This window comes from Micromonospora sp. NBC_00860 (assembly GCF_045207375.1).
Classification (GTDB): Bacteria; Actinomycetota; Actinomycetes; order Mycobacteriales; family Micromonosporaceae; genus Micromonospora; species Micromonospora vinacea.
Genome location: NZ_CP108825.1, coordinates 3,140,424 through 3,255,766 on the forward strand (window position 1 = coordinate 3,140,424; position 115,343 = coordinate 3,255,766).

The 115,343-nt window shown below is 70.8% G+C and carries 101 protein-coding genes, 2 pseudogenes and 2 riboswitches (1 of these 105 only partly in view); of the genes and pseudogenes, 56 read left to right on the forward strand and 47 right to left on the reverse strand.

Annotation, left to right across the window (positions count from 1 at the left end):
* Window positions 1-31: 31 nt before the first annotated feature.
* Window positions 32-694 (reverse strand): hypothetical protein, encoded by a 663-nt coding sequence (locus OH804_RS14505; protein ID WP_231392621.1) that lies wholly within the window; start codon window positions 692-694, stop codon window positions 32-34.
* A gap of 426 nt (window positions 695-1,120) precedes the next feature.
* On the opposite strand from OH804_RS14505, the gene OH804_RS14510 reads away from it, so the two are divergent.
* Entirely contained in the window at window positions 1,121-2,083 is a 963-nt protein-coding gene (locus OH804_RS14510) for a helix-turn-helix transcriptional regulator (RefSeq protein WP_196922610.1), read from the forward strand.
* Between the two features lie 58 nt (window positions 2,084-2,141).
* Window positions 2,142-2,768 (forward strand): DUF6624 domain-containing protein, encoded by a 627-nt coding sequence (locus tag OH804_RS14515; RefSeq protein WP_196922609.1) that lies wholly within the window; start codon window positions 2,142-2,144, stop codon window positions 2,766-2,768.
* Between the two features lie 46 nt (window positions 2,769-2,814).
* Here OH804_RS14515 and OH804_RS14520 read toward each other — a convergent pair whose 3' ends face one another.
* On the reverse strand, window positions 2,815-3,588 hold the full coding sequence (locus OH804_RS14520) for a maleylpyruvate isomerase N-terminal domain-containing protein (protein ID WP_406065719.1): 774 nt from the start codon (window positions 3,586-3,588) through the stop codon (window positions 2,815-2,817).
* A 94-nt stretch (window positions 3,589-3,682) separates the two neighbouring features.
* Here OH804_RS14520 and OH804_RS14525 point away from each other — a divergent pair, with 94 nt between their 5' ends.
* Window positions 3,683-3,961: a hypothetical protein gene (locus OH804_RS14525; RefSeq protein ID WP_196922608.1), complete on the forward strand. Its 279-nt coding sequence runs from the start codon at window positions 3,683-3,685 to the stop codon at window positions 3,959-3,961.
* A gap of 59 nt (window positions 3,962-4,020) precedes the next feature.
* Here OH804_RS14525 and OH804_RS14530 read toward each other — a convergent pair whose 3' ends face one another.
* The gene (locus tag OH804_RS14530) at window positions 4,021-4,416 is read right to left on the reverse strand and encodes a helix-turn-helix domain-containing protein (RefSeq protein ID WP_196924914.1); all 396 of its coding nucleotides are present in this window, start codon (window positions 4,414-4,416) and stop codon (window positions 4,021-4,023) included.
* Window positions 4,417-4,513: 97 nt separating this feature from the next.
* Here OH804_RS14530 and OH804_RS14535 point away from each other — a divergent pair, with 97 nt between their 5' ends.
* Complete coding sequence (locus OH804_RS14535; protein WP_406065721.1) at window positions 4,514-5,371, forward strand: SDR family oxidoreductase; 858 nt, start codon at window positions 4,514-4,516, stop codon at window positions 5,369-5,371.
* Window positions 5,372-5,549: 178 nt separating this feature from the next.
* Window positions 5,550-6,014 carry a GNAT family N-acetyltransferase gene (locus tag OH804_RS14540; protein WP_406065723.1) on the forward strand — a complete coding sequence of 155 codons (465 nt, stop codon included), beginning with the start codon at window positions 5,550-5,552 and terminating at the stop codon, window positions 6,012-6,014.
* Between the two features lie 28 nt (window positions 6,015-6,042).
* Here OH804_RS14540 and OH804_RS14545 read toward each other — a convergent pair whose 3' ends face one another.
* Both OH804_RS14545 and OH804_RS14550 read right to left on the reverse strand, forming a co-directional pair.
* On the reverse strand, window positions 6,043-6,402 hold the full coding sequence (locus OH804_RS14545; RefSeq protein ID WP_406065725.1) for a hypothetical protein: 360 nt from the start codon (window positions 6,400-6,402) through the stop codon (window positions 6,043-6,045).
* Between the two features lie 107 nt (window positions 6,403-6,509).
* Entirely contained in the window at window positions 6,510-7,199 is a 690-nt protein-coding gene (locus OH804_RS14550; protein WP_406065727.1) for a TetR/AcrR family transcriptional regulator, read from the reverse strand.
* A 201-nt stretch (window positions 7,200-7,400) separates the two neighbouring features.
* On the opposite strand from OH804_RS14550, the gene OH804_RS14555 reads away from it, so the two are divergent.
* From OH804_RS14555 to OH804_RS14575, 5 genes are all read left to right on the forward strand, one after another.
* Window positions 7,401-8,348 carry an ion transporter gene (locus OH804_RS14555; protein ID WP_406065729.1) on the forward strand — a complete coding sequence of 316 codons (948 nt, stop codon included), beginning with the start codon at window positions 7,401-7,403 and terminating at the stop codon, window positions 8,346-8,348.
* Window positions 8,349-8,425: 77 nt separating this feature from the next.
* Window positions 8,426-9,595, forward strand: a complete 1,170-nt coding sequence (locus OH804_RS14560; RefSeq protein WP_406065731.1) for an acyl-CoA dehydrogenase family protein — start codon at window positions 8,426-8,428, stop codon at window positions 9,593-9,595.
* Window positions 9,595-10,440 carry a phosphate/phosphite/phosphonate ABC transporter substrate-binding protein gene (locus tag OH804_RS14565; protein WP_406065733.1) on the forward strand — a complete coding sequence of 282 codons (846 nt, stop codon included), beginning with the start codon at window positions 9,595-9,597 and terminating at the stop codon, window positions 10,438-10,440. Before OH804_RS14560 ends, OH804_RS14565 begins: the two co-directional genes overlap by 1 nt.
* The gene (locus tag OH804_RS14570; RefSeq protein ID WP_406065735.1) at window positions 10,437-11,288 is read left to right on the forward strand and encodes a sulfurtransferase TusA family protein; all 852 of its coding nucleotides are present in this window, start codon (window positions 10,437-10,439) and stop codon (window positions 11,286-11,288) included. The genes OH804_RS14565 and OH804_RS14570 overlap by 4 nt, the downstream gene beginning before the upstream one ends.
* Window positions 11,201-11,647 (forward strand): hypothetical protein, encoded by a 447-nt coding sequence (locus OH804_RS14575; RefSeq protein WP_406065737.1) that lies wholly within the window; start codon window positions 11,201-11,203, stop codon window positions 11,645-11,647. The genes OH804_RS14570 and OH804_RS14575 overlap by 88 nt, the downstream gene beginning before the upstream one ends.
* Before the next feature lie 63 nt (window positions 11,648-11,710).
* Here the strand turns inward: OH804_RS14575 and OH804_RS14580 are convergent, their stop codons facing one another.
* Complete coding sequence (locus OH804_RS14580; protein ID WP_196922600.1) at window positions 11,711-12,061, reverse strand: DUF1330 domain-containing protein; 351 nt, start codon at window positions 12,059-12,061, stop codon at window positions 11,711-11,713.
* 123 nt (window positions 12,062-12,184) lie between these two features.
* Window positions 12,185-12,775: a TetR/AcrR family transcriptional regulator gene (locus OH804_RS14585; RefSeq protein WP_196922599.1), complete on the reverse strand. Its 591-nt coding sequence runs from the start codon at window positions 12,773-12,775 to the stop codon at window positions 12,185-12,187.
* 117 nt (window positions 12,776-12,892) lie between these two features.
* Here OH804_RS14585 and OH804_RS14590 point away from each other — a divergent pair, with 117 nt between their 5' ends.
* The gene (locus OH804_RS14590) at window positions 12,893-13,246 is read left to right on the forward strand and encodes a TraR/DksA C4-type zinc finger protein (RefSeq protein WP_196922598.1); all 354 of its coding nucleotides are present in this window, start codon (window positions 12,893-12,895) and stop codon (window positions 13,244-13,246) included.
* 34 nt (window positions 13,247-13,280) lie between these two features.
* Here the strand turns inward: OH804_RS14590 and eno are convergent, their stop codons facing one another.
* Window positions 13,281-14,546, reverse strand: a complete 1,266-nt coding sequence (gene eno, locus OH804_RS14595; RefSeq protein ID WP_406065739.1) for a phosphopyruvate hydratase — start codon at window positions 14,544-14,546, stop codon at window positions 13,281-13,283.
* Between the two features lie 118 nt (window positions 14,547-14,664).
* Between eno and OH804_RS14600 the strand changes: the two genes are divergently transcribed.
* On the forward strand, window positions 14,665-15,579 hold the full coding sequence (locus tag OH804_RS14600) for a MerR family transcriptional regulator (RefSeq protein ID WP_406065741.1): 915 nt from the start codon (window positions 14,665-14,667) through the stop codon (window positions 15,577-15,579).
* A 484-nt stretch (window positions 15,580-16,063) separates the two neighbouring features.
* Window positions 16,064-16,291, forward strand: coding sequence for a GntR family transcriptional regulator (locus OH804_RS14605; RefSeq protein ID WP_196922595.1), 228 nt, complete (start codon window positions 16,064-16,066; stop codon window positions 16,289-16,291).
* 304 nt (window positions 16,292-16,595) lie between these two features.
* Here the strand turns inward: OH804_RS14605 and OH804_RS14610 are convergent, their stop codons facing one another.
* Both OH804_RS14610 and OH804_RS14615 read right to left on the reverse strand, forming a co-directional pair.
* The gene (locus tag OH804_RS14610; RefSeq protein WP_355493658.1) at window positions 16,596-17,591 is read right to left on the reverse strand and encodes a ribonucleotide-diphosphate reductase subunit beta; all 996 of its coding nucleotides are present in this window, start codon (window positions 17,589-17,591) and stop codon (window positions 16,596-16,598) included.
* A gap of 53 nt (window positions 17,592-17,644) precedes the next feature.
* Window positions 17,645-19,963 carry a ribonucleoside-diphosphate reductase subunit alpha gene (locus OH804_RS14615; protein WP_406066541.1) on the reverse strand — a complete coding sequence of 773 codons (2,319 nt, stop codon included), beginning with the start codon at window positions 19,961-19,963 and terminating at the stop codon, window positions 17,645-17,647.
* 190 nt (window positions 19,964-20,153) lie between these two features.
* Window positions 20,154-20,371: riboswitch (cobalamin riboswitch) on the reverse strand.
* A gap of 432 nt (window positions 20,372-20,803) precedes the next feature.
* On the opposite strand from OH804_RS14615, the gene OH804_RS14620 reads away from it, so the two are divergent.
* The 4 genes and pseudogenes from OH804_RS14620 (at window position 20,804) to OH804_RS14635 (ending at window position 24,952) form a co-directional block, all read left to right on the forward strand.
* A complete protein-coding gene (locus tag OH804_RS14620) occupies window positions 20,804-22,201 on the forward strand; it encodes an enolase C-terminal domain-like protein (protein ID WP_406065743.1) in 1,398 nt (465 codons plus the stop codon).
* A 62-nt stretch (window positions 22,202-22,263) separates the two neighbouring features.
* Window positions 22,264-22,839 (forward strand): annotated as a pseudogene (locus OH804_RS14625) (IS607 family transposase).
* Window positions 22,836-24,206: an IS607 family element RNA-guided endonuclease TnpB gene (tnpB, locus tag OH804_RS14630; RefSeq protein WP_406065745.1), complete on the forward strand. Its 1,371-nt coding sequence runs from the start codon at window positions 22,836-22,838 to the stop codon at window positions 24,204-24,206. The pseudogene OH804_RS14625 and the gene tnpB overlap by 4 nt, the downstream one beginning before the upstream one ends.
* Window positions 24,207-24,229: 23 nt before the next feature.
* Window positions 24,230-24,952 (forward strand): FadR/GntR family transcriptional regulator, encoded by a 723-nt coding sequence (locus tag OH804_RS14635; protein ID WP_196922592.1) that lies wholly within the window; start codon window positions 24,230-24,232, stop codon window positions 24,950-24,952.
* Window positions 24,953-24,961: 9 nt separating this feature from the next.
* Here OH804_RS14635 and OH804_RS14640 read toward each other — a convergent pair whose 3' ends face one another.
* The 5 genes from OH804_RS14640 to OH804_RS14660 form a co-directional block, all read right to left on the reverse strand.
* Window positions 24,962-25,981, reverse strand: a complete 1,020-nt coding sequence (locus tag OH804_RS14640) for an aldo/keto reductase (RefSeq protein WP_307788671.1) — start codon at window positions 25,979-25,981, stop codon at window positions 24,962-24,964.
* Entirely contained in the window at window positions 25,978-26,796 is an 819-nt protein-coding gene (locus OH804_RS14645; RefSeq protein WP_231392619.1) for an ATP-binding cassette domain-containing protein, read from the reverse strand. The genes OH804_RS14640 and OH804_RS14645 overlap by 4 nt, the downstream gene beginning before the upstream one ends.
* Window positions 26,796-27,848, reverse strand: a complete 1,053-nt coding sequence (locus tag OH804_RS14650; RefSeq protein WP_196922591.1) for an ABC transporter substrate-binding protein — start codon at window positions 27,846-27,848, stop codon at window positions 26,796-26,798. Before OH804_RS14650 ends, OH804_RS14645 begins: the two co-directional genes overlap by 1 nt.
* Window positions 27,849-27,888: 40 nt before the next feature.
* A complete protein-coding gene (locus OH804_RS14655) occupies window positions 27,889-28,896 on the reverse strand; it encodes an ABC transporter permease (RefSeq protein WP_112641328.1) in 1,008 nt (335 codons plus the stop codon).
* 319 nt (window positions 28,897-29,215) lie between these two features.
* Window positions 29,216-30,094, reverse strand: coding sequence for an amidohydrolase (locus tag OH804_RS14660; RefSeq protein ID WP_196922590.1), 879 nt, complete (start codon window positions 30,092-30,094; stop codon window positions 29,216-29,218).
* A 264-nt stretch (window positions 30,095-30,358) separates the two neighbouring features.
* Window positions 30,359-30,515: riboswitch (cobalamin riboswitch) on the forward strand.
* Window positions 30,516-30,549: 34 nt separating this feature from the next.
* Here OH804_RS14660 and OH804_RS14665 point away from each other — a divergent pair.
* From OH804_RS14665 to OH804_RS14675, 3 genes are read left to right on the forward strand one after another with little or no spacing between them, the layout of a single operon-like run.
* Window positions 30,550-30,753, forward strand: coding sequence for a CbtB domain-containing protein (locus tag OH804_RS14665; protein WP_124822026.1), 204 nt, complete (start codon window positions 30,550-30,552; stop codon window positions 30,751-30,753).
* Window positions 30,744-31,514, forward strand: a complete 771-nt coding sequence (locus OH804_RS14670) for a CbtA family protein (RefSeq protein WP_196922589.1) — start codon at window positions 30,744-30,746, stop codon at window positions 31,512-31,514. The genes OH804_RS14665 and OH804_RS14670 overlap by 10 nt, the downstream gene beginning before the upstream one ends.
* Window positions 31,511-32,107, forward strand: a complete 597-nt coding sequence (locus OH804_RS14675) for a histidine phosphatase family protein (protein WP_196922588.1) — start codon at window positions 31,511-31,513, stop codon at window positions 32,105-32,107. The genes OH804_RS14670 and OH804_RS14675 overlap by 4 nt, the downstream gene beginning before the upstream one ends.
* A 77-nt stretch (window positions 32,108-32,184) precedes the next feature.
* On the opposite strand, the gene OH804_RS14680 is transcribed toward OH804_RS14675, so the two are convergent.
* Window positions 32,185-33,687, reverse strand: a complete 1,503-nt coding sequence (locus OH804_RS14680) for an MFS transporter (RefSeq protein WP_196922587.1) — start codon at window positions 33,685-33,687, stop codon at window positions 32,185-32,187.
* 178 nt (window positions 33,688-33,865) lie between these two features.
* Here OH804_RS14680 and OH804_RS14685 point away from each other — a divergent pair, with 178 nt between their 5' ends.
* A complete protein-coding gene (locus OH804_RS14685; protein WP_307788670.1) occupies window positions 33,866-34,498 on the forward strand; it encodes a TetR family transcriptional regulator in 633 nt (210 codons plus the stop codon).
* Window positions 34,499-34,567: 69 nt separating this feature from the next.
* Here the strand turns inward: OH804_RS14685 and OH804_RS14690 are convergent, their stop codons facing one another.
* The gene (locus OH804_RS14690) at window positions 34,568-40,183 is read right to left on the reverse strand and encodes a GH92 family glycosyl hydrolase (protein ID WP_406065752.1); all 5,616 of its coding nucleotides are present in this window, start codon (window positions 40,181-40,183) and stop codon (window positions 34,568-34,570) included.
* A gap of 275 nt (window positions 40,184-40,458) precedes the next feature.
* Entirely contained in the window at window positions 40,459-41,538 is a 1,080-nt protein-coding gene (locus OH804_RS14695; protein WP_196922585.1) for a glycoside hydrolase family 19 protein, read from the reverse strand.
* A 429-nt stretch (window positions 41,539-41,967) separates the two neighbouring features.
* On the opposite strand from OH804_RS14695, the gene OH804_RS14700 reads away from it, so the two are divergent.
* From OH804_RS14700 to OH804_RS14730, 7 genes are all read left to right on the forward strand, one after another.
* Window positions 41,968-42,990 (forward strand): polysaccharide deacetylase family protein, encoded by a 1,023-nt coding sequence (locus OH804_RS14700; RefSeq protein WP_406065754.1) that lies wholly within the window; start codon window positions 41,968-41,970, stop codon window positions 42,988-42,990.
* A 97-nt stretch (window positions 42,991-43,087) separates the two neighbouring features.
* The gene (locus OH804_RS14705) at window positions 43,088-44,047 is read left to right on the forward strand and encodes an acetamidase/formamidase family protein (protein ID WP_406065756.1); all 960 of its coding nucleotides are present in this window, start codon (window positions 43,088-43,090) and stop codon (window positions 44,045-44,047) included.
* Between the two features lie 62 nt (window positions 44,048-44,109).
* Entirely contained in the window at window positions 44,110-45,528 is a 1,419-nt protein-coding gene (locus tag OH804_RS14710) for a WGR domain-containing protein (RefSeq protein WP_406065758.1), read from the forward strand.
* Between the two features lie 71 nt (window positions 45,529-45,599).
* The gene (locus OH804_RS14715) at window positions 45,600-46,703 is read left to right on the forward strand and encodes an endonuclease domain-containing protein (RefSeq protein WP_406065760.1); all 1,104 of its coding nucleotides are present in this window, start codon (window positions 45,600-45,602) and stop codon (window positions 46,701-46,703) included.
* Complete coding sequence (locus tag OH804_RS14720) at window positions 46,700-47,413, forward strand: hypothetical protein (RefSeq protein WP_406065762.1); 714 nt, start codon at window positions 46,700-46,702, stop codon at window positions 47,411-47,413. The genes OH804_RS14715 and OH804_RS14720 overlap by 4 nt, the downstream gene beginning before the upstream one ends.
* Window positions 47,410-50,649: an ATP-binding protein gene (locus OH804_RS14725; protein WP_406065764.1), complete on the forward strand. Its 3,240-nt coding sequence runs from the start codon at window positions 47,410-47,412 to the stop codon at window positions 50,647-50,649. The genes OH804_RS14720 and OH804_RS14725 overlap by 4 nt, the downstream gene beginning before the upstream one ends.
* A gap of 9 nt (window positions 50,650-50,658) precedes the next feature.
* On the forward strand, window positions 50,659-50,991 hold the full coding sequence (locus OH804_RS14730; RefSeq protein WP_406065766.1) for a putative quinol monooxygenase: 333 nt from the start codon (window positions 50,659-50,661) through the stop codon (window positions 50,989-50,991).
* Between the two features lie 121 nt (window positions 50,992-51,112).
* Here OH804_RS14730 and pdxY read toward each other — a convergent pair whose 3' ends face one another.
* From pdxY to OH804_RS14745, 3 genes are all read right to left on the reverse strand, one after another.
* Window positions 51,113-51,964 carry a pyridoxal kinase PdxY gene (gene pdxY, locus OH804_RS14735; protein ID WP_406065768.1) on the reverse strand — a complete coding sequence of 284 codons (852 nt, stop codon included), beginning with the start codon at window positions 51,962-51,964 and terminating at the stop codon, window positions 51,113-51,115.
* A 152-nt stretch (window positions 51,965-52,116) separates the two neighbouring features.
* Window positions 52,117-52,911: a trypsin-like serine protease gene (locus OH804_RS14740; RefSeq protein ID WP_196922576.1), complete on the reverse strand. Its 795-nt coding sequence runs from the start codon at window positions 52,909-52,911 to the stop codon at window positions 52,117-52,119.
* 151 nt (window positions 52,912-53,062) lie between these two features.
* Window positions 53,063-54,079: a LacI family DNA-binding transcriptional regulator gene (locus OH804_RS14745; RefSeq protein WP_406065771.1), complete on the reverse strand. Its 1,017-nt coding sequence runs from the start codon at window positions 54,077-54,079 to the stop codon at window positions 53,063-53,065.
* A 257-nt stretch (window positions 54,080-54,336) separates the two neighbouring features.
* On the opposite strand from OH804_RS14745, the gene OH804_RS14750 reads away from it, so the two are divergent.
* The 12 genes from OH804_RS14750 to OH804_RS14805 all read left to right on the forward strand — a co-directional run bounded on the left by OH804_RS14750 (window position 54,337) and on the right by OH804_RS14805 (window position 68,378).
* Window positions 54,337-56,685, forward strand: coding sequence for an AbfB domain-containing protein (locus OH804_RS14750; protein ID WP_406065773.1), 2,349 nt, complete (start codon window positions 54,337-54,339; stop codon window positions 56,683-56,685).
* 509 nt (window positions 56,686-57,194) lie between these two features.
* Window positions 57,195-58,487, forward strand: a complete 1,293-nt coding sequence (locus OH804_RS14755; protein WP_406065775.1) for a cytochrome P450 — start codon at window positions 57,195-57,197, stop codon at window positions 58,485-58,487.
* 252 nt (window positions 58,488-58,739) lie between these two features.
* The gene (locus OH804_RS14760) at window positions 58,740-59,222 is read left to right on the forward strand and encodes a helix-turn-helix transcriptional regulator (RefSeq protein ID WP_406065777.1); all 483 of its coding nucleotides are present in this window, start codon (window positions 58,740-58,742) and stop codon (window positions 59,220-59,222) included.
* A gap of 178 nt (window positions 59,223-59,400) precedes the next feature.
* Entirely contained in the window at window positions 59,401-61,884 is a 2,484-nt protein-coding gene (locus OH804_RS14765; protein WP_406065779.1) for a nitrate- and nitrite sensing domain-containing protein, read from the forward strand.
* Between the two features lie 16 nt (window positions 61,885-61,900).
* Complete coding sequence (locus tag OH804_RS14770) at window positions 61,901-62,305, forward strand: roadblock/LC7 domain-containing protein (RefSeq protein ID WP_030490280.1); 405 nt, start codon at window positions 61,901-61,903, stop codon at window positions 62,303-62,305.
* 53 nt (window positions 62,306-62,358) lie between these two features.
* Window positions 62,359-63,552, forward strand: coding sequence for an ABC transporter substrate-binding protein (locus tag OH804_RS14775; protein ID WP_196922570.1), 1,194 nt, complete (start codon window positions 62,359-62,361; stop codon window positions 63,550-63,552).
* Window positions 63,549-64,445, forward strand: coding sequence for an ABC transporter permease subunit (locus tag OH804_RS14780; protein WP_406065782.1), 897 nt, complete (start codon window positions 63,549-63,551; stop codon window positions 64,443-64,445). The genes OH804_RS14775 and OH804_RS14780 overlap by 4 nt, the downstream gene beginning before the upstream one ends.
* Window positions 64,442-65,461 (forward strand): branched-chain amino acid ABC transporter permease, encoded by a 1,020-nt coding sequence (locus OH804_RS14785; RefSeq protein ID WP_406065784.1) that lies wholly within the window; start codon window positions 64,442-64,444, stop codon window positions 65,459-65,461. The genes OH804_RS14780 and OH804_RS14785 overlap by 4 nt, the downstream gene beginning before the upstream one ends.
* On the forward strand, window positions 65,458-66,201 hold the full coding sequence (locus OH804_RS14790; protein WP_406065786.1) for an ABC transporter ATP-binding protein: 744 nt from the start codon (window positions 65,458-65,460) through the stop codon (window positions 66,199-66,201). The genes OH804_RS14785 and OH804_RS14790 overlap by 4 nt, the downstream gene beginning before the upstream one ends.
* The gene (locus OH804_RS14795; RefSeq protein ID WP_406065788.1) at window positions 66,201-66,971 is read left to right on the forward strand and encodes an ABC transporter ATP-binding protein; all 771 of its coding nucleotides are present in this window, start codon (window positions 66,201-66,203) and stop codon (window positions 66,969-66,971) included. Before OH804_RS14790 ends, OH804_RS14795 begins: the two co-directional genes overlap by 1 nt.
* A 32-nt stretch (window positions 66,972-67,003) precedes the next feature.
* On the forward strand, window positions 67,004-67,807 hold the full coding sequence (locus OH804_RS14800; RefSeq protein ID WP_406065790.1) for a class I SAM-dependent methyltransferase: 804 nt from the start codon (window positions 67,004-67,006) through the stop codon (window positions 67,805-67,807).
* A 301-nt stretch (window positions 67,808-68,108) separates the two neighbouring features.
* Window positions 68,109-68,378 carry a GNAT family N-acetyltransferase gene (locus OH804_RS14805; RefSeq protein WP_406066543.1) on the forward strand — a complete coding sequence of 90 codons (270 nt, stop codon included), beginning with the start codon at window positions 68,109-68,111 and terminating at the stop codon, window positions 68,376-68,378.
* A gap of 95 nt (window positions 68,379-68,473) precedes the next feature.
* Here OH804_RS14805 and OH804_RS14810 read toward each other — a convergent pair whose 3' ends face one another.
* The 3 genes from OH804_RS14810 to OH804_RS14820 all read right to left on the reverse strand — a co-directional run bounded on the left by OH804_RS14810 (window position 68,474) and on the right by OH804_RS14820 (window position 71,418).
* On the reverse strand, window positions 68,474-69,415 hold the full coding sequence (locus OH804_RS14810) for a hypothetical protein (protein WP_406065792.1): 942 nt from the start codon (window positions 69,413-69,415) through the stop codon (window positions 68,474-68,476).
* Between the two features lie 535 nt (window positions 69,416-69,950).
* On the reverse strand, window positions 69,951-70,556 hold the full coding sequence (locus tag OH804_RS14815) for a dihydrofolate reductase family protein (RefSeq protein ID WP_406065794.1): 606 nt from the start codon (window positions 70,554-70,556) through the stop codon (window positions 69,951-69,953).
* Window positions 70,557-70,641: 85 nt separating this feature from the next.
* Entirely contained in the window at window positions 70,642-71,418 is a 777-nt protein-coding gene (locus OH804_RS14820) for a class I SAM-dependent methyltransferase (RefSeq protein ID WP_406065796.1), read from the reverse strand.
* A gap of 206 nt (window positions 71,419-71,624) precedes the next feature.
* Here OH804_RS14820 and OH804_RS14825 point away from each other — a divergent pair, with 206 nt between their 5' ends.
* The 3 genes from OH804_RS14825 to OH804_RS14835 all read left to right on the forward strand — a co-directional run bounded on the left by OH804_RS14825 (window position 71,625) and on the right by OH804_RS14835 (window position 74,428).
* Window positions 71,625-72,506 (forward strand): DUF6597 domain-containing transcriptional factor, encoded by an 882-nt coding sequence (locus tag OH804_RS14825; RefSeq protein WP_406065798.1) that lies wholly within the window; start codon window positions 71,625-71,627, stop codon window positions 72,504-72,506.
* A gap of 117 nt (window positions 72,507-72,623) precedes the next feature.
* A complete protein-coding gene (locus OH804_RS14830; RefSeq protein WP_406065800.1) occupies window positions 72,624-73,604 on the forward strand; it encodes an ATP-binding cassette domain-containing protein in 981 nt (326 codons plus the stop codon).
* The gene (locus tag OH804_RS14835; protein WP_406065802.1) at window positions 73,601-74,428 is read left to right on the forward strand and encodes an ABC transporter permease; all 828 of its coding nucleotides are present in this window, start codon (window positions 73,601-73,603) and stop codon (window positions 74,426-74,428) included. The genes OH804_RS14830 and OH804_RS14835 overlap by 4 nt, the downstream gene beginning before the upstream one ends.
* Here the strand turns inward: OH804_RS14835 and OH804_RS14840 are convergent, their stop codons facing one another.
* The gene (locus OH804_RS14840; protein ID WP_406065804.1) at window positions 74,429-77,608 is read right to left on the reverse strand and encodes a BTAD domain-containing putative transcriptional regulator; all 3,180 of its coding nucleotides are present in this window, start codon (window positions 77,606-77,608) and stop codon (window positions 74,429-74,431) included. It abuts the gene before it with no gap.
* A gap of 113 nt (window positions 77,609-77,721) precedes the next feature.
* On the opposite strand from OH804_RS14840, the gene OH804_RS14845 reads away from it, so the two are divergent.
* The 6 genes from OH804_RS14845 (at window position 77,722) to OH804_RS14870 (ending at window position 84,751) form a co-directional block, all read left to right on the forward strand.
* Complete coding sequence (locus OH804_RS14845) at window positions 77,722-78,555, forward strand: ABC transporter ATP-binding protein (protein ID WP_196922556.1); 834 nt, start codon at window positions 77,722-77,724, stop codon at window positions 78,553-78,555.
* Between the two features lie 32 nt (window positions 78,556-78,587).
* Window positions 78,588-79,571 (forward strand): ABC transporter substrate-binding protein, encoded by a 984-nt coding sequence (locus tag OH804_RS14850; RefSeq protein ID WP_406065806.1) that lies wholly within the window; start codon window positions 78,588-78,590, stop codon window positions 79,569-79,571.
* 5 nt (window positions 79,572-79,576) lie between these two features.
* Window positions 79,577-81,676 (forward strand): iron ABC transporter permease, encoded by a 2,100-nt coding sequence (locus OH804_RS14855; RefSeq protein WP_406066545.1) that lies wholly within the window; start codon window positions 79,577-79,579, stop codon window positions 81,674-81,676.
* A 27-nt stretch (window positions 81,677-81,703) separates the two neighbouring features.
* The gene (locus tag OH804_RS14860; protein WP_406065808.1) at window positions 81,704-82,609 is read left to right on the forward strand and encodes a siderophore-interacting protein; all 906 of its coding nucleotides are present in this window, start codon (window positions 81,704-81,706) and stop codon (window positions 82,607-82,609) included.
* Window positions 82,610-82,741: 132 nt separating this feature from the next.
* Window positions 82,742-84,202: an SDR family oxidoreductase gene (locus OH804_RS14865; RefSeq protein ID WP_196922553.1), complete on the forward strand. Its 1,461-nt coding sequence runs from the start codon at window positions 82,742-82,744 to the stop codon at window positions 84,200-84,202.
* A gap of 72 nt (window positions 84,203-84,274) precedes the next feature.
* Window positions 84,275-84,751, forward strand: a complete 477-nt coding sequence (locus OH804_RS14870; protein ID WP_406065810.1) for a heme-degrading domain-containing protein — start codon at window positions 84,275-84,277, stop codon at window positions 84,749-84,751.
* A gap of 45 nt (window positions 84,752-84,796) precedes the next feature.
* Here the strand turns inward: OH804_RS14870 and OH804_RS14875 are convergent, their stop codons facing one another.
* Window positions 84,797-86,173 carry an FAD-dependent oxidoreductase gene (locus tag OH804_RS14875; RefSeq protein WP_406065812.1) on the reverse strand — a complete coding sequence of 459 codons (1,377 nt, stop codon included), beginning with the start codon at window positions 86,171-86,173 and terminating at the stop codon, window positions 84,797-84,799.
* A gap of 237 nt (window positions 86,174-86,410) precedes the next feature.
* Between OH804_RS14875 and OH804_RS14880 the strand changes: the two genes are divergently transcribed.
* Window positions 86,411-87,796: a serine hydrolase gene (locus tag OH804_RS14880; protein ID WP_406065814.1), complete on the forward strand. Its 1,386-nt coding sequence runs from the start codon at window positions 86,411-86,413 to the stop codon at window positions 87,794-87,796.
* Between the two features lie 85 nt (window positions 87,797-87,881).
* Window positions 87,882-89,216, forward strand: a complete 1,335-nt coding sequence (locus tag OH804_RS14885; RefSeq protein WP_406065816.1) for an alpha/beta hydrolase — start codon at window positions 87,882-87,884, stop codon at window positions 89,214-89,216.
* A gap of 90 nt (window positions 89,217-89,306) precedes the next feature.
* Here the strand turns inward: OH804_RS14885 and OH804_RS14890 are convergent, their stop codons facing one another.
* On the reverse strand, window positions 89,307-90,527 hold the full coding sequence (locus tag OH804_RS14890) for an MFS transporter (RefSeq protein ID WP_196922548.1): 1,221 nt from the start codon (window positions 90,525-90,527) through the stop codon (window positions 89,307-89,309).
* 340 nt (window positions 90,528-90,867) lie between these two features.
* Entirely contained in the window at window positions 90,868-91,047 is a 180-nt protein-coding gene (locus tag OH804_RS14895) for a transposase (RefSeq protein ID WP_406065819.1), read from the reverse strand.
* Between the two features lie 49 nt (window positions 91,048-91,096).
* Between OH804_RS14895 and OH804_RS14900 the strand changes: the two genes are divergently transcribed.
* Together OH804_RS14900 and OH804_RS14905 are read left to right on the forward strand one after the other, a co-directional pair.
* Window positions 91,097-92,323 carry an RNA-guided endonuclease InsQ/TnpB family protein gene (locus tag OH804_RS14900; RefSeq protein WP_406065821.1) on the forward strand — a complete coding sequence of 409 codons (1,227 nt, stop codon included), beginning with the start codon at window positions 91,097-91,099 and terminating at the stop codon, window positions 92,321-92,323.
* 62 nt (window positions 92,324-92,385) lie between these two features.
* Complete coding sequence (locus OH804_RS14905; protein WP_406065823.1) at window positions 92,386-92,973, forward strand: ROK family protein; 588 nt, start codon at window positions 92,386-92,388, stop codon at window positions 92,971-92,973.
* Between the two features lie 54 nt (window positions 92,974-93,027).
* Here the strand turns inward: OH804_RS14905 and OH804_RS14910 are convergent, their stop codons facing one another.
* The 4 genes from OH804_RS14910 to OH804_RS14925 all read right to left on the reverse strand — a co-directional run bounded on the left by OH804_RS14910 (window position 93,028) and on the right by OH804_RS14925 (window position 95,860).
* Entirely contained in the window at window positions 93,028-93,504 is a 477-nt protein-coding gene (locus tag OH804_RS14910; protein ID WP_406065825.1) for an SRPBCC family protein, read from the reverse strand.
* 100 nt (window positions 93,505-93,604) lie between these two features.
* Window positions 93,605-93,988 carry a MerR family transcriptional regulator gene (locus OH804_RS14915; RefSeq protein ID WP_406065827.1) on the reverse strand — a complete coding sequence of 128 codons (384 nt, stop codon included), beginning with the start codon at window positions 93,986-93,988 and terminating at the stop codon, window positions 93,605-93,607.
* A gap of 111 nt (window positions 93,989-94,099) precedes the next feature.
* Entirely contained in the window at window positions 94,100-94,552 is a 453-nt protein-coding gene (locus tag OH804_RS14920) for a hypothetical protein (protein ID WP_406065829.1), read from the reverse strand.
* Window positions 94,553-94,609: 57 nt separating this feature from the next.
* Window positions 94,610-95,860 carry a L,D-transpeptidase gene (locus tag OH804_RS14925; RefSeq protein ID WP_406065831.1) on the reverse strand — a complete coding sequence of 417 codons (1,251 nt, stop codon included), beginning with the start codon at window positions 95,858-95,860 and terminating at the stop codon, window positions 94,610-94,612.
* A 179-nt stretch (window positions 95,861-96,039) separates the two neighbouring features.
* On the opposite strand from OH804_RS14925, the gene OH804_RS14930 reads away from it, so the two are divergent.
* Entirely contained in the window at window positions 96,040-96,597 is a 558-nt protein-coding gene (locus tag OH804_RS14930) for a hypothetical protein (RefSeq protein WP_406065833.1), read from the forward strand.
* Window positions 96,598-96,827: 230 nt separating this feature from the next.
* A complete protein-coding gene (locus OH804_RS14935) occupies window positions 96,828-97,964 on the forward strand; it encodes a DUF1996 domain-containing protein (protein ID WP_406065835.1) in 1,137 nt (378 codons plus the stop codon).
* Between the two features lie 116 nt (window positions 97,965-98,080).
* Here OH804_RS14935 and OH804_RS14940 read toward each other — a convergent pair whose 3' ends face one another.
* From OH804_RS14940 to OH804_RS14995, 12 genes and pseudogenes are all read right to left on the reverse strand, one after another.
* Window positions 98,081-98,212, reverse strand: coding sequence for a hypothetical protein (locus tag OH804_RS14940; protein ID WP_269215329.1), 132 nt, complete (start codon window positions 98,210-98,212; stop codon window positions 98,081-98,083).
* Between the two features lie 43 nt (window positions 98,213-98,255).
* Window positions 98,256-99,008 (reverse strand): hypothetical protein, encoded by a 753-nt coding sequence (locus tag OH804_RS14945; RefSeq protein WP_406065837.1) that lies wholly within the window; start codon window positions 99,006-99,008, stop codon window positions 98,256-98,258.
* Between the two features lie 614 nt (window positions 99,009-99,622).
* On the reverse strand, window positions 99,623-100,600 hold the full coding sequence (locus tag OH804_RS14950; RefSeq protein WP_196922541.1) for a hypothetical protein: 978 nt from the start codon (window positions 100,598-100,600) through the stop codon (window positions 99,623-99,625).
* 32 nt (window positions 100,601-100,632) lie between these two features.
* A complete protein-coding gene (locus OH804_RS14955) occupies window positions 100,633-100,818 on the reverse strand; it encodes a hypothetical protein (protein ID WP_406065839.1) in 186 nt (61 codons plus the stop codon).
* Window positions 100,819-100,859: 41 nt separating this feature from the next.
* Window positions 100,860-102,162: pseudogene (locus OH804_RS14960) on the reverse strand (OmpL47-type beta-barrel domain-containing protein); the annotation flags it as partial.
* Between the two features lie 8 nt (window positions 102,163-102,170).
* Complete coding sequence (locus OH804_RS14965) at window positions 102,171-106,109, reverse strand: ThuA domain-containing protein (RefSeq protein WP_406065841.1); 3,939 nt, start codon at window positions 106,107-106,109, stop codon at window positions 102,171-102,173.
* Window positions 106,110-106,132: 23 nt separating this feature from the next.
* Window positions 106,133-107,137 (reverse strand): multicopper oxidase domain-containing protein, encoded by a 1,005-nt coding sequence (locus tag OH804_RS14970; RefSeq protein WP_196922538.1) that lies wholly within the window; start codon window positions 107,135-107,137, stop codon window positions 106,133-106,135.
* A gap of 297 nt (window positions 107,138-107,434) precedes the next feature.
* Complete coding sequence (locus OH804_RS14975) at window positions 107,435-108,274, reverse strand: amino acid ABC transporter ATP-binding protein (protein WP_406065844.1); 840 nt, start codon at window positions 108,272-108,274, stop codon at window positions 107,435-107,437.
* 5 nt (window positions 108,275-108,279) lie between these two features.
* Window positions 108,280-109,074, reverse strand: coding sequence for an amino acid ABC transporter permease (locus OH804_RS14980; RefSeq protein ID WP_091406922.1), 795 nt, complete (start codon window positions 109,072-109,074; stop codon window positions 108,280-108,282).
* A 100-nt stretch (window positions 109,075-109,174) separates the two neighbouring features.
* Complete coding sequence (locus OH804_RS14985; protein ID WP_406065847.1) at window positions 109,175-109,993, reverse strand: basic amino acid ABC transporter substrate-binding protein; 819 nt, start codon at window positions 109,991-109,993, stop codon at window positions 109,175-109,177.
* Between the two features lie 176 nt (window positions 109,994-110,169).
* Entirely contained in the window at window positions 110,170-110,847 is a 678-nt protein-coding gene (locus OH804_RS14990) for a hypothetical protein (protein ID WP_406065849.1), read from the reverse strand.
* Between the two features lie 127 nt (window positions 110,848-110,974).
* Window positions 110,975-111,742: an SDR family NAD(P)-dependent oxidoreductase gene (locus OH804_RS14995; protein WP_231392616.1), complete on the reverse strand. Its 768-nt coding sequence runs from the start codon at window positions 111,740-111,742 to the stop codon at window positions 110,975-110,977.
* A 108-nt stretch (window positions 111,743-111,850) separates the two neighbouring features.
* Between OH804_RS14995 and OH804_RS15000 the strand changes: the two genes are divergently transcribed.
* Window positions 111,851-112,450, forward strand: coding sequence for a TetR/AcrR family transcriptional regulator (locus OH804_RS15000; protein ID WP_357519189.1), 600 nt, complete (start codon window positions 111,851-111,853; stop codon window positions 112,448-112,450).
* Window positions 112,451-112,478: 28 nt separating this feature from the next.
* Here the strand turns inward: OH804_RS15000 and OH804_RS15005 are convergent, their stop codons facing one another.
* The 3 genes in view from OH804_RS15005 to OH804_RS15015 are tightly spaced (at most 3 nt apart) and all read right to left on the reverse strand, a layout consistent with a single transcriptional unit that may run on beyond the window.
* Window positions 112,479-113,390, reverse strand: a complete 912-nt coding sequence (locus tag OH804_RS15005) for a sulfotransferase family protein (protein WP_406065852.1) — start codon at window positions 113,388-113,390, stop codon at window positions 112,479-112,481.
* Between the two features lie 3 nt (window positions 113,391-113,393).
* Window positions 113,394-114,413, reverse strand: a complete 1,020-nt coding sequence (locus OH804_RS15010) for a sulfotransferase family protein (protein ID WP_406065854.1) — start codon at window positions 114,411-114,413, stop codon at window positions 113,394-113,396.
* Window positions 114,410-115,343: the 3' portion of a glycosyltransferase family 4 protein gene (locus OH804_RS15015; protein WP_196922531.1), read on the reverse strand. 350 nt of this gene lie beyond the right edge of the window; only the last 934 of its 1,284 coding nucleotides appear in the window; the start codon falls outside the window, past its right edge; the stop codon is at window positions 114,410-114,412. The genes OH804_RS15010 and OH804_RS15015 overlap by 4 nt, the downstream gene beginning before the upstream one ends.

Genomic DNA, 115,343 nt, shown 5'->3' on the forward strand with positions numbered 1-115,343 from the left:
CCGACCGACGGGTGGGGCGCCGACGGTCGAGTCAGATCCGAGCGCGGGGCAGCCAGCCCAGGAACCGGAGCCGGACCCGAGGCAGCGGCAGCGTGGGCAGGTCCTCGGCCGCCGCGACGAGGCAGGAGCCGAGATAGACCGCGAGGGAGGCGCGCGCTCCACCGAACTCGGCGAGCAGCTGGCTCTGCTTGGTGGCGCAGGGCCACTCGCGGCCGCACCCGGTGCAGGTCCAGCTCGGCGGGTTGGGCAGGTGCTCCGGCAGCTTGGCGCGGCGGTACCGACCGACGACGCTGTTGTCCGAGCGCACGTCGCGTCGCCGCGACGCGGGACCGTCGTTGCGGTGGGGTACCGGACGGGCACCGGGTAGGTAGCGCCCGACGGTGCCGAGGAGCACCCCGACCCGGATCAGCGCGTCCGGTCCGACCTGCTGGGTCAGCAACGCGGTCATCAGGTAGTGCCCCAGCAGGTCGAAGGCGTCCCGGTTCAGACCCAGGTCACGGCAGAGGTCGACGAAGTCCGGCGTGGCCAGTGGCACCCGGTCGTCGAGTGCCCGGCGGAGCACCTCACGCAGCCCACGCCCGAGCCGCTCCAGCGCGTCACCCTCGCCCAGGCCCAGGCTGTCCTCGTCCGCCACCCGGGCCAGCGCCTCGGCGACGGCCAGCCGAACGACGCGGTCAGGATCGCTACTGTCCAACGGTTTCCCCCTCCATGGGTCGGCCTCCCGGCGGTGACCCGGTCGTCCTCCGATGAATCATGAACAAGATTTCGCTGTCGGCCACGAGGGTGGCTAGGACCGCAGACGCAGAACCATTCGGCGCGCTAGCCGGAAAACGAAGTCGAGCTGCCGACACGCGGCCGTGATTCGCCGGGCGACGGGTCCGCGATTGTCGTAGGGTGACATTCCCATCTACAGATATTGCGCTCCACAGTCGTTGAATGGTCAGACCAGATCCGACGCCCGCAACCGGTCGCTGCCGTCCCGCTCGCGACGTTCCCCATCACCGCACCGCCGCCGGCCAAAGACGTGCCGGGTCACCGCCGAGCACCCCGGCACGTCCCGAACCTGCCGTCGGCACCCGTTCCAGCACCCGGCGGCACCTCCACCGGACGGAGACAGCGGATGACGTCATCGCCAGTGCAGACCCACCAGTTCGACAGTCGCGACCCGGCGGCCATCCACGAATTTCTGTCCGCCACGTACGACCCGAAACTGCGCATTCAGAGCAAGAACGGCTATCGGCTCAACCACCACCGCGTCGACACCGGCCCCTTCGCCATCGCGACCACCCGGCAGACCGGGCACCTCGACATCGATGCCAGCACCCTCGGCGGCCTGGTCATCGGCCGCACCCGCACCGCGCACGTCAATCGCTCCTGCGCCGGATCGGCCCACCGGTTCGGCCCCGGTGAGGTCTTCCTGGTCACCAGGCCGGAGGAGCCGTGCACCGTCCAGTGGCATCCCGGTGAGGTGGAGCTGTGCGTACTGGACCTGTCGGTGCTGGCGCAGGTGGCCACCACCGCGCCGGCCCGTCGGCCCGGTCGGATCGAGTTCACCGAGCTGGGCGCCGCCAGTGCGGCCCTCGCCCGGCAGTGGCGCAACACCACCAGCTTCGTCCGCGACGTCGTGTTGAACAGCCCCGCCGCCGGGGCACAACAGCTGGTGATCGGCAACGCCGCCCGGATGCTGGCCGCGGCGGCGCTCGCGGTCTTCCCCAACACCGCGTTCACCGAACCGACCGCCGCGGACCGGAACGACGCCACCACCGCCACGCTGCGACGGGCGATCGCGTTCCTGGAGGAGCACGCCGACCGGGACATCAGCGCGGCCGACATCGCCGGCGCGGCCGGCGTCTCCCTGCGGGCGGTGCAACTTGCCTTCCGTCGTCATCTCGGCACCACCCCCATGGCCTACCTGCGTCGGGTCCGGCTCGTCCGGGCACACCACGACCTGGTACGCGCCGACCCGGGTCAGGAGACGGTCTCGGCGATCGCCAGTCGGTGGGGATTCGCCAGCCACAGCAGGTTCACCGCCCGGTACCACGCCAGCTTCGGTGTGCCGCCGCGCGAGACGCTGAACACCTGAGACACGGTCGCGGTCCGCGCCTTGTGGGGGTGACCACGACCCGACGACAATCGACGAGGTGAAGCTCCCGTCGCCGCTCACGGTGCCGCTGGTGGCACTGCTCACCCTCGCTGCCTGCGGCACCTCGTCCGGGCCGGCCGGCGACTCACCGAGCAGCGCGCCGCCGGCAGCCCCGAGCGCCTCCTCCCCCGCCTCCTTCGACAAGGCGCTGCACGACGAGTTGATCGCGATGCTGGCGCGCGACCAGGCCGACCGCGGGGGCACGCCGCAGAGCGAGTCCGACCAGGCCCGCACCGCCCGGTTGAAGGAGATCATCCGTACCCACGGCTGGCCGACGTTCGCCCTCGTGGGCGAGGACGGCGGCAACGCCGCCTGGGCGATCGCCCAGCACTCCGACCAGGATCCGACCTTCCAACAGGAGGCACTGGACCTGCTGCGGGCCGCAGTGACCGCCCGCCAGGCATCGCCGGGCAACCTGGCCTACCTGGAGGACCGGGTCGCGGTGGGCAAGGGCGAGCCCCAGGGGTACGGCACACAGATCCGCTGCGGACCGGACGGCCCTGTCCCGACGACTCCGATCAGGGACGAGCCGGAGGTCGAACGACGCCGGGCCGAGGCCGGCCTGCCGACGCTGGCCAGCTACCTGGCCGAGATGACCACGATCTGCGCGCAGGACGCCAACTAGTGCGGCTGCTGCTGGCCCTCTGACCGGGAACGTCTACCGGGTTGCCTTACGCGTTCGGGTCCCAGCCTGCGAGCTGCTCCATCGGCTGGGTGTCGCCGGTGGTCTCCAGACCATCGAGCAGGACGCGGTCGTAGAAGTAGAGGACCAGTTCGCTCGCTGCGCCACGCATCCCCATGTCGCCCGGCTCCGCGTCGGTGGCGAGGTCGTCGCAGCGGACGCCGTCGGCGTTCAGGGTCAGGCGCCAGGAGCGGCCCTCGGTCGTGTGCAGGTCGATGGTCGCCGGCTTGAACGGCCAGGGGACGGTCGTCGCCGCGACGGTCGTCAGGAACTCGTCGACGCCCTCGACCGCCACGTCCGTCGGCAGCGGCTGTGCGGCCCCCTGGGTGAGCTGGACGTCGTAGGTGTGGACAGCCAGCTCCTGAATCTGGTGCCGGGCCACGGCTCCGCTGGTCTGCGGGGCCTGCGAGCGGCCCCACCAGGTCCAGCAGCCGCGGTCCGGGCCGGCCGCGCGCATCGCGTCGAGCATGAGCTCGGTCGACTCGGCGAGCCAGGCGTCCAGGGCTTCGCGGTCGCGGGGCGCCGTCTGGGCGCCCTTCGGGTCCGTCCTCGCCGGGGGCTCAGCGCCCGGGCCAGCCGCGATGATGGCGGCCTGGCGGCGGCGGCCGTCGCCGAGGTGCTGCGCCAGTTCGCGCAGCGTCCAGTCCGGGCAGGTCGGGACCTGGACGTCAAGGTCGGGGGCGGACGCGATCGCGGCACGGAACGCGGCCGAGCGGTCTTCGATCAGCCGCAGGACCTCGGGAAACTCCACAATGTATTGCACGCCCGTTGTGTATCACTGCGCTTCGGCCGCCGGATAGCAAATTTGTCGGACGAACCGGGAGCGTTCACCGGGTGGGCCGGGTTAGCCTGCGCCCGTGAAGGTCTATCCCCTCTGGCACATCAGCCACCAGAACGAAGGCGGCCCCGACGACGAGACGATTCACCTCGACGACGAGGGGGTGTTCGTCGACGAGCAGGACGGCGACGACGTCAAGCTGCTCGGCATCTACTCCTCCGAGGCCGTGGCCGAAGAGCGGATGCGCCGCGCGCGTCTCTTACCGGGCTTCGCCGACGAGCCGGACTGTTTCCAGATCGGGGAGTACGACCTCGATGAGGACCACTGGACCGAGGGCTTCGTCCGCGTGTCGGTCTAGGCCTTCGGGCGAGCGACCCCGCAGAGGGCAGCAACCCGGCAAACGTCCCGGTCAGAGCACTAGCCCCGGTCGCGCTCGCGGCTGTCGCGGGCGGTCTGCAGCTCGGGCACCGAGGCTTCCAACAGGTCGGCGAGGCCGCGCAGTTGCTCGGCGACCCGGGCGCCCAGGGGGGTCAGCGAGTATTCGACCCGCGGTGGAATCGCGGTGAGCACCTCGCGGGTGAGCATTCCGTCGCGTTCGAGGGTCTGCAGGGTCTGCGAGAGCATCCGCTCGCTGACCCCGTCGATGCGGCGCCGCAGCGCGTTGAACCGGTAGCGACCCTCCCCGAGCGCCAACAGGGCCAGCGAGGCCCACTTCGAGGTGACGTCCTCGAAGGCCGCACGGGAGGTGCACCCCCGGGCGAAGACATCGCTGACGAATTCCTGGGTAGGCCCCGCCGGGTCCTGGGCCGGCATGTCGCTCACCTCACCAGCCTATCCCACGCTGCTCGTAGGTTAGTGCTGTAGATTCGTAAGTGCTTACTGATCTGTTTCCCACCCTCCGGAGGTTCCCATGCCCACCTACGCCGTCACCGGCGCCACCGGCCGACTGGGCCGCCTGGTGATCGAGCAGCTGCTCGACAGCGGCGTACCCGCCGCCGAGATCGCCGCCGTCGTCCGCAGCCCGGAGAAGGCCGCCGAACTGGCCGCGCGCGGAGTAGAGATCCGCAAGGCCAACTACGACGACCCGTCGACGCTGCCCGGCGCCGTGGCCGGCGTACGCCGCCTGCTGCTCATCTCCGGCGACACTCCCGGTCAACGCGTCGCACAGCACACAGCGGTCATCGACGCCGCCAAGCTCGCCGGGGTCGAGCGGCTCGTCTACACCAGCATCCTGAGGGCCGACACCACAGCGAACCCGCTCGCTCCGGAGCACAAGGCCACCGAGGAGGTCCTCGCCGCGTCCGGTCTGGCCTACACCGTGCTGCGCAACAGCTGGTACACCGAGAACTACACCGACCAGCTGCCGCAGTACCTCGGGTCCGGCACCATCCTCGGCGCCACCGGCGGCAGCAAGATCTCCGCCGCGACCCGGGCCGACTACGCAGGGGCGGCCGTGGCCGCGCTGACCCGCGCGGAGGACGGCGACGCCGTCTACGAACTGGGCGGCACCGCGTTCACCTTCGACGAGCTGGCCGAGGCCGTCACCGAGGTGACCGGCACCACCGTCGTCCACCAGGACATGTCCGCCGCCGAGCTGGCCTCGGCCCTGGAGAACGTCGGCCTGGACGCGGGCACCGCCGGTTTCGTCGCCGCGCTCGACCAGTCGATCGCCAACGGCGAGCTGGCGACCGACAGTGACGACCTCAGTCGGCTGCTCGGCCGGCCGAGCACCCCGCTGCGCGACGCCATCCGGGCCGCGCGGGTCTGACCGGTTCACCGCCGAAGCGGGCGGCGGCGCCCCGGTTGCCGTCGCCCGCCACGTGGTGCAGGCGGCCACGTATCCTCCAGGGCATGGTGAGGTGCGTCGACGACCAGTGCGGTCGGCACAGCCGGCCGCCACGCCGGCACCCGGCGCGGTCCGAACTGGACGCTCTGGCGTCGGCCCGGTGAGCGGCGGTGACTTCGTCGTCCGCGCCGCCGTACCGCAGGACGACCCCGAGCGGGTCTTCGACGTGCTGTGGCAGCTCGCGCCCGACGACGCGCGGCCGGACCCCGGCCGGCTGGCCGCCGCCTGGCGCGACCTGCACGGGCAGGCTGGCCGGCGTCTCCTGCTGGCCGTCGCCGGGAGCACCTTCGTGGGCACCCTGGACACCCTCGTCGCCCCCAACCTCACCCACGGCGCGCGACCGTACATGGTGGTGGAGAACGTGGTGGTCGCGCCCGAATGGCGCCGCCGCGGGGTCGCCCGGGCCCTCATGCTGGCGGCGCTCGACGACGCGGCGGCGGCCGGCTGTTACAAGGTCCAACTGGTGTCGAACGCCGCGCGCACCGACGCCCACCGGTTCTACGCGTCAATCGGGTTCGCGCAGTCCGCTGTCGGTTACCGCCGATACCTCACCACCGCGCCGTGACACCGGCTGCGGGCGCTCCCGCGGCCGACTACTCCGCCTCGTCCTGCTCATCGGTGAGCTCGGCCAGGACGTCGGCCGCGTCCCGGTTCCCGCCGTCGGCGAGCCGGCGAAGTTCGCCGACGTCCGCCCGCTCCGCGGCCAACTCGACGAGCTGGTCGGCGGCGTCCCGGTCGCCCTGGTCGGCGAGGCGCCGCAGCTCGTTCAGGTCGCCGAGTTCGGTGGCGAGTTCGACCAGTTGGGCCGCCGCGTCGGCGTTGCCGTCCTCGGCCAGCTGACGCAGCTCGGCCAGGTCACCCCGCTCCCCCGCGAGCTCGACGAGTTGGTCGACCGCGTCCCGGTCACCGTCCTTGGCCCGTTGGCGCAGGTCAACAAGATCAGGGTCGGACATCGCGCACCTCTCCGCAGCTGGCGCGGGGTCGTCTGGCCCCGCCCACCATCGAGAACCTAGTCGAGGTGCGCGGAGAAACGGCAGAAACCACAGGTCCGCCGAGGCGGTCAGCCCGTCTCGGTCGACTCCACGAGCAGCAGACCCGTCAGCAGGCTGCGCAGGGTCCGCTCGACGAGGTCCGCCCGGGGCGCCGGCCCGGAGGGCTGACTGAACGCCGCGACCAGGTGCGGGTACGCGGCGAGGTCCACCCCGGCGAAGCTGATTGCCCCGGCGGCGGACTCACGGCGGGCGAAGAGGCTCACCACGCCGGTCATCATCGCGATGGCCTCGAACTTGGCAGCCACGGGGCTGCGCACGGGTTGCAGGACCCGGAGGCAGTTGTCAAACCAGGCCAGGCTCTCCGGGCCGATGCCGGAGGGCCGGTGGATCACGTCGAGCAGCCACGGGTGGGCGCCGAACAGCGCCAACTGACGGCGCCCCAGCAGCACCATCGTCTCCACCCAGTCGCCCTCCACCTGTGGGTACGGGCGCAGCTCCCCCGCCGCCCGGTCGGTCATCAGGTCCAGCAGGTCGTCGCGGGACGACAGGTAGCGGTAGAGGGATCCGGCACCGGTGCCGAGCGCGGCGGCCACGGCGCGCATCGACACCGCGGCCAGCCCTTCGGTGTCGGCCAGGGCGATCGCAGCTACGACGATGCTGTCCCGACTGTGCCCCGGAGCGGGCCCGCGGCTGCCGCGTTCGGGCCTGCTCCAGATCGGCTGCCGGTCGGGGCCGCCGGTCGCGGCTGTGTCACTCACTGACCTACTGTAAACCGCAAACGTCGTTCGCGATTTGCGGGCCGGCACACGGCGAACGAGTCCCGCCGCACGGATCGCGCGTCGCCCAGCGTCGTTGATCTTGGATAGGCTGGTGGGCATGCCCGCACACCATCCGCACCGCCACGACGACGGCCGGAGGTGGGCCCCCGCGGCGGCGCGCCTGATCGAGTCGGCCGACTGGTGAGTGACGCACCCGTGCCCGCCCCGCGGGGTGGTCCGTCCACACCAGAGCCGCACCGCTCAGGATGGACCGACCGATGCGACAGGCTCGCCCGGTCCCGCCCCTTCGAGATCGCCATCGTCGTGGTCATCCTCGCCAACGGCATCGTTCTCGGCCTGGAGACGTACGACGACCTGAGCCCGGCGGGCACCGCGCTGCACGGGCTGGAACTGTTCTTCCGGGCCGTCTTCGTCGTCGAGATCGCCGTCCGGCTGGCCGCCTACGGCAGACGCCCACAGGACTTCTTCCGGCACGGCTGGAACGTCTTCGACTTCGTGGTGATCGCGGCGATCTTCATCCCGGGCCTGCACGGCGACCCGGCGCTGCTGCGGGTCGTGCGGGTCGCCCGCATGGTCCGCCTGGTGCGGTTCTCGCCGGGTCTGCGGACCATCGTCTCCGCGCTGTGGCGCAGCCTGCCCGGTGTCACCGGGTTCCTCGCCCTGGCCGTGGTGACGCTCTACGTGTACGGCATGGCCGGCTGGCTGATCTTCGGCAACAGGTACCCGGAGGAGTACGGCGACATCGGCCGGTCGCTGCTGACGTTGTTCGTCCTGCTGTCGCTGGAGACACTGCCGGACCTCATCGAGCAGGGCATGGCGATCTCACCGTGGACGCTGCTCTACTACGTCAGCTACGTGGTCATCACCGTCAACCTGCTGCTCAACATCCTCATCGCGGTCATCGTGAACTCCATGGAGGAGGCCCGCCGGTTGGAGATGACCGAACGCCTGGCCCCCGGGTACGACGAGGACGGCGACGGCGTGCCGGACGAGGTGGACCGGATCGCGCTCACCCAACGGTTGGACGACCTGCGGGCGGTCATCACCGAGTTGGAACGGGAACTGCGTATCGACCGGGACGACGGGCACGGCCGACCCCACCGGGACCACGCCCGCGTCAGACGGTAATCCGACGCTCGCGCTGCGTCTTCGGGTTCGGATAGTGTCGACGGCGGTCCCATCGGCCTCCCTGAAGGGGTAACGGCATGACGACCAGTGTCGACAATGCCCAGACCGCCACCGATCCCGCGGACACACTGGGCACGGTTATCGACGACGTGATCCGCCCGCAGGCGCCGATCGTCGACCGGGACGGGGCCTTCCCCCGTCCGGGCGTCGACGCTCTCGCCGCGGCCGGCCTGCTCGGCCTGGCCTCCTCGACCGAGGTCGGTGGCGGCGGCCACGGCATGCGAGCGGTCGCCGAGGTCATCGAGCGGCTGGGCGCCGAGTGCGGGTCCACCGCGATGGTGGTGCTCATGCACTACGCGGCGACCGCCGTCATCGAGGCGCACGGCCCGCGCGACGTCCGCGCGGCCATCGCCGCCGGAGATCACCTCACCACGTTGGCGTTCTCCGAGTACGGCTCGCGCAGCCACTTCTGGTCACCGACCGGCACCGCGGCGGCCGACGACGCCGACACCGTCCGCCTCGACGCCCGTAAGAGCTGGGTCACCTCGGCCGGCGAGGCCAACAGCTACGTCTGGTCGAGCCTTCCGCTGACCCGCGACGCCGGCCCGATGACGCTGTGGCTGGTGCCGGCCGACAGCGCCGGCCTGAGCGTTACCGGCGACTTCGACGGGCTGGGCCTGCGCGGCAACGGCTCCCGCCCGATGACCGCCGACGGGCTCCACATTCCGGCGGCGGCGAGGATGGCTGCCGACGGGGCGGGGCTCGACACCGCGCTCGGCGCGGTCCTGCCCTGGTTCCTGGTGCTCAACGCCGCTTTCTGCCTCGGTCTCGCCGACAGCGCGGTGGCCGAGGCCGGCCGACATCTCACCAGGACCACGCTCGCGCACACCGGTGCCGCCCTGCGCGACGCGCCCGTCACCCGACGCGACCTCGCCCGGCTGATGATCCGCACCGACGCGCTGCGCGCCTTCCTGGGCGACACGCTCACCGCACTGGAGACCGGCCGCGACGACGCCATGTTGCGGGTGCTCCAGGTCAAGGCGCTCGCCGGCGAGACCGTCGCCGACGTGACCGATGGCGCGATGCAGCTCTGCGGCGGCAGCGCCTTCCGCAAGGAGTTGGGCCTTGAGCGCCGTTTCCGGGACGCCCGCGCGGCCCGGGTGATGGCACCGACAACCGACGCGTTGCACGACTTCGTCGGTCGGGTCGCCACCGGGCTGCCGCTGCTCGACGAGGCCAACCGCTGATGCCCGCGCCAACCGTTCTGCTGGGCGCGGTCGCGTACGACCCCAAGGTGGTGACCATCTGGGAGGGGTTCCGTGCCTGGCTGCGCGGGCGGGGCCTGGACTTCGACTTCGTCCTCTACTCGCACTACGAGCGACAGGTCGAGGATCTCGTCGCCGGGCGGATCGACGCGGCCTGGAACTCTCCCCTGGCCTGGCTGCGGGCCGAGCGGCTGGCGGCCGCCAACGGCACGACAGTGCGTGCGCTCGCCATGCGCGACACCGACCAGGACCTCACCTCGGTCGTGGTGGTTCGCGCGGACTCGCCGGTGCGCCAGGTCGCGGACCTCGCCGGACGGGTGGTCGCCGTCGGGGCGATCGACAGTCCACAGGCGACGCTGATTCCGTTGGGTCACCTCGCGGCGGGCGGGGTCACTGTCGACGTACGCCGGTTCGACGTGGGTGTCGGCCTGCACGGCGACCACATCGGCGGCGAGCGCGACGCGGCCCGCGCCCTGGTGGCCGGGGAGGTCGACGCCGCCTGCATGATCGACGCCAACCATCTGGCGTTCGTCCAGGAGGGCACGTTACCGCCCGAGGGCACCCGTATCGTGGCGCAGACCGCACGCTACGACCACTGCAACATGACGGTCCGCGCACCGGAGTCCGACGGGGTCCGGCTTTTCGGCAAACTGCTGCTCGGCATGTCGTACGCCGATCCGCAGGTGCGCCCGCTGCTCGACCTGGAGGGGCTGACGGCCTGGCGGGAGGGCCGCACCACCGGCTATGACGCCCTCGCCGACGCGGTCGACGCCAACGGCTTCTACTCCCCCGACGGGCGGGTGACGGCCCCGGACTACCGGCCGTGAGCACGGCACCGGTCCCCGAGGTCGACCTCGGCGATCTGGGTTTCGGCCGGGGCGCCCACCTGCTCGTGCAACGCGCCCTGGCCGGGCTGCCGCCCGGCGGCCGGTTGGCGGTCACCGGCCGCGACCCGGCGCTGCGCGTACACCTTCCTGCCTGGTGTCGTGGTCGGGGCCATCGGGTCGAATGGCCGGATCGGGGCGACGGGAGCGACCTCGTCGCGGTCGTGGTGCGGGGTTCGGCGGACGACGACCGCTGGTTCGGCGCCGAGCGGGCCGGACCGGCCCTGCCGTCGGCGCTCAGCAGCCGCCCACCGGCGCGGTGGGGGCTCGGCGCCCGGGGCGCGCTCCTCGAAGCCGGTGGTCCCGAGGCCCGCTTCGACCTGGACGACCGCGACCTGGTCTGGGCCGACATCGCCCCCCACCTGTACGCGCAGGCCGCCGCCCGACAGTGGGACCCGCAGACCGCGGTGCCGTGGGACGACCCGTTCGCGCTGCCGGCCGACGTCGAGGCCGCGGTGGTGCAGGTGATGACCTACCTGGTCGAGAACGAGCAGGCCGCCCTCGTCGTACCGGCCCGGTTCGTGGGGCGCATCCATCCGCACTTTCGGGAGGTGGTGCAGCTCCTCGCCGTGCAGATGGCCGACGAGGCCCGGCACATGGAGGTCTTCGGCCGGCGGGCGCTGCTGCGGGGCGCCGAGATGGGCACGTCATCCGCCGGCGGTCGGCAGTCGCTGTTCACGCTCGTCGCGAGTCGGACTTCGCGTTGGCGTCGTTCCTGCTCTCCGTGCTCGGCGAGGGCAGTTTCGTCGACCTGCTCTCGTTCCTGCACGAGAACGCCCCGGACCCGGTGACCCGCCGGATCTGTTGGCTCGCCATGCAGGACGAGCGCCGGCACGTGGTGTTCGGCATGGCACACCTGGAGCATCAGGCGCAGCTGGATCCGCTGCTGCGGGACCGGCTGCGGGCGGCCATCCACCGCCGCCACGACGCGCTGGCCGACACGGCAGGCCTCAACGCCGACGTCTTCGACGCACTCGTGGTGCTCGCTGCGGGTGGTTGGCATCCGGACGACGTGTCCGCCGGCTTCGGCCGGGTGCAGGCCCTGCAACACGCGATGGATCAGGGCCGTCAACGCCGACTCGTGCGCCTGGGTTTCCGGGCCGACGAGGCGGCGGCGCTCTCCGCCCTGCACACCCGCAACTTCATGTAGCCGATCCCCGCGCACGGCTCGGCGTGCGCAGGGATCGCGGTACGGCAGGTCAGCGATCGCTGGTCACTGGCCGAGGAGGGTCCGGATCTGACGCGCGTAGCCGGCCACCGTGAAGTCCGGGCCGACCGAGTCCACCAGGACCAGGTCGTTGATGGTGTGATCGACGCGCAGCGACAGGATGGCCTGGTACTCGGGCGAGTTGTACCAGGTCTTGGCGGTTTCCGCGTCCGGGAACTCGATCAGCACGACCGAACCGGGCCAGCTGCCCTCGAGGACCTGCACCTCGGCATCCAGGACGAGCCACTTGGCGCCGTACGCCTCGGTGGTGGCCTGCACCTGCTCCAGGTAACGCAGGGACTCCTCGGTCGGCACTCCGCCGGGGATACGCAGGTGGTTGATCAGGTAGGTGCTCATGTCTCACTCCTCAGTGCGGGGTGCTGCTTCCCGGTCGAAGGCGTACGACCGGTCGTCTTGGATTGGGTAAACGTCGCGCCGAATGGGACGACGCGGACAGTCACCGCTGGGATCGGACGCGGATCAGGTGAGGATCCGGCCCGTGGTGATCGTGAAGAATTCCTGGAGAGCAGCCGGGTCACCGGATGCCTTCGCCCGTGCTGCCGCGCCCTCGTAACTGGAGACGATGAAGCCGGCGAGATCGATGGCCGGTTCGTCGCCGTGCAGTTCACCGGCGGCCCGCGCCTGCTCGATCGCCGTGGCGAGCGCGGCTACCCAGCGGCCGAAGCCGGCGTCGACGGCGTTTCGCAGAACGTCGCTGTGTGCCGGGATCTCGGTGGCGAAGTTGCCGAGCAGGCATCCCCGGTCACCCATGGTGTCGCCGAGGCCGGTGATGTATCTCAGATGACCCGTGATCCGCTCCAGCGGCGTGCCGCCCTGCTTCTCGTCGAGCATCTCCAGCCCCATCGCCGCGGAGTATCTCGCCACCGAGTCGAGGGCGAGGTCTTCCTTGCTGGCGAAGTGGTTGTAGAAGGTGCCCTTGGGCGCCCCGGCGGCGGCGACGATGTCCTGGACGCTCGTGCCGTTGTAGCCGCGCAGGTGGAACAGGTCCAGCGCCGCGTCGGACAACCGTTGCCGGGTCCCGGCGGAGGCCGGCGACTTCGGTCGTGGCATTTCGTGGCACTCCTCTCGCCCGGGTTCCGGCTGACTGACAGACACCACGATATGACCGGTCGTCTCGGAATGCCAGTGATGTGACCACGGTCATCCCCCAGGTACTGTGGAACGGCCATGAACAGGGATTCCAGCGCGGTCCGCGAGGAGTTGCTGCGGTTACGCGAGCAGACCGAGGCTCAGGCCACCGCCCTGGACGGCGACCTGCGGAGCCTCTTCGAGGCGTCCCGGTCGTCAAACGCCGATGACGAACACGACCCCGAGGGCAGCACCATCGCCTTCGAACGCGCGCAGCTCACCGCCGTCCTGGACGCCACCCGCCGACGCCTGGCCGAGCTGGACGTCGCGCTGCGACGGGTCGACGACGGCAGCTACGGCGTGTGCGAACGGTGCTCCCGTCCGATTCCCGCCGAGCGGCTCGTCGCCCGCCCGTCCGCGCGTACCTGCGTGGCCTGCGCCAGCCGACGGTGACGGTGCCGACCGGCCGAGGCGGTGGTCCGGCGCCTCAGCGGCTCGGAGCGTAGATGGCACGCTCGCCGAGCTCCTCCTCGATGCGGATGAGCTGGTTGTACTTCGCCGTGCGGTCGGAGCGCGACAGCGAGCCGGTCTTGATCTGCCCGCAGCCGACGCCCACCGCCAGGTCGGCGATGGTGGTGTCCTCGGTCTCCCCGGATCGGTGCGACATCACCACCCGGTACCCGGCCTTGTGGGCGGCGTCCACCGTCGCCAGGGTCTCGGTGAGCGTGCCGATCTGGTTGACCTTGACCAGGATCGCGTTGGCGTAACCACCGTCGATCCCATCGCGCAGCCGGTCGACGTCGGTGCAGAAGACGTCGTCGCCGACCAGCTGCACGCGCTCCCCGGCCACCTCCGTCAGCCGCTTCCAGCCGGCGATGTCGTCCTCGGCCATCGGGTCCTCGATCGAGCTGATCGGGTACCGGGAGACCAGGTCGAGCAGGTAGTCGACGTGCTCCTCGACGGTGCGCCGGCGTCCCTCGCCGACGTAGTCGTAGACGCCGTCACGGAAGAACTCCGAGCTGGCCGGGTCGAGGCAGATCCGCACGTCGACGCCGGGCTGGTAACCGGTGTCCTCGATGGCGCGCAGCACGAACCGCAGTGCCTCGTCGGCGTCCGTGACGTTCGGCGCGAAGCCGCCCTCGTCACCGACGTTGGTGCTGTGCCCGGCCGCGGCCAGGGAGGCCTTCAGGGTGTGGAAGACCTCCGAGCCCATCCGGACCGCCTCGGCGAAGGTCTGCGCGCCGACCGGGGCGATCATGAACTCCTGGAAGTCGAGCGGGTTGTCGGCGTGCGCGCCGCCGTTGATGATGTTCATCATCGGCACCGGGAGCAGACGGGCGCCGACGCCACCGACGTAGCGGTACAGAGGCTGCCGGTGGGCCAGCGCCGCCGCTTTCGCGGTCGCCAGGGACACCGCCAGGATCGCGTTGGCACCCAGTCGACCCTTGTCCTTGGAACCGTCGAGGTCGATCATCGTCTCGTCGATGAGGGCCTGGTCCTCCGCGTCGAGCCCGAGCACCGCGTCGGCGATCTCGCCGTTGACCGCGCCGACGGCCCTGCCGACCCCCTTGCCGTGGAAACGCGTCCGGTCCCCGTCGCGCAGCTCGACCGCCTCGTTCGCCCCCGTCGACGCTCCGGACGGCACGGCCGCCCGACCGGTCGACCCGTCGGCGAGGACCACGTCGGCCTCCACTGTCGGGTTGCCCCTGCTGTCGAGGATCTGCCGAGCCCGTACCCGACTGATTGCCGTCATCACACACTCCCTGCTCAAGCTGCCTGTTCGCAGCCAGACTGGCAGGAAACGGCGGCTCTGACACCGCGACGATGGACACGTTGACCCGTACCCCGGGGTGCGGGTTTAGGGTCGCGGGATGCGGGTGGGTGAGTTGGCACGACGGACCGGCACCACGGTCCGGGCCTTGCGGTACTACGAGTCGGCCGGCCTGGTCGTGCCCCGGCGGCTGAGCAACGGCTACCGCGAGTACGACGCGATCGCGGTGCGGCTGGTGGCGCAGATCCGCGAGCTGATGGCGCTCGGCCTCACCGTCGAGGAGACCCGCCCGTTCGTCGAGTCGATCGCCGATGGTTCCGACGACACCGACGTGTGCGCGGCGGCGGTGGCCACCTACCGCAGCACCATCACCAACCTCCAGGAACGGATCGGCAAGTTGACCGCCCAGCGGGACGCGCTGGACGCGCGCCTGGACGCCGCCGCGACCCAGGTCGTACCCGGCGGTCCCGCCGAAGGCGCCGACCCCACCGCGCTGGTCGGCGTCAGACTGCCATCGCTGTCCTTCTACGGCACCGACGGCCGCCCGGTCGATCTCGGTGCGCTCGGCCCCGGGCGCAGCGTCATCTTCGTCTACCCGCTGACCGGACGACCGGGCGTCGACCTGCCCAACGGGCTGCTGGAGATCCACGGCGCCCGCGGCAGCACCGAGCAGGCCGCCTGGTTCCGCGACCACCACGCGGAACTCCGCGCGGCCGGCGCCGCCCGGGTGTACGGCCTGTCCGCGCAGTCGACCGGGTACCAGCGTGAACTCGCCCACCGGCTGCGGCTGCCCTACCCGCTGATTCCCGATCCGAGGCTGACCCTGGCCGACGCGCTGCGGCTGCCGACCCGCACCGCCGGCGACATGACGCTCTACGAACGGCTGACCCTGGTCGTCGCCGACGGGGCTGTCGAACACGTCTTCCACCCGATCCCGGACCCGGCGTCGCACCCCCTGCACGTGATGCGGTGGCTCACCAAGCGACGCCAGGCTCCCGGATCGGTCGCCGCCTAGAAGTCGTCGTCGAACTCGCCGCACTGCTCAGCGTCCATCGTTACTTCTGCAACATGATCGATGCGGCGTCCGCCACGACACCCAACGACCAATCGAGCTGACGGCATTCGCTCTGACTCGTGCACTCAAGGCAGCCGCCTGAACGCCACGGCTGGTCAAGTGCCCGAGTCCAATGAGCATCAAGCGTCCGCATCGCGGCGAACAGTTCGTCTGCCCGACTTACCGGTTCATCGATCGGCACGGCGGCACCCTCCCGCGTTCACGATGTTGGCCCCACCTGGGGGCAGCGACCATCTGCCGTGCTCCCCCAGGTGGGTGTGCGGCCGAGAACCCAGGAGTTTGCCGAAACCAGGGAACCCGACCAAGCTGCAACCTATTCCTACTTGTAGGAGCAGGTCAAGGTGCTTCGTGGAACTTGTTGGATCAGGTCTCCTCGTGATCAGATTGGGCTGCCGAAACCAGGGAACCCTACGGAGATCGACCCATGCCGACCGAGCGAGTGGACTACCGGCGGATCGCCAACGAGATCGCGGGAAAAATCAAGTCGGGTGAGCTTGCTCCGGGCGAGAAACTCTCGTCCACCCGTGAGCTGGCCGAGCAGTACGGCGTGCACATCTCCACCATCAACCGGGTCATGACGATCCTCAAAGACCGCGAGTTGGTCGAGGGCCAGCCGGGCAAAGGTGTCTACGTCGCAGAAGCCCAGAGCTGATCGCCCCGCTTCCTTCGATCGATTGATGGGAAGCAGCAAGGCACCGTCGCTTTTAGACGGAGTGGCTGTTCGCCAACCCCGCACCGCCTCGTCGATCATGGAGTTGTGGTGGGCGACAAAGTGCCTGCGCAATACCAAATCAGGCACCACAACTCCATGATCGACGAGACTGGACCGTCCCTTCTCCGCGATCTTGCACTTCCTGTCGCGACATAAATAGCATTGCGCACATATCGGCAACGGAAAGTGCAAGATCGGCGGAGGCGGGTCGTTCCTCATGGCAACCCGTGGCCGAGGTCGCCGCCTAGAAGTCGTCGTCGAAGGCGACGGTGCCGGTCACCCCGACCTGGTACGCCGACACCCGCCGCTCGAAGAAGTTGGACAGCTCCTGCACGTCCTGCAACTCCATGAAGCCGAACGGGTTGCTCGACCCGTAGTGCGGCGCGATGCCGAGCTGGGCGAGGCGGCGGTCGGCGACGTGCTGGAGGTACTCCCGCATGTCGGCCAACGTCAGACCGGGCACGCCGTGACCCACCAGGTCCTCGGCGAACTGCACCTCGCACTCGACCGCCTCGGTGAGCATTCGGCGGACCTGGTCGGCCAGGTCGTCGTCGAACAGGTCCGGCTCCTCGGCGCGGACGGTGTCGACGACGTCGAACGCGAACGCCATGTGCATGGACTCGTCGCGGAACACCCAGTTGGTGCCGGAGGCGAGGCCGTGCAGCAGGCCGCGGGAGCGCAGGAAGTAGACGTACGCGAACGCGCCGTAGAAGAACAACCCCTCGATGCAGGCGGCGAAGCAGATCAGGTTGAGCAGGAACGTCCGCCGGTCCTCGCGGGACCGCAGCTCGCGCAGGTCGTTCAGCGAGTCGATCCACCGGAAGCAGAACTCGGCCTTACGACGGATCGAGGGGATGTTCTCGATGGCCGCGAAGGCCTCGAAGCGCTCGGTCTCGTCGGGCACGTACGTGTCGAGCAGGTTGAGATAGAACTGGACGTGCACGGCCTCCTCGAACAGCTGCCGGGACAGGTAGAGGCGACCCTCGGGGCTGTTGACGTGCTGGTAGAGGTTGAGCACCAGGTTGTTGGCGACGATCGTGTCGCCGGTGGCGAAGAACGCCACCAGGCGGCTGACCAGGTGCCGTTCGGCCGGTGACAGCTTGTCCAGGTCGGCGAGGTCGGCGTGCAGGTCGACCTCCTCGACCGTCCAGGTGTTGCGGATGGCGTCGCGGAACCGGTCGAAGAAGTGCGGGTAGCGCATCGGGCGGAGAGTGAGGTCCATCCCGGGGTCGAGCAGCATGTGCGTGGTCCTCGTGTCGGTGGTGCCGGGGTCGGTGGTGGCGTCGGCGGCGGTCACTGGCAGGCCTCGCACGACTCGGGGTTCTCCAGCGAGCAGGCCAGCGCCTCCGCGTCGACGGCGACGGGTGCGACAGCGCTGACGGTGGCCTGCTGGATGCGCGTGGCGGGACGCGACCGCAGGTAGTAGGTGGTCTTCAGCCCGGCCTTCCAGGCGTACAGGTACATCGAGGAGAGCTTGCCGATGGTCGGTGCGGCCAGGAACAGGTTCAGCGACTGGGACTGGTCGATGAACGGGGCGCGGGCGGCGGCCAGGTCGATCAGCGCCCGCTGCGGCAGCTCCCACGCGGTGCGGAACAGCTCCCGTACGCCGGCCGGCAGCTCGGCGATGTCCTGCACCGACCCCTCCGCCCGCTTGATCGCCGCCCGGATCCGCTCGGTCCACAGACCGCGGGCCTTGAGTTCGCGTACCAGCGCGGTGTTGACCTGGAGGAACTCCCCCGACAGGGTCTCGCGCTTGAACAGGTTGGACACCTGCGGCTCGATGCACTCGTAGCACCCGGCGATCGAGGCGATTGTCGCTGTCGGCGCGACCGCCACCAGCAACGAGTTGCGCAGCCCGTACGCCTCGACCCGCTCGCGCAACGCGTCCCACCGCGCGGTCTGCGTACCCTCGACGCCCCACAGGTCGGGCTGGAGCTGGCCCCGCGCGGCCCGGGTCTGCGGGTACGCCGGATGCGCGCCGAAGTCGCGGGCAAGGTCGGCGGAGGTCTCCAGCGCGGTCAGGTACAGCTCCTCGCTGATCCGGGTGGACAGCTCCCGCGCGGCCGGCGAGTCGAACGGCAGCCGCAGCGCGAAGAAGACGTCCTGGAGGCCCATCAGCCCGAGCCCCACCGGCCGCCAGCGCGGGTTGCTCGCCGCCGCCTGCGCGGTCGGGTAGTAGTTGATGTCGATGACCCGGTCGAGGAAGGTAACCGCCGTCCGCACCGTGGCGCGCAACCGCTCCCAGTCGATGCCGCCGTCGGTGAGGTGGGCGGCGAGATTCACCGAACCGAGGTTGCACACGGCCGTCTCAGCGTCGCTGGACACCTCGACGATCTCGGTGCAGAGGTTGGACAGGTGCACGACGTTGCCCGGCTCAGCGGTCTGGTTGCAGAGTCGGTTGGCGGCGTCCTTGAAGGTCATCCACCCGTTGCCGGTCTGGGCGAGGGTCCGCATCATCTTCCCGTACAGCTCCCGTGCCGGGACCTGCCGCACGTAGCGGCCCTGCGCCTCGGCCTGCCGGTACGCGGCGTCGAACCGCTCCCCCCACAGGTCGGGCAGCTCGGGCACCTCGTGCGGGTCGAACAGCGACCACAGCTCGTCGGCCTCGACCCGGCGCATGAACTCGTCCGGAATCCAGTTGGCCAGGTTGAGGTTGTGGGTGCGCCGGGCGTCCTCGCCGGTGTTGTCGCGGAGTTGCAGGAACTCCTCGATGTCCGGGTGCCACGGCTCCAGGTAGACGCAGGCCGCGCCCTTGCGCCGGCCACCCTGGTTGACCGCGGCGACGCTCGCGTCCAGCGTGCGCAGCCACGGCACGATCCCGTTGGACTGCCCGTTCGTGCCCCGGATCAGCGCGCCCCGGGAGCGGACCCGGGAGTACGCGATGCCGATGCCACCGGCGAACTTGGACAGGTTGGCGACCTGGGCGTACCGCTGGTAGATCGAGTCCAGCTCGTCGAGCGGGGAGTCGACGAGGTAGCAGGAGGACATCTGGGTGTGCCGGGTGCCGGAGTTGAACAAGGTCGGTGAGCTGGGCAGGTAGGCCAGGCTGGACATCAGCCGGTAGAAGCCGACCGCCTCGTCCGCCGTCCGGGACAGCCCGCAGGCCACCCGCAGCAGCCAGTACTGCGGGGTCTCCAGCACCAGTCGGCTGGTGGGGTGGCGCAGCAGGTAGCGGTCGTACACAGTGCGCAGGCCGAAGTACTCGAAGCGGCGGTCGCCGTCCGGGTCGATGGCGTGGTCGAGGGTCGCGGCGTGTGCGGCGACGAACGCTGCGGTGTCGTCACCGATCAGGCCCTCGACGTGGCCGACCCGGATCGCCGCGCTGAACGAGGTGATGCCCTGCCGACGCACCTCCTTGTCGACGTAGCCGGCCAGCAGCCGCGCGGCGAGGCGCGAGTACTGCGGCTCCTCACCGATCATCTCGGCGGCGGTCTGGATGGACAGCCGGTCCAGTTCGGCAGTGGTCGCGCCGTCGTAGAGGCCGCTGATGGTGCGGGTGGCCACCCGCATCGGGTCGACGTCGGTCAGGTCGTCGGCCCACCGCTCGACGGCTCGGACGATCCTGTTCACGTCCACGGGTTCGGTGCCGCCGTCGCGCTTGCGGACCTGCATCGGCGTGCGCCGCGCTGTCGCGTCGCCGCTGGCCGGGACTACCTCGGTGACTGTCACCACTCGCTCCTCGGAGTTCGAGACCTGGTGGCCCGGACGCGAGGGGACAGACACCGGCGGACGCCACGCCAGCCCGGCGTGGGTCAGGTGGCGTCAGCCGTCCCACGCGGCCTCGGACCGCCGCCCACCCGGTGCGGGTACGCGGCGCGCTGGCAGGTCTTCGGACTCGCGGGCACGACCGGTGTCGCCGGTCTCCTACTGGCCGTCGCTTCCCAGGCCGATTGGTGGCCCAGTGCTGTTGACGGCGGTCGTTCCCACTCACCGCTGCGGGACAGTCCCGGATTTCCACCGGGTTCCCTGTTGCCTCGACCGCACCGGATGAGCGGCCGAACCAGCTGCGTCGACACCATATATAGGGACGCTGCGGTTGTCACACCCCACATGTCGGTCTCGGGCGTGTCGGCGGCTGCTCGGTGATCACTGTCACCGGCCCGGTCGACCGCGTCACGCCGACCGTCGCCAGGCGCCGGAGACGGGGCCCGCCGTGCTGCTGCCGACAATCGACAAAGATTTGACGTATCGAGGCATCGGTGCCGCACGGCACGCTCATTTGTCGCCGTCGATGCGCCCGAAGTGGGGGTGAACATCCAATCTCCCTGAACCGCCGCCCTCGCCGAAGTGAGCCGTCAACCGGCACGATGGACGGTAAGGCGGGTTGCCGCGATCGGGCCAAACATCATATGTCTGGAGGCCTGCGGTGATCGACATCGTTGACGGGCCGGAGCAGCCGTCCGTATACTCCCAGTGATCATCTGATCTTTAGCCTAGCCGGGCGAGGAGCGCATGCCGCAGATCACCGCCGTCACCGTCGAAGACGTCCGCTTCCCCACCTCCCTGACCGCTGACGGGTCAGACGCCATGAACAAGGACGGCGACTACTCGGCGGCCTACGTCGCCCTGCACACCGACGGCGTCGACGGGGTGGGCGCGCCGCTCGCGGGGCACGGCCTGACCTTCACCATCGGTCGCGGCAACGACATCGTCGCGGCGGCCGCGGTCCACCAGGCACAACGCCTCGTCGGCCTGGACGTGGCGACGATGGCAGCGGACATGGGCGCCGTCTACCGCCTCCTCACCTCCGACTCGCAGATGCGGTGGCTCGGTCCGGAGAAGGGCGTCGTCCACCTGTCCCTGGCCGCCGTGCTGAACGCGTCGTGGGACCTCGTCGCCCGGCTCGCCGACAAGCCGCTGTGGCGGCTGCTCGTCGACATGTCCCCCGAGCAACTCGTCGACATCGCGGACCTGCGCTACCTGTCCGACGCGCTGACCCGCGACGAGGCACTGGCCATCCTGCGGGCCAAGGAGGGCACGAAAGCCGCCCGGCTCGCCGAGCTCGACCGCACCGGCTACCCCGCCTACACCACCTCCGCGGGCTGGCTCGGCTACGGCGACGACAAGCTGCGCCGGCTGTGCCAGGAGGCGGTGGACACCGGCTACGGCTACGTCAAGCTCAAGGTGGGCGCCAACCTCGACGACGACATCCGCCGATGCGCGATCGCGCGGGAGATCCTCGGGCCGGATCGCCACCTGATGATCGACGCCAACCAGGTGTGGGACGTCGGCCAAGCCATCGACTGGGTCACCGCCCTCGCCGAGTTCACGCCACTGTGGATCGAGGAGCCGACCAGCCCCGACGACATCCTGGGCCACGCGGCCGTCCGCCGTGCCGTCGCTCCGATCGGCGTCGCCACCGGCGAGCACTGCCACAACCGGGTGATGTTCAAGCAGCTGTTCCAAGCCGAGGCCATCGACTTCTGCCAGCTGGACACCGGCAGGTTGGCCAGCATCAACGAGATCGTCGCCGTGCTGCTGCTCGCCGCGAAGTTCGACGTCCCGGTGTGCCCACACGCCGGCGGCGTGGGGCTGTGCGAGATGGTCCAACACGTGTCGGTGCTCGACTACGTCGCGATCTCCGGGGACCTCACCGACCGGGTCACCGAGTTCGTCGACCACCTGCACGAGCACTTCACCGATCCGTGCATCATCCGGGACACCGGTTCGGGCAGCGGATACGTCCTGCCCAGCCAACCCGGCTACTCCACCCGGATGCGTACCGAGTCGGTGGCGCTCTACCGGTTTCCCGACGGCCACTACTGGGCGGCGACAGACCCGACTACCGTGTCATCTCCGGAGGCGGCGTACGTGATCGCGGGTGGGAAGGCCACCCCCGCCGGCCGCTAGGAGGAAGCAACTGCTAGCGCGCTGACGATTAGGAGTGTTCAGGATTTGTCTAAAGTGGCGGTGTGAACTTGAAGGAGTGGGCGGCGGCTACCGGTATCTCGTACGCGACCGCGCGGCGGGTACGGGTCGGGAACGTTGCCCGTTCCTTCCGACCGGCTCGGCCGGCTCATCATGGTCGGTGAGCCATTGACCGGTGCGGCGCCGGACGCTGGGCAGGTTGCGGTGTACGCCCGAGTGTCCTCGGCCGATCAGGAGCCGGACCTGGACCGGCAAGTCGCCCGGGTGACTTTGTGGGCTACCGGTCAGCGCTTTGCCGTCGATCGTTTGGTCACCGAGGTCGGTTCAGCGCTCAACGGGCACTGCGAAAGTTCGTCCTCTTGTTGCGCGACCCGGCTGTGTCGACCATTGTGGTCGAGCACCGGGATCGGTTCGCCGGGTTCGGAGCCGAGTACGTTGAGGCTTTGCTGTCCGCGCAGGGCCGCCAGCTGTTGGTCGTGGGCCCGGCCGAGGTCAACGACGACCTGGGGTGTGACGTGTCTGAGGTCCTGACGTCGCTGTGTGCCCCCTTGTACGGCCGTCGCGCCGGCGCGGGCCGTGTCCGCCGCAGGGTTGGGGCGGTTACCAGGGACCTGACGTGAAGACGATCCAGGCGTACCGGTTTGCCCTCGACCTGACTCCGGGTCAGGAACGCGCCGTGAATGCGCACGTCGGGGCTGCGCGGGTGGCGCACAACTGGGCGCTCGCCCGGGTCAGGGCGGTCATGGACCAGCGCGCGGCGGAGCGCTCGTATGGGGTGCCGGATGAGTTGCTGACGCCGTCGTTGCCGTGGTCGCTCGCCGGGCTGCGCAAGGCGTGGAACGCTGCGAAGGCTGATGCGGCGCCATGGTGGGGTGAGGTGTCGAAAGAGGCGTTCAACACCGGCCTGGACGCTCTCGCCCGCGGCCTGAAGAGCTGGGCTGACTCCCGCAGCGGCGGGCGGGCCGGCAGGCGGGTTGGTTTCCCCCGCTTCAAGTCCCGCCGCCATGGCACACCGTCGGTGCGGTTCACCACCGGCGCGATCCGGGTCGAGCCCGACCGTAGGCACGTGGTGCTGCCGAGGCTGGGTCGGTTGAAGCTGCACGAATCCGCCCGTAAGCTCGCCCGCCGTGTCGAGGGCGGAACCGCGCGGATCATGTCCGCGACCGTGCGCCGCGACGGCGGACGGTGGCATGTCTCGTTCACCGTCGCGGTGCAGCGGACTGAACGGCAACCAGCCCAGCCCGCTTCGGTGGTGGGTGTGGATCTCGGGATCACCCATCTTGCGGTGCTTTCCACCGGTGAGCGGGTCGACAACCCGCGCCACCTCGTCGCCTCGCAGGCCCGGCTGCGGGCGTTGGGTCGGGTGTTGTCGCGGAAGTCCGGCCCCGACCGGAGCACCGGCTGTCGCCCGTCGAACCGTTGGCGACGCGCTTCGGACCGGCTTGGTCGTGCGCATGCGCGAGTCGCGAACCTGCGCCGCGACGGGCTGCACAAGCTCACCACGAGGCTGGCACGCGAACACGGCAGCATCGTTGTCGAAGATCTGAACGTCGTGGGCATGCTGCGCAACCGGCGGCTGGCCCGGCACATTGCTGATGCCGGGTTCGCCGAGATCCGCCGTCAGCTGGCATACAAGACCAGGTGGAACGGCGGCCGGTTGCTCGTAGCCGACCGCTGGTATCCGTCCTCGAAAACCTGCTCGGATTGCGGCGCGGTGAAAACCAAGCTCGCCCTGCACGAGCGTGAGTACGACTGTGAGGCGTGCGGCCTGGTCATCGACCGTGACCGCAACGCCGCACTCAACCTGGCCGCCCTCGCGGCTGAGTTCACCACCGCCGGGAGTGGCTCGGTGGCAGCACGTGGAGCCAACCAGAAGACCCTCGCACGAGGGCAGGTGGCTGTGAAGCGTGAACCCGGCACGGCATCCGCCGGCAAGACCGGGACCGTCCCCACCGCAAGGCGGAGCGACCAATCATGCGCTCACTAAAGCGCACCGAAAGGTAACGGATCATGTCTCGCACTGACGAAGTGGTCAACGGCATCAAGCGGATGATCCTCGAAGGGCAGTTCAGGCCCGGTGACCGGTTGCCCATCGAGAAGGACCTCGCCGAGCAGCTCGGTGTCTCGCGGGGCTCGCTGCGCGAGGGGATGTCGGCGCTGTCGATCCTCGGCATCGTCAACATCCGCCAGGGCGACGGCACCTACGTCACCAACCTCGACGCGCCACAACTGCTGGCCCCGATGGGTTTCGTGGTCGACTTCCAGGGTCAGGGCGACCCCCGGCACATCCACACCGTTCGCCGGCTGCTGGAGTGCGAGGCGGCCTGCCTGGCGGCGACCAGGATCACCGACGAGGCGCTGGCCCAGGCGGGTGACCTGCTCGACGAGGCGGCCCGGCTGATCGGCCAGTCGCCGCCGGACCACGAGCGGATCATGGAGATCGACATCGCCTTTCACCGGATCATCGCGGTGCACGCCGAGAATCCGGTGCTCGTCGGCCTGATCGAAGCGTTCGCCGGGCGCACCATCCGCGGGCGGCTCTGGCGGAGTCTGCACGAGGAGGGGGCGGATCTGCGGACCCATGACGAACATGTGGCGATCCTGAAGGCGCTGGTGGCACGGGACCCGGAGCGGGCGCGTACCCGGATGGCCAACCACCTGATCGGCGTGGAGGAGTCGTTGCAGGGGTTGCCCGACGACGCCGACGCGAGCATCGAGACGACCCGGTCCTGACGGCCGGCCTCACGACTGCACGTCGAGCAGCCCTTCGTCGTACAACGCCGCCCAGAGCTGATCCGGGACGTCGACGTCGGATCGGCGCAGGGTCTCGGTCGCCTGGGCCTCGTCCCGTATGCCGACCACCGTCGAGACCACGGCCGGGTGACGACGGACGAACGCCAACGCCGCCTGGGGCAGCGTGACGCCGTACGTCTGACAGACCCGCGCTATCCGGCGGGCCTGGTCGATCACCTCGGCCGGCGCCTGCCGGTAGTCGTAGACGGCGTCGGTCGTCGGCACGTCCCGGGCCAGCAGCCCGGAGTTGTAGACCCCGGCGATCACCACGCCGACGCGGCGGGCCTGCGCGACGGGCAGCAGGTCGGTCAACGCGCCCTGCTCCAGCAGGGTGTACCGGCCGGCGCACATCACCACGTCCACGTCGGTCTCCGCCACGAAGCGGGCCAGCATCGCCGACTGGTTCATCCCCGCGCCGACGGCGCCGATCACGCCCTGCTCCCGCAGCTCCACCAACGCCGGGATCGCCTCGTACGCGGCCTGCTCCCAGTGCTCGTCCGGGTCGTGCAGATACACCACGTCGATCCGGTCCAGGCCGGTGCGCCGAAGGCTCGCCTCCAGCGAACGGCGTACGCCGTCGCGGCTGAAGTCCCAGACCCGGCGATGGTCGGCGGGAACGTCGAACCCCTCCGGGTCACGCTGGTGCGCCGTCTCCGGCGACGGCACGAGCAACCGGCCGACCTTCGTCGAGACCACGTACTCGCCGCGTGGGCGGGAGCGTAGGGCCGCGCCCAGCCGTCGTTCGGACAGGCCCAGCCCGTAGTGCGGTGCCGTGTCGAAGTATCGGATGCCACCTGCCCACGCGGTGTCCACAGCGGCGGCGAACTGCTCGTCGGACGTCGCCCGGTAGAGATTGCCGCCCTGCGAGGCACCGAAGCCCAGTGGGCTCAGCCGCAGCGGCGACCGGTCGGCGTTCGCGGTCGCCCGACGGGCGGGATCGCGGGCGCCCCGCTGGACGACCGACGTCACCGCTCGTCCCGATCCGCGCTGGTGCTGCCGGTCATCGCCGCGACCAGATCGTCGGTGGTGACCTCGTCGGCACGGAGTTGGGCTGCTCGTCGACCGAGGCGCAGCACCTCGACCCGGTCGGCGATCTCGAGCACCTGCGGCATGTTGTGGCTCACCAGTACCACCGACATGCCGGCGTCACGGGCACGCCGCACGACGTCGAGCACCCGCCCGGTCTGGACGACGCCCAGCGCCGCGGTGGGCTCGTCGAGGATGACCACGTTTGTCGCCCAGATGATGGCGCGGGCCACCGCGACGCACTGTCGTTGCCCGCCGGAGAGCATCGCGATCGGCGTGGTGACCCGGGGGATCCGTACGCCCAGTTCGTCGAGGGCGGCGGCGGCGCCGTGGCGCATGGCGCGCTTGTCCAACAGTCCGAGCCGGCCGAGTGGTCCGGAGCGCAGGATCTCCCGGCCGAGATAGAGGTTGGCGGCCACGCTGAGGTCGTCGGCGACGGCGAGGTCCTGGTAGACGGTCTCCACCCCGGCCTGTCGGGCATCGACCGGGGTGGAGAACTGGACCGGACGGCCGCCGACCCGGATCTCGCCCTCGTCCGGCGGATGCACACCGGACAGAGTCTTGATCAGGGTGCTCTTGCCGGCGCCGTTGTCGCCGATCAGCGCGACGACCTCGCCGCGGCGGACCGTGAAGTCGGCACCACGCAACGCCTCGACGTGCCCGAACCGCTTGACGATGCCGCGGGCTTCGAGGACCGGCGGTTCCGTCTCGGTGGGTTGCTGATCGCTGTCGGCGGTGGCCGTGGGAATGCCGCCCATCACTGCACCGGTGGGTTGGCGCAGCTGGGCTCGAGCACCGCCTTGATCTCCGCCGAGTCGATGTTCTCCTTGGTGACGAACGTGACGCCGGTGTCGGCCGATGCCAGCGGAGCCTTGTCCCGGAGGTGCTTGACCATCTTGTCGACGCCGAAGTAGCCCATCTTGAACGGGTTCTGCACGACCAGCGCGGAGATCTGGCCGTTGCGCACCCCGGCGATCTCGTCCGGGGCGGCGTCCCAGCCGATGATGACCACCTTGCCGGACTTGCCGGCCGCCTGGATGGCCTGCGCCGCGCCGAGCACGCTCGGCTCGTTGGCCGCGAAGACGCCGGCGAGCTTGGGGTTGGCGGTGAGGATGTTCTCGGTGACGCGGCGGGCCTCGTTGACGTCACTGCGGCTCGGCTGCTGGCCGACCAGCTTCAGGTTGGGGTACTGGGCGAGGCCGGCCTTGAAGCCGTCGACCCGCTCGGTGTTGGTCTGCGATCCGGGCTGGAACTCGACGAGTGCCACCTCGTGGTTGCCGGGGCCGAGTTCGGTGGCGAGCAGCTTCGCCGCCTCGGTTGCCGACGCACGGTTGTCGGTGGCGAAGAGGGGCACCGCAGACGGCTGCGGGTCGGTGCCAGAGTCGATCATGGCGACCGGGATGTTGGCGCTGAGCGCCTTGTCGGTGGCGGGTGCCAGCGCGCTGGAGTCGGTCGCCGCGTAGACGATGCCGTCGACCTTCTTGGTGACGAAGTTCTGGATCAGGTTGACCTGGCCCTCGACGTCGGTCTCGGTGGTCACCCCGTCCCACTGGACGGTGACGTCCCCCGCGCGCTGCGCGGCGCACTCCGCGCCCGCCTTGACGGTGTTCCAGTAGTCGGCCCCGACCGCCTTGGGTACGACGGCGAGCTTCAGCGGGCCGCTCGCGTCCTTGGTCGCGCCGTCGCCGCCGTCTCGGACCTCGACCCCGCCGCAGGCGCTGAGCAGAGCGGTCGCCGCGGCCGCGGCCAGGATCGCCTGCGCGCGCAGGAGTCGTCCTCGCGTCCGCCGGCTGGTGGTGGTGTGTGCCATGGTGTGTGTCCTTCCTCGTTCGGACTCTCGGAATGGCATGTCAACCCCGTGATTCCAGCCGCCGGCGGCGGTACTGGTCGAAGTAGACGGCGGCCCAGATGATCACGCCGACGATCACCTGCTGGTAGTGGATGCTGATGTCGAGCAGGACGGCGCCGTTGCGGACCAGGGCGATGAGGAACGCGCCGATGATGGTCCCGACGATCCGGCCCTGCCCGCCGAACAGGCTGGCACCGCCGATGACCGCGGCGGCGATGACGTCGAGTTCCAGCGAGATGCCGTAGTTGGGCTGGCCGGAGTTGACCCGGGACGCGGCGATCATGCCGCCGAGCCCGACCAGCACGCCGGCCAGCACGTACACCCCGGTCAGGTGCCGTCCCACCCGGATGCCGGAGCGGCGGGCGGCCTCCAGATTGGAGCCCATCGCGTAGGTGTACTGCCCGAATCGTGTCTGGGAGAGCAGGAACGCGACCCCGACGGCGACCAGGACGGTGATCACCACGGCGAACGGGATGCCGAGGATCTGCCCGTTGCCGAGTAGTTGGAAGGATCGGGGCAGGCCGTAGACGCCGACCGCTCCGGTGATGATGAAGACGAGGCCGCGGCCCACCGACATCGTTCCCAGCGTCGCGATGAACGGTGGAATCCGGGCCACTGTCACCAGCAACCCGTTCAACAGCCCGGCCAGCGCGCCGACGCCGATCGCGACCGCCGTCGCCGCCCAGATCGAGAAGCCGAGGTCGCGCACGACCATCGCGCCCAGCACGCCGGCGAGCGCGGCGACCGACCCGACGGACAGGTCGATGCCCTTCGTGATGATGACCATCGTCTGGGCCGTGGCGATGATCGCGATCACCGCCGTCTGGGCGCCGATGTTGAAGAGGTTGTCCGCTGTCAGGAAGTAGGGACTCGCGAAGGTCAGGGCGATGAACAGGACGACCAGGGCGGTCGCGGCGGTGAACTCGGAGACGGCGTGGGAGATCCGTTCCCGGAACCAGTCGCTGAGTTCGCCGCGCTGCGTGCCGGCGGTTGCCTCGGCGCTACTCATCGTCGGACCTGACCTCCCCAAGCGCGGCGCCGGCGTCCGACGGGGACCCGCCGACGAGCCGTACGCCTGTGAGCGACCGACCCCGCTCGGATGGCAGTGCGGCCAGGTGCCCACACAACCGTGGAGATAGGTCGGATGTTTCCCACGATCAGGCGTTACCTTGCCACGCATTCACGTATGTTGCCAAGGTCTTGCGGGCATGTTTTGCCATCGTTACCTGCACCGTCGAACGCATTCGTCCGACCAAACAACATCGACCGCCGCCCCTAGCATGTTATCGATAACATGCTATGTCCCCAGCTCGGAAGCCGCTGCCGCGTCAGGACGGGGCCAACTGGTACACCCGACCGGCGGTCTGGCTCCAGATCGCCGCCCGCTCGTCCTCGGACAGCGGATCCAGCAGGTCACCGAGGACCGAGACCCAGCGGGCGTACGAGGTGGCCAGCAGGCAGACCGGCCAGTCCGAGCCGAACATCAGCCGATCCGGCCCGAACACGTCGAGGGCGTGCTCGACAGCGGGCCGCAGGTCGGCCGTCGTCCAGGACGCGGCGTCCACCTCGGTCACCAGGCCGGAGAGCTTCGCCGTCGTGTTGGGCTCGGCCGCGAGCGCCCGCAGATCGCGGTGCCAGTCACCGAGATCGGCGTGCCCGAGCGGGGGCTTGCCGAGGTGGTCGAGGACGAACCGCACCTGGGGCAGGTCGCGGACGAGCCGGGTGGCGGCGGGCAGCTGACGATGACGCACCAGGAGGTCGAAGGCGAGGCCGGCGGCACCGACCGCGGCGATGCTCCGCCGCACGTCCGGACGGTCCAGATAGGTCGGATCAGGCTCGGACTGGACCAGGTGGCGGATCCCGACCAGCCGTTCGCCGCCGCGCACCTTCCGTAGCCGGTCGAGGCGGCGGCCGACGTCGGTGGCGGTGAGGTCGACCCAGCCGACGACCCCGGCGACGAGTGGGTCGTCGGCAGCGATGCCGAGCAGCTCGGGCGTCTCGGACCGGACGGCGACGGACTGCACGACCACGGTCCGGGTGACCCCGGCGGCCCGGGTCGCCGGGGCGAGCTCGACCGGCGTGAAGTCGTCGTCGATCGCTGCCATGGTGTGCGGATCGATCCAGGGCTGTGGGTGCCGCGCCCGAACCCAGAGGTGATGGTGCGCGTCGACGATGCCCGGTCGTCGCGCGACCTCGCCGGTCGTCACCGGACCCGTCCTGCTGTTTGTTCGTCCACCCCGCACCCCGCCCCGCCGCTGATCGAACCCCCCGGGTCGACCCGGAGCCACAGAGCCGATCTGGCAGGTTGACCATGTTAGCGGTAACAGAGTGTTCACGAGTCGCGGAACGCGCGCCACTGCCGGCTTCCGGCATTGTCGCCTTTTGGTCTGACGAATCCGCCGGCACCCTGCGGCCCGGTCGGCTCGTGGACCGATCGGTGGGGCCGCGTTCGGTGCGCGGGGTCCGGGTTGACCGCCTGAGGCGGCACCGATACCGTCGACCCACTATCTGCGGCGACGCGAGGGAAGCCGGTGTGAATCCGGCGCGGTCGCGCCACTGTGAGCGGTTCCCCAACCACAACCGGGGTGCCGCGAGCCAGGACGCTCGGTCGTCCGCAGCCTTGCGATGGGGACGCGTCATCCCTGGGGAGGTTCGTGTATTCATGTCTAGCTCCGCTTCCAGCCAGCCGGTGGTGCACCCCGCTGGCAGTGCCCGTCTCCTGTGGACGGCTCTCGCGACCGTTGCCGTGCTCACCCTGCTGGCGTACCTCGTCGCCTTCGACCAGGGGGCGGTGTCGCGCAGTGGGATGTACCTTCACGAACTGATGCACGACGGCCGGCACCTGCTGGGCGTCCCGTGCCACTGAACACCACCACCGCTCCCCCGTTCCTCGCCGTCCTCGTCCGCGGGCTGCTCGCCGGCCTGATCGCCGGCCTGCTGGCCGGGGCGTTCGCGTACGTCGCCGGCGAACCGCACGTCGAGGCGGCCATCGCCATCGAGGAGGCGGCGACGCACGCCGAGCCCGCCGCTGGTGCGCACGATCACGAGGACGCCCTGGTCGGCCGGACGGGTCAGCGCGGCGGCCTGTTCCTGGCCACCGGCCTGTTCGGGGCCGCGATGGGTGGCCTGCTGGCCACGGCGTACGTCCTGCTGTCCCGGCGGCGGCGCGGCGACGACGACGGGCGGTCGGGCCTGCTGCTGGCCGGCGCGGCGCTGCTCGGCGCGGTGATCGTGCCGTTCCTCAAGTACCCGGCGAACCCGCCGGCGGTCGGCGACCCGGCCACCATCGACCAGCGGACCGTCACCTACCTGTTGATGGTGGTGCTCGGGCTGGTGGCCGTGTGGGCCGGCTCGCTGGGCTACCGGTCGGTCGGCGCCCAGGCGCCGCCGTGGCTGCGCGCCGCCGCGGCCGTGGGCGGGTTCCTCCTGGTCACGGCAGTGTCGTACGTGGTGATGCCGTCCTTCCAGGAGGTTCCGGCGGACTTCCCCGCCACGCTGCTGTGGGACTTCCGGCTGGCCTCGCTCGGCACCCAGGTGGTGCTCTGGACCGGCATCGGCCTGCTGTTCGCGGCCCTGATGCACCACGAGCGGCGTCGCCGGGCCGCCACCGCACTACCGGGCACGTGACCGGCACCAGCCTCCGGCTGGTCGCCCACGGTCACACCGCGGCTCTGCGCCGGGCACGCTTCGGCGGGACCGACGACGGCCTGGACGAGGGTGGCCTGCGTGCCGCCCTCGCCCAGGCCCACACCGATCCGGACCGACGTGGGCACCTCGGCGTGCACGACACCTGCCTGTCCAGTCCAGCGGCGGCGGCCCGGCAGACCGCCGACACCTTCGGCCTGCTGCCGACGATCGAGACGGCGTTGGCCGACTGTGACTACGGCGGCTGGTCCGGACTGTCGCTTGAGGAGGTCGCCGGCGCGCAACCGCAGGCGCTACACGACTGGCTGTCCGCACCGGACTCCGCGCCACACGGCGGCGAGTCCGTCACGGCCGTGCGGGATCGGGTCGGTGGCTGGCTGGACGAGCAGCTCGGCGCCGGTCGACGCATCATCGCGGTCACCCACCCACTGGTGATCCGGGTCGCGGTCGTGCACGCCCTGGGGCTGCCGACGGCGACGTACCGGCAGTTGGATGTGGAGCCCCTGGCCGTCGTCCGGCTCACCAGTCAGGGCACGCGCTGGCAGCTTCGACTGGGCGCGCCGCGAGCAGGATGAGGTCACGCCAACGGCGCGGGCCGCGCCCACCAGGAGTGGCCACGGCCCGCGCGGTCAGGCGACCGTCAGTCGGCTGCTCAGTGGTGCCGGTGGGGCAGGTGCAGTTCGACCGGCTCGGGCGGGAGGTCGTCGACGCCGACGGCGACCGCCTGCTCGTGGCGGCGACGCGCCGAGGGCAGGGCGAGTGCCGCGAAGACGGCCAGGACCGCGACGCCCGCGCACACCCAGAAGCCGGCGGTGAACGCCGCGTCGGTGGGCAGCCCCTGCGGGGTGCTGTTCGACGTGATGACGGCCGCCACGACCGCCGCGCCGATGCTGCTGCCGATGGTCCGCGCGATGGTGTTGACGCCGCTCGCCTCGCCGGTCTGTCCGGCCGGGACGCTCTCGATGATGGCGTTGGACATCGCCGCGAATGCCAGGCCGATGCCGGCACCGGTGAGCACCCCGGAGAGCAGCACCTGCCAGGTCGCGCCGTGTGCGAGTGCCGGCAGCGCGAATGCGACGACGACCGCGACAGTGCCGAGGAACATCGGAACCTTGGGACCGAAGCGCCGGTCCAGCAGACCCGCGAGGGGACCGAAGACCACCATCATCAGGACGGTGGGCAGCAGGAACAGGCCCGCCTGGGACACCGTCTTGCCGAACCCGTACCCGGTGGCGGCGGGAAGTTGAAGCAGGGTCGGTACGAGCACGAACGTCCCGAACATCGCGAAACCGAGGATCAGGGCGACGAGGTCGGTGGCCCAGACACCGCGAATCCGCATCAGCCGCATGTCGATGAGCGGCTCGCGCACCCGAAGCTCGACCCGGACGAACACGATCATCGCGACCACACCGAGCAGGAACAGGCCGAGTGTCTTCGGCTCGGTCCAGCCCCAGCCCTGCCCCTTGCTCACGGCCAGCAGCAACGAGACCAGCGAGACCGACAGGATGGCCGCGCCGAGCATGTCGAGCCGCCCGGGCGTGCGGACCCGCGACTCGGGCATCCCGAAGATGGCTCCGAGCAGCGCGACGACGACGAGGACCAGCGGCAGCCAGAACAGCCAGTGCCACGACAGGTGCTCCACGATCGGGCCGGCGGCCACGATGCCGACGCCAGCGCCGACACCGAAGATCGCCGACAGCAGGCCGACGGTGACGCCGACCTTCTCCCGGGGCAGTTGGTCGCGGACGATGCCGATCGACAGCGGCAGGATCGCTCCGGCGGCGCCCTGTAGTGCCCGCGCGACGATCAGCACGGTCAGGTTGGGAGCCAGGGCAGCGAGCAGGGTGCCCGCGGCGAGGGCCGCGAGGACACCGATGAGGACCCGACGCTTGCCGACCATGTCACCGAGACGTCCGAGAATGGGCGTCAGCACCGAGGCGGCCAACAGGTACGCCGTGAGCACCCAGCTGATGTCTCCGGTCGAGACGCCCAGGTCCCTTCCGATGGTCGAGAGCGCCGGCGCCACCAGCGACTGGAGCACCGCGAACGCCAGGCCGCCCAGCGACAGGTACAGCACCAGGAGGGTGCTGTTGGCGCGCGGGGCCACGCTGGGCGCGGAGCCGAGGTGTGTCGACTCCTCGATGGTGTGGGTCATGAGATCCCCGAACTCGATGTAAACGTTTGCTGACTTAGCCAGTATGCGCAGCCCGGGCCTCAAGTCAACAGTCGTTTACGTCACCCTCGGGTGGCACCGGACCTTGCGATCGCCGGAAAGTCAACATATGTTTACTTGCTGGGCCCGCACTGAGCCAGAGCGATAGGAAGGACGCGTCGTGACAGCAGAACCGCCGGTCCCCGCGACCAGTAACACCGTCGGCGAACCGGCCCAGCGGCGCCGTCGGGACGCGGCCGAGACCCGGCAGTTGCTGCTCGACGCCGCTCGCCAACGCTTCGCCCGGGACGGCTACGCGGCCACCACCGTCCGGGACATCGCCGACGACGCGGGCGTCAACGTGGCGCTCATCAGCCGTTACTTCACGTCCAAGGAGGGCCTGTTCGAGGCGTGCCTGCGGGCGGCCGGCGACGAACTGCGCCGAACCACCGGACAGACGCCGGCCGACCGGGTGCCCGAGGCGATCGCCCGGCACATCGCCGACCTCGGCGCGGCGGGCCTGTCGAGCCAACTGTCACTGCTGTTGCGATCATCCGGGGACGCGGGGGCCGACGAGATCCGGCGCGGCGTGCTGGTCCGTTCCAGCGAACAACTGGCGGCGGCTCGCGGGTGGCGTCCCGGCGAACCGGGCAGCGAACAGCTCCTGCTCCGGGCCCAGATGGCCCTCGCCGCCGGCATCGGAGTCGCGGTGCTGCGGTCGTCGATCCGGCTGGAACCGCTGAGTTCCGCCACCGAACAGGACCTGGTCGGGCCCCTGCGCGACCTGGTCGACGCGCTGCTGCCACCTCGCTGATCCCATGCGGCGTGGGGCGGGCCGTGATCACGGCCCGCCCCACGCGGCTGCATTCTCTCCGGCTGGGTGCTAGCCGGTGACGGTGAACGGTCGGGACACCTTCGTCGCCGACGTGGCGCCGTTCAGCGTGACGCTCGTCGCGCCCGCCTTCGCCGCACCCGGAACGCTGACCGTCGCGCCGGAGATGACGCCGTCGGCGTTCGCGCGCACGGTGCTGACCGCGAGGCCGGTCCCGAACGTGATCGTGACCGCCTCGTTCGCGGCGAACCCGGAACCGTCGAGCATGATCGACGTGCCGCGCGGCCCCGAGCTGGTCAGCAGCGCCACCCGCGGCTGGTAGGTCCGTGCCTCCGGCTCCCCGGTCACCTGGACGGTGGCCGTGGCCGGCGTACGCGAGGACGCGCCCGTCGCGGTGACGGCGTACCGGCCGGGTTGCGCGTCACCGGAGGTCGGCACCGAGGTGCGGACCGTTCCCGTCGCGGAGGCCGCGACCTTCATGGTCCGGCCCGGGTCGGTGCCGACGCTGACCGTCACCTGCTCGCCGGCGGCGAAGCCGCTGCCGCTGACGGTGATCGCGCCACCGGTGGTGACGGTGCCGGACGCGGACAGCGCGATCGCCGGCTGCGATCCGCCCCGGGCCACCGTCACGGTGAAGGACCCGGTGCTGCTCGACAGGCTGTCCCACGCGGTGACGCGCACCGTGTACGTGCCCTCCCGCGAGTAGGTGTGCTGGCCGCTCATCGCGCCGGACGCGCCGATCGTGACGTCGGCCGGAACCGTGCCGTCGCCCCACTGGACCCGGGCGCGGTAGCCCGTCGTACCGGGAACGCCGCCGGTCACCGTGCCCAGGTTCGCCGCGAGGGCCTGCCCGGCGGTGGCCGTCTGGTCCTTCGGGGCGACGGTCGCCAGCGCCGGGGCGGGCGTGCCGTCGTTGGCCACGGCGAACACGTGGATCCGACCCGCCGAGCGAGGGTCACCGGTCTGCGTCGGCAGGGTCACCGACACCAGCGTCTTGCCCGCCGGGATCTGGTACGGCGCGGTGGCGAACAGGAACGGCTGGGCGCCGTCGCGGCTCGTGCCCTGCAGCCGGTACGCCGTCCGGGTGACGACGATGTTGCCGTAGGACGGGGTGCCGTTGGCGTTGCCGCCCAGCGTCCAGTCGCTCAACTGGATCGGAATGCTGGCCGTGCTGCCGTCGCTGAACGTCGCCGTGCCGGTGGTGCTCTGGTTGCCCTGCGTTCCGGCGCCGATGAACGAGATGCTCTTCGCGTCCTGCGGAAGGTCGAGGACGACTGTCGCCCCGTTGCCGGTGGCGTTGTCCGGCTGCCCGGCCGGGATCACCGGCAGGGTGAACCGCAGCGCCGTGCCGGGAACCTGCTGCGGCTGGCCCTGGGTGGCACCGCCCGCCGCCAGGGCGGCCCGCGAGTACGCCCACGACTTGGCGTCGCAGTCTGCCGCGAGGACCCCTTCGTCGCCGACGCAGACGCTGTCGAACGCGGCGGTGAGGCCGGAGGCCGGGGCGTACGCCACCTCGACGCCGACCGTCGCGGAGCTCTGGCTCTCGCCGTCGGTCACCGTGACGTTCGCCTGGTGGTAGCCGGGCGTGGTGTAGGTGTGCGACCCACCGATGCGGTAGACGGCCCGTGAGCTCAACGTCACGGTGCCCGCGGTGACCGGCGTGCCGTCACCCCAGTCGATGGTGGCCTGATAGCCGCTGGCGTCGCCGCCGGTGACGGTGCCCAGCGGCACCGAGACGGGCACACCGGTGGTGGCGTGCACGCCGTCCGCCGCGGTGACGGTGATGTCGCCGCCGCCGAGGTCGAGGTCGCCCCCGGCGAGCAGCTCGACCTCGGCGAGGTTGGTCTGCGCGGCGCCGACGGTCTTGGTGACGGCGAGGCGGAACTGCTGGAACCGTCCCGGCTTGTCGATCGAGTACGGGCGGGTCTGGTTGCGCCACGGGAACACCTGGCCGGCGCGGGCGTCCACAGTGGTCCAGGTGAGGCCGTCGTTGGAGCCCTGCAGGCGCCAGTCCGCCGGATCGCCGGCGCCCGCCCCGGACGTGACGGTGTAGTACTTCGGCTTCTGCTTGCCACCACGGAAGGCCCAGGTGATCTGCGGGGTCGCCGAGGTGAAGGTCAGCTGCGTGGTCGACGAGTCGTCGAACAGCTTCGACGCGTCCTGACCGCCGGTCGCGGTCGCGGTGCCGAGACCGGGGCCGGTGACGTCCTGCAACGGCTTCGGCGCCTCGTCACCCTTGGTCAGCGACGGCGGCGCGTCGTTCTTGCCGGTGCCCCACGACGACGGCCGGGAGCCCATCTGGAAGTCGATGGTGCCGCCCTTGGCGAGCGTCGCCACGTCCACTGACAGGCCGCGCTGCTTCTTGCCGTTGACCTTGACGTCCTGCACGTAGATGTTCGCCGCGCTGTTGTTCGGCGCGTTGACGACGATGTCGCCGCTGCTGCGGCGCACTGTCATCCGGGTGAACTGCGGCGAGCCGATCGCCCACTCGGACGACCCGGCCTGCAACGGGTAGATGCCCAGGGAGCTGAGGATGTACCAGGACGACATCTCGCCGTTGTCCTCGTCGCCCAGGTAGCCCTGGCCGATCTCACTGCCGACGTAGAGACGGCGCAGGATCTCCCGTACCGTCTCCTGGGTCCTGGCCGGTGCGCCGGCGACGTTGTACATGTACGGAATGTGGTGCGACGGCTGGTTGCTCATGCCGAGCTGACCCATCCGCACCGCGCGCGCCTCAAGCATCTCGTGGATGACCCCGCCGTACCCACCGGGGCGGTCGGCGTTCTCCGGGGTGGCGAAGAACGCGTCGAGCTTGTCCCGCAGCGCCTTCTGCCCGCCGTACAGGTTGGTCAGGCCCTGGCCGTCCTGCTGGGCGGTGAACGCGAAGTTCCACCCGTTGGTCTCGGTGTAGACGCCACCCCAGTCCAGCGGGTCACCGGCGAGGAAGTTGCCGGCGGCGGCGCGGCCCTGGAAGAGCTTCGTCTTCGGGTCGAAGAGGTGGACGTAGTTGCGGGCCCGCTCCAGGAAGTACCGGGACTCCTCCTTGAGCCGGGCGCGCTCCGACTTGGGCGTGGCCGGGTCCTTGGCGAGCGCCGCACCCATGTTGCCGATGCCGAAGTCGTTGATGTAGCCCTCCAGCGCCCAGGACACCGACTCCCCTGTGGACGTCGGCGTGTAGCCGAGGAACAGGGAGCTCTCGATGCCCTTGCGCCCGACCGCGCTGCGCCCGGACGCGACGGTGGCGTCCTTGACGGCCGCGTCGTACGCCGCGAGCGGGTCGGGCAGCTTGACCCCGGTGAGGTACGCCTGGGCGAGCGCCACGTTCGCGCTGGTGCCGGTCATCAGGTCGGCGTATCCCGGTGACGACCAGCGGGCGATCCAGCCGCCGTCGCGGTAGTGCTGGACGAACCCGTCGGAGATCTTGGCGGCGATGTCCGGGTACAGCAGCGCGTAGGCGGGCCACACGGTGCGGTAGGTGTCCCAGAAGCCGTTGTTGACGTAGATCTGCCCGTCGACGACCTTCGCGCCGGTCCGGGTGGGGGTCGACGCGCCGGTCGGCGCGGACACCGGGCTCGCGTACTGCCAGCGCGGCGCGGCGGCGGTGCCGGTGTTCTCCGACTGCGAGTTCGGGTAGAGGTTCAGCCGGTACAGGTTCGAGTACATGGTGACCAGCTGCGCCTCGGTGGCGCCCCGCACCTCGACCCGGCCGAGCCGGTCCTTCCACGCGGCCGTCGCGGCGGCGTGGATCTGGTCGAAGCTCTTGCCGGTGACCTCCAGGTCGAGGTTGCGGCGCGCCTGGTCGACGGAGAGGAACGACGTCGCGAGACGCATCGTCACCTCCCGCGACGCGGAGATGTCGAAGGTGGCCGAGGTCGCGGCGGACGCCGTCGGCGGGCGGTCGAAGGCGCCGGAGACGAACATCCGGCTACGACCGGCCGACAGGCCGCTTCCGTTGTCGACCCAACCGGTGAACGTGCCGTCCGTGCCGATGGTGAACGTGCCGTTGTGGAAGACCAGGCTTCCGGTCGCCTGCCCGGGGGGGAAGGTGAACCGCATGATCCCGGCGTGGTCGGTGGGCGACATCTCCGCGACCAGGCCGTTCTGGAGCGTGACCCGGTAGAGGTCCGGCTGTGCCGTCTCGTCGTCGTGGCTGAAGGCGAGCGCACGGCCGGCGGGCTGACCGGCGAGCGGTCCGCCACCGACGACCGGCATGACGGACATCTGGTTGCGGTCACCCATCCAGGGGCTCGGCTCGTGGGAGATCGCGAGGCCCTGGAGCATGGGCAGGTTGGCCTCGTTGTTGATCCGGTGGTACTCGTACTCCCACGAGTCGGAGGTCGCGTCGGTCACCGGGGTGAAGAAGTTGAACCCGTTGGGCAGTGCGGTGATCGGCAGGTTGTTGCCGCGCGAGAAGCCGCCCGTCGAGTTGGTGCCCCGTCGGGTGTCGACGTAGTTGGTCAGCTTCGAGCCGTCGATCGACGCCGGCGCGGCCGTCAGCTCGATGTCGTCGAGCCAACCCTGGAACCGGGTCTCCCCGGTGGCCTGCGGATTGTCGTACGCGAGCAGGATGCGGTCGATCGTCTTGCCGCGCGCGACGGTGCCGAGGTCGGCCTGCACCAGGTTCCACTGGTCGGCGAAGAGCACCTTCGAGGCGCCCTGACCGGCGCCGGTGAGCGGGTAGCCGTGCTGGTCGGCGGGCGAGCGACCACTCAGGTAGCTGCCGTCGGTGAAGTGCAGGTCGACGGCGGCGTAGGTGGACGGGTACCGGCCGTCCCCGTTGGTGAACTCGGGGAAGATCTTGTACGACAGGCGGGTCTTCGGCCCGACCGGGATGGTGACGTCGAAGAGCTTGTTTGTCGCGTACGCCCGGCCGTTGCCCTCGGCGCCGCCGGAGTAGCGCAGCGCGGCCAGTCCGGTGAACCCGACGTCCGGCTTCGTGGTGTAGCCGCCGTTCGGGCCGGCGGTCGTCACGCTGACCATGGGGGTGGCCGGCGGGCGGACGTCCGAGCCGTCGCTGATGTTCCAGTCGGCGAGCTGCAGGAGCGAGTCACCGGAGTTCGCCGTGACGTTGAGCCGGTAGAAGCCGTAGGCGTTCGGGTTGGTGAAGCTGTACGTCCTGGTGGCGAAGCGCCCGCTGAACTTCTCGCCGGCGCGCTTGTCCAGGTCGGTCCAGGTGTTGCCGTCGTTCGACCCCTGGAGGGTGAAGTCCTTGGGGTCCCGGGTCGGTGCGTCGTTGGCCGCGGTCAGCGAGTAGCGCACCACAGTCGCCGGCTTGGCGAGCTGGTAGGTCACCCAGCCGGTGGACGCGAACACGAGCCACTTGGTCGACGGGTCGTCGTCAGTGAGGTTCGCGGCGATCTCGCGCGGTTGGTTCTCGTCGCTCGCGGTCACGGCGCTGACCTGGCCGAGCAGGCTGCCGGGCAGCGTGGTGACAGTGCCGCTCAGGTTGGCCTGGACCGGCTTTCCGTTCGCGCCGACCTCCACGGTGCTGGTGGTGGCCTGCGGGTCGGCGGGTTCGAACGAGGAGCTGAAGTTGCCGGGCGTCGCGGGGGTGGGGGCGGCGTTGGCCAGGGGCGCGGCGACGAGCAGGCCCAGCGGTAGCAGGACGGCTGTTGTCGCCGCGATCAGGCGGGGAGAGAGGGGACGCGCAAGGGGGGTGTGCGACATGGGGGACGGAGCCTTTCGACTCGAACCGGGTCGAGTAGGTCGAACGTCTGGGCAGTGTGGAGCGGGTGGTGGGTCGGGCCCTGACATCGTTGTCATGAGAGTTCGTGAGCAACGGGAGCCGGGGCGGGTGGACTGCCGCTGATAGTTCCGGGCGCAGCGCGGCCGTGTCAACGGGTTGATCGCGCCGAAACGGCCGCGGCCCCCACCGGGGCCCGGCCGCCGATCAGCCGGGCCTCGACTCCGTCCGGCGACGAACGCCGAGGCCCGGCCACGGATCAGCAGTAGAGGTTGGCTCCGGCGGACACGCCGAGGATGCCGACGAACTGCTGGTACCTGGTGACGCGGCTCTGCACCTGGGCGGGGTTTCCGCCGTTGCACTCGATCGAGCCGTTGATGCTGCGGATCGTCTGACCGAACCCGGCGCCGTTGACCATCGCATTGTGGGCGGTCATGGTGCCCGGCCCGTTCTGGGTCATCCAGTACCAGATACCGGTCTTCCAGGCCACCGAGGCGTCGGTCTGCACCAGCCACGGGTTGGTCAACAGCGGCAGGTTGAGGGCGTTGCCCGCGGCGTTGTAGTTGAAGTTCCAACTGAGCTGGATCGGCCCTCGCCCGTAGTAGGCGGCCTGCCCGGCGGGGCAGCCGTACGGCTGGCCGTAGTCGCAGTAGTGCGGGTAGTTCGCGGTGTTCTGCTCGACCACGTGCACGAGCCCGCCGGTCTCGTGGTAGACGTTCGCCAGGAAGGCCGCGGCCTCCTGCCGCTGGACCGTGGCACTGCCGGTGCGCGCGAACGCCGGGTAGGCGCTGAGGGCGGCGACGAGGCCGGAGTACGTGTAGAAGGAGTTCCGACCGGGGAACATCTGGTTGAACTGGGCCTCGGTGACCACGAAGCCGCCCGGGTTGGTGGGCGGCGGGCTGGTCGGTGGCTGACCGCCACAGGTGTAGGGCTCCCAGTACCAGGTGCTCACGACGGGGTCGTACCCCGGATTGTCGTGCTCGGCGATGTAGTAGGAACCGTTCGTGTACCTGACGATCGCCCCGGCGGCGTACCAGGTCCCGGCGGCCCAGTTCGGGTACGTGCAGGTCCCCCCGGTGGGCGGTGTGGTGCCCCCACCGCACGCGCCGAGGTCCTCCCAGACGCCGGTCGTGCCCGGCGGCGCCTCGTTCTGGGTCCACCACTTCGCCCGGTAGTTGCGGCCGTTGTGGGAGACCTGGGCGTCTCCCCAGTAGACGGCCGAGGCCTGCCACGATGCTGAGCAGGCCGCCGCCGACGCGGCGGTGGCCGGGATGACCGCCACCAGCCCACCGGCGACGATCAGTGCCGCCAGCGCGACCAGCGCGCGCAGTCTCGTCATGTGATCACTTCCCTCCTGGGACCTCACTGGCCGAACCCGAGCCGGATATCGACCGCAGTGACTGTAACATCTTCTGTTCACAATCTTTACTATTCCGTGCGGCCGCGCGACGATCGGCCCGGCGGCGGGCGGTCGATAATTCCGGCAGCTTTCCGGATCATGTCGAGTGCATACGCATCGATGTTCATGATCGAGACCCGCAGGTAGGCAGGAGTACCTGGCCAGACCCCGATCGGTTCTCTGCGCTGTTCCGAAGACGTTCCGGAACTTGTTGACGTGTTGGAATTCTCGCTGTAATACTCCGATCCACGGAGGTCAATGCAATCGGCTTCGTTGCGGTTTCGGCTCCACCTACCCACTCATCCACACCTGTCCGGACTGTGCTGCCCGCACCGAGGGCGCGTCCGGGCCTGCGCGAAGGGGCACCAGATGAGCAGGCTCTTTCCCCGCACCGCCCTGTGGTCGAGGCGGTTGCGCGCGGCGCTCGCCGTCCTGGCCACCGCCGTCGCCATGTGCGGCGTCGTCCTCGCGGCCACCTCCACCCCGTCGAGCGCCGCCACCTGCAACGGCTATGTCGGCCTCACCTTCGACGACGGTCCGACCGGCAGTACCAGCGCGCTGCTGAACGTGCTGCGCACCAACGGCGTACGCGCCACCATGTTCAACGTCGGGCAGAACGTCCAGAACAACCGGTCGGCCGCGCAGGCCCAGGTGGCGGCCGGCATGTGGGTCGCCAACCACAGCTGGAACCACGCCCACATGACCTCCATGAGCCAGGCCCAGATGCAGTCGGACCTCTCCCAGACCAGCTCGGCGATCCAGTCGGCGACCGGCAGCCGGCCGGTGCTGTTCCGGCCGCCCTACGGCGAGACCAACTCCACGTTGCAGTCCGTCGCCTCGTCGCTGGGCATGCGCCAGGTGATCTGGGACGTGGACTCCCAGGACTGGAACGGCGCCAGTGTCAGCCAGATCGTGGCCAACGCGAGCCGGCTCCAGGCCGGTCAGGTCATCCTGATGCACGACGGGATCCAGAACACCCGTGACGCGATCCCCCAGATCATGGCCAACCTGACCAGCCGCAACCTGTGCCCCGGCATGATCTCGCCGTCCACCGGCCGCGCCGTCGCGCCCGACGGCACGACCCCGCCGCCCACCACCACCCCGCCGCCCGCCGGCGGCACCTGCACCGCCACCGCGACGACCCCCAACGTCTGGGGCGACCGGTACAACACGTCGGTGACGGTCAGCGGCGCCAGCACGTGGACGGTGGTCGTGGTCATCACCTCGCCGCAGCGGGTCACCACCATCTGGAACGGCACCGCCACCTGGGACAGCAGCGGCACCGTCATGACCATGCGGTCCAACGGCAGTGGCAACACCTTCGGCTTCACCACGATGACCAACGGCAACAGCAGCGCCCGCCCGCAGATCCGTTCCTGCACCTCGGGTTGACATCGCCCGGGTCGAGTCGTGCGCGGTGGGTGCGCCCGGCACCCACCGCGCACCGGGGCGACCCGCCGCGCGGACCAGCTGCCACTAGCCTGCACGGATGCGACACACCCTCATCCCGGGGGATGACAGCCTGCACGGTCACTTCTCCCCCGATTTCCCGCCGGTGCTCACCATCGACCCCGGCGACACCGTCACCTATCGCACCCTGGACTGCTGGTGGTCCGCCGGCCCGTACCCGGGCGGACCGAACCGGGACCGGCCTCGGGTCGCGCAGCACCGGCCCGACCACGGGCACGCGCTGATCGGTCCGGTCGCGGTCCGCGGTGCGCGCGCCGGCCAGACCCTCGCGGTACGCATCGACGCGGTCGTCCCGGCCAAATGGGGAACCACAGTGGCCGGCGGCTGGCCGAGCGGGTTCAACAAGCGCTACGGCGTGCAGGACCAACCGGTGGTGCACGCCTGGACGCTGGACCCGGTGACGATGACCGGCCGCAACCAGCATGGTCACGCGGTCGCGCTGCGGCCCTTCATGGGAGTGCTCGGCATGCCACCCGCGGAGCCGGGACGGCACTCGACGATCCCACCGCGCCCCTGGGGCGGCAATCTGGACTGCCGGGACCTCACCGCCGGCAGCACCCTCCTGCTGCCGATCCCGGTCGACGAGGCGCTGTTCTCCGTCGGGGACGGGCACGCCGCGCAGGGTGACGGCGAGGTCGGCGGCACCGCGATCGAGTGTCCGATGGACGAGGTGACGTTGACCTTCGACGTGCGCGACGACTTCCCGGTCACCGGCCCGGTGGCCCGTACCCCCGACGCCTGGCTGACGCTGGGTGTCGGTGCGTCCCTCGACGACGCCACGTTCGCCGCCCTGGACTCGATGCTGACGCTGATGCAGCGGCTGCACTCCGTCAGCCGCGCGGACGCGGTGGCGCTGGCCAGCATCGCTGTCGACGTGCGGGTGACACAGATCGTCAACCAGACCGTCGGCGCGCACGCGGTGCTCCGCGACGACGCGCTGCGCTGGCCGGACGCCGGTTCTGTCGGGGGGCGCCGTTAGCGTGTGGTCACTGTCGCCGCGCCGGCCGGATCGCGCCGCTCGCTGACCCTCGGAGGCCCCCCATGTCCCAGGAGACGACCTACCTCGAACTGTCCGAAGTGGACGGTGCGCACAAGTTCTACGAGGTCATCGTCGACAACGCCACGCTGACGGTGCGCTACGGCCGGATCGGCGACCAGGGTCAGGTCAAGGCGAGTGCCTATCCGGACAACGCCCGGGCCCGGGCCGCCGCGGCGAAGAAGATCGGAGAGAAGGTCCGCAAGGGCTACGCGCCGGCGGTCCCCGGCGTCCGCCAGAAGCGCACAGTGTCGCGGCGGCAGATCGTGAGCACCCGCTCCACCGCCCACACCGCCCCGGTGCTCTGGCGCTACGACTCCGGCGCTCCCGCCTTCGGCATCTTCGTCGACGGGCGGCACTGCATGGTCGGCAACGAGCACGGAGTCATCACCACGCTCGACCACGACGCCCAGGTGCGCAGCCAGGTCCGCCTTCCCGACGGGGTCAAGTGCATCGTCGCCGACGACGCCTGGATCTACGCCGGCTGCGACGACGGCAACGTCTACGACCTGTCCGGCAAGGTGCCCCGCGTGGCGTACGCGATCGCCCCGGAGATCGACATCTACTGGCTGGACATTCACGACGGCGTCCTCGGCGTCTCCGACGCCGACGGCGGGATCACCGCCGTCGACCACGAGGACGAGTTCTTGTGGCGTCGCCCCGGGCGGGGGCGTTCGGCCTGGATGGTGCGGTGCGACGACGACGCCATCTACCACGGCCACTCGCAGGGCGTGACCAGCTACGAGTGGCGGACCGGCAGCGAACTGTGGCACACCACTACCGGTTCGGTGCTCTTCGGCTGGCAGGAGCACGGCAGCGTGTTCGCCGGCACCAGCAGCCGCGAGGTGGTGCGGCTGTCCAAGGCGGGTCGCCACGAACGCACCTATCTGTGCGACGCCCCCGTCTTCTCCTGCGCCACCGCCGAGGGCGGCGAGTACGTCTTCGCCGGTGACAGCCAGTCCTCGATCTACTGCTTCGACGCGGCGGGCACCCGGCTGTGGAAGCTCGGCACCGGCTGCGGCTCGGCGTACTCCATGCAGTACCACGACGACCGGCTCTACGTCGTCACCACCGGCGGCCACCTGGCCTGCATCGACGCCAGCGAGCCGGCGATCCGCGCGGCGCAGGCCGGCGACGTTCCCCAGGTACGCGACATCAAGGCTCCCCGCCAGGCGCCCCAGCCGGTGCAACCGACGATCGTCGAGGTGACCAGCGAATCGGGCGCGGGCATTGTCGTGCAGTGCCTGGACGATCGGGGGCGGTTGCGGGTTCAGGTGCTCTCCGACGGTTACCGGCGCGACTGGTCGGTGCAGTTCCCCAAGGGCATTCGCGAGCCGGGCGCCCGTTACCTGGTGACCGAGGTGCGCGAGTCCAGCCGCGGTGGTTACTACCGCGCGTACGGCGACATCCGCCGGCTGCGCTGAGCGGCGGCGACCGCACCACCTCATAACGGAGGGGTCCCCGGTCGCGCCCGCCCGTGTCGTAGGGTGCCGCCATGGCGCACCCCGTCCAGGCCAACGGCGACGCCAACGGGGCCTGGTGGGCCGCCCCGCCGAGGCGACGGGTGAGTCACCTGCCGGGTGTCGACCCGGAGCTGCTGCGGGTGGCCCTCGACCCGTTGCCACCGGCAGCGCCCGCGATCGTGCACTACCGGCCCACTGTGACAGGTCCTCTCGGCGACCTCGTGGACACACTGCTCGACCAACTGGACACCGCGGCCCTCGCGATGTTCCCCCGCTGGCTGACCGGGGCCGATCGTTTCGACAGCGAGGGCACGCTCGGCATGGCGGCGGTGCGGGCCCTCGCAGCCCGTACCGCCGCCCGCTCCCGGCACTTCGGCCCGTTCCTGGCCGACCTCGCCGAGCGTGGGCTGCGCGGCCCGCTCCGCCCCGCCGGCCGGTCCCGCTTCGCCCCGGGGGTACGCGCCGCCGGGCTCGCCCGGGTGATCGCCGAGGCGTACGAGCGGGAGAGTTGCGTACTCGTCGTGGCAGTGCCCGACCTGGACGCCGACGCCGAGCGGACGCTGGTGGCCGCCGCCGAGTGGCTCGTGCGGCACGGCGGCTTCACTGTGTGGTTGGCCGGCGGGCCGCTGCGCCACGCCGACCGGGTGCGCTCGGTGCCGGTGCGGCTGCCGGCCCGATTCGCCGGGCTGGCCAGCACGATCGAACGGATTCCGACCACCGCCGCCGAGCCGGGCGCGACGGTGCTGGCCTGGCCGCCGATCGCGGGCGTGCCCCGCGGTGACAGCGCCGCCGAGCAGGCGTTGGAACGCGCGCTCGCGCCGCACGACTGGGCGCGCGGCCGGCGGTGGAACCAGACCTACGAGTGGCACGTCCTGGGCGCCGCGTACCGACTGGATCTGTTTTGGCCCACGGAGGGTCTTGCGGTCGAGGTGGACGGCCCGGAGCATCGTGGGCGAATCGCTTTCGCCAACGATCGGCGGAGAGACGTGCAGCTGCAACTCCTCGGGCTGGACGTGCTCCGCTTCACCAACGAGCAGGTGCTCACCGACGTGCCGGCGGTGGTCGACGGGATCCGTCGGCTGCTGGCCCGGCGACGCGCGGGCGGCACGTACCCCCACGGAGATGAGACATCATGACGAGCCCGGCGGACGTCCCGCACCTGACGCCGAACCAGATCAACGCCCTCGTGGTGCTGATGGTCGAGGCGCGCCGACTCACCAACGTCGAGCTGAAGGAGCTGGCTGGCTTCACGCTGACCGGCAAGGACAACACGAAGCTCGTCGACCTGGGCCTGGTCGACACCGATCGGACGCACCGGCCGTTCGCCCACGAGCTGACCGACGAGGGCTGGCGGGTGGCACGTCGGCTGCACACTGCCGCGCCGCCGAGGCAGGGCGGCTCGACGACCCGGTCGCTGTTCGTCGTGTTGTCCAACCTGCACCGTTCGCTGGACCGGCTCCGGGTCAGCCACGGCGACTTCTTCAAGCAGACCGAGGCGACGGCCCCGACGGACGGCGAGCCTCGGCGCGAGGCACCGGCACCCCCGGCGGCAGCACCCGCAGCGGCGGCACCCGTGTCCGCGGCGGAGGTGGAGGCGCTGGTTCGTTCGGCGTACCGGGAGCTGGCCACCGCGCCGGGGGCCTGGGTCGGCCTCGCCGACGTCCGGGACCGGCTCGCCGACACCGACCGGGCCGCACTCGACGCGGCGTTGCGGGCGATGGTCGGTCGGGAGGACGTCCGCATCATCCCGGTGGCCAACACCAAGTCGCTGACCGCACGGGACCGGGCCGCGGCCGTCCGCATCGGGAACGAGGACAACCACGCCCTGGCGATCGGCCCGGCATGATCTCGGACGACCAGCGGACCGCGCTGGAAGCGGTCAGTCTCAACCCGGCGGTCACCCCGGACGACGTCTGGCGACCCAGCCCACACAACGTGCCGGAGCTGCACGAGAAGGTGGCCGCGGAAATCCTGCGCGGGGTGGCGCGGGCCCGCACCGACGACACGAGCATGCCCCTCGGCGTGGCCATGCAGGGCCGCGCGGGCGCCGGCAAGACGCACCTGCTCGGGGCGGTCCGCGAACAGATCCAGCGCGACGGCGGCTATTTCTTCCTGGTCGACATGGTCAGTGGCAAGACGTTCTGGGAGAGCGTCGCCCTGGCCCTGGTGGAGGGAATGGGCCGCCCGCACGTCGGCTGGGGCACCCAGCTGAAGACCTTTTTGCGTCGACTCACCACCCAGCTCGGCCTGCCGCTGGAGGTCCGCGACGCGGTCGCCGGCGCCCGACCGGTGACCCGCGCGCAGCTCGACACCTTCATCTGGGCGCTGCGCGAGCGCGATCGGGAGGTCGGGCGGGACGCCCAGGACACCGCTCGGGCGCTCGTCCTGCACGGCGCCGTCGACTTCGAGGCACAGGACGTCGGCTACGCCCACCTGATCTCCGAACCGGGTGACCCGGCCGCGCGGGCGGCGTGGGGGTTGAGCGCCGCGATCCGCACCCCGCAGCAGGTCGTGCAGGACACCTCCCGGTTGATGGCGCTGGCCCTGGACCCCACCGTCATCGCCGTGGACCAGCTCGACACGCTGTTCGCCCAGACCAGCACCTCACTGCTCAACCAACATCAGGGGCTGGAGGACGCCCAGGCAAAGGTGCTCGGCCCGATCGCCGACGGCCTGCTCAAGCTCCGCGACATCACCCGCCGCACGCTTGTCGTCGTCTCGTGCCTGCCGGACACCTGGGTGCTGATGACCCGCGCGGCGCCCACCCCGGTCGCCGACCGCTTCCGTACGTCGACCCTGCCGGACCGGATCCCCACCCCGGAGATCGGGCAGGCGATCGTGGCGAAGCGCCTCTCCGCCGCGTTCGCGGGAATGTTCTTCGGGCCACCGCACCCCACCTGGCCGATCGCCCCCGCCGCCTTCACCGACGCGCCCACCCTGACGCCACGCGCCCTGCTCCGCCGGGTGGACCGCCACATCGCCTGGTGCCGTGATCGCGATGAGGTGGTCGAACTCGACCGGCTCATCGACGGCGCCGAGTCGACACCGACGGTGGGCACCGTCCGTGGCGCCGACCCGGCGACGGACGAGCGCCGCCTGCACGAGTTGGACGCGCGCTTCGCCGACCTGGTCGAGGCCGCGGACGTGTCGGCCGCCGTCGACCCGGCGGGCGAGGACGAGCACATGCCGCGGCTGCTCGCCGCCGGCCTGGCCGCGTGGATAGCCGAGCAGGCGCCGACCGGCGCCACCTACAAGTACGATCCGCCGCCCGGGCGCAAGCCCGCGCTGCACGGGCGGCTGATCGAGGTGCTCGACGAGGCCACCGAGAACGAGGCGCACTGGTGTTTCCGGGCTATCGCGCACCCGAATGCCGTCGCCGTCACCGCCCGGGTCAAGGCCGCGTGCACCCTCGCCGGGTTGGACCGGGACCTGCCGCAACGGCGGCTGATCCTGCTGCGCAACGGTCCGTGGCCGACCGGGAAGCGTACGACCGAGGTGTTGACCGGCTTCGACGCTGCCGGCGGCCTGCGGTGCGCCGTGTCGGAGGCGGACCTGCGGGTCTTCGCGGCGCTGGGGGTGATGGCGGCCGAGCCGTCCACGGCGTTGCAGGAGTGGCTGGTGGCCCGCCGCCCGGCCAGTGGAACCGAGCTGTTCCGCGCGGTCCTGCCCGGGCCTGACGGCACGCGCGGCGACGCCCCGCCACCGACGCCCGACGACGACGACGAGCCACCGTCGGGCGGCCCCGAGTCCGACCCGGCAACCGCGCCGGCCGTCGACGTCCCAGCTGGCGCGTCGACCGGTACGGCCGCCATACCCGCCGACCCCGCCGACCTCGTGGTCGCCGCGGGCGGTCGGGTCGTCGGGCTGGGGCGGACCGTCGACGGCGGTCACCCGTTCACGGTTCCCCTGGAGTCGCTGCGCCGCCACGCCGTGGTGTTCGCCGGGTCCGGCTCGGGCAAGACAGTGCTCATCCGCCGGCTGGTCGAGGAGTGCGCCCGCGAGGGGGTCTCGGCGATCGTGCTCGATCCCAACAACGACCTCGCCCGGCTCGGCGACGCGTGGCCCGAGCCGCCGAGCGGCTGGGGTCCCGGCGACGCCGAACGCGCCGCCGACTATCTCGACCACACCGAGGTGGTGGTGTGGACGCCCCGGGTCACCGCCGGTCGGCCGCTGAGCTTCCAGCCGCTACCCGACTTCACCTCCCTGCGGGACTGGCCCGACGAGTTCGACCAGGCCGTCCGCTCCGCCGTGGAGGCGCTCGCGCCCCGGGCCGGTGTCGACCGGTCGAGCAGGCTCGCCCAGCAGGGCAAGGCCGTCCTCACCGAGGCCCTCCAGGCGTACGCGCGAAGCGGGATGGTGGGCCTGCCCGGCTTCACCGAGTTCCTCACCGACCTGCCCGAGGGGGTCAGTCGGCTGGCCCGCGCCGGGAAGCTCGCCGAGGAGTTGGCCGAGGCGCTCAAGGCGGCGATGGTGACCGACCCGCTCTTCGGCGGGGTCGGCGCGCCGGCCGACCCGGGGCTGCTGCTGACGCCGTCGGCGGGGCGGCGGGCCCGGGTGTCGGTGATCAGCTTCGTCGGCCTCACCTCCGACCAGGAGCGGCAGAGCTTCGTCAACCAGTTGCAGATGGCGCTCTTCGCGTGGATCAAGCGGCACCCCGCCGGTGACCGACCGCTGGGCGGGCTGTTCGTGATGGACGAGGCGCAGACGCTCGCGCCCTCGACCGGCACCACGGCCTGCACCGCCAGCTCGATCGCGCTGGCCTCGCAGGCCCGCAAGTACGGGCTCGGCCTGGTCTTCGCCACCCAGGCGCCCAAGGGGCTGCACAACCAGATCTCCGGCAACGCGACGACGCAGTTCTTCGGGCTGCTCAACGCGCCGGCGCAGATCGACGCGGCCCGGCAACTCGCCGAGGCCAAGGGCGGCCGGCTACCGGACATCGGCCTGCTCAACAGCGGTGAGTTCTACGCCGCCGGGGAGGGGTTCTCGTTCGTGAAGGTCCGCACCCCGCTGTGCCTGACGCACCACCCGAAGGCGCCATTGACGCCCGAGGAGGTCGTCGCCCGCGCCCGCCCGGCTGGGTAGCCTGGTGCCATGATCTTCATTACCGCGAAGTTCCGGGTCCGGGCCGAGCACGCCGACCGGTGGCCGCAGATCGCCGCCGAGTTCACCGAGGCGACCCGGGCGGAGCCGGGCTGCCTGTGGTTCGACTGGTCCCGCAGCCTTGACGATCCGACCGAGTACGTGCTGGTCGAGGCGTTCCGCGACGACCAGGCGGGCGCGGCCCACGTCCAGTCCGACCACTTCCGCACGGCCCAGGAGACCCTGCCGCCACACCTGGCCGAGACGCCGCGAATCGTGAACGCCACAGTGCCGCAGGAGGACTGGTCGCTGCTCGGCGAGATGGCCGTTCCCGAGGGCCGCTGACCACCGCCGCTCCGCGGTCCGCGGCCGTTCCGCGGTCCGCGGCCGTTCCGCGGTCCGCGGCCGTTCCGCGGTCCGCGGCCGTTCCGCGGTCCGCGGCCGTTCCGCGGTCCGCGGCCCGCCGTCAGCGCAGGCGGCGGGCGGTGAAACGAGTCGGCGGGTCGGCGATGACGTCCTGCGCCGCGATCAGCTGGATCTCCCGGGTGCCCGCCGCGAGAGTGGCCTCGAGCACGGCGTAGACCGAGGCGATGGTGCGTTCCAGCGCGGTCGCGGGTGAGCCGGTCGTCCACAGGTGCGCCAGGTACAGCGCGGCGGTGACGTCGCCCCCACCGTTCGGGTTGATCGGCAGCAGCGGCGTGGTCACCGCCCAGGCGCCCTCGTCGGAGACCGCCACCACCTCCAGCGAGTCCGGCGGCAGGTCGCCGTGGAGCACGCTGGTCACCAGGACGTGCCGTGGCCCTGTCGCGCGCACCACGTCGACCGCGTCGAGCACCTCGGCCAGCGAGTTCGTCGTACGGCCGGCGAGGAAGTCCAGCTCGAAGTGGTTCGGCGTGATGATGTCCGCGCGGGGCACCACGGTGTCCCGCAGGTACTCCGGAATTCCCGGCCGGACGAACATGCCCCGACCGGCGTCGCCCATCACCGGGTCGCAGCAGTACACCGCGGCCGGGTTGGTCGCCTTCACCGTTGCCACCGCGTCCAGGATCACCGCGCCCATGGCCGGGTCGCCCTGGTAGCCGGAGAGCACCGCGTCGGCGGTGCCGAGGACACCGCGGTCCTCGATGCCCGCGATCACCTCCGCCACGTCCGCCGCCGGGAGTAGCGGGCCCCGCCACGCGCCGTACCCGGTGTGGTTGGAGAAGTGCACAGTCAGGACCGGCCAGACCTCGTGCCCGAGGCGTTGCAGCGGAAAGGCCGCCGCCGAGTTGCCGACGTGACCGTAGGCGACCGACGACTGGATGGACAGGATCTTCACCGGACCATCATCGCCGCTGCGGCCGGCGCCGCCGGGACGGCCCGCCGTTTCTGTCGGGTGGCCCACTCGCCGCCCACCCGCCGCCCACCCGGCGGACGGCACGGACGGGCGGCCCGGACCGTGTCGTCCGGGCCGCCCGAGCTGTCGTACGGTCAGCCGCCGAGGCTCGCCGCGGCCGAGGCGATCGACGAGGCGAAGTAGCTCACCTGGGTGTAGACACCCGGGTAGTTGGGCCGGGCGCAGCCGTTGCCCCAGCTGACGATGCCGACCTGGATCCAGGCGTTGCTGGCGTCGCGGCGGAACATCGGGCCACCCGAGTCACCCTGGCAGGTGTCGGTGCCGCCGCTGGCGTAGCCGGCGCAGATCTCCTGGGCGGGGATGAGGTCCCCGCCGTAGTTGGCGTTGCAGGTGGAGTCGCTGACGAACGGCACGTTCGCCTTGAGCAGGTACCGCTGCTGGCCGCCGCCCTCGCGCGCGGCGCCCCAACCGGCCACGGTGAAGGTGCCGCTGTCGTACGCGGTCGTGCTGGCGATCGGCAGCGTGCTCAGCCCGGTGACGGGGCTGGCCAGCCGGATCAGCGCCCAGTCCCGGCCGGCGCCGTTGTAGCCGGGAGCACGGTAGACGTAGTTGGACCGGACGGTGATCCGGCTGGACGACTGGAGGTCGACCGTCCCGAGCGTCGCGGTGATGCTGGTGTTGGTGCCGGTCGAGCCCACGCAGTGCGCCGCGGTGAGCACCAGCCGGGGGCTGTACAGCGCCCCGCCGCAGCCCATCGAGAGACGCACCATGAACGGGAACTCGCCCTGAGCGGCGCGGGTGCCGCCGACGACGTTCGGCGTCACGGGGCTGTCGGCCGCGGCGGCCGGCGTGGTGAGGGTGAGGCTGGCCGCGGTCACCGCGGTCAACGCGGTGGCCAGCAGGCCAGTGAGGGTACGCCAGCGAACCATGCATTCCTCCGCATCAGGGTGGCACGCCTCGTGAGCGCACCGCAGTCGAGATAGCGGTCATCATATTGAGATTCGTGGATCTAGCGGGTCATCCTCTCTGGGTCGTACCACCGGCGTTATGGATCTCGCCCGGTGTGCGGGCGACCGGTGGTCAGGCCGCTGGCGTGCCGGTGCTCTGCCGGCGCAGAAGCCGGAACGGTGTCTGCACGGTGAGCGGCCCGGCGACCTCCGTGCCCTCGATGCGAGCGACGAGGCGGCGCACCGCGAGACGGCCGATCTCCCGCTTGTCAGGGGCGATCGTGGTGAGGGTCGGGGCGGTGAACCGCCCCTCCTCGATGTCGTCGATCCCCACCACAGCGACGTCCTCGGGCACCCGGTGACCGGCCTCGGCCAGCGCCCGCAGCGCGCCGATGGCGACCAGGTCGTTGTATCCGAAGACCGCGTCCGGCGGGTCACCGAGGGCGAGCAGGTCACGCATGGCCCGCATGCCGTCGAGCCGACCGAACGCGTCGGTGCGGGCGACCAACCGTGGTCGGTACGGCAGGCCGGCGGCCGCCAGGGCCTCCCGGTAACCCCGGACCCGCAGGTGGGCCGACTGCCGGTCACCGCCCGGGGTGGCGCCGATGAACGCTATCCGGCGACGACCGATCGCCACGAGATGCCGGATAGCGGCGTGGCTGGCGGCCACGTTGTCGATGGCGATGTGGTCATGCGGAACGTCGTAGACCCCCTCGCCGATCAACACGAGCGGGCTGCCGGCGGTCCGGGCCAGCACCTCCTCCCGACCGATGCGCACCGGGCTGAGGATCAGGCCGTCGATGATCCGCTGCCGGGAGCCGTCGAGGAGCGCCAGCTCCGCCTCCCGCTGCGCGGCGGTGTTCTCCATGACGAGCGTGTAGCCGAGCGCGGCGGCCTCGGAGATGGCGATCTCGGCGAGTTCGGCGAAGTAGGGGTTGGTCAGTTCCGGGATGGCCAGGGCGATCAGGCCGGTACGGCCCCGGCGGAGGTGCCGGGCGCCGAGATTCGGGCTGTAGCCGAGTTCGTCGATCGCCTGCTGCACCCGTTGTCGGGTCCGCTCCCCCACCGGCCGGTACCCGTTCACCACGTTCGAGACCGTGGCCAGCGAGACGCCGGCGCGCTGGGCGATGTCCTTCAGGTTGACGCCCATCCCCAACCTTTCGCGAGTTCGAGCGGGCCGGCCGACCGGGCATTGACGAAGAGGCATTGACGGGACACCCGGCCCGGCTCTATAACGTTAAACAGGTGACGATGGATGTCAATATATCGGCCACCGTTGCCCTGTGGAGATCCCACCGACATCCGTCGCTGACGCCCGTCCCCCGTCAATGACCACCCGATGCCCACCACCCACGCGCTTCGGGCCTGGCTGCACCGCCCGCGGCGACTCGTCCCCCCGGAGACGGCATGACACGTCACGTCCCCATCCGCCCCGCCCTGCCACTGCTGCTCGCCATCGCCCTGGTCGCCGGCGTGCTCGCCGCGCCCGCCGCGTACGCCGCGCCGGCCAAGACACCGCCACTGACCACTCCCTGGACCAGCCAGGCCCTGACCGGCACACCACTGCCCGAGTACCCGCGGCCCCAGATGACGCGGTCGGACTGGCTCAACCTCAACGGCGAGTGGCAGCTACGCCAGTCGACGACCGACGACGCCCCACAGTTCGGCACCAACCTGCCCGAGCGGGTCAACGTGCCCTTCCCGGTGGAGAGCGCCCTGTCCGGCATCCAACGGGCCGCCAACGACAACCGCAACTACCTCTTCTACCGACGCACCGTCACCATCCCGGCGAACTGGTCGGGTCGGCGGACCCTGCTGCACTTCGGCGCCGTCGACTGGCAGAGCACCGTCTGGGTCAACGGTGCGCGGGTCGGCGCGCACACCGGCGGCTACGACGCCTTCACCTTCGACGTGACCCCCCAGCTCACCACCGGGACGAACGAGATCGTCGTCAAGGTCTGGGATCCCACGGACACCCGGCAGAACGGCAGCCTGCCCGCCATCGGCAAACAGACCAAGACGCCCAGCGGGATCTTCTACACCCCCAGCTCCGGCATCTGGCAGACGGTGTGGTTGGAGCCGGTGCCCGCCGCCTCGATCAGCAGCGTGGACGTCTACCCGAACCTGAGCAACAACACAGTGCGGGTCCGGGTCTTCACCCGAGGCGACGTGAGCGGGCACAGCGTGCTCGCCGAGGCGCTGAACGGCGCCACAGTGGTCGGATCGGCCACCGGCGGCTTCACCGACTTCAGCGTGCCGGTGCCCAACGCCCGCCGCTGGTCACCCGACGACCCGTTCCTCTACAACCTCCGGGTCTCGCTGCGCGGCGCCACCGGTGCCACAGTGGACCGGACCACGCACTACTTCGGCATGCGGGAGATCACCACCGGCCTGGTCAACGGGGTGCTGCGCCCCAAGCTCAACGGCCAGTTCGTGTTCCAGGTCGGCACCCTCGACCAGGGCTTCTGGCCGGACGGGCTCTACACCGCGCCGACCGACGCCGCCCTCGCCTTCGACCTGCAGAAGCACAAGGACCTGGGCTTCAACATGGTGCGCAAGCACATCAAGGTCGAGCCGCAGCGCTGGTTCTACCACGCCGACCGGCTCGGCCTGCTGGTCTGGCAGGACATCCCGTCGCTGACCGCGCAGGACGTCGACCCCACCGACGCCCAGCAGGCGCAGTTCGAGGCGGAGGCGCGCGAGATCGTCGACGAGCACCGCAGCTCACCGGCCGTGATCGCGTACACGCCCTACAACGAGGGCTGGGGCGAGCGGTCCCTGGCCGACACCCGGCGGGTCGCGCAGAACATCAAGAACCAGGACCCGACCCGTCTGGTCAACCCGCACAGCGGTCACAACTGCTGCCAGTCCCTCGGCAACCCCGGCAACGGCGACATCGACGACTGGCACGTCTACCTCGGACCGGACTCCCCCGTACCGTCGAGCAGCCGGATCGCGGTTCTCGGTGAGTTCGGCGGCCTGGGCCTGCACACGCCGGGCCACGAATACAGCCCGAACGGCAGCTTCTTCGCGTACGAGTGGCAGACCAGTTCGAACGCCCTCACCGACCGGTACGTGGGGCTGGTGCAGGGCACCCAGAACCTGATGCTCGGCAAAGGGCTCAGCGCCTCGATCTACACCGAGATCACCGACCTGGAGGGTGAGCTGAACGGTTTCCTCACCTACGACCGGCAGGTGATCAAGATGGACCAGGCGCGGGTGCGCGCCGCCAACACCGCCCTTATCAACGCCTCGAAGACCATCGGCAGTTCGACGCCCGTCGCCCTGCCGGTCAACACCCGCCGGTCGTTGCAGGTGACCACGCCCGGCTTCACCAACCGCTACCTACGCCACCAGGACGGCCTGGCCTACACGGAGGTGGTCGACGCCGCGAGCTCCAGCCTGCTCAAGGCCGACGCCACGTACACCATCCGGCCCGGTCTGGCCGGTACCGGTTGCCACTCGTTCGAGTCGGTCAACTTTCCCGGGCAGTACCTGCGCCACCAGAACTCCCGGGTCCGCAACTCGCCCGACGACGGCTCCGCGCTACTGCGCGCCGATGCCACCTGGTGCGCCCGTACCGGGCTGACCGGCACCGGCGTGTCGCTGGAGTCGTACAACTTCCGGGGTAAGTACCTGCGGCACTACAACGCGGAGGTCTGGCTCAGCAACGGCACCGGCGGCGACGCGTACAACACTCCGACGTCGTGGACCGCCGACAGCACCTGGGGCATCGCCACACCGTGGGCGCCCTGACCGCTGCGCGCTGACCCGGTTCAGCACGCACGACGCCGCGCGGGGGTTCCGGCCTCAGCCTGAGCCCTCGCGCGTTGGGTGGACGTGGTCGCGGGGCCGGCCCCTCCCGGCGGGGCCGGCCTTTCGCCTGCGCCGACGCCTTGCGCAACAGGTCCAGCAGCCACGCCGTGAGCCGCGCCGCGGTCGGTGGCCGGACTCCGGCGTCACCCGTCGTCTCGGGGGTCGTTTCCCCGGTCATGAGGGAAATCGGCGAGCTGATTGCACGCTCCAGTTGGGTCGACTGCACGGCAAGGACCGCGCCGCAACTTGCATCTGGCCAGGTTCGCTCAGCTGTTGCAACACGCAATTAAGTCGACCAATAAATAGACGAGCACCAATCTTGACTTGTGCGGCCGGCCAGCGCACCGTAAAGAGCCAGAGGCAGATGCGCGCCATTACCGGCCCGGCTGGAGTGGATCGCCAAATGGGGGCGCTGCCGGTTTCGCGCCGCGTGCATCAGGAGGCTTTCCATGCGGTTCAATCCGTTCGCCGGTGTCTATCTCACCGATCCGGCAAGCATGTGGCGGCGCATTCTCGACGATCCCGACGGGGTGCACTACGCCGAGGATCTGGGCCTGTGGTTGGTCAGCCGGCACGCACACGTCCGGCGGGCCCTCGCCGACGCCACGACATTCGCCAACGCCCTCACCCTCGCCCCGGTCTACGAGGTGTGTCCAGCGGCGCTGAACGTGATCATGCAGATCGACGCGCCGCCCACGACGGCCGCCGCGGACCCGCCGACGCACCCGCGCACCCGCCGGGCCCTACGGGCGACCTTCGCAAACACCGCCGAGCGGGTCGAGGCTGAGTACGGGGCGATCATCCGGCGCCGGGTCGACCAGCTGGTGTCCCGCCTCGCCGCCCGCCAGGGCGACCAGGTCGACCTGATCCCGGAGTTCGCCACCGAACTTCCCCTGCTCGTGGTCCTGGACATCCTCGGGGTGCCCGACGCCGACATCGGCCGGATCCGGAGCTGGGCGGACGGCCAGATCGCCCTCATCTGGGGGCAGCCGGACCCGGCCGAGCAGGTACGCCTGGCGCAGGGCCTGCTGGAGTTCTGGCACTACTGCGAAGACCTGGTCCGCCAGCGGGTGGACAGTGGACATCGGGGCGACGACTTCATCAGCCGCGCCCTGACCTACCGGGACGACGACGACACAGTGCTGACGGTGCCCGAGGTGGCGAGCCTCGCCTTCAATCTCCTGGTCGCGGGCCACGAGACCACCGCTGGGTTGCTCGCGCACGCCCTCGACCAGGCCTTGTCCGCTCCCGAGCGCTGGTCGGCGATCGCCGCGGACCCGGGGCTCGTCCCCGCCTTCGTGAGCGAGACGCTCCGGTTCGCGCCCGCCATCGACGGCTGGCTCCGGGTGACCACCCGAGATGTCACAGTGGGGACGGTGACGATCCCCGCCGGGGCCCGTTGCCTGCTGTTGATCGGAGCGGCGAACCGGGACCCCGCGGCGTTCCACGACCCGGACCGGTTCGACCCCCACCGGGCCGATGTGGGCAACCATGTGTCGTTCGGCCACGGTCCACATTTCTGTATCGGTGCGGGATTGGCGCGACTTGAGGCCGGAATCGCTCTCTGCCGGCTCGCCGAAGCCATTCCCGGGCTACGGCTGTCACCCGAGCAGCATCGTTCGTACAAACCCAATCTCGCGTTTCGTGCCCACCGCACACTGCTCGCGATAGTCGACGTCCCGACGCCCGCAGACATGCCCGCGGCACGGGACGGGGCGACGGCCGAAGTGCACGCCGTCTGAGAGCGCGCGAGCGCCAGCGGTGCTGACCTGCTGACGGGGTGGGGCGGCATGGCCTCCTCCAACCGGCGCACCGGGGCGCCGGCACCGGGGCTGGGGCAGTACCTTTCCCGCTTTTCCCGACGATCCATGCCGGTGAACGTCTTCACACCCATCGGGTCCTGGGTTAAGAATTGCCCTCTGTGAATGTTCAGCTCATCGGCCAATCTCGATCTGGTGTCCGCCGCTGAATGTCCGTTCCACGAAGGTGAGCGCATGGAGCACACGTCCCCGTCGAGCTCGGCTCACTCTGCGGCCAGTCAGCGGTTCCGATGGGAGTTGCGCAACTGCCGCGTCCAACGGGGCCTCACCCAACGAGCCCTGGCGGATCTGGTGCGGTTCAGCCGGGAGACGGTTGCGGCGGTCGAATCGGGTCGCCGGTTCGGCAGTCACGAGTTCGCGCTGCGCTGCGACGACGTACTCGGCACCGGCGGTCGGCTGGCCGCGCTGTGGCCGCAGGTCGCGGCCGAGCAGTTGGCGGCCGACGGTCGCCGCGGTCCCCGCGCGCCGGAACCGGCTCGACCAGATCGGCGGGTGCCGCGTCAGCGGGGTCAGCGTGACGCGCGCGACCCGGGTGCTGTGGTGGACGCGATCGACGAGCTGCGGGAACTGATCGGCCAGGTGCTCAACGGCCAGCCCGAACCGGATGACGCGGAGCGGCGGCACCCGCCGGCCGGGCCCGTCGACCACCAGCGCTGACGCGACGAATCCGGTACGACCTCGGGGCGTCACCGGTCGCTGACGTTGGGTACAGATGCTGGTACGGGCAGTTTGTACCACGGCCAGGTCTGGTCTACGAGCGCCGCTTCCGGCCGAATGGGACTTGCATTCGGCAACGTGCGTATAGACCGTCATCGACGAGTCGTGGGAGTCAATCTTGGCGTCGAGCACCCGGTCCCACGCGGCCAGACCCTACCCGACCCGCCGACGCGGTTGGAAGATCGCCGGCCGGATGCGCCTCATCGTCGCGGCCCCGCTCGTCGCCGTGATCGGCTTCGCCGGTCTCGCGCTGACCGAGAGCGCACGCCAGACGGCCCGTGCCAGCGACCTGCGGATCCTGGCGCAGGTCGGTGCCGAAGCCGGCGACCTGGCCTACCGGCTGCAACGAGAACGCATCGCCGCCGCCGACCTGCTCACCTATGCCCGCCCGGAGCAGCAGGACGCCTTCAGCGCGGAGATGGCCGCCACCGATGACGCCGTCGCCCGCTACCGCGGGCAGCGTGACCGGCTGCCCGCCGACAACGACAACAACGTGGCTCTGCTGCGGCGCATCGACGCGGCGCTGGACGGCCTCGCCCCGCTGCGCACCCAGGTGCGCACCGCCACGCACGCGTCGGTGTCGGCGATGACCTTCAGCTACCGCATCGCGATAGCCGACCTCATCAACTTTCGGGAGACCGTCTCGCACGGCGTGGTGGACGCCCAGCTCGCCGACGGGATCCGGGCCTCGGCGGCGCTGTCGAAGACGGCCGAGGCCATCGGTCAGCAGCAGGTGGCCGTACTGCGCGCCGTCGCGGGCGGCGAGCTGACCCCGGCCATGCAGCAGGACATCACCGCGGCCCGCACCAGCTACACCGAGTCGAGCCTGTCGTTCCTGGCCCTGGCCCCACCGGAGTGGAGCGTGTGGTGGGAGCAGGCCGGCACCGGCAAGGAGGCGCTCACCCTGCAACGGATGCAGGACGAGGTGTCCCGGGCCCAGCCGGGGTCGCAGCTGCAGCTGGAGACCGGCGCCTGGGTGTCCACCACCCAGACGCGCGCCGCCCGCCTGGCCGACCTGCGCGCCCGGGTCGACGGCGCGGTCCGCGACGACGTTCGGGCCGCGCACGCCGACCAGCGCCGCCGGGCCGTGGCCGAGGCGGCCGCCGTCCTCCTGGCCCTGATCCTGACCGCGTTGGTGACCTGGGCCGTCGCGCGGCAGATCACCCGGCGGCTGCGCCGGCTACGGGACGCGGCCAACGCCGTGGCCTTCGAGCAGCTCCCCGCCGTGGTGGCCCAGCTGCAACAGCCCGGCAGCGCCACCGTCGACCCCCAGAATCTGGCCCGGCAGCAGTCCAGTGCCGCCCTCGAACCGTCCAGCGACGACGAGATCGGCGAACTGGGCCAGGCGTTCAGCGCCGTGCACCAGGCCGCCGTGCGGACCGCCGCCGAACAGGCCGTCATGCGCGCCAACACCGCCGACATCTTCATCCACCTGAGCCGCCGCGAACAGCGACTGGTCGACGCCGTCCTGGCCCAGGTCGACCTGGTCGAGCGGGACGAGACCGACCCCGACCGGCTCGACCAGCTGTACACGCTGGACAACCTGGCGACCCGGATGGGCCGGATCAACGCCAGCCTGCTGGTGCTCGGCGGCGTCGGCGTGGGTCGCGTACGCCAGCGCGACGTTCCGCTGCAACAGGTGCTCCAGGCGGCGCTGTCGCAGATCGAGCACTACGCGCGGGTCCGGCTCGGCATGATCGACGGGGATGTCGCAGTGGCCGCCAAGACCGTCGACGAGGTCGTGCACCTGCTCGCCGAACTCATGGACAACGCCACCACGTACTCACCGCCGGGCAGCGAGACCTGGGTGAGCGGCCGCAGCCTGGGTGACCGCGTCATCGTCCAGATCAGCGACGAGGGTGTGGGGCTGTCCGGGCAGCGGATGCAGCAACTCAACGAGCTGCTGGCCCACCCACCGGCCATCGACGTGGCCGCCGTACGGGCGATGGGGCTGGTCGTCGTGGGCCAGCTCGCGGCCCGGCTGGGCGCCACCGTCCAACTGCGACGCGGCCCCCGACGCGGCATCCTCGCCGAGGCGACACTACCCGCGGCGATCATCCGGTCCCTGCCACCGGAGGAGTACCTGCTCGCACCCGGCCGGCTGTCGCGGCGGGCAGCGCGCACGGGCAGCCCTCCGCCGCCGTACCAGCCGCGACCCGAACCCACCGCCGGACGCCCCGCGGCCGAACGGACCCTGCCGGCGGCACCGGTCTTCCGACCGGCTCCCCCACCCCCGGACCGGGGTGACGCGCCCACCGAGGAGCTCCTCATCTTCGAACAGGTCAACCACTGGTTCCAGAGCGACGTCGTCGACAGCCACAACGGCCAGAACGGCCACAACGGCCAGGAGTGGTCCAGCCCCGCCGACGACGCCTGGCGTACGGCCGCCCAGGCGCACACCCCCGAGGTCACCACGACCACCAACTCCGGCCTGCCCAAACGGCAGCCGCAACGGCACCTCGTGCCCGGCGGTGTGACAGTGCCCCAGCAGCAGCAACGGTCCGAGTACCGCGACCCGGCGCAGGTGGCGACGGCGATGGCCGCGTACGCGCGGGGCGTGGCGAACCGACGGCGCACCCCGATCAACCTCGGCAACAAATGACGCGACAGGAGAGCACGTGACCGACCAACAGGATCTCGGCTGGCTGCTGGACAACTTCGCCGCGCGCGCAACCGAGGTCAGCCACGCCATCGCCATTTCCAGCGACGGCCTGATGGTGGCCGCCACCCGCGACCTGCCACCGGACCGGGCCGACCAGTTGGCCGCCACGGGTAGCGGGCTGGTCAGCCTGCTGCGGGGTGCGGCGGCCTTCTTCGACGCCGGCGCGGTGATCTCCAACGTCACGCAGCTCGAGGGCGGTTTCATGTTCTCGATGGCCTTCAACGACGGCGCCTCGCTGCTGGTGCTCGCCGCGCCCGAGTGCGACGTGGGCAAGGTCTCCTACGAGATGACCGAGCTGGCCAACCGGATCGGGGACGCGCTGACCCCCGCTGCCCGAGCGGCGCTCGCCCGCAGCCGCTGACCACCCCGGCGCCCCCACGCCGGACACCCCTTCCCCTTCCTCTGGAGTCAGACATGCCCCTCACCACGCCTTGGCGAAGCCGTGCCCTCACCGCCGCGCTGCTCGCGGCCGTGCTGACCACCAGCACGGCCTGCGGCGACGACGCTCCGGGCACCAGCGCCGGCGGCTCGATAAAGATCGGCCTGCTGGCGTCGCTGTCCGGGACGTACCAGGCGGTCGGTACGGAGATCCGCGACGGCTTCCAGCTCTACCTGGACACCCACGACGGCAAGTTGGGCGGCCGGCAGGTCGACCTGATCGTCGCCGACGAGGGCAACGGCGCCCAGACCGCTGTCCCGGCGGCGACCAAGCTGCTCAAGCAGGACCGGGTGTCCGCGCTCACCGGCATCGTCGGTGGTGGCTCGGTCGCCGGCGTCACCCCGGTGCTCAACGAGACCAAGGTGCCACTGGTCGGCTCCAACGGCCGGCCGGAGCTCAAGGACGTCTCCCGGGTCTGGCACACCTCGTACCTCTCCGACGAGCCCGGGGCGGCGATCGCCCAGCACGTCCGCGACAACGTGAAGGGCTCCGTGTACGCGATCGGCCCGGACTACCAGGGCGGATGGGACGAGCTGCGCGGTTTCACCGACGCGTTCGGGAAGATCGGCGGAAAGCTCGCGAACGCCGACGGCAAGACGACCTTCACGCCGTTCCCGGCCACCACAAACTTCCTCCCGTACTTCGCCCGCATCAAGGCATCCGGCGCGGCGGCCGTGTACACCTTCTACGCCGGCAGCGCCGCCGTCGACTTCGTCAAGCAGTACGCGCAGTCCGAGATCAAGGACATCCCGCTGTACGCGGCCGGGTTCCTCACCGAGGGCGGCGTGCTCAACGCGCAGGGCGAGGCGGCGCGGGACATCTACTCGGTGCTCAACTACTCGTCCGACCTCGACAACGCGGAGAACCGCGCCTTCGTGGCGGCGTGGAAGGCGAAGCACGACGGTTCGCCGACGACCTACGCGCTCGCCTCGTACGACGCGGCTGCAGTGCTGGACCGGGCGATCGGCGCCGCCGGAAGCAACCCGACCCCCGAGGCGATCAACACGGCCATCGGCCAACTCGGCCAGATCGCCAGCCCGCGCGGCACCTGGCAGTTCTCCACCGCCACGCACTCCCCGGTGCAGAAGTGGTACCTGCGGCAGGTCCGCCAGGACGGCCGGGCGCTGTCCAACACCGTCGTGGGCGACCTCGCGACCGTCGGCCGGTGACAGCGGTGGCGGCCGGCATGAACCGGATCGACCCGTACCTGATCCCGGCGTTGGACGGAGTCGCCTACGGGCTGCTGGTGTTCGTCGCCGCGTCGGGCCTGGTCTTCTGTTTCGGCGTCGCCAACATCCTCAACCTGGCGCACGGCCTGCTCTACGCGATCGGCGGGTACACCGCGGCGGCGCTGCTCGACGGCGGCTGGGCGAGCCTGGCGTTGGCCCTCGCCGTCGGTGTGCTGGCCGCCGCAGCGGTCGGGGTGCTCCTGGCCGGCCTACTCACACCGGTCGCCGCCGGCAACCACCTGAGTCAGGCGCTGCTGACGTTCGGGGTGGCACTGGCCGGCGGCAGCCTGCTCGTCGCCGGCTTCGGGCCAGACAACCCGCAGGTCCAGGTGCCAGCAGCCCTGGAGGGGTCGGTGATGGTCGCCGGTCACCGCTACGCCGCGTACCGGTTGGTGTTCATCGTCGTCGCGGCGGTGCTCGCCGCCGCCCTCTATCTGGTGGTGCGACGCACCAGGGCCGGGATGCTGGTCCGGGCGGCCGTCGACGACCCGGAGATGGTCGCCTGTCTGGGCGTGAGTCCGGCATGGATCCGGGCCGGTGTGCTCGCCGCCGCCGGCGCGCTGGCCGGTGCGGCCGGTGTCCTGGGGGCGCCCATCATCGGCCCCGGCACGGGCACCGCCGACACGGTGCTGCTGCTCTCCCTGGTGGTGGTCGTTCTCGGTGGTCTCGGGTCGATGGCGGGCACCCTGCTGGCCGCGCTCGCGATCGGCGAGATCCAGACGCTGGGAGTGGCGCTGCTGCCGTCCGCCGCGCCGTTTCTGCTGTTCGCCGCCATGGCGGCCGTGCTGGCCGTGCGGGCCCGCGGCCTGGCCGGCAGGTGGAGGGCGGCATGAGGGGCGAGGTGATCCGGCGAGTGCGAGGCGGCATCGCGGCGCTCGTCCTGGTCGGCCTGGTCGTGGCGCCCTGGGTGGTCGACGACTACACCACGGCGATCCTCGCCCGGACGCTGGCGCTGGCCCTGGTCGGGGTGAGCGTGGCGCTGCTCACCGGCGTCGCCGGCATGCCCACCCTCGGGCAGACCGCACCGTACGCGGCGGGCGCCTACGCCTGCACCGTAATCGGCAGCCGGGTCTCCGACGTCGGCGTGGTGCAGCTCGCCGTCGCGGCGGCCGCCGGGGCACTGCTGGCCGCGCTCACCGTACCGCTCGTCGTGCACGCCCGAGGGGTGATCGTCCTGATGATCACCCTGGCCATCGGCGAACTCGTCGTCGTCGTCCTCGGACGGTGGCGATCGGTGACCGGTGGCACTGACGGCCTGGCGGGCATCCCCGCGGTCCGCCCGTTCTGGGGGCTCCCGGCGCTGGCCAGCGACCAGGCCCGGTACCTGTACGCCCTGGTCGTCGTGGCCACGCTTGTCGGCGCGGTGCTGGTGCTGCTGCGTACCCGGGCCGGGCTGGTGCTGCGGGCCGGCCGCGACGACGAGACGCGGCTGCGGGCCAGTGGCCACCGGGTGGCGGTGCACCTGTCCGGCGCGCACATCGCCGCCGGAGCGATAGCCGGTGCCGCCGGCTCGCTCCTGGTCGTCGCCCAGCAGTACATCTCCCCCGCCGATTTCGGCTTCGACACGTCCGCGCTGCTGCTGCTCGGCGTCGTCATCGGTGGCACCGCTTCGGTCGGCGGTGCCCTGGTCGGCGCGGCGCTGGTCATCGCCGTCCGCGACTGGCTGTTCGGGGTGCTGCCCGGCCACGCGCCACTGGTGCTGGGCGCTTTGTTCGTGGCGACGGTGTACCTGCTGCCCACCGGAGTCAACCGGGCCCGGGGCAGGGTGCGCCCGTCGGGTGCCCCGGACCATCAGCCGGACCCGCCCGCCACCCAGGAGCAGGCCACGGTCGGGGAGCTGCGCCGATGACCGGTCTGCTCGACGCCCAGGAGGTCAGCGTGCGGTACGGCTCGCTCGCCGCGCTCGACGGCGTGAACCTGTGCATCCACGACGGTCAGCGGCACGCGCTGATCGGCCCGAACGGGGCCGGCAAGACGACACTGCTCAACGTGCTCGGCGGGTCCACGAAACCGCAGCGCGGCACCGTGCGGTTCGACGGACGGGACATCGGTCGGCTCGCCCCGGCGGCCCGGGCGCGGCGGGGCATCAACCGCATCCACCAACGACCTGCGGTCTTTCCGACCCTCACCGCGACGGAGAACGTCGTGGTGGCCGCGCTGCCACGGGTCATCCCACGCCGCCGGTGGTGGCCGGGCGGACGCCGGCGCGCGGCGCAGCACCTGGCCGGTCCACTGCTGGACCAGATGGGGCTCACCGCCGTCGCGGCGGTGCCCGCCGGACACCTTGCGCACGGGCAACGACGCCAGTTGGAGATCGCGATGGCCCTGGCCGGTCGCCCCCGCCTGCTGCTCCTCGACGAACCGGCGGCCGGGTTGTCCGCCATCGAGGTCGGCCGGCTGGTCGAGCTGCTCCAGGCGCTGCCCCGGGCCGTCGCCGTGTTGCTCGTCGAACATCGACTGGACCTGGTGTACGCCCTCTCCGACACGGTCACGGTGCTGCGCGACGGTCAGACACTGGCCGCCGGCACACCGGACGAGATCCGAACCTCGCCGCTGGTGCGGCAGGCCTACGCCGACGGGGTGGCCTGATGCTCACAGTGGATCGTCTCTGCGCCGGCTACGCCGGGGGAATCGTCCTGCACGAGGTCAACCTTCGGGTACGTCCCGGCAGCATCCAGGCAGTGGTGGGCCGAAACGGTGCGGGCAAGAGCACGCTCGTGCACACCATCGCCGGGCTGGTCCGGGCGTCCAGCGGTCGCATCGAGATCAGCGGCGTGCACGTCGCCGGCCGGCAACCGCATCGCATCGCCCAGTCCGGCGTCGGTCTCGTCCCGCAGGGCCGACGGGTCTTCTCCCGGCTGACAGTGGCCGAGCACCTGCACCTGGCCGCCGCGCCGTGGCGGGCCCGCACCTCCGGCGGTGAGGGCTGGACCGTCGCCCGCACCCTGGAACTGCTGCCGAGGCTGGCGGTGCGACTGCGACACCGCGGCTGCGAACTCTCCGGCGGGGAGCAGCAGATGCTGGCGATAGCCCGTGCCCTGCTCGGCCAACCCCGGGTGCTGCTGCTCGACGAACCGTGTGAGGGCCTCTCGCCCGACCTGGCGGCGCGGGTCCGCGAACTCGTCAACGGTCTCGCCGCCGACGGCCTGACCGTGCTGCTCGTGGAGCAGCAACTCCAGCACGCCATCGAGGTCGCCGACCGGGTGGCGGTGCTGGAGTACGGCCGGGTGGTCTACGACCGACCGACCGCGGAGGCCCGCCGTGATCCGGCCCCACTGGCGGCGATGCTGAGCGTCGCCGCCGCCGTGCCGCCCCCGCCCAACCGACCGACCCCTCGGCTCTGGGCCGACACCCCGTAGTCACCCGACCCTTCTCGGAGAGGTAGACACCGATGGCAACCGCGACGAGCGACGACACGTACACGTTCGACAACGGCGCACCGGACGCCGTTCCCCAAATGCACGCGCTGGAGTCCTTCCTGGATCCGATCACCACGCGTCGGCTGGCCGGCCCGGTGCTGCGACCGGGCACGAGCTGCTGGGAGGTCGGGGCCGGTGGCGGCTCGATGGCCCGGCGGATGGCCCGCGCAGTCGGCGACGACGGTCAGGTGCTGGCCACCGACATCGACCCCACACACCTGGTGGCCGAGGGCAACCTGCACGTACGCCAGCACGACGTGCGCACCGAACCGCCCCCCGGGGACGCGTTCGACCTGATCCACGCCCGGCTGGTCCTGCTGCACCTCCCCGATCGACGACGGGTCCTGCGTACCCTCACCGGCGCGCTGGCACCAGGCGGGTGGCTGGTCGTCGAGGAGTTCGACTGCACCGCGCCACAGCGGGTGTTGACCGCGCCGACCGACGACGCCGCGAAGCTCTTCGCGCAGGTCATGGACGCCATGATGGGTGTCCTGGAGGACCACGGCGCCGACCTGGGATGGGCGCAGGACGTACACACCGAGATGGCCCTCGCCGGTCTGACCGACCTGGACACCATCACCCACTCGCAGAGCTGGGCCGGCGGGTCGACCGGAACGTCGCTCTACGAGACCAACTCCCGCCAGTTGGAACCGGACCTGCTGGCGGCCGGGCTGTCGCCCCAGCAACTGAACGCCTTCCGGCGGCTGCTCCGTGACCCCGGGTTCGCCGTCATGTCGTACCACTTCGTCTCCACGCGGGGTCGCCTGCCGAGCTGAGCAGGTGGACCACCGCGCGGAGCGCGGTCACGCCGTCCGTACCTCTCCCGCCGCAGCACCCCCCCCCCGCTGCGCTCCGGACAGCTCTACGACGCCGTCGACCGCACCGGCCGGGCTCCCCGCAAGGGAGCCCGGCCGGCCCGCGCCCGCGCCCGCGCCCGCGCCCGCCGATCTTGCAGTTTCGGTTGCCGATACGAGTGGAATGGTCCCTATGTCGGGGCAGAAAGTGCAAGATCGCGGCACGCGGGCGGGCTTTTATCGCCCACCACAACTCCATGATCGACGAGGTGACGTGGGGTTGATGGTTCCGACCCACCACGTCCACTGGCTTGTCGTTGCTGAGCAGTCACGGGGAGAGGGGGTTGGTCGTGCACTGATGACAGCGGCGATGCGCAGGTTTGTACCCGGCTCAGGTTCCGTCGAAGTGGTCACTTTCGGTGCCGATCACCCGGGCGCCTGCGTCAGCGGTGCGCGTGCCTTCTACGAACGCCTTGGCTTCACCCCTGCCGAGGCCGTCGATCCCGGTCCGGAGGGCGGTTCCCGGCAGGTCTTTCGCCTGGCCGTCGCCTGATCCATCCGACGGCGGTCTAGACAACGAAGCTGTTCAGGAGGATCTGACCGGGGCCTGGAAGAGACGATGCGGGCACCACCGAGGCGGGCCCTGGCTCAGCGCGGAGTGGTCTCCTGGTGGGCCAGGACAATCAGGTCGTCGGGGTGGGCCGACAGCGGCGCCGTCGCCCCGTCGAGCCACACGAGATAGCCCACCGGCGGACCTGACCGACCCCACCGGGCACCGATGATCGTGGCCGACCCCGCGTGGTGCGGCTGCCTGAGCAGGCGTACCCGGGTGCCCGGCGCGTGTCCGTCGTCGGCGACGATGAGCAGCGCGTCGAGGATCTGCCGGGCACCGGCGACGGGCAGCCCCGGAACGTACGGCTCGCCCGCGGACCCGAGACGCGGCGTCATCATCGTGCTCAACAGCGCGGTCTGCCGGATCGCCTCCTGGCGGACCTGCCCGTCCACGCTACGTTCGACAGTGGTCAGCGCCTGCTGGATGCGCGACCAGAGGGCCATCGGCTCCTGGTCGAGCAGGCGGCGGGCCTCGCGGTCGATGTCGGCGCAGGCCGTGTCGAGCGCGGTGTCCTCGCCGAGTTCCGCGATCCAGGCGAGGTCCCCGACCTCGGGCAGCAACCCTGGCGACTCGGCCACGATCACGATGTACAGCATCGCGAGCAGTTCCTCGCGGCCCTCGCCGTGATAGAGCGAGCCCACCCCGCTGCCGGTACGCCCACGGCTGGGCGGGAACCGCCCGACGAGGTGCTGCGCGCGACCATGCGGCAGGACCGCGGCCCGCCTGGTGTCCGCCACCCGCTCCTCGAACGACCGCCGCTCACGGCGTTCGACGAGCAGTTGGCGGTGCGGGTCGAAGCCGATCGGATAGATCGTCCGCCCGTACCGGGAGAGGGTTTCGCCGGGCCGAAGGCCGACCGACTCAAGCTGCCGGGCGGCCTCCGAGTAGGCGACGCCAGCCCGGGCAGCGTGTTCACGGATGGCGCGCTTGCGGGCGCGTCCCGGCGCTGGGGTCCGTCGGGGGGTGGAATCAGACATGACGCCTCCGGTGCAGCCCCACGCACTCCACCGAACAGGCGGCGTGACCGGCACGCCGGGAGTCGACAGATCGGCGCGGAGTCGGAGACTCTTGGCCCCAGGCATGCGGTCGGGCGTGGGCCACCACATCGGGCGCTGGCAGGCGCTCTGCCGTGGCCAGCATATCGTGACGCCGACCGTCGGAACCCGTGCTCTATACAGCTCGTCAGTCAAGGTACTCTTCGGACTAATTGGTGATCACTCACGCCTTCCATCCGTTGAAAGGTCAGCGCTTGACCGTGCTGTTTTCGCAGCGCAAGCGCACTGGGCTGTTCTTCGTGTGCGAGGTCGAGGGGGGTGACGGGTCACCGTGGCTCAGGAGTGGACCGACCGCGGCGTGCCCGCCTCAGCTGGTCGCCTAGCGGTGGATGGCTTGACGGCGGCGCGGTCACTCGTCGACGCCATCGACCCCAGCGGAGCGCGGCCCAGCGGTCGATGCAGCAGCCGGGCCCACGAATAGTCAGCTCTGACGGACTGCGGCACCCCTTGTCGTGTTTCAGGTGGTGGCGTACTCCGGGCGCCCGGCGGGTCGGTAGACCTGGAGCGTTATGCCCTTCGGGAAGACTTGCGAGTCGACCAGGTCCAGTGCGATGTCTGGGCCGGTGTCGGGGAACATGCGCATGCCTTGGCCGACGACCACCGGGACGATGAGCAGGTTCATCTCATCGACGAGGTCGTTTTCGAGCAGCCACCGGGTCAGGATGGCGCTGCCGTGCACCTGCAGCTCACCCGCCGGCTTGGCTTTCAGCTCGCGGATGGCCGCCGCGGGGTCACCGGAGAGGGCGGTCGTGTTCGCCCATTGCGGGTCGGTGAGCGTGGTCGATGCGACGTATTTGGGCTTGGTGTTCAAGGCACCGACGATGGGGTTTTCCAGGTCTTCCCTCACGCCCCAGTAGCCGGCGAACAGTTCGTAGGTCCGCCGACCGAACAGGAACGCGTCAGCGCGCTGGTAGGTCTGGTCGACGAACGTCATGGCCTCGTTGTCGAAAAGCGGCCGGGCCCATCCGCCGCGCTCCATTCCAGGGTCGAGGATCGGATGCCGCCCGCCGTTTGCCTGCATCACGCCGTCGACAGACACCTGCGTGGTGGTCGTCAGTTTCATGATCGTGGTTCCCTTCTCGTTGGTTGGTCGTCCTTCGTGGGGTCGTCATTCGGCAGGGCCGGACCGCCCACGCCGAACCCGCGGGTCATCGCGCCCGCTGCGCGAGATAGCAGCGGAAGACGAGGCCCAGGCGGATGGTCCCGTCGGCCCGTGATCGCGGCGCGAAGAAGGACCCCAGCGCCGCTTCCACGGCCGCGCGGCCGGAGTGGCGGACCGCCGCGGTGACTGGGCCGGCCGGCATCTGGGCGGCGATCGCCTCGTTCTGGTCGTTGAATTCGATGTCGAACGCGATGTCGGTCGACGTGACGGATGCGAACCCGGCGTCGAGCAGGGCGCTGCGAGCCGCGTCCGCGTCGGCGAGGTCGAGGGTGCTGCGGTCGGGCACTTCGTCGTGCGGAGCCAGTGGATTGATCAGTGCTGCGCTTTCGGCCTGTTCGGGACCGACGCCTACGGTTACGACGGCACAGCCTGCGGGGGCGGTCACGCGCGTGATCTCGGCGAGCGCGTGGCGGGGGTCGGCGGCGTAGAGCACCGAGTTGAACGCGGTGACGATATCGAAGCCGCTGTCGCTGAACGGTATGTGCTCCATGTCGTCGACGACGTAGCGGGCCGCCGGGCGCCGGCGGCGTGCGTACTCGACGAGTCCCGGGGCCGCGTCCAGCCCGACGACGTCAGCGCCGCGCTGGGCGGCAAGCTCCGCGAACAGGCCCGAGCCGCAGCCAACGTCGAGGAGCCGCGTGCCGGGGCGAAGGTGAAGGCGTTCGAGCACACGCACGTACAGCGGCCGGATGCGGCCCTCCGCGGTCTGCGCCCAGCCCTGCGGATCGCTGCTCCAGAGCCGGCCTTGGATGGTCGCGTTCACCGTGCGCTCGCACGGGCCGGACCCTGGCGTCGATCTTGGGGTGGTTGAGCGGGGCCCGGTCGGCGGTCGGGTGTCGGCGGCCCCGTCAAACAGAAGGTCATGAAGTCGAACATGGCCAAACCGTACGGCCGGATTCGCTCCGCGCTCTTGAACAAACCGGGCGTCCTTCTCGCGGCCGACCAACCCGCGCGCGACATACTGGTCACGTGACCAGCGACCCGTTCTCCGCCCCCGCCGCGGGCGGGCAGAGCTACGTCGAGCGCTCGCCCGCTCCGGCGTTGCGCGAGCTCGTCTCGTCGGTCTGGGTGCAGCAGGTCGGGCGCGACGCCGCGCCGTACGTCCACCGGCGCATCCCCAGCGGCGCTGTCGAACTCGTATGCAGGGTTGGCGCGGCCCCGCAGGTGATCGGCCCGCTTACCGAGCCGCTGGTCGAGGTACTTCAGCCGGGCACCACGATTCTCGGCGTGCGCTTCGTGCCAGGCGCCTTCCCGATGGTCGCGGGACAGCCCACGTCCGAGGTCGTCGGACTCACACTGGACGCCGAACAGCTGTGGGGCCGCTCTGCCGCCGCACTCGGCGACGTGGTCGGCACGGCGGCCTCGCTCCAGGAAGCGCTCGCCGCCGTGCAGCTCTACGTGCGGGAGCGCGCCAGCGCCGGCCAGCCCGCAGACTCGCTCGTGTCCGAGGCGGTGCGCGGTCTCATGCCGTGGCGCACGGTCGACGTGACGTCGCTGAGGGCGTCTCTGCACATCTCCGAGACGCAGCTGCGGCGCCGCTGCCGGACGGCGATCGGGCTCGCGCCGAAGTCGCTGCACCGGATACTGCGCTTTCAGGGCTTCCTCGCGCTCGTCCAGCAGGCGATCGCCCAGGGCCTCGCGGCGACGGACGACGGGCTCGGGCTGCTCGCCCTCCGCGCCGGCTACGCGGACCAGCCTCACCTCACACGCGAGTGCGTCCGGCTCACCGGCGTCTCGCCGCACGTGTTCATCGCCGAGACACAACAGACCTGCGCCTCCGGGCACGATCACTCGGCGTCGTTCGCGCCCGTGCTGCGCGCCGAGACCGAAACACGACCCACCCGGGCATAGCACAGCGCCCGTCGGTGTGGATGTGCATGCCTCCTCGGCGGCTCCGATGTCAGCCCGTGTCGGCCCGTGTCGGTGCCGTGTCGGTGCGGTGTCAGCCGGCCCGCGCAGACTCGGCGCATGACAGCTGACCTGGTGATCGAGGCCGAGGGCCTCGTGAAGACATTCGGGAAGACGAGGGCGCTGCAGGGCGTGGACCTCGCCGTACCCCGCGGGACGGTGCTCGGGGTGCTCGGCCCCAACGGCGCCGGTAAGACCACCGCCGTCCGCATCCTCTCCACCCTGCTCACCCCGGACGGCGGAACCGCCCGAATCAGCGGTTTCGACGTGGTACGGGACGCCGAGCGCGTCCGGCAGAGCATCGGCCTCACCGGCCAGTACGCCTCGGTCGACGAGGACCTGACCGGGCGGCAGAACCTGGAGCTGTTCGGCACCCTGCTGGAGCTGGGACGCACCGGGGCCCGGCGGCGGGCCGCCGAACTGCTCGACTGGTTCGACCTGACCGATGCCGCGAACCGGCCGGCGAAGACCTACTCCGGCGGCATGCGGCGGCGGCTGGACCTGGCCGCCAGCCTGGTCGGCTCCCCCGACGTGATCTTCCTGGACGAGCCGACGACCGGGCTCGACCCGGCCAAGCGCGAGGACATGTGGGACGTGGTCCGGTCGCTGGTCAACAGCGGCTCGACGGTGCTGCTCACCACCCAGTACCTGGAGGAGGCCGACGCGCTCGCCGACGCGATCACGGTGATCGACCACGGTCGGGTCATCGCCCACGACACCCCCGAGGGGCTCAAGCGGGTGGTCGGCGGGCAGACCCTGGAGGTCCGCCCGTCCGACCCGGCGCAGTTGCCCCGCACCGCGGAGATCCTGACCCAGGTCGGCTCCGGCGCGCAGGCCGACGAGATCCGCAAGGGGGTGCTCGCGGTGCCGGTCACCGACGACGCGGCCCTGACCGAGAGCGTCGCGCGGTTCGCCGCTGCCGGTATCGCGGTCACCGAACTCTCCCTGCACCTGCCGAGCCTCGACGAGGTGTTCTTCACCCTCACCGGGCGTACGGCGTCCGAAGACGACACCACCCGCCCCATGGAGGTCGCGGTATGAGCACTCTGACCGACACAGCGCCCCCGAGAAGCCGCGCGCTGTCGAACTCCGCGCCGAACCCTCGGCCGTTCCGGCTGATCCGGCACTCGTTGGCGCTCGCGAAGCGCAGCCTCATCAAGACCTGGCGTACGCCCGAGGCGCTCATCGACGTCACCCTGCAGCCGGTGCTGTTCCTCATCATCTTCGTGTACGTCTTCGGCGGCGCCGTCGCCGGTTCGACCCACGACTACCTGCAGTTCCTGCTGCCCGGCATCCTGGCGCAGACGATCGCGACGGGCGCCATCGCGATCGGTGTCAACCTCAACACCGACATCGCCAAGGGCATTTTCGACCGGTTCCGGTCGTTGCCGATCCCCCGCTCCGCACCACTGGTCGGCGCGGTCCTCGGCGACGTCGTCCGGTACGTGATCGTCACGGTGTCGACCCTGGCGATCGGCTACGTGATGGGTTTCCGGATCGACACCGACCCGTTCCGGGCGATCGCCGGGTGTCTGCTCGCGGTGCTGTTCGCGCTCTGCCTGAGCTGGCTGCCGGTGCTCGTGTCGATGAAGGTGCGCACCGCCGGTGCCGTGCAGGGTGTGATGTTCGCGCTGATCATGCCGCTGAGCTTCGCGTCCAATGTGTTCGTCGGTGCCGACACCCTGCCGGGCTGGATGCAGGCGTTCGTGGACGTCAACCCGATGACCCACCTGGTGGCGTCGGTGCGCGGGCTGTTCCTCGGCACCCCGCTGGGCAACCACGTCTGGTGGACGCTCGCCTGGTGCGCCGGCTTCGTGGTGCTGTTCATGCCGCTGGCGCTGCGCGCGTACCGCAAGAAGGTCTAGTCAGGCGAGCAGGTCGTCCATCAGCTCGCGGATCCGGCTGATGGCTGCGGCGGGCGGCCGCTCGCGCCACACGGTCAGCAACGGCTCACGCTCTTCCTCGTCCCCGAGGATGGCGTTGAGCCGTTCGCTGCTCCCGGTGGGGAAGAACATCTCGATGTGGGTGCCGATCCGCTTCGCGAGTACGGACAGTTCGCGGGCGGTGTCGGCGTCACCCCGGTACGCCGCGAGTTCCGCTCCGCCCGACGCCCACGCCCCGATCACCGGCAGGTCCCGTGAGGTCAGCGCGTCGTCGCGGGTGAGCGACAGCATCGCGGCGGCCTGGACGGCGACGTCGTTTCCCGGCACCGGCCGAGCCTGGGCCACCCGCAGGCAGAGGACCGCCGCCGCGGCGCGGAGCATCACGCGCGGCTGTGGCTGCGGCCCGGCCCAGCCGGCGAGGATTCGGGTCATCTCGTCGATGTGGGCGAGCGCCTCGTCGTAGCGCCCGCGCTGCCAGGCGAGGTGCGCCAGGCCGAGCAGTGCCTGCGCGGCGTCCATCTGCTCGGCCTGACCCGGTCTGGCCGTCTCGCCCAGTCGCCGCTCCGCGTCCGCGTCGCCGGTGAGTGCGAGCTGCACGTCCAGCCGGAGTCGGATCGACCGCGCGTCCTGCACGGCGCCGACCAGTTCCATGTGTTTCACGCTGCGCGTCAGCCACTCGGCCGACCGGGCATCTGCGCCCGGGACCAGGAACTGCCCGACGGCACCTGCCGCCATCGCCATGCCCCAGTGGTCGCCGACAACCTCGAAGCGGTGGTACGCCTGCTCGGCGTCACTGATCGACGTCTCCGGCTGGCCGCCGTTCTCCCGTACCGCCGCGCGGGCGAACAGCCCGAGCCCTTGCACATACGGGTCGGGGTGTGCGACCAACTCGGTCGCGCTCTTCAAGCTCTGCTCCAGATCGGACGCGTCGAAGCCGGGCAACGCCGACGCGAGAGCGGTCAGCCGGGGCGACACCTCGGCGGGCCGTTCGGCCTGGAGCGTCCGCAGGGCCCGGCGGGCGAGCACGGCGGGCCGCAGGTCGGCGCTGATGCCCGCGTTCACGCTGATCACCACACACGTCCAGGCGAGTCGGTCGGCGTTGGGCAGCGGCCGGCCGCTGGCCGTACCGCGCAGGATCGCCGACCGCAGCCGTCGCTGCGGCTCGTCGATGTGCAGCAGCCCGCGCGCCCAGGCGAGGACCTCGAGGTGCAGGCCCCGCACCGACCAGAGGTGGAACAGCGCGGTGGCGACGTCGACGGCGGCCGGCTCGTCGTCCGCTGCCATCGCCCATCGCAGGCCCGCGACCAGGTTGTCCTGCTCGGCGGCGCAACGGTGCAGCGCCTCCACCTGGCCGGGGCCGATGAAGCGGCCGGCCAGTGCGACGGCCTGCTCCCGCGCCCAGCCGACCAGGCCGGCCATGGCCTGGTCCCGGTCACCGGCCGCGTCCAGCCGGGCCTCGCCGTACTCACGGACCGTTTCAAGCATGCGGTACCGCGGCGGACCATCGCCCTCGACCAGGGTCAACAGGGACTGTTCGACGAGGGTCGCCAGGCCGCGACGTACGTCCGGGGCCTGCGCGACGGCGGCGGCGAGGTCCGCGGTGAACGGCGCGGGGATGACCGCGACCCGCTGGAGCAGATCGCGGTCGGCCTCGGCGAGCAGTTCCCTGCTCCAGTCGACGAGCGCCCACAGGCTCGCGTGCCGTTCGGGCAGGCCGCGCAGGGCGTCGTCGAGCAGCGCGAACCGGTCGGTCAGCCCGGCGAGCACATCGTCGATCGGCATGTGCCGCAGTCGCGCGGCGGCCAGTTCGAGGGCCAACGGCAGGTTGTCGAGCCGGTGGCACAGGACGAGCGCCCGCTCGGTGTCCCAGGTCGGCACGGCGCCACCGGCCCGTGCCCGGGACTCGACCAGCGCGAGCGCGTCGGCGTCCGGCAACGCGGTCAGCCGGTGCACCAACTCGCCGACCAGGCCCAGTGGGGCGCGGCTCGTCGCGAGCACCGCGACCTCCGGCGACGCCGCCGCGACCAGGTCCGCGACGACGACGGCCACCGCGTCGAGCACGTGCTCGCAGTTGTCCAGCACCACCAGCCCGTCGAGGTCCGGCGCGACGGCGCGCAGCCGCTCCTCGGGGCTGAGGACCCGCCGTTCCAGACCCAGGTTGCCGCCGGTCGCCGTGGTGTCGGCACCGCCGAGCGCGGCGAGCACAGTGGGCAGCACCTCGTCGGGCGAGCGCAGGCCAGCGAGTTCGATCACGCGTACCGCCCGCCCGGCCGCCGCCGTGCGCCTCGCCACCTCGGCGGCGAGCCGGGTCTTGCCCGCCCCGCCGGTCGCCACGATCGTCACGACGGGTGTCTCGGTGAGCGCGCCGGTGATGGCCTCGACGTCCCGCTCCCGCCCGACGAGGGCGGCCATGGCACGACGCCACGCGGCGGGCAGCGTGATCCGCGCCGGTTGCCGGGGCGGCGTCGCCGCGGGCGGAGCGGTGAGTTCGCCGCGCAGCAACGCCAGGTGGACGTCCGTGATCACGGGCGACGGGTCGGTGCCGTACCGGTCGGCCAGGTCGGTGCGCAACCGCTCGACCACCTCCAGCGCCTCCGCCTCCCGCCCCTGGGCGGCCAGCACCCTGACGAGCAGGGCGGCGGACGGCTCGTCCGGCGGCGTACGTGCGACGAGCCGGCCCAGGTCGACCTCGTCGAACGGGCCCACGCCGGCGAGTGCCGCCTGCGCGCGTAGCGCGGCGACGTCCGCGAACAGCCGGGTGTCCTCGGCGCTGACCAGCTCCGGCACCTCGGGGAACAGGGCCCGCGCCTGATCGGCCAGGCCGCGGGCGGCACGACTGTCACCGCACCTGAGCACGGTGCGCGCCTGGTCGACGAGGGCGCGCGCCTCGACCGCGTCGACGGCGATCTCCTCGGCGGGCAGCCGGTATCCGCCCGGCACCGCGACCACTGGCAACCCGAGACGGCGCACCCGGGACACGAGCGCCTGGACGGCGCCGGTCGCGTCGTCGGGTGGGGCGCCGTCCCAGACGGCGTCCACGAGCAGGTTCACGGAGACCGCCCGCCCCCGCGCGTCGACGAGCGCGCGGAGCACCGCCGTCAACCGTTCACCCCGAACGGGCTGGCCGTCGACGGCGAGTGGGCCGAGGGTGGTGATCTGCACGGACCCAGCATCCCCCACGCGCGCACGGGCCCGACGACCACCGGTCCGCCAGGCTGGTCACGGGCCCGCGGCCTACTTGACAGGCCTTGATCGGGTTAGGTTAGCCTAACCTCATGCAGAGCGAGTTGGCGTCGGTCAACGGGGAGCGCAGCCTGTCCGGCGTCGACCTCCGTCTGGGTTATCACGGTGTGCCGGTGGTGCACGGTGCGGTGATCAACCTCCGTGCGGGTGCCGTCACGGCACTGGTGGGGCCCAACGGCAGCGGCAAGTCCACGCTGCTGCGGGCCCTGGCCCGACTGCACCCGATCGAGGCCGGAACCGTGCACCTCGCCGACGGCGTCACGGCCGCCGGCCTCCCGGCCCGGGAGTTCGCCCGGCGGGTCACACTGCTCGCCCAGAGCCGGCCGGTGCCCAGCGGGGTCACCGTCCGCGACGTCGTCGGCTACGGTCGCCACCCCTACCGGGGGCGCTGGCGTACGGAGGACCCGGACGGTCCCGCCGCCATCGCCCGCGCCATGGACGTCACCGGCGTCGCCGCGATGGCCGATCGTCCCGTCGACGAACTCTCCGGGGGCGAGTTGCAGCGGGTCTGGTTGGCCACCTGCCTCGCCCAGGACACTCCGGTCCTGCTCCTCGACGAGCCCACCACGTTTCTCGACCTGCGCTACCAGGTGGAGATCCTCGACCTGGTCCGTGACCTCGCGGACGATCACGGCGTCGCCGTCGGCGTCGTGCTGCACGACCTCAACCAGGCAGCCGCCGTGGCGGACGAGGTGGTCCTGTTGCACCAGGGCCGGGTCCGCGCCACCGGCACCCCGGCAACCGTGTTCACCGAGAACGCCCTCACCGAGACCTACGGGATCCGCATCGAGGTGACCACCGATCCGGTCAGCGGACTGGTCACCACCCGCCCCGTCGGGCGGCACCAGATCCGCGCCCTGGTCTGAACACCCCTCATCCACAGCAGAGAAAGACCGTCATGACCCGTACCCGTTTCACAGCCCTCCTCGCCGTCGTGGCCGCGCTGACGCTCGGCGCCTGCGGCACCACCGAGAACGCCGCCTCCCCCGAGACCTCCGCCTCGGCGGCCAGCGGTCCGGTCACCCTCACCGACAGCCGGGGCAAGGAGATCACCCTCAAGGCACCGGCGACCAAGGTCGTCGGGCTGGAGTGGGGCGAGGTCGAGATGCTGGTCAGCCTCGGCGTCATGCCCGTCGGTGTCGCCGACCCCAAGGGCTACGGCACCTGGGTCACCTCCGCGAAGCTCGACCCGGGCGTCAAGGACGTCGGCACCCGTGGCGAGCCCAGCGTCGACTCGATCGTCGCCCTCCAGCCCGACCTCGTCGTGATGGAGGACGACCGGGGCGCCAACATGGTCAGTCAGCTGGAGAAGTTCGTGCCCGTCGTGGTCGCCAAGGGCAGTGACGCCACCGACAACCTCGGCCGGATGCGCAGCGACCTCAACATGATCGCGAAGGCGGTCGGCAAGACCACCGAGGCGGAGAAGCTGCTCGCCGACTTCGACGCGGCCATCGCCGACGGCAAGAAGAAGATCGCCGACGCGGGTGCCGGCGGCCGGCCGTTCGCCATCGCCGACGGCTGGAAGGAAGGCAGCACCGTCAGCATCCGGATGTTCGGCAAGGGCGCGCTGGTGTCCCAGATCGGCATCCAGCTCGGCCTGACCAACGCCTGGACCGGCAAGACCGATGAGGCGTGGGGCCTCGGCCAGACCGACGTCGAGGGCATGACGGTCCTCAAGGATCCGAACATGCACCTCTTCTACAACGCCTCCGACGGCGACGACGTGTTCGCCGACGGTCTCGCCGGCAACGCCATCTGGAAGTCGCTGCCCTTCGTGCGGCAGGGCAACCTGCACAAGATGCCCAACGGCATCTGGACCTTCGGCGGGCCGCTCTCCGGCAAGCAGTACATCGACGAACTCGTCAAGACGTACACGGTGTGAGCGTGCTGAACGCACCCCCACGCCCGGAGCCGGCCACCCGGCCGGCTCCGGGCGGACGCCCGGCCGCGCCCCGCGTCGCCGGTGTCTTCGTCGCCGCGATCCTGCTGCTGCTCGTGGTCGGCGCGGTACACCTCACCCAGGGCACCTCGAACGTCGGCGCCCTCGACCTGCTGCGGCTCGCCACCGGCGCCGACGACGAGGCGGCCCGCGTCCTGATCGCGTCCCGGCTGCCCCGACTGCTCGCCGGGTTGGCCATCGGCGTCGCGCTCGGGTTCGCCGGAGCGGCGTTGCAGTCGATCGCCCGCAACCCGCTCGCCTCCCCCGACACCCTCGCGGTCAACGCGGGAGCCCACCTGGCCATCGTCGCGGTCGCCGCGTTCGGCGTCTCGCTGCCCGCGCTGCCCGCCGGCGGCCTCGCCTTCTGCGGCGGGCTGGCCGCCGCCGGCCTGGTGATGGCGATGTCCTCCGGCGGGCAGGCCGGCACCACCCGGCTGATCCTCGCCGGCTCGGCGACCGCGCTGGCGCTCGGGTCGGTGACAACACTGCTGCTGCTCCTGTTCGAGCAGGCCACCATCGGGCTGTTCGCCTGGGGGAACGGCTCGCTGGTGCAGAGCGACCTGACCGCCCTGACCCAACTCGCTCCGGTGATCGTCGGCGCCGCCGTCGTGCTCGTGCTGCTCGGGCACCGCCTCGACATTCTCGCCCTCGGCGACGACACCGCCACGGTGCTCGGCCTCGACGTGCGACGCACCCGGCTCACCGTCATGGTGCTGGCCGTGCTGCTCTCCGCCGCGGCCGTCACCCTCACCGGCCCGGTCGGCTTCGTCGGCCTGTGCGCCCCGGTGATCGTCCGGCTGCTCGCCCCCGTGGTGCCGGGGGTGCACCGGCACCGCGTCCTGCTGCCGTTGTCCGGCATCGCCGGGGTCATCATCGTGCTCGGCTCCGACGTCCTGCTGAGGGCCGTGATGGGCGGGCAGGCCGGCGTCGACATCCCCACCGGCGTGGTCACCACGCTGTTCGGCGCGGCGATCCTCATCTGGCTGGCCCGCCGACACCGAGACGCGGGTCCCACCCGTCGTCCGCCCGGCGGTCACGCGGCCGTCCGCTCCGCCGCCTTCCACCGCGGCGTCGTCGCCGTCACCGCCGTCCTGACCGTCTGCGCCGTGACGGTCGGCATGTTGGCCGGTGACACCTGGGTGCTGCTCGGTGACGTCGTCAACTGGGTCAACGGCAGCACCGGGCCGGCGTACACCTTCGTGCTGGACCAGCGGTGGCCGCGCGTCGCCGCGGCGGTCCTGGCCGGCGCGGCGCTCGCGGTCGCCGGGACCACAGTGCAGGCGGTCTGCCGCAATCCGCTGGCCGAACCCGGCATCCTCGGTATCACCGCCGGCGCCGGGCTCGGCGCCGTCTCGCTGCTCACCTTCGTGCCGCTGGCCGGGGTGTGGGCCGTCTCCGGCGTCGCCGGGCTCGGCGCGATGCTGGCGTTCGCCCTGGTCTACGGCCTGGCCTGGCGCGGCGGACTGAGCTCCGACCGACTGGTGCTGATCGGTTTCGGCGCCTGGCAGGGCGGCATGGCGGTCATCACCTACCTGGTCGTCGCCTTCGACCCGTGGAACACCGGGAAGGCGCTGACCTGGCTGTCCGGCTCCACCTACGGTCGGATGCCCACCCAGGTGCTGCCGGTGCTGATCGCCCTGCTGGTGCTCACCCCGGCCGTGGTCGCCGCCCGCCGGGAACTCGACCTGATGTCGCTGGACGACGACACCCCCCGGGTGCTGGGCGTCCGTCTGGAACGCACCCGGTTGATCGCGCTGGGCGCGGCGGCGCTGCTCACCTCCACCGCCGTCTCGGCCGTCGGGGTCATCGGCTTCGTCGGCCTGGTCGCCCCGCACGCCGCGCGGGCGCTGGTCGGCGGGCGGCACTCCCGGGTGCTCCCGGTGGCCGCCCTGCTCGGCGCTGCGCTGGTCAGCATCGCCGACACCCTCGGCCGGACGGTCATCGCTCCGGCCCAGATCCCCGCCGGCCTGGTCACCGCCATGATCGGCACCCCGTACTTCGTCTGGTTGCTGTGGCGGTCCCGCGCCGTGGCGAGCACCACCCGGTAGACGCCGGCCCGAGTCGAGAGAGGCACCATGACCGAGACCCTGCCCATCGCCCCGTGGCGCGTGTTCGCCGTCACCGTCCGCGCGGTACGCCGACTCAGCCCGTCCTTCACCCGGGTGACCTTCACCGGGGCGGACCTGGACCGCTTCGCCGACAACGGTTACGACCAGCGGATCAAACTGGCGCTGCCGCTGCCCGGTCAGCGCGCGGCGACCCTGCCGGACGGCGCGGACTGGTACGCGACGTGGCGCACCCTGCCGGAGCACCAGCGCAACCCGATCCGTACCTACACCGTGCGGGCGGTCCGACCGCACCTGGCCGAGGTCGACGTCGACCTGGTGCTGCACGGCGACAGTGGTCCGGCGACGCGCTGGGCTCGGCGGGCCGGCGTCGGCGACGAGATCGCCCTGGTCGGGCCGGACGCCGGCTTCGACGGCAACCACGGCGGGGTCGAGTTTCGACAGTCCACGGGCGCCCCTCTGCTGCTGGCCGGGGACGAGACCGCCGTGCCGGCGATCAGCGGCATCTGTGAGCGGCTACCCCTCGACGCCCGGGGCATCGTCGTGTTGGAGGTGCCCGACGCCGCCGACGTGTTGCCGCTGGTGACGCCCCCCGGCGTCGGGGTTCGCTGGCTGGCCCGGGGCACCGACGGTCACGGCAGCCGACTGGTGCCCGCCGTCGTCGCCGCGGCCGGGGAGCTGCTGGCCCCCGGCGCGTCGACCGCCGCCCAGCCCGTGCCGGACGTGGACGTGGACACCGAGATCCTCTGGGAGGTGCCCGAGGTGGTGGCCTCGGCGCCGCTCTACGCGTGGCTGGCCGGGGAGGCCGGCGTCATCCGTCACCTGCGCCGGCACCTGGTCGCCGAGCGGGGTCTGGACCGGCGGGCGGTGGCCTTCATGGGCTACTGGCGTCTCGGCCAGGCCGACGCGGACTGACAGCGCCGCGAGACGCGCCACCCCGGGCAGGCCGCAAGGTGCGTCGGAGCCCGTGGGGCGCGTACCGTTTCGGGTCGGACTTGGGGCGGGCCGGCTGGAGCCGGCACGGGATACGGGACGAGACAACGACGCATGACGGTGGACAACATTACCGAAAACGGTCAAGAGGGTATTGACCGAAGCCGGCTGGAGGCCTGCCTCAGCGTCTTCGAGGCGTTGGAGGCGCTGCCCTCCGACCACCCCGACGTGGTGCGGGTGCAGCGGGCCACCGCCCGGCTCTACAAGGTGATCAAGCAGCGGCGGCGGGAGGAGCGGCGGGACGCCATCCTCGCCGCCGACCGGGCCGTGACGGAGGCCACCGCCACCGGCGCTCCGGGGCGGATCGACGACGAGACGCAGGGCATTCCGCTCGCGTCGTCAGTCGCTGGCGAGACGGCGGGCTTCCTGCACAACCCCCGCGGTTGCTACGTCTGCAAGCAGCGCTACCGCGAGGTGGACGCCTTCTACCACCAGCTCTGCCCGTCCTGCGCCGCGCTCAACCGGGAGCGCCGCGACGCCCGTACCGACCTGACCGGTCGACGTGCGCTGCTGACCGGGGGCCGGGCCAAGATCGGCATGTACATCGCGCTGCGGCTGCTGCGCGACGGCGCGCACACGACCGTGACGACGCGGTTCCCGCACGACGCGGTCCGCAGGTTCGCCGCGATGCCCGACAGCGCGGACTGGCTGCACCGGCTGCGTATCGTCGGGATCGACCTGCGCGACCCCGCCCAGGTGATCGCCCTCGCCGACGACGTCAGCAGCCAGGGCCCGCTCGACATCCTGATCAACAACGCGGCGCAGACCGTCCGCCGCTCCCCAGGGGCGTACGCGCAGCTCATCGCCGCGGAGGCCGCGGCCCTGCCGGACGGCCCGCTACCGGAGCTGATCACGTTCGCCAAGCCGGACGGGCAGGGTGGCCCGGTGGGCAGCCTGACCGCCGGACCACAGTCGACGGCGCTCACCCCGCACGCGCTCACCGCGCTGGCACTCACCAGCGGCTCGGCGTCGCCGGAACGGATCGCGGCGTCCACGGCCATCGACGCCGGCGGGCTCGTGCCCGACCTCGACTCGGTCAACAGCTGGGTGCAGCGGGTCCAGGAGGTGGACCCGGTCGAGCTGCTCGAAGTGCAGCTGTGCAACGTCACCGCGCCGTTCGTGCTGGTCAGCCGATTGCGCCCGGTGATGGCCGCCGCGTCGGCCCGCCGCAAGTACGTGGTGAACGTGTCGGCGATGGAGGGCCAGTTCGGCCGCGGTTACAAGGGGCCGGGGCACCCGCACACCAACATGGCCAAGGCTGCGCTGAACATGCTGACGCGCACCAGCGCCGAGGAGATGTTGACCGACGGCATCCTGATGACCAGCGTCGACACCGGCTGGATCACCGACGAGCGTCCGCACCCGACGAAGATGCGGCTGGCCGACGAGGGCTTCCACGCCCCCCTGGACCTGGTCGACGGGGCGGCCCGGGTGTACGACCCGATCGTCCGCGGCGAGCAGGGCGAGGACCTGTACGGCTGTTTCCTGAAGGACTACGCGCCCTGCGCCTGGTGATCGCCCGACACAAGGCGGATGACCGCCCCCGCACGACGCGGATGACCGACCCGCACCATGAGGAGAAGAAACATGTCAGCTGACCGTGAATCGTGGCCGACGCTCGACGAGCTGCTGCGCGAGGAGGACGAGCTGGAGCTCGCGGGCCTGTCCGAGACCGACGCGTACGAGCTGGGGATGCGCGCCGTCGCCGCGGCGACCGAGCAGCGGCTGCCGGTCTCGGTGGGGGTGTGGCGGGCCGGACGGCAGCTGTTCCACTGTGGCCTGCCGGGCTCGACGGCGGACAACGACGCGTGGCTGCGCCGCAAGGGGCGGGTGGTGATGCGCTTCGAGCACTCCTCGCTCTACATGGCGCGGCTGTGCCAGGACAAGCAGGTGACGCTGGCCGAGCGGTTCGGGCTGAGGGCCTCGCGGTACGCGGCGGCCGGGGGCGCGGTGCCCCTGCGCGTGCGCGGCACCGGTGTGGTGGGCTGGGTCGGCGTCTCCGGGCTGCCGCAGCTGGACGACCACCGCTTCGTGGTCGACATCCTCCGCAAGCTGCCCCGCTAGTGTGCGGTCCCGGCGGCCTCGCGACGAGGCCGCCGGGTCAGCCGCTCAGCGTGCGCGCCGATTGGCGCGCAGGGCGCCCAGGAGCACGCCGGGTCGGGCCAGCGAGCTCGGGTGCTCGCGCATGGAGACCACGTCGTTGAACCGCCGGGCGGTCGTCACATCCGTGACGGTCGCCGCGATGATCTGCCCACTGGCCCATCTGGAGAGCCGGTAGCCGCGCGGGTAGGGCCCGTCGACGTGCGGCAACGCCAGGTCCGCCGAGGTCGACAGCGACCAGGCGGCGTCGACCACCACCTTCTGGAGCGCGAGGTAGTGGCGCGCGGGCGCCCGCAGATCCGGACCGGACCGGAGGTACGTCGACAGGCAGGCCGCGTGCAGGGCCGCCGCCGTCATGCCCTGCCCGTACACCGGGTTGAACGACGCGACGGCGTCGCCGACGCTGATCAGGCCGGCCGGTAACCGCTTGAGCGCGTGGAAGTCCCGTCGCCGGCTGTCGGCGTGGTGGTAGGTCTGGACGTCACCGATCATCTCCTGGTCGGCGACCTCGCCGAACTCCGGTGGGAACTGCTCCCGCAGGCGGCGGACGAAGTCGTCGGCGGTGCGCCCCGGGCGGTCCTTGCCGTAACCGGCCATCATGGCCATCCACCGGCCGTCCTCGATGGCGAAGAACGCGGCCCCGGCCACGTCGACCGCCGCCCTGGCGGTGTTCAGTGCGAGCACGACCGTCGAGGCCGGGGTGACCTCCGGGCGACGGAACAGGGCGGTCGCGTAGTTGAGGTGCACTGTCATCCGCCGGGTGACGGGCCGGTCCCAGTCGGCCTGCTCCAGCCAGTCCGACAGTTTGCTGGACCGCCCCATGGCGTCCACCACGAGGTCGGCCCGCTCGACACCGGGCACCCCGCCGACCTCACAGCGGACCCCGCTGACCGCGGTGCCGTCGAACACGAGGCCGGTGGCGCGGGCGGTGATCGTCTTGACGTTGGGCAGCCGCAGCACCTGCTGACGGATCAGGCCCTCCAGCAGCGGCCGACTGCCCGCCAGACTGTCGGCGTCGTCGGGGACGACGACCTTCAGACGCCCGTCGAGGTAGTTGCGCCGGGCCGTGGGCGCCGCCTCGATCGCGCCGCGCGCCAGTGCCTCGTCGCGGAATCCGGGGAACAGCCGCTCCAGCTGGAAGAGGCCGCCGGGCAGCAGCGCGTGCAGCTGGGTTCCCTGGGGTACGCCGGGGCGCGCGCCGGTCACCTGCGGGTCGTCCCGGTCGATGATGACGACGGTGTCGGCGTAATCGGACAGCACCCGGGCGGCCAGCAGACCGGCGACGCTGCCGCCGACCACGACGGCCGTTCCGATCGTCGGGGACGGCTGGTCAGGGGGTCGAGCCGCGTTCAGCTCTGCGAAGACCCGGGATGGGGAGAGGGACATCGTGCTCTCCAAGGGGGTAACGAGGTTTGTGCCCTCCACGGTCACTGTCCGCGACCGTTCGCGGGCAGACCGGTGGACGGGTCGTTCGACGTAATGCCCGCCGATCGTCGCACAACCGCCCGAACGGCAACCGGCTGTGTCTGCCAGATGACCGTGTGTTGACTGATGGGCCGGAGAGGTTCGACGTTCGGACGGGTGAGGTGGCGCGCCCGAGAGCCTACTGTCACGATCTCCGGCATGCCCGTTGCGCGTCGTACTCTGCTCGGGGCCGGCCTGGCCGCCGCGACCTCCGCCCTCACCGGCTGCGGCGACAACGGCGCGTCGGGCCCCGGTTCGGCCGGTCCCGGCGACGCGGTGACCGGGACGGACGCCGCCGGGAACCGGGTCGGGTTCGGTTCGGCGGGGAACCTCAGGTCACCGTCCGCCGTACCGGGCGCGCCGGTCCCCCCGAGCGGCGGCACCCCACCAGCGGGCCAGGCTCCCTACGCGCAGGACGTGACCGCCCTGCTCCGGCGACACCTGCCAGCCACACCGCAGACGTTTCAGCACAAGGGTTTCCCCGGTGCGGTCGCCCTCGTCCTGGTGGACGGCCAGACGACTGTGCACACCGCGGTCGGCGAGGCGCTGCGCTACGGCGCGGGCCCGAAGTTGCTGACGGCGAGCCAGCGCGTCGCGATGCGCCCGGACTCCATCTTCGACCTCGCCTCGGTCACCAAGGTCTACACGGCCATCCTGCTGTTGCAGCAGGTCGACAAGGGGCAGGTCGACCTCGGCGCTCCGGTGCGTGACTACCTGCCCGCCTTCACCGGCGCGGGCAAGGAGCAGATCACTGTCGAGATGCTGCTCACCCACACCAGCGGCCTCCCCGTCGGCGCCAAGGTCACCGGCCTGCCCGACAACGCGGCCCGGTGGAACGCCGTGCTCACCACGCCGCTGGTCTCCGGCGCGGTGCCGGGCACCACGTTCCGGTATTCCAGCGTCGGGCTCATGGTCGCCGGCAAGATCGTCGAGAAGGTCACCGGTCAGCGGCTGGACCAGGCACTCCGGACCAACCTCACCAGCCCGCTCGGCCTGCGCGACACCGGCTTCAACGCCAGCAGCTGGATGTCCACCACCTCGAAGGCCAACCGACTGGTCGCCACCGACGCCCGCTCGTCCCGGGGCCTGCTGCGGGGCACCGTCCACGACGACGTCGCCAACCACCTCGGCGGCATCGCTGGCCACGCCGGCATCTTCGCCTCCGCGGCCGATCTCGCGGCCATCGGTCAGCTGCTCCTCGACGAGGGCACCTACCAGGGCAAGCGGATCCTGGCCGCGGCGACCGTGCGGCGGATGCTCAGCAACCACAACGCCGGCAAACCCGCCATCGACCCCGAGCGACCCAACCGGACCTCGGCGCACGGCCTCGGGGTCGTCCTCAACCAGAGCTGGTTCATGGGGAGGCTCGCCTCGGCCCGGACCTTCGGCCACACCGGGTTCGCCGGCCCCTCGCTGCTGGTCGCGCCGGACCGCAAACTCGTCCTGGCACTGCTCACCAACCGCGCGCATCCCAACTGGAGCTGGTCGAACCCGGACCCGGTCCGCGCCGCCGTCGGCGACCTGCTCGCCACGAAGGTCAGCTGACCGGAAGGTGTGGACCATCGCGCCGCACCCTGACACGATACTTGCGCTAGTAGTGCAAATACTTCGTCGTCCAGGTGGAGGATCGATGCACACATCTCGCCGGAGACTGCTCTCCGTGCTGGCCGGGGTCGCCCTCGCGGCCAGCCTGTCCGCCGTCGCCGTCGCCGTCCCGCGCGCCGCCGAAGCCGTCGCCCCACCGACGTACCGCCCAGTGATCTTCGTGCATGGCAGCGCCGGATCGGCGGCGCAGTTCGAGTCCCAGGCCAAACGACTGGCCAGCAACGGGTACCCGATCGACATCATCGAAGCTCACGAGTACGACTCCCCGAACATCGCGGCGATCCTGCCCCAGGTGTTCGCGGGGCTCGACGCACGGATCTCCCGCCTGCTGGCGGCCACCGGCGCGGACCGGGTGGACCTGCTCGCGCACTCGCTGGGCACCTTCGTCACGCAGGGCTACCTCAACAGTTCTCCGGAGCGTGCCGCCCGGGTCGCGCACTACGTCAACCTGGACGGACGCACCGCGACCTCCCCGCCCGGTGGTGTTCCCACGCTCGCGATCTGGGGCGAGGGCGACAGGGCCCGCACCGTCGTCGGCGCGACGAACGTGCACCTACCGGACCAGTCGCACACCCAGACCGTGTCGTCGGCCGAGTCGTTCGGCGAGATCTTCGGCTTCCTCCGGGGCCACGCGCCCGACACGACGCGAATCGTGCCGCAACTCTTCGGCACCGCCCGGGTCTCCGGCCGCGCCGTGCTCTTCCCGAGCAACGTCGGTGTCACCGGTGCGACCCTCGAGGTCTACATGGTCAGCCCACTCACCGGCGGCCGGCTCTCACACCGGCCCGCGCATCGGTTGTCGCTGGGTGGCGATGGCTCGTTCGGCCCTCTCCCGGTGCTCGCCACGGCCCGCTACGAGTTCACCCTCGTGCGCCCCGGCGCCGCGACGCACCACTTCTACGTCCAGCCGTTCCTCCGCTCTGATTCGTTCCTGCGCCTGGCGACCAGCGAGCCGGGCGAGGGCCTCAGCGCCCTGGTCGACACCAGCGACCGGCACACGGCGCTCACGATCCAACGCCAGAAGGAGTGGTGGGGCGACCAGGGTGACGCCGGCGACCACCTCTGGATCAACGGCAGGGACGTGCTGAACGCGGCGAACACACCGCGCGCCAAGAGGACGATCGGCATCTTCGCCTTCGACGACGGCAGCGATGGCGTCACGGACCTGACGAGCCCGTTGCCGGAGTTCTTCAGCCAGACCTTCATCACGGGCATGGACGTCTTCATCCCGGCGACACCGGCACACCTCGGCCTGGTCCGGATCACCGTGGGCCAACGCGGAGGCGGCTACGAGGTGATCAACGTGCCGAACTGGAGATCGAGCACCGACCGGGTGACGGTCAGCGTCGACGACTTCTGACCGCGTCTCGCGGGCGGCCCGGGGGTCGAGACGGTGGCCGGGACCGCTCGCGCGCTCGTCAGACCGTGGCCGGGACCGCTCGCGCGCTCGTCAGACCGTGGCCGGGACCCGTTCGCGCGTTCGTCGACCGACGGCGAAGCTGACCAGTCCCAGGATCAACCCGACGATTGCCAGCACGACGCCCACCCGGGCCGGCGCGAGGTAACCGAGGCCGGCGGCGATGGCGACGCTGCCCAGCGCGGCGCCCAGGCTGTTCGCGATGTTCATGGCCGACTGGTTGAGCGCCGCGCCCATCAGTTGCGCTCCCGGGGCGACGGTGATGAGGCGCGCCTGGAGGACCGGACCGAGATAGAGGCTTGTCGCACCGACCAGGAACGCGCCCACGAACAGGCCGACGCGGGACGACGCCACGAGGCTGAACACGGCGATGCTCACGATCATCGCCACGAAGCCGATGACCATGCTCCGCTGGAGGTCACGGTCCGCCAGCCAGCCACCCAGGGCGTTACCGACTGTCATTCCGAGACCCACAGCGACCAACGCCCACGGCACGGTCGCGGCGGAGAGACCGGTGACGTCGGTGGTGACCGGAGCGATGTAGGTGTTCACCGCGAAGAAGCCGGCGAAACCGACCGCGCCGGTGGCGGCGACCAGCCAGACCTGCGAGGTCCGCAGCGCCCGCAACTCGGTGGCTGGCGAGCCGTCGACCGCCGCGGCGACCTCCGGCACAACGGCCAGCACCGCCAGCAGGGTGAGCACGAAGAAGCCGGCGATGACCAGGTACGCGACCCGCCAGTCGGCGGCCTGCCCGAGCCGCGTGATGAGGGGTACGCCGACCAGGTTGCTCACTGTCAGGCCGCCCAGCACTGTGGCGAAACCACGGGCCTCGTTACCGGGACCCATCAGGGTCGCCGCGAGCAGACCGGCCGCACCGAAGTACGCGCCGTGCGGCAGCGCCGCCGCGAACCGGGCCACCAGCACCAGGTCGAAGGTGGGGGCGATCGCGGATGCGACAGTGCCGACGGCGAACAGCACGAGCAACCCGAGGACGAGCTTCTTGCGGGGCAGGCGCGCGCTCAACGCGGCGATCAGCGGCGCGCCGACGACCACGCCGAGCGCGTACGCGGTGATCATCCAGCCCGCCCGGGCGACAGCGTCCGACGATGACTGCGCGTACTCGTGCGGGAGCAGACCACGGGCGATGTCGGGCAGCAGGCCCATCGCCACGAACTCGGTCAGGCCGACCGCGACGCCGCCCAGTGCCAGGGCGGCCAGCGCCGCCAACCGTCGACCTCTACTCAACTCGATCACCGAAAAAATTTAGCAACAGCGTTGCGTAATAGAGTGGTGAGATGACTCGCGTCACTGCCGACGTCACCTTCCTGCGCGGCTCCCGAAATGCGGGCTAGTGTGCCGCCTTCAGGACGGCGGTGAAGCCCGCAGGAGGGCTCGCCATGGCCCGAGTGTGCCTTAGACCGGTCGGTTCTGCTGCTCGATGTACTGGCGCAGCACGGTTGACGGTGCGCGGCCAACCATTCCAGCGAAGTACGAACCGGATCACAGACGGTTGGCGTGGTAGTAGTGACGGACACGGTCGGGGAACTCTCGGTGCATCCGACTGTTGGACACCTCTTTGAGGCTGTTGATCAGCTTAGACAGCGCCACCTTGGCGGGGGTTGACGAGCAGGTGCATGTGGCTGTTCTCGCCGTTGAACTCGACCAGCTCGGTTTCGAAGTCGGCGCACATTGTCCGCATGAAGTCCTTCAGGTGGGTGAGGTGCCGGTCGGTGAACACTGTGTGCCGGTACTTCGTCACGAACCTAGTGAGCATGCATGGCGGAAACGCCGTGTCTGCCGGTGCGACGTTTCCTGAATCGGTCATGAACCAATGGCAGACTGTGGTGGTGCAGCTTCGGTACAACTACCGCGTCTATCCGACGTCTGGCCAGCAGGAAGCGTTGGCGCGGGCGTTCGGGTGTGCGCGGGTGGTGTTCAATGATGGGCTGCGCGTACGTCAGCAGGCGCGGGAGGCTGGCCTGGCGTATGTGACGGACGCCGAGCTGTCCCGGCAGGTCACGGCGGCCAAGCTCACCCCGGAGCGTGCGTGGCTGGGTGAGGTGTCGTCGGTGGTGTTGCAGCAGGCCCTCGCGGACCTGAACACCGCGTACCGCAACTTCTTCACCTCAGTTTCCGGCAGGCGTAAGGGCCGCAAGGTGGCTGCGCCTCGGTTCCGGTCGCGTAAGGACAACCGGCACGCCATCCGGTTCACGGCCAACGCCCGGTTCAAGGTGCTGGACAACGGACGGCTCAGGCTGCCGAAGATCGGCGACGTGCAGGTGCGCTGGTCGCGGACGCTGCCCGCCATGCCGACGTCGGTGACGGTGATCCGGGACGCGGCGGGTCGGTACTTCGCGTCGTTTGTCGTGCAGACCACCGACGCACCGCTGCCGGAGACGGACTGCGAGATCGGTATCGACCTGGGTCTGACGCACTTCGCGGTCATGTCCGACGGCACCAAGGTGACCGCGCCGAAGTTCCTGCGCCGCGCGGCACGCAAGCTCAAGCGGTTGCAGCAGGACCTGTCCCGCAAGACCAAGGGCAGCAACCGGCGTAAGAAGGCCGTCGTGAAGCTCGCCCGCGCCCATGCGCGGGTGGCCGACACCCGGCGGGACTGGCAGCACAAGCTGTCCACGGCGATCATCCGCGACAACCAAGCGGTGTACGTCGAGGACCTGTGCGTGAGCGGGCTTGGCCGCACGCGGCTGGCAAAGTCGGTATACGACGCCGGGTGGGCGCAGTTCACCGCCATGCTGGAGTACAAGGCAGCCCGCTACGGGCGCACCTTCGCTCGGGTGGACCGGTTCTTCCCGTCCACCCGGATGTGCTCGGACTGCGGCCGGGTCACCGACAAGATGACGCTGAATGTTCGTTCGTGGATCTGCCCGTGTGGCAGTCACCACGACCGGGATGTCAACGCCGCCAGGAACATCAGGGCCGCCGGACGGGCGGACCTCAACGACCGTGGAGCGCAGGTAAGACCGGCATCCGTGCCGGCACCGCGCAGGGAAACGGTAACCCACCGGGAGCTTGTCCCTTCGGGGACGTAGCAGACCGGAATCTTCGCCCTCCATGGCGGAGAGGACGTCAAAACCAGGCACTGGTCATAGCGGTGGGGCCCTGCTCGCACGTACGAGCGCTCGACCGTGGTCGAGGCCACCGGCCTGACACCACGGGCAGTCTCCAAGGTCATCGCCCGGCTGACCGCCGGTGGCCTGATCCCCCCGCCGGCGTCCGGCGCCCGGGCATCGGCAAGCCCCGCGATCGTCTGCGGCGCGGCCAACCGGGGGCGCACACCAACGCGGGCGAGTTCGGCCACACGGTGGTCGACCTGACCGGGCCCCGCTGCGTCTGCGGCCGGCACGGGTGCCTGGAGATCGTGCACCACCACGCCGCCGAGGCCGGGGACATCGCCCACGCCGCCCGGGTGCTGGCCGTAGGCGTCGTCAACCTGCTCCAGACCCTCGACCTCGCCCACGTGGTGCTGGCGGGCGCGGACCTCCTCCGGCACCCGCAGACCTATCTCGCGGCGGTCACCGAGGCCGTCGGGGCGGACGCGCGACGCGCGGACTGGCTCAGCACGAGGGTGGCCCTGTCCAGCCTCGGCGCGGACGTGATCGCCGCGGGCGCCGCCATGCAGGTCCTCGACCAGCACTACGGCATCCCGGAGCTGACCCATCCCTTGCTCGTTGGCAGTTGAGCAGCTCGACACGCCGAGCGACGCCCTGCTGAGCTGCCACCGATCGCAGCAGGGTCAGATCGTGGCGGGTGGTGACAGTGCCATCTTCTGCCAGTTGCGGAAGACGAAGCGGTGCACCGATTTCAGCCCGACCCAGAGCGCCGGCTCCAACGCGAGGCGGCCGTACCCACGGACCGTCACCGTCGTGGTCCGGGTGACCTGCGTGCCGCCGTCCACCTCGGTCAACTCGAACAGGTCACCGAGGTGGTCGACGAAGCGGTGGAAGTGCAGGTTCGTCGACTCCATGTGGAACGCCAGCCGGCTCGGTGGTTCCCACACCGTGATCCGCTGCCGCACCACACCCTGTTCCGAGACGCGCTGCCGGGTGGCACCGACCTCACCGGGACCATCGGGCAGCCGGCACGACGTGGGTCGGGGCGTACCCAGGTAGAACACCGGGCAGCGCGGCTGCAACTCCAGGCGCGAGTCGCAGAGCGCCGGCCACAACACGTCGGGCGGGTGGGGCATGACCCATCTGGTCCGCACGATCATGCACACACTGTAGGACGGGGATCGCAAACGACCCATCGGCAAACTGGTCGCGACACGCTCCGGCATCACCGGCCCCGGCCCCGCTGCCGGCGACGGGGACCTACGCCACCGAGGCGTCGGTGTCCGTTCGGGTGCAACCGCTGGCCGGGCTCTCGCTGAGCGCTATGACCGCGTCGAGCCGCTCGCGCGCCTGCCGGAGTTGGGTGATCTGCCGATCGATGCGGTCGCGTTCGGCGCGGAGCATGGCCCGGGACTGCGGTGTGTTGACCTTCGCGTCGACGCAGGGCAGCAGGTCCAGGATGGTTCGGCTGGACAGGCCGGCGGCGTACAGCATCTGGATCAGATACACGCGGTCGATCGCGTCGTCGAGGTAGTGACGCTGGCCGCCACTGCTCCGTGCGGCGGCCAGCAGGCCCTGCTCCTCGTAGTAGCGCAGGGCGCGTACCGACACCCCGGTCTTCGCGGCGAGCTCCCCGATCCGCATGGACCCCTCCCCCAAACCGGTGACGCCAGCCACACAGCCTTCTCCCTAACGTGCACGTCAGGTTTTACCGTAGCTCGTATACCGACTTCCAGGCGGCGACGGCGCGGTGACTCACTGGCAGACGCGCCACTCGCCGTCCTCCTTGACCAGCGCCACCCCCTGGGTGAACGCCGCACCGGTGGCCTCCTGGACCGCCTCGACCTGGACGGTCCCGGTGACCCGCCCGTTGTAGTTGTTGACGTTCACGCCGGTGATCTCGTAACTGCTGACCTTCAACTGCGCGCTCTGGATCCGGGTGAAGTCCGCCTGCGGCATCGTGTCGCGCACCCTGTCGCACAGCCGCTGGTACGCGCCCGCGTAGTTGCCTGCCTGCACGTCGTCGAGGTAGGCCGTCGCGGCCACCCGGACCGGTTCGACGGTGTCCTTGACCGAGCGGTAGAGCCAGAGGCCGACGCAGGTGCCGATCACGCAGCACAAAGCCAGTAGGGCGCCGACGACGATCAGGACCGTCCGAAGCGTCCGGTTGGGCCTCGGGTCGGAAACCATCATCGGCTCGTACGTCATGGCCCGGAGGGTAGGGCCGCCGGGCAAGCGGTGAGAGCCCGCCGGGCGGCCGGTGGTTCAGCCGCCGGAGGCGGGCGGCGCCGGCGCCGGCGTGCCACCGGCGACCGCACGCGCCGGCGGCGCCGACGCCGGGGCCGGTCGAAGATCCGCGGGTACGGGCAGTGCGCTGCCCTTGACGAACTGGCCCCAACTGGTGTTCCAGGCCGTCCAGCCGTTGCCCGGCTGGAGCCGGACCTCGGTGCCGGTGAAGGTGACCAGGTCGCCGACCTGGGTGACGCCCATCAGCCAGTCGGCGTTGGCCGCCGAGATGTTCGTGCAGCCGTGTGAGACGTTGCGGTGTCCCTGATCGGACACCGACCAGGGTGCCCCGTGGATGAACTCGCCGCCCCAGGTGAGCCGTTGCGCGTCCTTGACGTTCACCACGTAGCCGCCGTTCGGCTCGCCGCGCGTGTCGAACGTGGTGCGCTGGTGCTTCTCCATGATCACCATCTTGCCGCTGGACGTGGGGGTGCTGCGCTTGCCGAGGCTGACCGGGATCCTGCGGATCAGCTTGCCGTCCCGTAGCACGCGCATCTGCTTGGTGGCGTTGTCGACCTCGAGCGCCACCTGCCGTCCGATCCGGGACGTCGCGGTGCGGTCGGCGTCACCGATGTGGTTCCTGCCGATCGGCAGACCCTCCAGGCCGGCCCGGACACTGATGGTCGTGCCCGGCCGCCAGAAGTCGGGAGCCCGGTAGTAGACCTGGCTGCCGTCGTCCACCCAGGACCAGACGCCCGGCTGGGCCGGCTTCGTGGTGACGAACAACCGACGCTGCACGTCGGCGCGGGCGGCCCTGGCGATGGGCGGATCGAAGCCGATGGTCACCGGCATGGCGGTGCCGTACGTCTGCTTGTCGGCGAAGTAGAGGGTGCTGGTCACCTGCGGCTTCGTCGACGTGGCCGCGGTGGTGAAGGTGGTGGTGCGGGTGGTGGTCCGCCCGGAGTCGGCGGTGGCGGTCACGGCCGCGGTGTAGGTGCGCCGCGGCCGCAGCGGAGCGGTCGGCACCCAGGCCGAGCCGTCCTCGCGTGGCTCCGCCCGGACCAGCGTGCCGGTGTCGTCGACGAGGCGCACCGCGGTGATCTTCCCGCCCCTGACGAGCGGAACCACCTCGGCGCTGAGCGGCACGTTCCGGGAGAGGTCGACGGGCGTGAGGGTCAGTTCGGGCGAGGGCACCACCCGCTCGGCCTGACGCACGGCGGCCTTCCGCTCGGTGGTGCAACCACCGAGGACCAGCGGTGTCGCCGCGACGGTCACCGCCACGAGCGCCATGCGCCTTCGTAAACCCATCGAACGTCCCCCGGCTCCCGTGTGCTCCGTGGCGGCAATTCTCTCCGCGTCGGCGGTGCCCTGCGCGGTTTCCGGCAATCACGCCGCGAAGGGGGGAGCCCTTCGGCGCGAGACGCGTCGGTGGCATCTCCCTTTCGTGATCCTCGGGGCATCGAAGCGTGATGCCGACATGGAACGCTGCCGACATGGGCAAAAGACGACGTCCACTGATTCTGTTGGCACTTCCCCTCCTCCTTACCGCCTGCACCCCGCCGGATGAGCCGCTGGTAGCTCTCGCCGTCCAGGACGGCCGGCCGGTCGGCGTGCTGGTGACGTGCGACGACGATTTCGCGCAGCTCGGCGTTTTCGAAAACGACCACCAGGACGAGCCGGGCCAGCGACCACTGATCAAGTGGGACGTCAGCGGCCAACCCACGACCGAGGTCGTGGAAGTCACCCTGTTCGGTCAACCACCGGAGGGCTGGGAAGTCGATGAGCCGGTCGACTTCCCAGGGCCTGAACCAGGCGTGGAGGTGGACGTCCAGTTGCTCACCGAACTTCGCCCCGGAGTCACGTACAGCCTCGACGGGTCAAGTCGCCGTAAGGCCATCTCGGTGGACTTCACCCTCGCGGACCTGCCGCGCATCGGCCCGGACCAGGTCCTGGCGCCGCGCGGACATGACGATACGAAGGTCGTGTCCCGGGAGACCTTCCTGCGCAAGGCACGCGACAAGTGCTGAGCGGGACGGCGGTCGGGGGCACCCGGCAGAAAGGCAGAGTGCCGCCACAGTCGCTGATTACGGTTTTTGGAAAAAATCAGAGAATTGAGATTGAGCCGATATCGCGGCGACTGCGCAAAGCTGACCGGGCAATCGCTGAGCGATATTTAAGGGAGAATTAATCGTTTCACCTGGAAACGTGCAGGGGGCCGACTCGTATTCTTCGTGCTCGGAAGAAAGGTGCTCCCCCGTTGATAAAACTTCGATCCACCCCTCGACACCGTCGTTCCGTCACCGCCCTGCTGCTGGTGAGCGTGGCGCTCGCCGGCGGATGCAAGGAGGCGCCGGGCACTCCCGGCGGGTCCGGCCCGTCCAGCGACACCGGCATCGGCTCGTCCAGCCCGGACGCGCCGACGGCCACCGCCGCGGGCGACCCGTCGGGAACGCCGAGCGCCCCGGGCACCTCGGCCACCCCGTCCGGCCCGGGTAAGCCGGGAACCCCGGCGACCAGCGCCGCCCCGCCCACCGCATCCGATGGCTGGATCACGATCGACGCTGCCGCGCAGGCCGCCGCGACGAAGGCGTTCTTCGCGCGCAAGCCCAAGCCGGTGACCGGCAACCCCGTCAAGGTGCCCGAATTCAACGTCGGCTGTACGACCAGCCACCACAACAGTGACGACCCGATCGTGCTGCCCAAGCTGGTGGGTGGCTCGCACAACCACACGTTCTGGGGCAACAGGTCGACCGACGCCAACTCGACCGCCGAGTCGCTGCGGGCGTCGAAGGCGACCACCTGCAACTCGCCGGACGACCAGTCCGCCTACTGGGTGCCGACGATGTACCAGAACGGAAAGGTCGTGGACCCGAAGGAGGTGACCGTCTACTACGGTTCCCGCCTGAAGGACCCGAGCAGGACCCAGCCCTTCCCGTTCGGCCTGCGAATGATCACCGGTAACGCCAAGAACCAGGTCGACACCCCGGACAAGCAGGGCAACCACTTCTGGTGCGCCGGTATCGGCGGCGAGGTCGGCCGCAGCGCCGACAAGACCTTCCCGGTCTGCGCGAAGACCGCGAACATCGTCCGGCAGATCACCTTCCCGGACTGCTGGGACGGCAGGCACCTGGACAGCCCCGACCACAAGGCGCACATGGCCAACGGGGACCACACCGGCGCGTGCCCGAAGAGCCACCCGGTGCCCGTCCCGTCGGTGTCCTTCGTGATCTCGTACCCGTTGAGCGCGAACACGGACGGCATCACCCTCGCGTCCGGCACGTCGTTCTCCATGCACGCGGACTTCTTCAACGCCTGGAAGGACGAGGCGCTCGCCGCCCGGGTGCGCAACTGCCTCGACCAGGGCGTGAAGTGCAACTCGGCCGGTAACTTCTGAGCTGACCGGCCGCCGAGTCGTCGCGGATCGGCGAGGTCTCCGGTGGATGGTTCGGCCCCAGGCCAACCCGACGCCGGAGACCTCGCGCCAGCCGACCTGCTCTCCGAGCAGGTCGATCATGCGGAGCGATGGGTGCCCTGGGTCCGGGAGACCGTCTGGGTGGGCGTGAGTGCCGGGAGCATGGTGATGACACCCCGGATCGCCGCCGCCACCAGGTCGAACCGATGTCGCAGACGATTCAGCTTCACAGCGTCCCCACACCACCTCGGCCAGCGCGGCTCCGGCCGGCCTCTACCGCGGTGGCGAGACGTACAGCCCGGTCCTGCACCCAGTCTCGCCGGGTTGCAGCCAGGTGGGGTCGTACCCGGGTGATTCGACTGCTCCGGAGGAAGTCCGGATCAGGAGGAGACATTCCCGCTCGGCGGGTACGCCCACCGCGGCGACGAGTACGCCCTTGTGGGTGACCGTGTCGACGGTGATGTGTTTCGCGGGAAACGCCGCCCGCACGACGCCAGCGAGGGTGCCAGGCGTGGCGGTGCGCAGCGCCACGCTGAGCCGGTCGCGTGCGTCCGGAGGCAGCGCCGGGATCGGCCCCGCGCTGGGCACCGGCAGAGTGGCCACCGACGGGCAGATTATCTCCTGGTACGGCGTGTGGCGCTGGAGTTCGAGCCGGTAGCGGTAGCACCGCGTGGCCTGGCCGGCGGAGTTGCCCAGGTCTCCGAAGGTGGCCCCGTAATCCTCGGCGACCGTGACCACGATCCGTACGTCGATGACGGCCTGCTCGTTGACGCCGGTGCTTCCCGACCAGGCGAGTGGTTCCCGTCGGAGGGTCGAGTTGGTGCCCTCCACCGTCTCGGGGACGTGGATCGCGGCGAGCCACTCGGCGTCCCGGACCCGGTCGCGGGTGAGATCGTCATCGAGGCGTTTCGCCTCTGCAGCCGCGAGTGACCGCGCCATTGTGTCGCCGTCGCGCCGTTCCGCGCACCCGCCGAGCAGCAGACACAGCACCAGGGGCACCACGCTGATCCGGCGACTAAGAGCCATGGCGTCGAGCATTCCGGCCGGCGGTAGTGGCGGGATGAGTGCGCGTACTCAATCTGGTGTCCCGTGTGACAGCATCGACAGTGCTGTCCGTTGTCGGGAGGAGTCGATGCCTGAGGGGCACCTCAGCGTCGTCGATGCGCCGGGTCGATCGGGAGCACGCGCAGCCGCTGGACGTCGAGGCGCTCGCCCCGGGAGGTTGTTCGTCTCCCAGTGCAAAGGATGTCGATCACTCGCCCTGGTTGCCACTGCCGTCTCAATCGCGGCCCAGCAGGGAGCCTCGTCTGCAACGTCGACCATGAGTTCCCCTGCCATAGCGTCGCTACCTCGATTACCTGGAGTAGCCAGGCTAGATCAGCTGTCAAGCATGTGGCGGGACGGATCCGTCAAGCACGTGGTGGGACAGATGAGCAGCAGTGTGTCCGAGGAGTTCATGGGCATCCCGGCCCACCCTCTGCTGCTGTCCGGTGTCGGCGCCTGCGTGCGACAGATTGGCTGGTCAACTCCACGTCGATCGGGCGCAGCGCCACCCGAGCGCGACTCGCGGCGGTCCGGCCCGGTACGGCGGCGGTGGCCGGTCACCCCGAGGGGTGACCGGCCACCGCCGCGTCGATCGGTCAGAGCCGGGCGGCGCCCGCCTCGGTGGCCTCCTGCACCGCCGAGGTACGGCGGACCTCGGCCCGCTGGTCACCGGCGTCCTCCCGGTCCGGGCCGGCCACCCGGGCCGACCGGTTGGTGGTCGCCGCGGCCTGGTCACCGGTCACCCCGCCACGGATCCGGTTGTTCGCGGCCACTTGGGCGGCCGGGTCGTTGGACGTCACCGCCAACTGGCCGTTGATGATGTTGTCGTCGACGGTGACGCCACCGGTGGTGCTGGTGATGCTCACGTCCCCGCCCCAGTAGCCGCCGGAGGCGCAGCTGTCGAGGGTGCCGTTCGGGCCGAGCTGCACACCACCCAGGTTGCCGGCGAAGGTGGCCCGGCCCTGGACCGCACTGCCACACACCACACTGCCGGTGGCGCTGTTGAGCACCGACAGCGTGCCGTCCACGAACGAGTCGTGCAGGTCGGTGTAGTAGGTGCCGGTGCTGCTGAGGTTGCGCTGCACCTGGGTGCCGTTGTCGAGCCGGACCTCACCGGCACCGACGTTGACGTGCCCGGCGACCGTCGACGCCTCGGCGAAGAGGAAACTGTCGATGGTGGTGGCGCCCTTCGGCCGTACGGTCACGGTGCCGGTGCGGGCGTCCTTCAGGAAGATCCCGTACCCACCGGCCGCGAGCACCAGTTGGCCGTCGACTGTCGTCTCGGTCGCGTCGAGGTACCCGTCGGCGGCGACGCGCACCTCACCGCTGATCCGGCCGCCGGTCACCACCAGGTTGCCGCCGGCCGCGACGGTGACGTTGCCGGTGATCGTGGTGCCGGTCAGCGCGCAGGACTCTCCGGCGGGCACGAGCAGGTCGTTGGGCACTGTCACCGCGCCGCCGGTGCCGATGCAGTGGGTGACCAGGTCGGCGTGTGCGGTGGGCGCCACGGCCAGCACCGAGGCCGCGATGACGGCGCTCACGGTGGCCAGCTTGGCGACGGTACGTCCGGGCATCGTGGTACTCCCTGTCGGTGAGGTTCGAGGACTCATGCGCCGACGTCCGATCGGGCCGCGGCCCGGACGATGGCGCCCTGCTGCCGCCGGTCGAGCGTGCCGCCGGTCACGAGCGCGGCGGTGACCGCCTCGACGTGCCGGACGAATGCGGCGTGACCGGGGTAGTCGGCGTGTTCGTCGATCAGATCGTTGATGGTGCAGCCGTCGCCGGTGTCCACGTTGGCCACACCGCTGTCGTTGCCGTCGATGACCACTGTGGCCCGGGTGTCCGAGTCGGGGCAGTTGTCGGTGGCGTCGGCCACCACTGTGAACGTCGTCGACTGCTCGGCGGAGGAGTTCCCCGCCGTGTCGGTCGCCCGGTACCGCACTGTGTGCGCGCCGGGTGCGCGGACGGCGACCGGCGCGGTGTACGCCGTCCAGGCACCGGTGTCGAGCGTGTACTCGATCTTCGCCACGCCCGACTCGGCGTCGGTGGCCGTCACTGTCACTGTCGCGCCGCCGACGTACCCGCCGTCGTCGTTCCGGTCACCGGCCACCGTGGCGGCGACAGTGGGCGGGGTGGTGTCCTCGGCCTGCGGCTCGACGACGGTGAAGTGCGACATCTGCTCCGCCGACGTGTTACCGGCGGCGTCGGTCGCCCGGTAGTGCAGCATGTGCATCCCGGCCGCGTTCACCACGACCGGGTTCGTGTACGCGGTGAAGGCTGCCCCGTCCAGGGCGTACTCGATGGTGGCGACGCCGGATCCGCTGTCGGTGGCGGTCACCGTGGCGGTGGCCGTACCGATGTAGTTGCCGTCGTCGTCGCGGTCGCCGGCCAGCGCGACCGCGACCACCGGCGCGGTGGTGTCCTCCTCCCCCGGCTCGACGATCCGGAACGCCACCGAGCCGACGGCGCTGGTGTTGCCGGCCTTGTCGGTGGCCCGGAACTGCACCGCGTGGTCGCCGATCGCGGTCACCCGCACCGGCTCGGTGTACGGCAGGAAGCTGGTGTCGTCGACCTGGTACTCGACGGTCTGTACCCCCGAGTCGGCGTCGGTGGCCGTCACTGTCACAGTGGCCGCGCCGACGTAGTTGCCGTCCTGGTCCTGGTCACCGGAGACCGCGGCGGTCACTGTCGGCGCGGTGGTGTCGCCGCCCCCGCCACCGTCGGTGACCACCAGCTCACCGACCATCGCGCTGTGGCCCGGGATCGAGCAGAAGTACCGGTACCGGCCCGGGGTCAGCGTCACTGTCGCCTGGTGGCGGCCGTCGTTGGCGTCGAACGGGCTGGCCAGGATGTTGACCGTGACGTCGTGGTTGTAGCCCTCGGTGCTGGTGTCGAAGGTCAGCGTGTGTGGCATCCCGGTGGTGTTGCCGGTGGCCGCGCTGTTCTCCCAGATGATCGTGGTCGCTCCGGCCACCGCTGTGGTGGGCGCGGACTTGTAGCGGGTGATGCTGTCGTCGGCGGTCCAGGTCAACACCTGGTCGGCGGCGACACGCGGGGCGGCGGAGGCGGGCGCCACTGCCAACGGGATCACCGTGAGCAGGAGCGCCGCCAGCGCGGCCGTCAGTCGTCGGGTCATCGTCACTCCTAGAGTTCCCGCACGCGGATGTTGCGGAACTCGGTCAGGTCGTTGTCACCGTGGTTCTGCAGGCCGATGAAACCGCGCAGGAACTGCCGCAGGTCGGTCGGCGGGTCGCCGGCGCGCGACGACTGCTTGCCGGGCGTGTTGTCGAACTCGTTGATCACCACGCCGTTGCGGATCATCGTGTAGTGCTGCCCGACGGCGCGGATCTCGTAGTCGTTCCACTCGTTCTTCGGCGTCACGCCGGCCTGGGCCAGCGGCACCGGGTCGAAGTTGTAGACCGAGCCGGTCTTCTGCGGCTCGCCGGCGTCACCGTCGTAGATCTGGATCTCGTGTCCGCAGTAGATCGCCATCCAGGCCGTCGAGGTCCGCGCCGACCCGATCGTGCCGCAGCTGCCCGGTGGACGCTGGTCGAGGGGGGTTCGCAGATCCGGGAACCGGATGAAGACTCCGGTGTTGGCCCGGCCGGTGCCCGGCGCGATGTCCTTGAATTGGACCTTCAGCGAGAAGTCGCCCAGTTCCTTGGTGTGCCAGAGCATGCCCAGGCCACCACTGGAGCGCAGCGACCCGTCCGGCTGGATGGTGAACTGCCCCGACGGCGCCTGCTGCCAACCGCGCAGCGACTCGGCGGTGCCGTCGAAGAGCGGCTCGTACCCAGTGTGGCCGTCCCGGCCGATCTCAGACGCGGCGGCCAGGCGGGTGAGGGTGCCCGCTTCGCGGCTGTTGAGCAGGTCGTCGTCCTGCAAGGTGCGGGCCACCGCGGTCACGTGTCGGACGAAACCGTTGTGGTCGGCCCAGGTGCTCTCGTCGTCGATCAGGTCGTTGGCAGTGCAGCCCTGCCCGACAGGGCGACTGGGCACCCCGGTGTCGGTGTCGCCGAGCCACACCGTCGACCGGTCGTCGGGCACCGCGCAGCCCACCGTCACAGTGGTCTGCACCGTCGCCGTCTCACCGTCGGCGTACGTGACGGTGAGTTTTGCGGTGTAGGTGCCGACAGTGGCGTACGTGTGCCTCGGGTCCGCCTCGGTCGAGGTGGCGCCGTCGCCGAACTCCCAGCGGTGGCTGACGCCGCCGGAGCGGGAACCGGTGAAGGCGATGGTGAGCGGCTTGTTCTGCACGGCGGTCGAGGTCGCGGCCGGTGCCGGGGTGGGCGCTCCGCCGGTGTAGGTGATCCGGATCAGCTTCTGGTTCGCGTGCAGGCTGAAGAACCCGCCGCCGTAGTCGAGCAGGTAGAGCGCGCCGTCCGGGCCGAACTTCGCGTCCATCCAGCTCTGCAACTTGGTGTCGCCGTTCCCGCCCGGGATGATGGCCCGCAGCGACTCGGCGTACACCGGTGGGGCGGCCTGCGGCACGCCGGCCGGGTCGACGGTGACCGCGACCCGGTTGGCGGCGTTCGACTGGTCGCCGATGAACCACTTGCCGTCCCAGTGCTCCGGCCACGCCACGCCGCTGGCGGTGTCGACGAGGCTCCGGTGGTACGTCGGGCCGGACATGATGGCCTGCCCGCCGCCGCGCAGGTACGGCTGCGTGTAGGTGGCGTCGGCCGCCACGTACGTCGGGAGGCCGCTGCCGTCGGTCCGCTTCGGGAACACCGGGCCGCCACCGTCGGGCGAGTACCAGATCATGTTGTCCCGGGCCGCCGGGATGTCCACCAGCCCTGTGTTGCGGGGCGAGGTGTTCTTCAGGTTGTCGCAGTCGTACCAGCCGGTCAGCACCGTCGCATCGGTGTTGCTGCGGTCGCGGTACGGCTGCCGGTTGCCCATGCAGTACGGCCAGCCCTGGTTACCGGCCGAGGTGATGATGGTGGCCGTCTCGTACTTCGCCGGGCCCAGGGTGGGGCTGGGCGACGAGGCGTCCGGGCCGACCCAGCCGGCGGTCAGCCACTGGTGCACCGGGTCGATCTGGAGGCGGGCGATGTTGCGCACGCCCATCACGTAGATTTCCGGCCGGGTCTTCTCGGTGCCCGGTGGGAACAGGTTGCCCTCCGGGATGGTGTACGTGCCGTCCGCCTCCGGGTGGATCCGGATGATCTTGCCGGCGAGGTCGTTGGTGTTACCCGATGTGCGGCGGGCGTCCTGGAACGAGATCCCCTGGTACTCCTGGGTCCAGTTGTTGCCGGCGTAGCCCTGCGACCCCTCGGAGGAGTTGTTGTCGCCGGAACCGACGTAGAGGTTGCCCTTGGCGTCGAACGCCATGCCGCCACCGGCGTGGCAGCAGCTGTGGATCTGCACCGGGAACTGCAACAGGTCCTTGCGGGTCGCCTGGTCGATGGTCTGCGCCTGCCGGTCGTAGGTGAACCGGGAGACGGTCCGCTGACCGACCCGCTTCACCCGGTCGACCGAGTCGTGCGGCATCCAGTAGACGTAGAGCCAGCCGTTCTCGGCGAACTTCGGGTCGGGCACGATCCCGAGCAGGCCCTCCTCGTTCTTCACCAGCTCGGAGCCGCTGCCCCGGTTGCCCATCACCTCCAAAGTGGTGAGCAGCTTGACCTGCTTGGTACGCGGGTCCCAGGAGTGGATGGTGCCGCAGCCCAGGCCGACCTTCGGGTTGGTCCAGTCCGCGATCGGGCCGCTCGGGCAGGCCGCCTTGCCGACGTAGAAGACGGTGCCGTCCGGCGCAATGGTGAGCCCGTGCGGCTCGCCGATCTGGTCCAGCTGCCCGGTCTGGTTGGCGGCGGTGAGTCGCTCCACCTTGTAGTTCGCGGCGATGGTGGCCTGGCAGTCGCCGCGTACCCGACCGGTGGTCCAGTTGAGGGCTCCGGCGAGGTGGGTGCGGAACGCCTCCTCACCGTAGCTGCCCTCGGTGTGGCCCATGCCGGTGTAGAACGACCGGCCGCCGTCGTAGTCCCGGCACCAGGACACCGGGTGGAAGGCGCCGTTGGCGCTGGCCCCCGGGTTGTAGTGCCGCTCCTCGACCTGGGCGAGCGTGTGCACGGTGCCGATCGGGTTGGGGTCCCAGTTCTCCCACCGGTCGGACCTGGTGATGGTCATCGGCAGCGACGCGGTGGCCGGGTGCTTGCGGTCCAGGATGTTCACCACCGCGCGGTTCACCGCGGGCGGTTCCGGGGCGGTGGTGCTGCCGGTGAAGAGGCGCAGGTCGGCGAGTTGGACCAGCGGCTCACCGCTGTTGGCTGTGACGTTCAGCCGGTAGCGCGAGAACTCCTGCGGCGTGGCGATGTCGAACCGCCGGGTCTGGTACCGGTCCGGGAAGGTCTGCCCGGTGCGGCGGTCCAGGTCGGTCCAGCTCTGACCGTCGGTGGAGCCCTGCAGGGTCCAGTCCTTGGGGTCCCGACCCGCCGAGTCGTTGGCCGACGTGAGCGCGTATCCGGTGATCCGCTTCGGCGCGCTCAACTCGTACGCCACCCACGCGGTCGGGGTGCGGACCAGCCATTTCGTGTTGGCGTCGCCGTCGGTCAGCTTCTCCTTTGTCTCGTTGGGCGGGTTCTCGCCGCTGGCGGTGACCCGGGCCACCGGCTCGGCGACCGGGATGGCGCCGGCCGGGCGGGTGCCGATCAGACCGGTGAACCAGGTGGAGTCGACCTGGGCGCGGGCGGCGTCGGCGATGCCGACGAAACCGCCGCCGGCCTTGACGTAGCTCTGTAGCGCCGACTCCTGGTCGCGGTTCAGCGCGGCGCCCGTCGCGGAGAGAAAGACCACGCTGCGGTACGCGGACAGCCCGGCCGCGGTGAAGGTACCCGGGTCCGTGGTGGCCGTGACATCGATGTCATGGACGGCAGCAAGTTGTCTGATGGTGTCCACCGCGCGAGAAACCGGGTCCTGTTGCTCGACCACCGGGCCGTGGAACACCAGGACCGCGGTCCGCTGCGGCTGGGCCGCCTGCGGGGCGACAGCCGTTCGTGGTGCGGCCGCGGCCGCCGTCGTCGCCGGGATCAGTGTCGCGAAGGCCGCTACCGCGGCGAGGGTTCGTCGTAACTTTCGGGTCATGCCCGTCCCCACTTTCGGTTCGGTCAGCTTCCGTGCGTGTGGGTGTGGCCCTGGAACCGGTGGATCGCCTCCTCGGCGCCCGGCGGCATGCTGCCGTCGGCGTTGCGCACCAGGAAGATCCCGGCCATGCCGCCGTCGGAGTGCGTCTGCACGTGGCAGTGGTACATCCACGCGCCGGGTCCGACGCCCTCCCCGGCCAGCACCTGGAAACCGAACGAGCTGCCGGGGTTGAGGTCCTTGTTGTCGACCACCAGGCTCGGGTCGGCCGGTCCCTCCAACATGCCGGTGCGGTTGTCCGCCCAGCGGTGCGCGTGCAGGTGGAAGGTGTGGAACAGGTTGCCGTGGCCGATGGCGATCCACTCGACGCGCTCGCCCAGGTTCGCCTCGAACATCGGGGTCGCCGGGGCCATCTTGTTGTTGATCATCATGTCGTGGAACACGGCCGTGAACTGCTTCGACGGCAGGATGTCGCCGCGCCGCCGGACGATCAGCGCGCCGTAGAGTCCCTTCGCGACACCGCCGGTGCCGTGGTCGGTGCCCATCGCGTGATCGTGGTAGTGCCAGTAGCCGGCGCTGCCCGGCATGTAGCGCCGGCCCGCCGCGGCCACCATCTCGTGGGAGCGCCAGACGTACGTCCGCGTCTCACCGGGATTGTTGAACGAGGCGTTGAACGGGCTGCCGTCGGACTCGGTGCTGTAGTCCACCCCGTGCGGATGGATGGACAGCCGCTGGTCGGTGGTGTTGACGAGGGTGATCTCCAGGGTGTCACCCTCGTACATCTCCAGGATCGGGCCCGGGACGGTGGCCTGACCGGGCGCCAGGCCGTACCCGAACAGGTTGCCGGGCAACTGCTCGGCGTAGATGGTGATCTTCTTGGTGACACCGGCGGCGGCCCGGGCGGGGCTGCCACCGAACGCGGTGCCGATCGTTGGGGCGGACGCGCCCAACGCCCCGGCGGCGAGCGCGCCGGTGGCGATCAGCGATCTGCGGGACAGGTGGCGGTGAGGGCCACCAGCGTGATCGTCCATGGGTCTCCGTTCCCGACCGGGCGAAGACGCGACGAGGGCAGGGTGCATCGACCGCCGAGCGCGGGGGCGGTGGCACGACTGAGGGTGAGGCTCGTCGCGGGCTTTGCTCGGAAGACTCAGAACTTTCGATGGATGACAGCAACTTATGTAATCCATCGACGAAAGTACAGCTCTGATTGCAAAAAGATTACCTTGACATCACGACGTCCGTCGATTGACATAGTCCTGACACACAAACAGCCGCCGGGCTGCCGTCGATGCGGCAACCCGGCGGGTAGGACGTACGGGAGCTGTGAGTCAGAGCTGGTGGCGGTCGTCTGCCGGCAGGGCGGCGGCCGCTGGCGGGTCCGGCGACTGGTCAGGCCCACCGAGCTGTGCGACGTGGGTCGGGTCGAGGACCCGGGACAGGAACGCACGGGTCCGTTCGTGCTTCGGCGCGCCCAGCACCTCCTGCGGCGGCCCCTGCTCGACCACCACGCCACCATCCATGAACACGACCCGGTCGGCGACGTCGCGGGCGAACGCCATCTCGTGGGTGACCACCATCATCGTCATGCCGTCCTCGGCCAGCTTGCGCATGACGGTCAGCACGTCGCCGACGAGCTCCGGGTCGAGCGCGGAGGTCGGCTCGTCGAAGAGCATCAACTTCGGCTCCATCGACAGCGACCGGGCGATCGCCGCCCGCTGCTGCTGCCCACCGGAGAGCTGCGCCGGGAAGGCGTCGGCCTTGTCGGTCAGCCCGACGCGCTCCAGGTTGGCCCGCGCGATCCGCTCGGCCTCGGCCCGACCTCGCCGGAGCACCCGCCGCTGGGCGATCGTGAGGTTGTTCAGGACGGTCAGGTGCGGAAACAGGTTGAACGACTGGAACACCATGCCGATGCCCCTGCGGACCGCGTCGATCTCGACGTCCGGGTCGGTCATCTCGACCCCGTTCACCCAGATCTTGCCGGCCGTCGGCTCCTCCAGCAGGTCGACGCAGCGCAGCAGGGTCGACTTGCCGGAGCCGGACGGACCGATGACGCAGACCACCTCGCCCTGGCCGACCTCGAAGTCGATGCCCTTGAGCACCTTGAGCGGGCCGAAGGACTTGTGCAGGTCGCGGATCTCCACGGCGGGGCGGGATGGGGTGGTCGTCATCGAGGTCACCGAGCCTTGGCGTAGCGGAGTTCGAGGCGTCGTACCACCTGCGACAGCGGCAGGGTGATCACCAGGTAGGCCAGGCCGGCCACCAGCAGCGGGGTCGCGTTCACCCGGTCGTTGAGCATGTCCCGACCGAACTTGGTGATCTCGATGGTCTGCGCCGTCACCCCGAGCACGTACGCCAGCGACGAGTCCTTGGTGAGCAGGATGAGCTCGTTCGTCAGCGGTGGGATCACGATCCGGAACGCCTGCGGAATGACGATCGTGCGCATGGCGGTGAAGTGCGACATGCCGAGGGTCCGCGCCGCCTCCATCTGCCCCTTCGGCACGGCCTGGATGCCGGCCCGGATCGTCTCCGCCATGTACGCGGCGGCGGTCAACCCGAGGCCGATCGCGATGGAACCGAACACCCCACCCGGAATCTCGCGCTCCGGGAAGGCGATCGGGATGCCGTACCCGACGAGGAAGAGCACCAGCAGCGCGGGCAGACCCCGGAACAGCTCGATGTACGCCGTCGCCACCCACCGGTACGGCGCCACCCGGGACAGTCGCATCAACGCCAGGATGGTGCCGAACACGAGGCCGAAGGCGAACGCGCCGAGCGTGTAGAGGATGGTGTTGCGCAGCGCGACGGTGATGATCGTCGGGAACATCGACTTGATGATGTCGACGCGGAAGAACGCGTCGGCCAGCCTGTCCCAGTCGGCGGCGACGAGCACCGTCGCGATGATGGCGATGAAGACCAGGTACTGGAGCCCGAGGGACAGCCGCTCCCGCTGGCGGCGTCGCAGCTTCACGTTTGCTCGTTGCCTTCCCGGAGGTTGCCGACACGGAGGGCGCGCGGGGCGCACGCCCTCCGGTACTGCGCGATGCTCAGGCGCTCGGCCGCTATGCGGCTCAGGCGGTCGGCCGCTTGCCGATCCACTTCTCGTAGATCGTGTTGTACGTGCCGTCCTGCTTGGCCTTGGCCAGCACCTCGTTGATCTTCTTGAGCAGCTCCGGGTTGGCGTCCTTCTTCACGGGGAAGCCGTACTGCTCGCCGGTGTCGAACTCGGCGGCCACCTCGAACCCGCCCGGGTTCTTCTTCAGGTACTCGGTCCAGACCGGCAGGTCGTTGATGGCGGCCTCGACCTGGCCGTTGGCGACGGCCTGCTGGAGGGCGGCGAGGTCCTCGAACTCGACGAGCTTCAGGCCCTTCTCCGCCTCGAGCTTCTTGGCGTAGTCACGACCCGTGGTGGCCGCCTGGACGCCGAGCTTCCTGCCCCTGAGGTCGTCGAGCGACTTGTACGGCTTGCCGGTCTTCACCAGCATCGCCTGGGTGGCGTCGAAGTAGGGATCGGAGAAGTCGATCACCTTCCGCCGCTCGTCGGTGATGGTCATGCCGGCGGCAGCCGCGTCGCACTTGCCGGTGTTGAGGTCCTGGCCGGACTTGATCCCCTCAAACGGGGTGTCGATGATCGTCTGCTCGACGCCGAGCTCCTTGGCGACCAGGTCCATGATCTCGACGTCGAAGCCGGTCACCTTGCCGCTGGCGTCCTTGGACTGGAACGGCGGGTACGGCAGGTGGGTGCAGACGGTCAGCTTGCCCGCCGCGACCAGCTTGACGCCGCTCGCCTGGACCTCGCTGTCGTCCTTCTTCGCGCAACCCGCGGTCAGCGCGAGGGCGGCGACGGCCACGACGAGACCGGCCTGACGGACGGCGCTTGGGAACCTCACGGCTGTGTCCCTCCGATGCGGCTTCCAATACACGGAAAGCCAATCTGGTTCATAGACTTTGCGATAAGCGACCGTACCCGATTCGGCGCGTCGCCCCCAGATCAAGGCACGAGCGCTCGGCCGACGCGGCACGTCGTGCGCCGCCGGCAAACCCGACAGTTACCCCGCAAGGTGCTTCAGCCACCGGTTCCCTCGGCCGCCCCGTCCGGGGTGAGGGCCCCCTCGTGGGGATCTGTGTCCAGGAACACGTGCTGGTGACCATGGCCGGCGTCCACGCTGATCTGGTCGAGCTGGGTCGCCGCTACCGACCAGATCGTCGCGGCCTCGGCGGCCTGCCGCGCCGTGACGTCCAGCAGGGCCGCACGTTGCGCGGCCGGAACACCGGCGGCCAGCGCGTAGGCGTCGACGGCCAGCGACGCCTGCTGGACCGCTCCGCGCAACCCCCCGCGCGCCACGTTGGTCGCGGTGGTCCCCGACGGCGGGTCGGCGAACGGCTCGGCCGCCTGGCGCATGACCTCCTGCCACTGGCGTGCCTTCGCCGGATCCGGCGCACGTCCACCGGTCGTCTCCGTCTTGATGCCGGTCAGGACCGGGGCGACCTGGTCGCGGACCCGTCGGGCCGTCTCGATCAGCTCCACGATCTGTTGGGCGTCCCGCTTCGCCTCGGCCTCCTTGAGGCTCGCGATGGTCGCCTCGGTGGCGTCCGGACGGCCCACCTGGTAGCCGATCAACCCGCCGAGGAGCGCGGTGACCAGTGCGATCACGCCTGCGACGGCCGCGAAGCGCACTGTGCGCTGACGGCGCACGTCGGCCTTGTCCAGCTGGTAGGAGGGTCGGCCGGTACGGCGCGCCATCGCATCTCCTCACATCGATGGTGTGGGGCCAAAGATTAGCCGCCCCTCGTGACGTCCGTCGATAGCCCGGCCGGTACGCGCAACGGAACGGTCGTGCCGGCAGGATCCGCGCTAGCCGGGCCAGCCCTCAGAGCGCGGTGCCGCCCGAAGCGTCGATGACCTGACCGGTCACCCAGCGCCCCTCGTCGGAGGCGAGGAAGGCGATGATGCTGGCCACGTCGTCCGTCTCGCCGAGCCGGCCGAGGGCGACGCGTGCCGTCTGCTGCGCCGCCAGTTCCGGATTGTCGACAAGGTACTGGCTGTTCCGGGTCATGACGATGCCGGGTGACACCGAGTTGACGGTGATCCCGCGGGGGCCCAAATCCAGCGCCATGTCGTAGCTGAACCAGTTCAGCGCCGCCTTGCTGACGCCGTAGGCCAGCAGATCCGGGCTTCCGACTCTGGCCGCGGTGCTGGAGACGTTGATGATCCGGCCGCCGTCGCGCAGTCGCGGCAGCGCGAGCTTCGTGATGAAGAACGGCGCCTTGACGTTCACGGCCATCACCTGGTCGAACTCGTCCTCGGGGAGGTCGGCCAGCCGGGCGAAGCTTCCCTTGGCGGCGTTGTGAACGAGGATGTCGATCTTCCCGTCGGGCACGAACTCCCGGCCCGCCTTGTCGAAGGTCTCCCAGAAGTGAGCCGCGTCGCCGGGTGTGCCCAGCTCGGTGTGCACGGCGAACGCACGTCCGCCGTGCTTGCGGATGCGCTCCACCGTGTCGCGGGCCGCCGCCTCGTCGTGGCCGTAGCCGACGGCGACAGTCGCCCCGTCACGGGCGAACCGCTCGACTGTCGCCCGGCCGATCCCGTGACTGCCGCCGGTGACGACGGCCACTCTGTCCTGCAGTGCTCCTGACATGACCGCTCCTTTGTTGAATGATCGCTCAAGAGGAACCGTAGCTCGTTCTTGAGTGATCTACCAACAAGTCTCCGACCCGCTTTTGAGCGATCGCTCTAGAATGGGGGCATGGATACACCAGAGGTACGGCGAGGCCGGCCGCCGACCTTCGACCGGGCGGCGGCGCTGGCGGCCGCCACCCGCCTGTTCTGGGAGAACGGGTACGAGGGGACCTCCATCAGCGACCTGACCCGAGAGATGGGCATCCGGCCCGGCAGCCTCTATGCGGCGTTCGGCGACAAGAGGTCCCTGTTCAACGAGGTCATCGAGGCGTACGGTCGCTCCCCGGCCGGCGAGTTCATCTGGGCCGCCATGGCAAGGGAGCCGACGGCCTTCGATGCTTTCCGCCGCATCCTGCTCGACGCGGCGGCGATGTACACCGACCCCGAGACGCCGGCCGGAAACCTGCTCTGCAGCGCGGCCGCGGCCGACACCGATGTCGCCACCTACATGCGCGACCTGCGCAACGCCAGCGTCGGCACCTTCGAGAAGCGCCTGGCAACCGCCCGGCAAGAGGGCGAACTACCGGCGACGGCCGACCCCCGCAAGCTTGCCGCGTATTTCACGGCCGTCATGCACGGCATGTCCCAGCGCGCCCGGGATGGCGCCACGGCGGCGGAGCTCACCGATACCGCGGAACTGGCCATGGCCACCTGGCCGGCGCGCTGACCGCTGCGGACCGCCCTGGACCGCCGACCTAGACCGGATAGCCCCACTCGGCCAGCGGCTTCTCGAGCACCCGGTCGATCGCGGCGAGCTGCGCCGGGCTGAGTTCGTCCCGGTACGCCTCCGCGCGGCCCATGGTGAAGTCGTACCGGGAGAAGCCTTTCTCGAAGGTGGCCGACCAGCTCAGCCCGAGGAAGTCGAGCATCCGGCCGACCTGCTCGCGCGGCTGCTCGACCAGGTCCTCGTAGCGCACGTCCAACCACTGGCCGGCCGGGTGACGCAACCGGGCCTGCGCGAAGGCGTCCATCAGCATCTTCCAGCCCAGCGCGGCGAGCACCTGGAACGAACGACCGGATTCGACCCACTCCTCCCGCAGGTCGGACGGGAGTGGGCCGTAGATCCAGTTGTCCGGCCCGCGCCACCCGTCCCACCAGCCCATCTGGAGCCACGAGTTGGCCACCGCCCGGCCGTCGCGCACCACGTTGACCACCCGCAGCTCCGGGTACGCGGCGTGCAGCAGGCCGGTCCGCGGCCACCCGGTGACGTGCTGGACCAACTGCTGACAGCCCTGCCGCGCGATCCGCTCGTCGAAGAAGGCCCGCAGCCGCCGGGCCACGAACGGCGTCAGGTCCTCGGCCACCAGGTCCCGGCACGGTCGGGAGAAGCCGGCCAGCACCTGCCGGTCGAGCAGGTGGTACGCCTCCGACGGCGCCACCCGGAGTCGGCCCCGCTCCACCAACCGTCGGCTGTGCCGCAGCGAGGTCATTCCCGCCGGGCGCGGTGCCGAGCGCCGGTAGAGCGCGCCGTTGAACCTGCCCTTGGGGTTGAGCCGGGCCAGTTTGTCGTCCAGGCCGGAGACGAAGCCGACCGCGGGATGCCGGGAGAGCACCTCCTGGACCAGTGTCGAACCGCAGCGACCGGTGCCCACCACCAGTGAGAGCATCGTTCAGCCTTCCTGCCGGGTGGCGGGTGACGGGGAGACGGCCGGGTCCGCGGTGAGGCGGGCGGCGGGAGAGGTGGCCGCCGGGCGTCGCAACGGGTAGCCGAACCGTCTCAGGACAACGGCGGTCAGGCCGGTCACCACTGCGTACGCGCGGGTGGGGAGCCCTGTCACCCACTCGGTGTCGGCGACCACGTCGACCAGCCCGGTGCGGTGCCGCGACGGGTTGCCGGCCACCGAGTGGGTGGGGGTGAGCCGTACCGTGGCCGGTGTCGGGAACGGCAGCTCGTCGGGGGTCGCGCCGACGAAAGCGGCGATCCGGGCGGTGGTGCCGGGCGGGTCGGCAACGAAGTCCTCGTACCGCACCCGCAGGTAGCGGCCGGGCGCACGGCGGCGGTCGCCCCACAGTCGTACCGCCGCGGTGTTCCAGACCAGCCAGAGCAGCGCGGCCTTGCCCACCGGTGGCCGGCTCATCAGCTGGTCGTCGGCGGGCCCGTCCAGGGGGCGCCGGCGACGCCAGGAGTACGCGGTGGCGCGCGGGTCGCGCACCACGTGCAGGACGTACAGGTCGATGCCGGGCAGGCTGCCGAGCAGGGCACCGTACGGAGGCAGCTTGGAGGAGTCGACGATGACACCGTCCGGCCGGCCGGCCAGGGCGTGTTCGGCGATCGAGGCGTAGAGCCGGGCCAGCTGCGTGTCGTCGGGGTGCCCCACGACCGGAGGCTGCCCCCGGCGCTGGCGGCGTAGCAGTGTGGGCAACCCCCGCAGCCGCAGCCGCTGGGCCAACCGAGCCGCGATCCCGGCCGGGTCGGCATCGGTCAGGTCGGCGCGCACCCGGGTCCAGAGCGGGCAGTCGGCCACCGGGGAGCCACAGCCGCACTGCCGGTTCTCCAGGATGCCGCGCCGCCACAGGTACCGCAGCTCGCCCGCCGCGAAGAAGCCCGGCAACTGTCCCAGCACAGTGGTCACCAGCGTGCTGCCACTGCGACCACTGCCGGCGAGGTAGAGCACCCGCACCGGTTTCACCGGGCCGCTCCCCCACCGGCGGCGGCCCGGCCGGCCCGCCGCGGCGACGGCAGCGCCTCGGCGGCCTCCGCGTACAGCCCACGGATCCGGTCCAGGTGCCGGTCCGGGGCGAACTGGGCGGCGATCTTCGCCCGGCCGGCCCGGCCCATCCGGTACGCCCGCTCGGGGTCGGCCAGCAGGTCGTTCAGCGCGTCGCCGAGGGCCGTGGGCTCGTCGGCGGCGACGACGCGGCCGTCCACCTCGGACTCGATCAGCTCGGGAAGCCCGCCCAGGTCGGTGGCGACCACCGGCACACCGCAGGCGAACGCCTCCAGCACCGCCATCGGCTGGTTCTCGTGCCATCGGGACGGGACGGCGACCACCGCCGCCGAGCGGATCAGCTCGTGCAGGCGCTGCTTGTCGAGGCGGCCGTGGAACCGGACCCGGCCGGGCACCCGGCGTGCGGCGAGCGCCTCCAGTTCCGGGCGGGCCGGGCCGTCTCCGGCGACGTCCACGCTGACCCCGTCCGGCAGCGCGGCGGCCGCCTCGATCAGCACGTCGACACCCTTCTCCGGCGCGAGCCGGCCGGCGAAGACGACACCGCCGCCGGGCGTCTGCTTGGCCGCCACACCGGTCAGGTCGACGAAGTGGTTGACCACCCGCAGCCGGTCCGGGTAGACGCCCGCGCGGCGCATCACGTCGGCCAGGAACCCGCTCGGGCTGATGAAGAGCCGCACCGGGTCGTACGCGTCGAACTGCCTGTGCAACCAGGACTCGACGGCGAGCAGTCCGCTGCGCGACAGCGATCCGTCCTTGCAGCGACGACGGGCCGCCTGCAACGGGCCACCGGTGACGCACGCCTGGCAGGGCCGGCCCCGGTCGAGCAGTTGGTAGCTCGGGCAGGCGAGCTTGTAGTCGTGCATGGTCAGCACGCACGGCACACCGGCCGCG

Bases quoted from the DNA above. Each gene is read 5' to 3' on its own strand.
- eno (WP_406065739.1), bottom strand. From the start codon at position 14,546: ATGACGGCAATCAGTCGGGTACGGGCTCGGCAGATCCTCGACAGCAGG.
- OH804_RS14565 (WP_406065733.1), top strand. From the start codon at position 9,595: ATGCCCGCGCCAACCGTTCTGCTGGGCGCGGTCGCGTACGACCCCAAG.
- OH804_RS14610 (WP_355493658.1), bottom strand. From the start codon at position 17,591: ATGCTGCTCGACCCCGGGATGGACCTCACTCTCCGCCCGATGCGCTAC.
- OH804_RS14790 (WP_406065786.1), top strand. From the start codon at position 65,458: ATGACCGGTCTGCTCGACGCCCAGGAGGTCAGCGTGCGGTACGGCTCG.
- OH804_RS14785 (WP_406065784.1), top strand. From the start codon at position 64,442: ATGAGGGGCGAGGTGATCCGGCGAGTGCGAGGCGGCATCGCGGCGCTC.
- OH804_RS14645 (WP_231392619.1), bottom strand. From the start codon at position 26,796: ATGGGCGGCATTCCCACGGCCACCGCCGACAGCGATCAGCAACCCACC.
- OH804_RS14865 (WP_196922553.1), top strand. From the start codon at position 82,742: ATGACGGTGGACAACATTACCGAAAACGGTCAAGAGGGTATTGACCGA.
- OH804_RS14700 (WP_406065754.1), top strand. From the start codon at position 41,968: ATGAGCAGGCTCTTTCCCCGCACCGCCCTGTGGTCGAGGCGGTTGCGC.
- OH804_RS14990 (WP_406065849.1), bottom strand. From the start codon at position 110,847: ATGGCGCGCCGTACCGGCCGACCCTCCTACCAGCTGGACAAGGCCGAC.
- OH804_RS14965 (WP_406065841.1), bottom strand. From the start codon at position 106,109: ATGACCCGAAAGTTACGACGAACCCTCGCCGCGGTAGCGGCCTTCGCG.
- OH804_RS15000 (WP_357519189.1), top strand. From the start codon at position 111,851: ATGGATACACCAGAGGTACGGCGAGGCCGGCCGCCGACCTTCGACCGG.
- OH804_RS14620 (WP_406065743.1), top strand. From the start codon at position 20,804: ATGCCGCAGATCACCGCCGTCACCGTCGAAGACGTCCGCTTCCCCACC.
- OH804_RS14895 (WP_406065819.1), bottom strand. From the start codon at position 91,047: ATGCTCACTAGGTTCGTGACGAAGTACCGGCACACAGTGTTCACCGAC.
- OH804_RS14815 (WP_406065794.1), bottom strand. From the start codon at position 70,556: ATGAAACTGACGACCACCACGCAGGTGTCTGTCGACGGCGTGATGCAG.
- OH804_RS14665 (WP_124822026.1), top strand. From the start codon at position 30,550: ATGTCTAGCTCCGCTTCCAGCCAGCCGGTGGTGCACCCCGCTGGCAGT.
- OH804_RS14795 (WP_406065788.1), top strand. From the start codon at position 66,201: ATGCTCACAGTGGATCGTCTCTGCGCCGGCTACGCCGGGGGAATCGTC.
- OH804_RS14605 (WP_196922595.1), top strand. From the start codon at position 16,064: ATGCCGACCGAGCGAGTGGACTACCGGCGGATCGCCAACGAGATCGCG.
- OH804_RS14740 (WP_196922576.1), bottom strand. From the start codon at position 52,911: ATGGTTCGCTGGCGTACCCTCACTGGCCTGCTGGCCACCGCGTTGACC.
- OH804_RS14750 (WP_406065773.1), top strand. From the start codon at position 54,337: ATGACACGTCACGTCCCCATCCGCCCCGCCCTGCCACTGCTGCTCGCC.
- OH804_RS14910 (WP_406065825.1), bottom strand. From the start codon at position 93,504: ATGATCGTGCGGACCAGATGGGTCATGCCCCACCCGCCCGACGTGTTG.
- OH804_RS14600 (WP_406065741.1), top strand. From the start codon at position 14,665: ATGCGGGTGGGTGAGTTGGCACGACGGACCGGCACCACGGTCCGGGCC.
- OH804_RS14920 (WP_406065829.1), bottom strand. From the start codon at position 94,552: ATGACGTACGAGCCGATGATGGTTTCCGACCCGAGGCCCAACCGGACG.
- OH804_RS14705 (WP_406065756.1), top strand. From the start codon at position 43,088: ATGCGACACACCCTCATCCCGGGGGATGACAGCCTGCACGGTCACTTC.
- OH804_RS14655 (WP_112641328.1), bottom strand. From the start codon at position 28,896: ATGAGTAGCGCCGAGGCAACCGCCGGCACGCAGCGCGGCGAACTCAGC.
- OH804_RS14915 (WP_406065827.1), bottom strand. From the start codon at position 93,988: ATGCGGATCGGGGAGCTCGCCGCGAAGACCGGGGTGTCGGTACGCGCC.
- OH804_RS14995 (WP_231392616.1), bottom strand. From the start codon at position 111,742: ATGTCAGGAGCACTGCAGGACAGAGTGGCCGTCGTCACCGGCGGCAGT.
- OH804_RS14680 (WP_196922587.1), bottom strand. From the start codon at position 33,687: ATGACCCACACCATCGAGGAGTCGACACACCTCGGCTCCGCGCCCAGC.
- OH804_RS14615 (WP_406066541.1), bottom strand. From the start codon at position 19,963: ATGCAGGTCCGCAAGCGCGACGGCGGCACCGAACCCGTGGACGTGAAC.
- OH804_RS14535 (WP_406065721.1), top strand. From the start codon at position 4,514: ATGCCCACCTACGCCGTCACCGGCGCCACCGGCCGACTGGGCCGCCTG.
- OH804_RS14730 (WP_406065766.1), top strand. From the start codon at position 50,659: ATGATCTTCATTACCGCGAAGTTCCGGGTCCGGGCCGAGCACGCCGAC.
- OH804_RS14880 (WP_406065814.1), top strand. From the start codon at position 86,411: ATGCCCGTTGCGCGTCGTACTCTGCTCGGGGCCGGCCTGGCCGCCGCG.
- OH804_RS14835 (WP_406065802.1), top strand. From the start codon at position 73,601: ATGAGCACTCTGACCGACACAGCGCCCCCGAGAAGCCGCGCGCTGTCG.
- OH804_RS14530 (WP_196924914.1), bottom strand. From the start codon at position 4,416: ATGCCGGCCCAGGACCCGGCGGGGCCTACCCAGGAATTCGTCAGCGAT.
- OH804_RS14830 (WP_406065800.1), top strand. From the start codon at position 72,624: ATGACAGCTGACCTGGTGATCGAGGCCGAGGGCCTCGTGAAGACATTC.
- OH804_RS14635 (WP_196922592.1), top strand. From the start codon at position 24,230: ATGTCTCGCACTGACGAAGTGGTCAACGGCATCAAGCGGATGATCCTC.
- OH804_RS14950 (WP_196922541.1), bottom strand. From the start codon at position 100,600: ATGCCCGGACGTACCGTCGCCAAGCTGGCCACCGTGAGCGCCGTCATC.
- OH804_RS14745 (WP_406065771.1), bottom strand. From the start codon at position 54,079: ATGGGCGTCAACCTGAAGGACATCGCCCAGCGCGCCGGCGTCTCGCTG.
- OH804_RS14900 (WP_406065821.1), top strand. From the start codon at position 91,097: ATGAACCAATGGCAGACTGTGGTGGTGCAGCTTCGGTACAACTACCGC.
- OH804_RS15005 (WP_406065852.1), bottom strand. From the start codon at position 113,390: ATGCTCTCACTGGTGGTGGGCACCGGTCGCTGCGGTTCGACACTGGTC.
- OH804_RS14945 (WP_406065837.1), bottom strand. From the start codon at position 99,008: ATGGCTCTTAGTCGCCGGATCAGCGTGGTGCCCCTGGTGCTGTGTCTG.
- OH804_RS14975 (WP_406065844.1), bottom strand. From the start codon at position 108,274: ATGACGACCACCCCATCCCGCCCCGCCGTGGAGATCCGCGACCTGCAC.
- OH804_RS14850 (WP_406065806.1), top strand. From the start codon at position 78,588: ATGACCCGTACCCGTTTCACAGCCCTCCTCGCCGTCGTGGCCGCGCTG.
- OH804_RS14580 (WP_196922600.1), bottom strand. From the start codon at position 12,061: ATGAGCACCTACCTGATCAACCACCTGCGTATCCCCGGCGGAGTGCCG.
- OH804_RS14710 (WP_406065758.1), top strand. From the start codon at position 44,110: ATGTCCCAGGAGACGACCTACCTCGAACTGTCCGAAGTGGACGGTGCG.
- OH804_RS14760 (WP_406065777.1), top strand. From the start codon at position 58,740: ATGGAGCACACGTCCCCGTCGAGCTCGGCTCACTCTGCGGCCAGTCAG.
- OH804_RS14870 (WP_406065810.1), top strand. From the start codon at position 84,275: ATGTCAGCTGACCGTGAATCGTGGCCGACGCTCGACGAGCTGCTGCGC.
- OH804_RS14845 (WP_196922556.1), top strand. From the start codon at position 77,722: ATGCAGAGCGAGTTGGCGTCGGTCAACGGGGAGCGCAGCCTGTCCGGC.
- OH804_RS14805 (WP_406066543.1), top strand. From the start codon at position 68,109: ATGGTTCCGACCCACCACGTCCACTGGCTTGTCGTTGCTGAGCAGTCA.
- OH804_RS14560 (WP_406065731.1), top strand. From the start codon at position 8,426: ATGACGACCAGTGTCGACAATGCCCAGACCGCCACCGATCCCGCGGAC.
- OH804_RS14930 (WP_406065833.1), top strand. From the start codon at position 96,040: ATGCCGACATGGAACGCTGCCGACATGGGCAAAAGACGACGTCCACTG.
- OH804_RS14720 (WP_406065762.1), top strand. From the start codon at position 46,700: ATGACGAGCCCGGCGGACGTCCCGCACCTGACGCCGAACCAGATCAAC.
- OH804_RS14800 (WP_406065790.1), top strand. From the start codon at position 67,004: ATGGCAACCGCGACGAGCGACGACACGTACACGTTCGACAACGGCGCA.
- OH804_RS14650 (WP_196922591.1), bottom strand. From the start codon at position 27,848: ATGGCACACACCACCACCAGCCGGCGGACGCGAGGACGACTCCTGCGC.
- OH804_RS14695 (WP_196922585.1), bottom strand. From the start codon at position 41,538: ATGACGAGACTGCGCGCGCTGGTCGCGCTGGCGGCACTGATCGTCGCC.
- OH804_RS14875 (WP_406065812.1), bottom strand. From the start codon at position 86,173: ATGTCCCTCTCCCCATCCCGGGTCTTCGCAGAGCTGAACGCGGCTCGA.
- OH804_RS14755 (WP_406065775.1), top strand. From the start codon at position 57,195: ATGCGGTTCAATCCGTTCGCCGGTGTCTATCTCACCGATCCGGCAAGC.
- OH804_RS14510 (WP_196922610.1), top strand. From the start codon at position 1,121: ATGACGTCATCGCCAGTGCAGACCCACCAGTTCGACAGTCGCGACCCG.
- OH804_RS14545 (WP_406065725.1), bottom strand. From the start codon at position 6,402: ATGTCCGACCCTGATCTTGTTGACCTGCGCCAACGGGCCAAGGACGGT.
- OH804_RS14725 (WP_406065764.1), top strand. From the start codon at position 47,410: ATGATCTCGGACGACCAGCGGACCGCGCTGGAAGCGGTCAGTCTCAAC.
- OH804_RS14810 (WP_406065792.1), bottom strand. From the start codon at position 69,415: ATGTCTGATTCCACCCCCCGACGGACCCCAGCGCCGGGACGCGCCCGC.
- OH804_RS14885 (WP_406065816.1), top strand. From the start codon at position 87,882: ATGCACACATCTCGCCGGAGACTGCTCTCCGTGCTGGCCGGGGTCGCC.
- OH804_RS14585 (WP_196922599.1), bottom strand. From the start codon at position 12,775: ATGCCACGACCGAAGTCGCCGGCCTCCGCCGGGACCCGGCAACGGTTG.
- OH804_RS14775 (WP_196922570.1), top strand. From the start codon at position 62,359: ATGCCCCTCACCACGCCTTGGCGAAGCCGTGCCCTCACCGCCGCGCTG.
- OH804_RS14715 (WP_406065760.1), top strand. From the start codon at position 45,600: ATGGCGCACCCCGTCCAGGCCAACGGCGACGCCAACGGGGCCTGGTGG.
- OH804_RS14860 (WP_406065808.1), top strand. From the start codon at position 81,704: ATGACCGAGACCCTGCCCATCGCCCCGTGGCGCGTGTTCGCCGTCACC.
- OH804_RS14970 (WP_196922538.1), bottom strand. From the start codon at position 107,137: ATGGACGATCACGCTGGTGGCCCTCACCGCCACCTGTCCCGCAGATCG.
- OH804_RS14690 (WP_406065752.1), bottom strand. From the start codon at position 40,183: ATGTCGCACACCCCCCTTGCGCGTCCCCTCTCTCCCCGCCTGATCGCG.
- OH804_RS14925 (WP_406065831.1), bottom strand. From the start codon at position 95,860: ATGGCGCTCGTGGCGGTGACCGTCGCGGCGACACCGCTGGTCCTCGGT.
- OH804_RS14590 (WP_196922598.1), top strand. From the start codon at position 12,893: ATGAACAGGGATTCCAGCGCGGTCCGCGAGGAGTTGCTGCGGTTACGC.